General features: G+C 66.3%; 112 protein-coding genes, 4 tRNA genes and 1 pseudogene (1 of these 117 cut by a window edge). 60 read left to right on the forward strand and 57 right to left on the reverse strand.

Translation table 11 applies throughout. The features are described from left to right. On the forward strand, positions 1 to 284 hold a 284-nt coding region (locus QQ25_RS10635; protein ID WP_039378708.1), incomplete at its 5' end, for an MspA family porin. 113 nt (positions 285 to 397) lie between these two features. Beyond that, positions 398 to 817 (forward strand): pyridoxamine 5'-phosphate oxidase family protein, encoded by a 420-nt coding sequence (locus tag QQ25_RS10640; protein ID WP_039378709.1) that lies wholly within the window; start codon positions 398 to 400, stop codon positions 815 to 817. A gap of 1 nt (position 818) precedes the next feature. Here QQ25_RS10640 and wzm read toward each other — a convergent pair whose 3' ends face one another. Genes wzm through QQ25_RS10665 form a run of 5 tightly spaced genes read right to left on the reverse strand, consistent with a single transcriptional unit; the run spans position 819 to position 5,912 of the window. Then, a complete protein-coding gene (wzm, locus tag QQ25_RS10645; RefSeq protein ID WP_039326178.1) occupies positions 819 to 1,649 on the reverse strand; it encodes a galactan export ABC transporter permease subunit Wzm/RfbD in 831 nt (276 codons plus the stop codon). Further along, a complete protein-coding gene (gene glfT1, locus QQ25_RS10650; protein WP_101906552.1) occupies positions 1,646 to 2,644 on the reverse strand; it encodes a galactofuranosyltransferase GlfT1 in 999 nt (332 codons plus the stop codon). Before glfT1 ends, wzm begins: the two co-directional genes overlap by 4 nt. Continuing rightward, positions 2,604 to 3,401 carry a galactan export ABC transporter ATP-binding subunit Wzt/RfbE gene (gene wzt, locus QQ25_RS10655; RefSeq protein ID WP_039326177.1) on the reverse strand — a complete coding sequence of 266 codons (798 nt, stop codon included), beginning with the start codon at positions 3,399 to 3,401 and terminating at the stop codon, positions 2,604 to 2,606. The genes glfT1 and wzt overlap by 41 nt, the downstream gene beginning before the upstream one ends. A 6-nt stretch (positions 3,402 to 3,407) precedes the next feature. Then, complete coding sequence (locus tag QQ25_RS10660; protein ID WP_039378711.1) at positions 3,408 to 3,923, reverse strand: bacterial proteasome activator family protein; 516 nt, start codon at positions 3,921 to 3,923, stop codon at positions 3,408 to 3,410. A gap of 27 nt (positions 3,924 to 3,950) precedes the next feature. After that, positions 3,951 to 5,912, reverse strand: a complete 1,962-nt coding sequence (locus tag QQ25_RS10665; protein WP_039378712.1) for a DUF6541 family protein — start codon at positions 5,910 to 5,912, stop codon at positions 3,951 to 3,953. Positions 5,913 to 6,036: 124 nt separating this feature from the next. Here QQ25_RS10665 and QQ25_RS10670 point away from each other — a divergent pair, with 124 nt between their 5' ends. After that, entirely contained in the window at positions 6,037 to 7,233 is a 1,197-nt protein-coding gene (locus QQ25_RS10670; protein WP_039326173.1) for a cysteine desulfurase-like protein, read from the forward strand. 9 nt (positions 7,234 to 7,242) lie between these two features. Here the strand turns inward: QQ25_RS10670 and QQ25_RS10675 are convergent, their stop codons facing one another. After that, entirely contained in the window at positions 7,243 to 8,226 is a 984-nt protein-coding gene (locus QQ25_RS10675) for an NAD(P)H-quinone oxidoreductase (protein WP_039327101.1), read from the reverse strand. Positions 8,227 to 8,293: 67 nt separating this feature from the next. Between QQ25_RS10675 and QQ25_RS10680 the strand changes: the two genes are divergently transcribed. The 8 genes and pseudogenes from QQ25_RS10680 (at position 8,294) to QQ25_RS10715 (ending at position 13,503) form a co-directional block, all read left to right on the forward strand. Continuing rightward, positions 8,294 to 8,806 (forward strand): MarR family winged helix-turn-helix transcriptional regulator, encoded by a 513-nt coding sequence (locus QQ25_RS10680; RefSeq protein ID WP_039378713.1) that lies wholly within the window; start codon positions 8,294 to 8,296, stop codon positions 8,804 to 8,806. Positions 8,807 to 8,825: 19 nt separating this feature from the next. Then, a tRNA-Ser gene (locus QQ25_RS10685) sits at positions 8,826 to 8,915 on the forward strand. A 215-nt stretch (positions 8,916 to 9,130) separates the two neighbouring features. Continuing rightward, a complete protein-coding gene (locus QQ25_RS10690) occupies positions 9,131 to 9,409 on the forward strand; it encodes a type VII secretion target (RefSeq protein ID WP_039378714.1) in 279 nt (92 codons plus the stop codon). A 239-nt stretch (positions 9,410 to 9,648) separates the two neighbouring features. Then, positions 9,649 to 11,355, forward strand: coding sequence for a hypothetical protein (locus QQ25_RS31170; RefSeq protein WP_201774221.1), 1,707 nt, complete (start codon positions 9,649 to 9,651; stop codon positions 11,353 to 11,355). A gap of 5 nt (positions 11,356 to 11,360) precedes the next feature. Next, positions 11,361 to 11,615, forward strand: coding sequence for a hypothetical protein (locus QQ25_RS10700; protein WP_039378715.1), 255 nt, complete (start codon positions 11,361 to 11,363; stop codon positions 11,613 to 11,615). Between the two features lie 90 nt (positions 11,616 to 11,705). Next, a pseudogene (locus QQ25_RS10705) lies at positions 11,706 to 11,903 on the forward strand (helix-turn-helix transcriptional regulator); the annotation flags it as partial. A gap of 68 nt (positions 11,904 to 11,971) precedes the next feature. Then, entirely contained in the window at positions 11,972 to 12,598 is a 627-nt protein-coding gene (locus QQ25_RS10710) for a hypothetical protein (RefSeq protein WP_039378717.1), read from the forward strand. 71 nt (positions 12,599 to 12,669) lie between these two features. Continuing rightward, positions 12,670 to 13,503 (forward strand): MerR family transcriptional regulator, encoded by an 834-nt coding sequence (locus QQ25_RS10715; RefSeq protein WP_039378718.1) that lies wholly within the window; start codon positions 12,670 to 12,672, stop codon positions 13,501 to 13,503. Here the strand turns inward: QQ25_RS10715 and QQ25_RS10720 are convergent. Further along, the gene (locus QQ25_RS10720; RefSeq protein WP_039378719.1) at positions 13,485 to 14,519 is read right to left on the reverse strand and encodes a bile salt hydrolase; all 1,035 of its coding nucleotides are present in this window, start codon (positions 14,517 to 14,519) and stop codon (positions 13,485 to 13,487) included. The two genes, QQ25_RS10715 and QQ25_RS10720, sit on opposite strands and share 19 nt — an antisense overlap. Positions 14,520 to 14,740: 221 nt before the next feature. On the opposite strand from QQ25_RS10720, the gene QQ25_RS10725 reads away from it, so the two are divergent. From QQ25_RS10725 to QQ25_RS30965, 3 genes are all read left to right on the forward strand, one after another. After that, positions 14,741 to 15,664, forward strand: coding sequence for an acyl-ACP desaturase (locus tag QQ25_RS10725; protein WP_039326156.1), 924 nt, complete (start codon positions 14,741 to 14,743; stop codon positions 15,662 to 15,664). Between the two features lie 153 nt (positions 15,665 to 15,817). Continuing rightward, positions 15,818 to 16,543, forward strand: coding sequence for a cutinase family protein (locus QQ25_RS10730; protein WP_039326152.1), 726 nt, complete (start codon positions 15,818 to 15,820; stop codon positions 16,541 to 16,543). A 60-nt stretch (positions 16,544 to 16,603) separates the two neighbouring features. Next, a complete protein-coding gene (locus tag QQ25_RS30965) occupies positions 16,604 to 16,753 on the forward strand; it encodes a hypothetical protein (RefSeq protein ID WP_157847814.1) in 150 nt (49 codons plus the stop codon). Here QQ25_RS30965 and pdxR read toward each other — a convergent pair whose 3' ends face one another. Beyond that, complete coding sequence (gene pdxR, locus QQ25_RS10735) at positions 16,754 to 18,151, reverse strand: MocR-like pyridoxine biosynthesis transcription factor PdxR (RefSeq protein ID WP_039378720.1); 1,398 nt, start codon at positions 18,149 to 18,151, stop codon at positions 16,754 to 16,756. Between the two features lie 46 nt (positions 18,152 to 18,197). Between pdxR and QQ25_RS10740 the strand changes: the two genes are divergently transcribed. Further along, positions 18,198 to 18,620 (forward strand): hypothetical protein, encoded by a 423-nt coding sequence (locus tag QQ25_RS10740; RefSeq protein WP_039378721.1) that lies wholly within the window; start codon positions 18,198 to 18,200, stop codon positions 18,618 to 18,620. After that, positions 18,621 to 19,529, forward strand: coding sequence for an NAD-dependent epimerase/dehydratase family protein (locus tag QQ25_RS10745; protein ID WP_039378722.1), 909 nt, complete (start codon positions 18,621 to 18,623; stop codon positions 19,527 to 19,529). Here the strand turns inward: QQ25_RS10745 and QQ25_RS10750 are convergent. Further along, complete coding sequence (locus tag QQ25_RS10750; protein ID WP_039378723.1) at positions 19,516 to 20,331, reverse strand: crotonase/enoyl-CoA hydratase family protein; 816 nt, start codon at positions 20,329 to 20,331, stop codon at positions 19,516 to 19,518. The genes QQ25_RS10745 and QQ25_RS10750 overlap by 14 nt on opposite strands. Before the next feature lie 19 nt (positions 20,332 to 20,350). Here QQ25_RS10750 and QQ25_RS10755 point away from each other — a divergent pair, with 19 nt between their 5' ends. Continuing rightward, entirely contained in the window at positions 20,351 to 20,896 is a 546-nt protein-coding gene (locus QQ25_RS10755; RefSeq protein WP_082017501.1) for a TIGR03086 family metal-binding protein, read from the forward strand. Here QQ25_RS10755 and QQ25_RS10760 read toward each other — a convergent pair. Further along, on the reverse strand, positions 20,893 to 21,354 hold the full coding sequence (locus tag QQ25_RS10760) for a DUF4334 domain-containing protein (RefSeq protein ID WP_029108608.1): 462 nt from the start codon (positions 21,352 to 21,354) through the stop codon (positions 20,893 to 20,895). The two genes, QQ25_RS10755 and QQ25_RS10760, sit on opposite strands and share 4 nt — an antisense overlap. Further along, positions 21,351 to 22,433 (reverse strand): histidinol-phosphate transaminase, encoded by a 1,083-nt coding sequence (gene hisC / locus QQ25_RS10765; protein ID WP_039378725.1) that lies wholly within the window; start codon positions 22,431 to 22,433, stop codon positions 21,351 to 21,353. The genes QQ25_RS10760 and hisC overlap by 4 nt, the downstream gene beginning before the upstream one ends. An 88-nt stretch (positions 22,434 to 22,521) precedes the next feature. Between hisC and QQ25_RS10770 the strand changes: the two genes are divergently transcribed. Together QQ25_RS10770 and QQ25_RS10775 are read left to right on the forward strand one after the other, a co-directional pair. After that, positions 22,522 to 22,613, forward strand: a tRNA-Ser gene (locus tag QQ25_RS10770). 38 nt (positions 22,614 to 22,651) lie between these two features. Beyond that, positions 22,652 to 22,724: transfer RNA gene (locus QQ25_RS10775), tRNA-Arg, on the forward strand. A gap of 147 nt (positions 22,725 to 22,871) precedes the next feature. Here the strand turns inward: QQ25_RS10775 and QQ25_RS10780 are convergent. Both QQ25_RS10780 and QQ25_RS10785 read right to left on the reverse strand, forming a co-directional pair. Continuing rightward, positions 22,872 to 23,216 carry a hypothetical protein gene (locus QQ25_RS10780; protein ID WP_234706227.1) on the reverse strand — a complete coding sequence of 115 codons (345 nt, stop codon included), beginning with the start codon at positions 23,214 to 23,216 and terminating at the stop codon, positions 22,872 to 22,874. A 176-nt stretch (positions 23,217 to 23,392) separates the two neighbouring features. Beyond that, positions 23,393 to 23,749, reverse strand: coding sequence for a hypothetical protein (locus QQ25_RS10785; protein WP_039378726.1), 357 nt, complete (start codon positions 23,747 to 23,749; stop codon positions 23,393 to 23,395). A gap of 93 nt (positions 23,750 to 23,842) precedes the next feature. On the opposite strand from QQ25_RS10785, the gene QQ25_RS10790 reads away from it, so the two are divergent. Next, on the forward strand, positions 23,843 to 24,352 hold the full coding sequence (locus tag QQ25_RS10790; RefSeq protein ID WP_039378727.1) for a metallophosphoesterase family protein: 510 nt from the start codon (positions 23,843 to 23,845) through the stop codon (positions 24,350 to 24,352). A gap of 4 nt (positions 24,353 to 24,356) precedes the next feature. Here QQ25_RS10790 and QQ25_RS10795 read toward each other — a convergent pair whose 3' ends face one another. Next, positions 24,357 to 24,695, reverse strand: a complete 339-nt coding sequence (locus QQ25_RS10795) for a winged helix-turn-helix transcriptional regulator (RefSeq protein WP_039326128.1) — start codon at positions 24,693 to 24,695, stop codon at positions 24,357 to 24,359. A 103-nt stretch (positions 24,696 to 24,798) separates the two neighbouring features. Here QQ25_RS10795 and QQ25_RS10800 point away from each other — a divergent pair, with 103 nt between their 5' ends. From QQ25_RS10800 to QQ25_RS10820, 5 genes are all read left to right on the forward strand, one after another. Further along, positions 24,799 to 25,674: an NAD(P)-dependent oxidoreductase gene (locus tag QQ25_RS10800; protein WP_082017502.1), complete on the forward strand. Its 876-nt coding sequence runs from the start codon at positions 24,799 to 24,801 to the stop codon at positions 25,672 to 25,674. Continuing rightward, positions 25,671 to 26,537 carry an NAD(P)-dependent oxidoreductase gene (locus QQ25_RS10805; protein ID WP_039378729.1) on the forward strand — a complete coding sequence of 289 codons (867 nt, stop codon included), beginning with the start codon at positions 25,671 to 25,673 and terminating at the stop codon, positions 26,535 to 26,537. Before QQ25_RS10800 ends, QQ25_RS10805 begins: the two co-directional genes overlap by 4 nt. Before the next feature lie 88 nt (positions 26,538 to 26,625). Further along, a complete protein-coding gene (locus QQ25_RS10810; RefSeq protein ID WP_039378730.1) occupies positions 26,626 to 27,768 on the forward strand; it encodes a TIGR03364 family FAD-dependent oxidoreductase in 1,143 nt (380 codons plus the stop codon). A gap of 28 nt (positions 27,769 to 27,796) precedes the next feature. Beyond that, complete coding sequence (locus QQ25_RS10815; protein ID WP_039378731.1) at positions 27,797 to 28,495, forward strand: phosphonatase-like hydrolase; 699 nt, start codon at positions 27,797 to 27,799, stop codon at positions 28,493 to 28,495. Between the two features lie 178 nt (positions 28,496 to 28,673). Continuing rightward, complete coding sequence (locus QQ25_RS10820; RefSeq protein ID WP_039378732.1) at positions 28,674 to 30,008, forward strand: MFS transporter; 1,335 nt, start codon at positions 28,674 to 28,676, stop codon at positions 30,006 to 30,008. 51 nt (positions 30,009 to 30,059) lie between these two features. Here the strand turns inward: QQ25_RS10820 and QQ25_RS10825 are convergent, their stop codons facing one another. Together QQ25_RS10825 and QQ25_RS10830 are read right to left on the reverse strand one after the other, a co-directional pair. Beyond that, a complete protein-coding gene (locus tag QQ25_RS10825; RefSeq protein ID WP_039326112.1) occupies positions 30,060 to 30,800 on the reverse strand; it encodes a GntR family transcriptional regulator in 741 nt (246 codons plus the stop codon). 56 nt (positions 30,801 to 30,856) lie between these two features. Further along, positions 30,857 to 31,612 carry an SDR family NAD(P)-dependent oxidoreductase gene (locus tag QQ25_RS10830; RefSeq protein ID WP_039379779.1) on the reverse strand — a complete coding sequence of 252 codons (756 nt, stop codon included), beginning with the start codon at positions 31,610 to 31,612 and terminating at the stop codon, positions 30,857 to 30,859. 48 nt (positions 31,613 to 31,660) lie between these two features. Between QQ25_RS10830 and QQ25_RS10835 the strand changes: the two genes are divergently transcribed. Beyond that, complete coding sequence (locus QQ25_RS10835; RefSeq protein WP_039378733.1) at positions 31,661 to 32,302, forward strand: histidine phosphatase family protein; 642 nt, start codon at positions 31,661 to 31,663, stop codon at positions 32,300 to 32,302. Between the two features lie 9 nt (positions 32,303 to 32,311). Then, complete coding sequence (locus tag QQ25_RS10840) at positions 32,312 to 33,334, forward strand: phosphotransferase family protein (protein ID WP_101906554.1); 1,023 nt, start codon at positions 32,312 to 32,314, stop codon at positions 33,332 to 33,334. 4 nt (positions 33,335 to 33,338) lie between these two features. On the opposite strand, the gene QQ25_RS10845 is transcribed toward QQ25_RS10840, so the two are convergent. Then, positions 33,339 to 33,734, reverse strand: a complete 396-nt coding sequence (locus tag QQ25_RS10845; RefSeq protein ID WP_039326105.1) for a LapA family protein — start codon at positions 33,732 to 33,734, stop codon at positions 33,339 to 33,341. A 155-nt stretch (positions 33,735 to 33,889) separates the two neighbouring features. Between QQ25_RS10845 and QQ25_RS10850 the strand changes: the two genes are divergently transcribed. From QQ25_RS10850 to QQ25_RS10870, 5 genes are read left to right on the forward strand one after another with little or no spacing between them, the layout of a single operon-like run. Beyond that, positions 33,890 to 34,804, forward strand: coding sequence for an ABC transporter substrate-binding protein (locus tag QQ25_RS10850; RefSeq protein ID WP_052235860.1), 915 nt, complete (start codon positions 33,890 to 33,892; stop codon positions 34,802 to 34,804). Continuing rightward, positions 34,801 to 35,907, forward strand: a complete 1,107-nt coding sequence (locus tag QQ25_RS10855; RefSeq protein ID WP_039378734.1) for an ABC transporter ATP-binding protein — start codon at positions 34,801 to 34,803, stop codon at positions 35,905 to 35,907. The genes QQ25_RS10850 and QQ25_RS10855 overlap by 4 nt, the downstream gene beginning before the upstream one ends. Positions 35,908 to 35,910: 3 nt before the next feature. Then, on the forward strand, positions 35,911 to 36,585 hold the full coding sequence (locus QQ25_RS10860; RefSeq protein WP_039326101.1) for an ABC transporter permease: 675 nt from the start codon (positions 35,911 to 35,913) through the stop codon (positions 36,583 to 36,585). Continuing rightward, positions 36,582 to 37,364: an ABC transporter permease gene (locus tag QQ25_RS10865; protein WP_039378735.1), complete on the forward strand. Its 783-nt coding sequence runs from the start codon at positions 36,582 to 36,584 to the stop codon at positions 37,362 to 37,364. Before QQ25_RS10860 ends, QQ25_RS10865 begins: the two co-directional genes overlap by 4 nt. Beyond that, positions 37,361 to 37,948: a putative glycolipid-binding domain-containing protein gene (locus QQ25_RS10870; protein ID WP_082017503.1), complete on the forward strand. Its 588-nt coding sequence runs from the start codon at positions 37,361 to 37,363 to the stop codon at positions 37,946 to 37,948. The genes QQ25_RS10865 and QQ25_RS10870 overlap by 4 nt, the downstream gene beginning before the upstream one ends. Here QQ25_RS10870 and QQ25_RS10875 read toward each other — a convergent pair. Then, positions 37,911 to 38,855, reverse strand: coding sequence for a prephenate dehydrogenase (locus QQ25_RS10875; RefSeq protein ID WP_039326097.1), 945 nt, complete (start codon positions 38,853 to 38,855; stop codon positions 37,911 to 37,913). The genes QQ25_RS10870 and QQ25_RS10875 overlap by 38 nt on opposite strands. Positions 38,856 to 38,955: 100 nt before the next feature. On the opposite strand from QQ25_RS10875, the gene QQ25_RS10880 reads away from it, so the two are divergent. The 3 genes from QQ25_RS10880 to QQ25_RS10890 all read left to right on the forward strand — a co-directional run bounded on the left by QQ25_RS10880 (position 38,956) and on the right by QQ25_RS10890 (position 40,110). Then, a complete protein-coding gene (locus QQ25_RS10880; RefSeq protein WP_039326096.1) occupies positions 38,956 to 39,462 on the forward strand; it encodes a tRNA adenosine deaminase-associated protein in 507 nt (168 codons plus the stop codon). Next, a complete protein-coding gene (locus QQ25_RS10885; protein WP_039326095.1) occupies positions 39,459 to 39,914 on the forward strand; it encodes a nucleoside deaminase in 456 nt (151 codons plus the stop codon). The genes QQ25_RS10880 and QQ25_RS10885 overlap by 4 nt, the downstream gene beginning before the upstream one ends. A 105-nt stretch (positions 39,915 to 40,019) precedes the next feature. Beyond that, a tRNA-Ser gene (locus tag QQ25_RS10890) sits at positions 40,020 to 40,110 on the forward strand. A gap of 153 nt (positions 40,111 to 40,263) precedes the next feature. Here QQ25_RS10890 and QQ25_RS10895 read toward each other — a convergent pair. From QQ25_RS10895 to QQ25_RS10920, 6 genes are read right to left on the reverse strand one after another with little or no spacing between them, the layout of a single operon-like run. Continuing rightward, positions 40,264 to 40,758, reverse strand: coding sequence for a DoxX family membrane protein (locus QQ25_RS10895; RefSeq protein WP_052235764.1), 495 nt, complete (start codon positions 40,756 to 40,758; stop codon positions 40,264 to 40,266). Beyond that, on the reverse strand, positions 40,755 to 42,188 hold the full coding sequence (locus QQ25_RS10900) for a Dyp-type peroxidase (protein WP_039378736.1): 1,434 nt from the start codon (positions 42,186 to 42,188) through the stop codon (positions 40,755 to 40,757). The genes QQ25_RS10895 and QQ25_RS10900 overlap by 4 nt, the downstream gene beginning before the upstream one ends. Then, positions 42,185 to 43,534, reverse strand: a complete 1,350-nt coding sequence (locus QQ25_RS10905; protein ID WP_131546151.1) for a hypothetical protein — start codon at positions 43,532 to 43,534, stop codon at positions 42,185 to 42,187. Before QQ25_RS10905 ends, QQ25_RS10900 begins: the two co-directional genes overlap by 4 nt. A gap of 5 nt (positions 43,535 to 43,539) precedes the next feature. Continuing rightward, on the reverse strand, positions 43,540 to 44,010 hold the full coding sequence (locus QQ25_RS10910; protein ID WP_052235766.1) for a hypothetical protein: 471 nt from the start codon (positions 44,008 to 44,010) through the stop codon (positions 43,540 to 43,542). Further along, positions 44,007 to 45,800, reverse strand: coding sequence for a peroxidase family protein (locus tag QQ25_RS10915; RefSeq protein WP_039378738.1), 1,794 nt, complete (start codon positions 45,798 to 45,800; stop codon positions 44,007 to 44,009). Before QQ25_RS10915 ends, QQ25_RS10910 begins: the two co-directional genes overlap by 4 nt. Next, complete coding sequence (locus QQ25_RS10920; protein ID WP_039378739.1) at positions 45,760 to 46,170, reverse strand: hypothetical protein; 411 nt, start codon at positions 46,168 to 46,170, stop codon at positions 45,760 to 45,762. Before QQ25_RS10920 ends, QQ25_RS10915 begins: the two co-directional genes overlap by 41 nt. Before the next feature lie 122 nt (positions 46,171 to 46,292). Here QQ25_RS10920 and QQ25_RS10925 point away from each other — a divergent pair, with 122 nt between their 5' ends. The 4 genes from QQ25_RS10925 to QQ25_RS10940 all read left to right on the forward strand — a co-directional run bounded on the left by QQ25_RS10925 (position 46,293) and on the right by QQ25_RS10940 (position 52,024). Further along, complete coding sequence (locus QQ25_RS10925; protein ID WP_039378740.1) at positions 46,293 to 47,648, forward strand: WS/DGAT/MGAT family O-acyltransferase; 1,356 nt, start codon at positions 46,293 to 46,295, stop codon at positions 47,646 to 47,648. Positions 47,649 to 47,736: 88 nt separating this feature from the next. Continuing rightward, the gene (locus tag QQ25_RS10930) at positions 47,737 to 49,956 is read left to right on the forward strand and encodes a propanediol/glycerol family dehydratase large subunit (RefSeq protein ID WP_039379785.1); all 2,220 of its coding nucleotides are present in this window, start codon (positions 47,737 to 47,739) and stop codon (positions 49,954 to 49,956) included. Further along, entirely contained in the window at positions 49,953 to 50,297 is a 345-nt protein-coding gene (locus tag QQ25_RS10935; RefSeq protein WP_052235767.1) for a diol dehydratase small subunit, read from the forward strand. The genes QQ25_RS10930 and QQ25_RS10935 overlap by 4 nt, the downstream gene beginning before the upstream one ends. Beyond that, positions 50,294 to 52,024, forward strand: coding sequence for a diol dehydratase reactivase ATPase-like domain-containing protein (locus tag QQ25_RS10940; protein WP_052235768.1), 1,731 nt, complete (start codon positions 50,294 to 50,296; stop codon positions 52,022 to 52,024). Before QQ25_RS10935 ends, QQ25_RS10940 begins: the two co-directional genes overlap by 4 nt. Here QQ25_RS10940 and QQ25_RS10945 read toward each other — a convergent pair. The 4 genes from QQ25_RS10945 to QQ25_RS10960 all read right to left on the reverse strand — a co-directional run bounded on the left by QQ25_RS10945 (position 52,021) and on the right by QQ25_RS10960 (position 56,540). Beyond that, on the reverse strand, positions 52,021 to 53,787 hold the full coding sequence (locus QQ25_RS10945) for a penicillin-binding transpeptidase domain-containing protein (RefSeq protein ID WP_039378743.1): 1,767 nt from the start codon (positions 53,785 to 53,787) through the stop codon (positions 52,021 to 52,023). The genes QQ25_RS10940 and QQ25_RS10945 overlap by 4 nt on opposite strands. 22 nt (positions 53,788 to 53,809) lie before the next feature. Then, complete coding sequence (locus QQ25_RS10950) at positions 53,810 to 55,129, reverse strand: PE-PPE domain-containing protein (RefSeq protein WP_052235769.1); 1,320 nt, start codon at positions 55,127 to 55,129, stop codon at positions 53,810 to 53,812. Between the two features lie 108 nt (positions 55,130 to 55,237). After that, the gene (locus QQ25_RS10955; protein ID WP_039326087.1) at positions 55,238 to 55,750 is read right to left on the reverse strand and encodes a lipoprotein LpqH; all 513 of its coding nucleotides are present in this window, start codon (positions 55,748 to 55,750) and stop codon (positions 55,238 to 55,240) included. A gap of 340 nt (positions 55,751 to 56,090) precedes the next feature. Beyond that, on the reverse strand, positions 56,091 to 56,540 hold the full coding sequence (locus tag QQ25_RS10960; RefSeq protein ID WP_039326086.1) for a lipoprotein LpqH: 450 nt from the start codon (positions 56,538 to 56,540) through the stop codon (positions 56,091 to 56,093). A gap of 66 nt (positions 56,541 to 56,606) precedes the next feature. Here QQ25_RS10960 and tgt point away from each other — a divergent pair, with 66 nt between their 5' ends. Next, positions 56,607 to 57,875 carry a tRNA guanosine(34) transglycosylase Tgt gene (gene tgt, locus QQ25_RS10965; RefSeq protein ID WP_039326085.1) on the forward strand — a complete coding sequence of 423 codons (1,269 nt, stop codon included), beginning with the start codon at positions 56,607 to 56,609 and terminating at the stop codon, positions 57,873 to 57,875. Here the strand turns inward: tgt and QQ25_RS10970 are convergent. Beyond that, the gene (locus tag QQ25_RS10970) at positions 57,830 to 59,038 is read right to left on the reverse strand and encodes an MFS transporter (protein WP_039378744.1); all 1,209 of its coding nucleotides are present in this window, start codon (positions 59,036 to 59,038) and stop codon (positions 57,830 to 57,832) included. The genes tgt and QQ25_RS10970 overlap by 46 nt on opposite strands. Positions 59,039 to 59,168: 130 nt before the next feature. Between QQ25_RS10970 and hpnE the strand changes: the two genes are divergently transcribed. Further along, on the forward strand, positions 59,169 to 60,515 hold the full coding sequence (hpnE, locus tag QQ25_RS10975) for a hydroxysqualene dehydroxylase HpnE (RefSeq protein WP_039378745.1): 1,347 nt from the start codon (positions 59,169 to 59,171) through the stop codon (positions 60,513 to 60,515). Next, on the forward strand, positions 60,512 to 61,114 hold the full coding sequence (locus tag QQ25_RS10980) for a TetR/AcrR family transcriptional regulator (protein ID WP_039378746.1): 603 nt from the start codon (positions 60,512 to 60,514) through the stop codon (positions 61,112 to 61,114). The genes hpnE and QQ25_RS10980 overlap by 4 nt, the downstream gene beginning before the upstream one ends. Positions 61,115 to 61,138: 24 nt before the next feature. Here the strand turns inward: QQ25_RS10980 and QQ25_RS10985 are convergent, their stop codons facing one another. From QQ25_RS10985 to QQ25_RS11005, 4 genes are read right to left on the reverse strand one after another with little or no spacing between them, the layout of a single operon-like run. Further along, complete coding sequence (locus QQ25_RS10985) at positions 61,139 to 61,903, reverse strand: amino acid ABC transporter ATP-binding protein (RefSeq protein WP_039378747.1); 765 nt, start codon at positions 61,901 to 61,903, stop codon at positions 61,139 to 61,141. Next, the gene (locus tag QQ25_RS30145; RefSeq protein ID WP_082017504.1) at positions 61,900 to 63,375 is read right to left on the reverse strand and encodes an ABC transporter permease subunit; all 1,476 of its coding nucleotides are present in this window, start codon (positions 63,373 to 63,375) and stop codon (positions 61,900 to 61,902) included. Before QQ25_RS30145 ends, QQ25_RS10985 begins: the two co-directional genes overlap by 4 nt. 44 nt (positions 63,376 to 63,419) lie before the next feature. Continuing rightward, on the reverse strand, positions 63,420 to 64,301 hold the full coding sequence (gene gluQRS, locus QQ25_RS11000) for a tRNA glutamyl-Q(34) synthetase GluQRS (RefSeq protein ID WP_039378749.1): 882 nt from the start codon (positions 64,299 to 64,301) through the stop codon (positions 63,420 to 63,422). 13 nt (positions 64,302 to 64,314) lie between these two features. Continuing rightward, positions 64,315 to 64,683: a hypothetical protein gene (locus QQ25_RS11005; protein WP_039378750.1), complete on the reverse strand. Its 369-nt coding sequence runs from the start codon at positions 64,681 to 64,683 to the stop codon at positions 64,315 to 64,317. 50 nt (positions 64,684 to 64,733) lie between these two features. Here QQ25_RS11005 and QQ25_RS11010 point away from each other — a divergent pair, with 50 nt between their 5' ends. After that, entirely contained in the window at positions 64,734 to 66,035 is a 1,302-nt protein-coding gene (locus tag QQ25_RS11010; RefSeq protein WP_052235770.1) for a carboxylesterase family protein, read from the forward strand. Here QQ25_RS11010 and QQ25_RS31175 read toward each other — a convergent pair. Further along, complete coding sequence (locus QQ25_RS31175) at positions 66,032 to 66,340, reverse strand: hypothetical protein (protein WP_198530888.1); 309 nt, start codon at positions 66,338 to 66,340, stop codon at positions 66,032 to 66,034. The two genes, QQ25_RS11010 and QQ25_RS31175, sit on opposite strands and share 4 nt — an antisense overlap. A 270-nt stretch (positions 66,341 to 66,610) precedes the next feature. Between QQ25_RS31175 and QQ25_RS11020 the strand changes: the two genes are divergently transcribed. After that, positions 66,611 to 69,415, forward strand: a complete 2,805-nt coding sequence (locus QQ25_RS11020; RefSeq protein ID WP_039378751.1) for an AAA family ATPase — start codon at positions 66,611 to 66,613, stop codon at positions 69,413 to 69,415. Between the two features lie 54 nt (positions 69,416 to 69,469). On the opposite strand, the gene QQ25_RS11025 is transcribed toward QQ25_RS11020, so the two are convergent. Beyond that, positions 69,470 to 70,747, reverse strand: coding sequence for an HNH endonuclease signature motif containing protein (locus QQ25_RS11025; protein WP_052235772.1), 1,278 nt, complete (start codon positions 70,745 to 70,747; stop codon positions 69,470 to 69,472). A gap of 94 nt (positions 70,748 to 70,841) precedes the next feature. On the opposite strand from QQ25_RS11025, the gene QQ25_RS11030 reads away from it, so the two are divergent. After that, the gene (locus QQ25_RS11030) at positions 70,842 to 71,135 is read left to right on the forward strand and encodes a hypothetical protein (protein WP_039379796.1); all 294 of its coding nucleotides are present in this window, start codon (positions 70,842 to 70,844) and stop codon (positions 71,133 to 71,135) included. A gap of 3 nt (positions 71,136 to 71,138) precedes the next feature. On the opposite strand, the gene QQ25_RS11035 is transcribed toward QQ25_RS11030, so the two are convergent. Together QQ25_RS11035 and QQ25_RS11040 are read right to left on the reverse strand one after the other, a co-directional pair. Next, complete coding sequence (locus QQ25_RS11035) at positions 71,139 to 72,515, reverse strand: NtaA/DmoA family FMN-dependent monooxygenase (protein ID WP_039378752.1); 1,377 nt, start codon at positions 72,513 to 72,515, stop codon at positions 71,139 to 71,141. An 18-nt stretch (positions 72,516 to 72,533) separates the two neighbouring features. Next, positions 72,534 to 73,694, reverse strand: coding sequence for an LLM class flavin-dependent oxidoreductase (locus QQ25_RS11040; RefSeq protein ID WP_039378754.1), 1,161 nt, complete (start codon positions 73,692 to 73,694; stop codon positions 72,534 to 72,536). 210 nt (positions 73,695 to 73,904) lie between these two features. Here QQ25_RS11040 and QQ25_RS11045 point away from each other — a divergent pair, with 210 nt between their 5' ends. After that, entirely contained in the window at positions 73,905 to 74,504 is a 600-nt protein-coding gene (locus tag QQ25_RS11045; RefSeq protein ID WP_039317985.1) for a TetR/AcrR family transcriptional regulator, read from the forward strand. 5 nt (positions 74,505 to 74,509) lie between these two features. Here QQ25_RS11045 and QQ25_RS11050 read toward each other — a convergent pair whose 3' ends face one another. Both QQ25_RS11050 and QQ25_RS11055 read right to left on the reverse strand, forming a co-directional pair. Beyond that, complete coding sequence (locus tag QQ25_RS11050) at positions 74,510 to 75,319, reverse strand: Fic/DOC family protein (RefSeq protein ID WP_039378755.1); 810 nt, start codon at positions 75,317 to 75,319, stop codon at positions 74,510 to 74,512. Next, entirely contained in the window at positions 75,313 to 76,329 is a 1,017-nt protein-coding gene (locus QQ25_RS11055) for a putative nucleotidyltransferase substrate binding domain-containing protein (protein WP_052235773.1), read from the reverse strand. The genes QQ25_RS11050 and QQ25_RS11055 overlap by 7 nt, the downstream gene beginning before the upstream one ends. A 171-nt stretch (positions 76,330 to 76,500) precedes the next feature. Between QQ25_RS11055 and QQ25_RS11060 the strand changes: the two genes are divergently transcribed. From QQ25_RS11060 to atzF, 5 genes are read left to right on the forward strand one after another with little or no spacing between them, the layout of a single operon-like run. Further along, the gene (locus QQ25_RS11060; protein WP_039378756.1) at positions 76,501 to 78,042 is read left to right on the forward strand and encodes an amino acid permease; all 1,542 of its coding nucleotides are present in this window, start codon (positions 76,501 to 76,503) and stop codon (positions 78,040 to 78,042) included. Position 78,043: 1 nt separating this feature from the next. Continuing rightward, positions 78,044 to 78,871: an urea amidolyase associated protein UAAP1 gene (locus tag QQ25_RS11065; protein ID WP_039378757.1), complete on the forward strand. Its 828-nt coding sequence runs from the start codon at positions 78,044 to 78,046 to the stop codon at positions 78,869 to 78,871. After that, positions 78,868 to 79,488: an urea amidolyase associated protein UAAP2 gene (locus QQ25_RS11070; protein WP_039378758.1), complete on the forward strand. Its 621-nt coding sequence runs from the start codon at positions 78,868 to 78,870 to the stop codon at positions 79,486 to 79,488. Before QQ25_RS11065 ends, QQ25_RS11070 begins: the two co-directional genes overlap by 4 nt. Beyond that, positions 79,485 to 81,479, forward strand: coding sequence for a 5-oxoprolinase/urea amidolyase family protein (locus QQ25_RS11075; RefSeq protein WP_039378759.1), 1,995 nt, complete (start codon positions 79,485 to 79,487; stop codon positions 81,477 to 81,479). Before QQ25_RS11070 ends, QQ25_RS11075 begins: the two co-directional genes overlap by 4 nt. Continuing rightward, positions 81,476 to 83,167, forward strand: a complete 1,692-nt coding sequence (atzF, locus tag QQ25_RS11080) for an allophanate hydrolase (protein WP_052235774.1) — start codon at positions 81,476 to 81,478, stop codon at positions 83,165 to 83,167. The genes QQ25_RS11075 and atzF overlap by 4 nt, the downstream gene beginning before the upstream one ends. A 32-nt stretch (positions 83,168 to 83,199) precedes the next feature. On the opposite strand, the gene QQ25_RS11085 is transcribed toward atzF, so the two are convergent. The 4 genes from QQ25_RS11085 to QQ25_RS11100 form a co-directional block, all read right to left on the reverse strand. Beyond that, complete coding sequence (locus QQ25_RS11085; protein WP_039379802.1) at positions 83,200 to 84,372, reverse strand: NDMA-dependent alcohol dehydrogenase; 1,173 nt, start codon at positions 84,370 to 84,372, stop codon at positions 83,200 to 83,202. Further along, positions 84,372 to 85,838, reverse strand: coding sequence for an aldehyde dehydrogenase family protein (locus QQ25_RS11090; RefSeq protein WP_039378761.1), 1,467 nt, complete (start codon positions 85,836 to 85,838; stop codon positions 84,372 to 84,374). The genes QQ25_RS11085 and QQ25_RS11090 overlap by 1 nt, the downstream gene beginning before the upstream one ends. Before the next feature lie 13 nt (positions 85,839 to 85,851). Next, positions 85,852 to 86,649 (reverse strand): SDR family oxidoreductase, encoded by a 798-nt coding sequence (locus tag QQ25_RS11095; RefSeq protein ID WP_039378762.1) that lies wholly within the window; start codon positions 86,647 to 86,649, stop codon positions 85,852 to 85,854. Between the two features lie 116 nt (positions 86,650 to 86,765). Beyond that, positions 86,766 to 87,398 (reverse strand): TetR/AcrR family transcriptional regulator, encoded by a 633-nt coding sequence (locus QQ25_RS11100; protein ID WP_039378763.1) that lies wholly within the window; start codon positions 87,396 to 87,398, stop codon positions 86,766 to 86,768. A 40-nt stretch (positions 87,399 to 87,438) separates the two neighbouring features. Here QQ25_RS11100 and QQ25_RS11105 point away from each other — a divergent pair, with 40 nt between their 5' ends. Continuing rightward, on the forward strand, positions 87,439 to 88,584 hold the full coding sequence (locus tag QQ25_RS11105) for an ABC transporter substrate-binding protein (RefSeq protein WP_039378764.1): 1,146 nt from the start codon (positions 87,439 to 87,441) through the stop codon (positions 88,582 to 88,584). Here the strand turns inward: QQ25_RS11105 and QQ25_RS11110 are convergent. After that, the gene (locus tag QQ25_RS11110; RefSeq protein WP_052235861.1) at positions 88,576 to 89,577 is read right to left on the reverse strand and encodes a dihydrodipicolinate synthase; all 1,002 of its coding nucleotides are present in this window, start codon (positions 89,575 to 89,577) and stop codon (positions 88,576 to 88,578) included. The genes QQ25_RS11105 and QQ25_RS11110 overlap by 9 nt on opposite strands. 185 nt (positions 89,578 to 89,762) lie before the next feature. Here QQ25_RS11110 and QQ25_RS11115 point away from each other — a divergent pair, with 185 nt between their 5' ends. The 4 genes from QQ25_RS11115 to QQ25_RS11130 all read left to right on the forward strand — a co-directional run bounded on the left by QQ25_RS11115 (position 89,763) and on the right by QQ25_RS11130 (position 93,984). Next, a complete protein-coding gene (locus QQ25_RS11115) occupies positions 89,763 to 91,001 on the forward strand; it encodes a cytochrome P450 (protein WP_039378766.1) in 1,239 nt (412 codons plus the stop codon). A 10-nt stretch (positions 91,002 to 91,011) separates the two neighbouring features. Then, positions 91,012 to 92,073: an NAD(P)H-dependent amine dehydrogenase family protein gene (locus QQ25_RS11120; protein ID WP_039378767.1), complete on the forward strand. Its 1,062-nt coding sequence runs from the start codon at positions 91,012 to 91,014 to the stop codon at positions 92,071 to 92,073. A 72-nt stretch (positions 92,074 to 92,145) separates the two neighbouring features. Then, positions 92,146 to 93,087 carry a hypothetical protein gene (locus tag QQ25_RS11125; protein WP_052235775.1) on the forward strand — a complete coding sequence of 314 codons (942 nt, stop codon included), beginning with the start codon at positions 92,146 to 92,148 and terminating at the stop codon, positions 93,085 to 93,087. 54 nt (positions 93,088 to 93,141) lie between these two features. Further along, positions 93,142 to 93,984: an SDR family oxidoreductase gene (locus tag QQ25_RS11130; protein WP_039378768.1), complete on the forward strand. Its 843-nt coding sequence runs from the start codon at positions 93,142 to 93,144 to the stop codon at positions 93,982 to 93,984. Positions 93,985 to 93,995: 11 nt separating this feature from the next. Here QQ25_RS11130 and QQ25_RS11135 read toward each other — a convergent pair whose 3' ends face one another. After that, positions 93,996 to 94,754, reverse strand: a complete 759-nt coding sequence (locus QQ25_RS11135; RefSeq protein ID WP_039378769.1) for an SDR family oxidoreductase — start codon at positions 94,752 to 94,754, stop codon at positions 93,996 to 93,998. Continuing rightward, positions 94,751 to 96,454 carry a class I adenylate-forming enzyme family protein gene (locus QQ25_RS11140; RefSeq protein WP_082017506.1) on the reverse strand — a complete coding sequence of 568 codons (1,704 nt, stop codon included), beginning with the start codon at positions 96,452 to 96,454 and terminating at the stop codon, positions 94,751 to 94,753. Before QQ25_RS11140 ends, QQ25_RS11135 begins: the two co-directional genes overlap by 4 nt. 130 nt (positions 96,455 to 96,584) lie before the next feature. Here QQ25_RS11140 and QQ25_RS11145 point away from each other — a divergent pair, with 130 nt between their 5' ends. Further along, the gene (locus QQ25_RS11145) at positions 96,585 to 97,790 is read left to right on the forward strand and encodes a CaiB/BaiF CoA transferase family protein (RefSeq protein ID WP_409371005.1); all 1,206 of its coding nucleotides are present in this window, start codon (positions 96,585 to 96,587) and stop codon (positions 97,788 to 97,790) included. Further along, the gene (locus tag QQ25_RS11150; protein ID WP_039378770.1) at positions 97,787 to 99,019 is read left to right on the forward strand and encodes a cytochrome P450; all 1,233 of its coding nucleotides are present in this window, start codon (positions 97,787 to 97,789) and stop codon (positions 99,017 to 99,019) included. The genes QQ25_RS11145 and QQ25_RS11150 overlap by 4 nt, the downstream gene beginning before the upstream one ends. A 6-nt stretch (positions 99,020 to 99,025) precedes the next feature. Here QQ25_RS11150 and QQ25_RS11155 read toward each other — a convergent pair whose 3' ends face one another. From QQ25_RS11155 to QQ25_RS11195, 9 genes are all read right to left on the reverse strand, one after another. Next, positions 99,026 to 99,583, reverse strand: a complete 558-nt coding sequence (locus QQ25_RS11155; RefSeq protein ID WP_052235776.1) for a hypothetical protein — start codon at positions 99,581 to 99,583, stop codon at positions 99,026 to 99,028. Positions 99,584 to 99,705: 122 nt separating this feature from the next. Then, positions 99,706 to 100,302: a TetR/AcrR family transcriptional regulator gene (locus QQ25_RS11160; RefSeq protein WP_039378772.1), complete on the reverse strand. Its 597-nt coding sequence runs from the start codon at positions 100,300 to 100,302 to the stop codon at positions 99,706 to 99,708. A gap of 14 nt (positions 100,303 to 100,316) precedes the next feature. Further along, on the reverse strand, positions 100,317 to 101,483 hold the full coding sequence (locus QQ25_RS11165) for a lipid-transfer protein (protein WP_039378774.1): 1,167 nt from the start codon (positions 101,481 to 101,483) through the stop codon (positions 100,317 to 100,319). Next, positions 101,480 to 101,932, reverse strand: a complete 453-nt coding sequence (locus QQ25_RS11170) for a MaoC family dehydratase (RefSeq protein WP_039378775.1) — start codon at positions 101,930 to 101,932, stop codon at positions 101,480 to 101,482. The genes QQ25_RS11165 and QQ25_RS11170 overlap by 4 nt, the downstream gene beginning before the upstream one ends. Beyond that, entirely contained in the window at positions 101,929 to 103,047 is a 1,119-nt protein-coding gene (locus tag QQ25_RS11175; RefSeq protein WP_039378777.1) for an acyl-CoA dehydrogenase family protein, read from the reverse strand. The genes QQ25_RS11170 and QQ25_RS11175 overlap by 4 nt, the downstream gene beginning before the upstream one ends. Before the next feature lie 6 nt (positions 103,048 to 103,053). Then, the gene (locus QQ25_RS11180) at positions 103,054 to 103,476 is read right to left on the reverse strand and encodes a Zn-ribbon domain-containing OB-fold protein (protein ID WP_039378778.1); all 423 of its coding nucleotides are present in this window, start codon (positions 103,474 to 103,476) and stop codon (positions 103,054 to 103,056) included. A 2-nt stretch (positions 103,477 to 103,478) separates the two neighbouring features. Then, positions 103,479 to 104,027: a MaoC family dehydratase gene (locus QQ25_RS11185; protein ID WP_039378779.1), complete on the reverse strand. Its 549-nt coding sequence runs from the start codon at positions 104,025 to 104,027 to the stop codon at positions 103,479 to 103,481. A 17-nt stretch (positions 104,028 to 104,044) separates the two neighbouring features. Next, entirely contained in the window at positions 104,045 to 105,226 is a 1,182-nt protein-coding gene (locus tag QQ25_RS11190) for an acyl-CoA dehydrogenase family protein (protein WP_039378781.1), read from the reverse strand. After that, positions 105,226 to 106,398 (reverse strand): cytochrome P450, encoded by a 1,173-nt coding sequence (locus QQ25_RS11195; protein ID WP_039379811.1) that lies wholly within the window; start codon positions 106,396 to 106,398, stop codon positions 105,226 to 105,228. Before QQ25_RS11195 ends, QQ25_RS11190 begins: the two co-directional genes overlap by 1 nt. Before the next feature lie 277 nt (positions 106,399 to 106,675). Here QQ25_RS11195 and QQ25_RS11200 point away from each other — a divergent pair, with 277 nt between their 5' ends. Next, complete coding sequence (locus QQ25_RS11200; protein WP_039378782.1) at positions 106,676 to 108,136, forward strand: aldehyde dehydrogenase family protein; 1,461 nt, start codon at positions 106,676 to 106,678, stop codon at positions 108,134 to 108,136. Positions 108,137 to 108,165: 29 nt separating this feature from the next. Continuing rightward, the gene (locus tag QQ25_RS11205) at positions 108,166 to 110,532 is read left to right on the forward strand and encodes a CaiB/BaiF CoA transferase family protein (RefSeq protein ID WP_039378783.1); all 2,367 of its coding nucleotides are present in this window, start codon (positions 108,166 to 108,168) and stop codon (positions 110,530 to 110,532) included. A 47-nt stretch (positions 110,533 to 110,579) separates the two neighbouring features. Here the strand turns inward: QQ25_RS11205 and QQ25_RS11210 are convergent, their stop codons facing one another. Together QQ25_RS11210 and QQ25_RS11215 are read right to left on the reverse strand one after the other, a co-directional pair. Further along, positions 110,580 to 111,053, reverse strand: a complete 474-nt coding sequence (locus tag QQ25_RS11210; protein WP_039378785.1) for a MaoC family dehydratase — start codon at positions 111,051 to 111,053, stop codon at positions 110,580 to 110,582. Further along, positions 111,050 to 111,379 carry the end of an amidohydrolase family protein gene (locus tag QQ25_RS11215; protein ID WP_039378786.1) on the reverse strand. 870 nt of this gene lie beyond the right edge of the window, so 330 of the gene's 1,200 nt are visible here — the last part of the coding sequence; its start codon lies beyond the right edge, outside the window; it ends in the stop codon at positions 111,050 to 111,052. The genes QQ25_RS11210 and QQ25_RS11215 overlap by 4 nt, the downstream gene beginning before the upstream one ends.

A 111,379-nucleotide genomic window follows, 5' to 3' on the forward strand; every position in this document is an offset into this window, starting at 1 on the left:
ATGGTGACATCACCGGCCCGCCGTTCGGCCTGGAGTCCGTGATCACCCCGAACCTGTTCCCGGGTGTGTCGATCAGCGCTGACCTGGGCAACGGCCCGGGTATTCAGGAAGTGGCCACGTTCTCGGTGGACGTCAAGGGTGCGGCTGGTGGTGTGGCGGTGTCCAATGCGCACGGCACCGTGACCGGTGCGGCCGGTGGTGTGCTGCTGCGTCCGTTCGCCCGCCTGATCGCCTCGACCGGTGACAGCGTCACCACCTACGGCGAGCCCTGGAACATGAATTAAGGACATGAACGCCTCGTTCTGAACGTCCATAACCAGCTCTCCCCAATCGGCGCGTCCCGCTTCTCCAAAGGAGCAGGGCGCGCCGATTGTCATGTGGCGGCTACGGTGGCTTCATGACGCCGCAGGCCCCGGTTTCGGTGCTCGGGGAGGACGAGAGCTGGCAGCTGCTGTCCAGCGTGACGCTGGGCCGTATGGTCTCCACGATCGGCACCAGGCTGGAGATCTTCCCGGTCAACTTCGTCGTCCAGCGCCACACCGTGCTGTTCCGGACCGCCGAGGGCACCAAGCTGATCAGCGCCCTGTTCAACGACCGGGTGCTGTTCGAGGCCGACGATCACACAGGTGTCGGCGGCTGGAGCGTGATCGTGCGGGGCGTCCCTCAGCTTCTCGAAACACCGGAGGAGATCGCCGAGGCTGAACGCGCCCAGCTGCTGTCGTGGATCGCGACCGCGAAACGCCGCTACGTCCGGATCCAGCCGAAAGAGATCTCGGGGCGCCGGTTCGTGTTCGGCTCCGTGGCCGACGACGTGTAACTCAGACCCAGTACGGCACGCGGGCGCGGTACTGGCGCATCGCGATTGCCGCGAAGCCCCAACCGATCGCTGTCAGGACCAGCACCACAATCCAGTGTCGCGCTTCCTGATCGGCGCCCAGCAGCGGTGCACGCACGATGTCGAGGTAGTGCAGCAGCGGATTGATCTCGACGATCTTGGCCCATGAGCCGGCGCCCTGCTGCTGCAGCGTGGACTCGTTCCAGATGATCGGCGTCATGAAGAACAGCAGTTGCACCACGGACGCCAGCAGCGGCCCGATGTCGCGGTAGCGGGTGGCCAGGATGCCGAAACATATCGACACCCATACGCAGTTCAGCACGATCAGGCCCAACGCGGGAATGACCGCCAGGTCGATCCATTTCCACGGCTTCGGATACACGATCGCGATCACCACGAAGATGACGATGTTGTGGCCGAACAGGATCAACTGCCGCCAGACCAGCCGGTAGACATGGACCGACAACGGCGTCGGAAGTTGTTTGATCAGACCTTCATTGGCGATGAAGACGTCGGCGCCTTCGAGAATCGAGGCGTTGATCAGGTTCCAGATGATGAGGCCGAGCGTGACGTAGGGCAGATGCTCCTCGAGCGGCAGCTTGAACAGCTTCGAGTACAACAGGCCCATCGCCACTGCGGTCGTGCCGGTGGCGATGGTGATCCAGAAGGGGCCGAGCACGCTGCGCCGGTAGCGCTGCTTGATGTCCTGCCAGCCAAGGTGCAGCCACAGTTCGCGCTTGCGGAAACCTTCGGAGAGGTCGCGTATCGCCCGGGTCATCGTCTTGGACTCGGACGCCGCATCGGTGAACGTCACCTGTTGGTCCTCCCGTCGCTCCGCTCGCCGCGCTTGTTTGCCCCGTCGCTTCGCTCGCCCCGGAAAAACCTTTCGTTCCTGCCCAACCGCCGCAGGCGGATCCACTCCCGCAGACCCGCGGGGTCGCGGCGGGACACCAGAAAGTACCAGCCGAACCGCATCCACTCCTGCGGCAGGAGTTTGCGCAACCCCGGCTGGGACAGGAGATAGCCGCGGTTGCGGTAGGTGAAGAACCGTTTGGTCTCGTCGTCGGGGTACTGCGTGTGCATCCGGCCGCCGAGGATCGGTTTGAACTCGTCGGTGCCGCACGGGTGCAGATAGCTTGCGGTCAAACAGGTTCCGAATGGAAGCCCGGAGCGCACCAGCCGCCGGTGCAGCTCGACCTCGTCACCGCGGACGAACAGGCGCAGATCGGGAACGCCGACGGCCTCCACCGTGGCGGCCCGGAACAGCGCACCGTTGAACAGCGACGCGATCCCCGGCAGCACATCGCCGGACACCGATGCGTCCTCTGTTCGCAGCTCTGAAACCAAACGGCGCCACACCAATCCGCGGCGCAGCGGGAAGGCCAGGCGCTTCGGATCGTCGAGGTTGCACACCATGGGTGAGACCTCGGCCAGGCTGTACTGCTCGGCGCAGGCCAGCAGGGTGGAGAGCACGGTGTCGTCAGCGGGGCGGCCGTCGTCGTCGGCCAGCCAGATCCAGTCCGCCCCCTGAGCCAGGGCGTGCAGCATGCCCAGCGCGAAACCGCCTGCGCCGCCGAGGTTTCGGCGTGACCCGAGGTATGTGGCGGGCACCGGCTGGCCGAGGACCAACTCGCGTACCTCTTCGTCATCGTCGTTGTCGATCACGATCAGGTGGTCGGGTCTGCGGTCTTGGCTCACCACCGCGGCCAGTGATTTGGCGAGTAGTTCAGGACGCCGGTGCGTGACGATCACCGCGACGACGTGTTCGTCAGGTACCACGCGCGGTTTCCTCCAACACCTCACGCACATGCCGCGCGGCGTCATCGCCCTCGTAGGCCCGCACCACGTCCTCGATCCCGCCGGACATCTTGATGGTGCCGTGGTCGATCCACATCGCGGTCTTGCACAGCCGGGCCAGGAATTCGTTGGAATGGCTTGCGAACACCAGGATTCCGGATCGTTCCACCAGGCTCTGCAACCGTGACTGCGCCTTCTTGAGGAACTCCGCGTCGACGGCGCCGATGCCTTCGTCGAGCAGCAGGATCTCGGGGTCGATGCTGGTGACCACGCCCATCGCCAGGCGCACCCGCATACCGGTCGAATAGGTACGAAGAGGCATCGAAAGGTACTCGCCGAGTTCGGTGAATTCCGCGATCTCGTCGACCTTGGCCATCATCTGCTTGCGGGTCTGCCCCAGGAACAGTCCGCGAATGATGATGTTCTCGAAACCCGAGATCTCCGGGTCCATCCCGACGCCGAGGTCGAACACCGGGGCTACCCGGCCACTGACCGTGGCCGAGCCCCGCGTCGGCTCGTAGATGCCCGAAAGTAGCCGCAGCAGTGTGGATTTCCCCGCACCGTTATGGCCGACCAGCCCGACCCGGTCACCCATTTTCAGTGACATCGTGATGTCGCGCAGGGCTTCGATGACGACGACGTTGGACTCGTTTCGCCCGATGGCGCCACCGGCCTTACCGAGGAACGCCTTCTTCAGCGAGCGGGTCTTGGCATCGAAGATGGGGAACTCCACCCATGCTTCGCGCGTCGAGATGTACGGATCGGACAACGGGGCCTACAGGTACTGGCCGGTGCCGGGGTGCGACGGGCCACCACGCTGTCCGCCGGGGACCTGCAGTCCCGGCGGGAGGGCGCCCTGGCGCATCTGTTCGAGCTGTGCGCGGGCGGCCATCTGCTGGGCGAACAGCGCCGTCTGGATGCCGTGGAACAGCCCTTCGAGCCAGCCGACCAATTGCGCCTGCGCGATGCGCAGTTCGGCGTCGGTCGGCACGTTGTCCTCGGTGAAGGGCAGCGTGAGCCGCTCGAGTTCTTCGCGCAGTTCGGGTGCCAGACCGTCCTCGAGCTCGCGGATGCTGGTCCGGTGGATGTCGCGCAGCCGGTTGCGGCTGGCCTCGTCGAGCGGAGCCGCGCGCACCTCTTCCAGCAACTGCTTGATCATGGTGCCGATGCGCATGACCTTCGCCGGTTGCTCGACGAGGTCTGTCAGCGACTTGCCGTCAGCGTCGACGTCGGTCCCGTCGGACGTGCTGGCCAGGATCTCGATGTTGTCATCGTCGGGGTTGATCGTCATGGCCTTCCTTAGTCAGTTCTGGGTCTGTCAGTTCGTCGCTTTGACCGCCGCGTTCTCCCCGCGCCAGCGGTAGATGCGGTCCTCACCGTTGTCGTAGATCTTCTCCCACGACCGTGAGCGCTCTAGCGACACTAGTCCGTCCGGCATGACGAACCCTCGGACCACCGGTGTGCTGGTGAGCACATAGCGGATGTTGAGCGCCTCGACCGCCTCGGCAACCCGGGGATCGGTGTCGGCATCGTCTGCATATGCCCAGAAGATGAAGCGGTGATACCCGGGGCCTTGTTGCACCGGGTAGTCGTAGTGGGTCCACAGCGGATGCAGCCCCGAAACCGCGTACATCCACGCGGTGCCGTCGGTGTTGGCGTCGCCGATCAGTGTGGTGCGAGCGTCGGGCAGCTGGGCCAGGTAGGCGAACGCCTCGAGATCTTTGGCACCGATCATCACCGAGTCGTACTTCTGCCCGATCAGGTACTTGTGCCGGGGGAAGTAGTGCCAGGCCAGACCGACGGTGGTGGCGATCAGCGCGACGGCGGCGGTGGCGTGGATCCAGGCCGGGCGGGCGCCGGTCCGGCGCAGCGCCGCGGCGCCGAGGATGACAAGAGCACCGAGTCCGATCGCGGCCATCGGTGCGTACAGCATCGCGACCACCGCGGACAGGCGGCGCGGGTCGCTGTAGAACAGGTCGCTGAACTTGCCGGTGATGACGCCCAGTGGCCCGCCGAACGGTGCGCCGGAATGGACGATCGAGGCGATGAGGATCAGCCAGACCGCCAGCGGCCACCACATTTTCTTGATCAGCATGACCAGGCCGCCGAGGGCGGCCAGGCCGATGAGTGCGTTCTGGAACGGGAAATCGTTGAGGTGGCGGGTGTGCTGGAAGATCCCCGCGAACAGCGAGAATTTCTTGCCGAGGTGGTTGACGAAGGCGTGGCCGACGATGATGTCGGCCTGCTGAAGGACCCCGAGAAACTGGGGCAGCATGATCAGCAGCGTCGGCACCGCCACGGCGGCCAGCGCCACGAGGTCGGGCAGCCGGCCGCGCACCGGCCGCCAGAGTGCATCCGCCAGCCACCAGACGCCCACCAGCAGTGCGGTCACCACACCGCCGGTGAGGTGCACCGAGAAGACGCCGACGGTGGCCAGTACCGCCAGCCCGATGCGGTCGCGATGTGCCGGCGTCGAGGCGATCAGTGCGAATACCGGCACGGCCAGCCCGTAGGCCACCAGGTTGGGCATCGCCGCCACATCGAATTCGACGTAGGGCATCGCGGTGAACGACGCGGCGAGTGCCGCCGCGGTGGCCGCGGCGACGGCGGTGCGCATCTCGCAGGTGTGCGGGCGGACGATCTTCCAGGTCAGCACCGCGGCGCTGACCGGGAACAACCACACCGCCGCGGTGACCGAACTGACGGTGTACGCGGTGGTCGCGGCGGCACCGGTGAGTTGGCAGTAGACGGCGGCCAGGGCGTGGAAGGCCGACGGGTAGTAGAGCGCCTCGTGGGTTTCGACGTTGCGCAGCTCGCCCATGTGGGTCGGGGAGGCCTGGCCGGTCTCGAGGATCCACCGGATGGTGTTGGCGTGCCATACCGAGTCCCAGGTGCTGGGGATGGATTGCCAATGCGCCAGGCCGGCGAACACCGCGGCAGCAATCAGCGCGGTGCCCAGCAGCACGCCCGCCGCAACCACCGCTGCGGCCCGTCGCGTCGCCGCCGATGCCTCCGCGTCGCGGTCACGGTAGCGGGCCAACAGCCTCCGCAACCCGGCCGCAATGGCGGCGACGATGGCTACAGCAAACAATGCCGTCCACGCGTTCCACGGCACGCCGATGGCCCCGAGCGGAACGATCGTCAGCGCGACGGTGCCGTAGGTCAAGGCTGGACCCACTGCAACCGCCATCGCAACGGTCAGTCCGCCCGCCCTGGCTATCAACGCCCCGGGTATCACCAGCAACAACAGTGCGATTAGCACTCCGAACCCGAAGCCCACTGGACTAGTATGGCTGCCCAGGGTGACCCGGTCCGAGCATGGTCTCTTAAGTGCAAACGCGCGGTCGGGCGCTCCCCAAATCGTGTCGGTTTGTGATATCCGCAGAAGCTCTAAGGTGGCTGGCATGGCATACGACGTCGCCCGGGTGCGGGGGTTACACCCGTCATTGGGCGATGGGTGGGTCCACTTCGATGCCCAGAACGGCATGTTGGTGCCCGATTCGGTCGCGACGACGGTCTCCACTGCCTTCCGCGGCTCGATGCCCTCCGCTGTCGGACCACACCCATCGGCACGCCGCAGCGCCGCTGTCCTCATCGCTGCCCGGCAAGCTGTCGCAGACCTGGTCAACGCCGATCCGCGGGGCGTGGTTCTGGGTGCGGACCGCGCGCAGTTGCTGACCGCGTTGGCGGAGGCATCCTCGAGTCGGGTCGGTCTCGGCTACGAGGTGGTGGTCACTCGCCTGGACGACGAGGCGAACATCGCGCCCTGGCTGCGGGCCGCGAATCGCTATGGCGCCAAGGTCAAGTGGGCCGAGGTCGACATCGAGACCGGTGAGCTGCCGTCGTGGCAATGGGAAGGGCTGATCGACAAGCCGACCCGGCTGGTGGCCATCGCGTCGGCCTCCTCCACGCTGGGAACTGTCACCGATCTGAGCGAGGTGACCAAGCTCACCCACGAGGTCGGAGGGATGGTCGTCGTCGACCACTCGGCCGCGGCTCCGTACCGGCTGATCGACATCAACGAGATCGACGCCGACGTGGTCGCGCTCAACGCCGTGCCGTGGGGCGGTCCGCCGATCGGTGCGCTGGTATTCCGCGACCCGGCGACCATCGATTCACTGGCTTCGGTGTCATTGAATCCTCACGCCACGGGCCCGGCCCGGCTCGAGGTGGGCGCGCACCAGTACGGGCTGCTGGGCGGCGTGGTCGCCAGCATCGAGTACCTGTCCAATCTCGACGATTCCGCCGGCGGCTCGCGCCGCGAACGGTTGGCGGTGTCGATGCAGTCGGCGAACGCGTACCTGGACCGGCTGTTCGAATACCTGGTCGCCTCGCTGCGCTCGTTGCCGTTGGTGATGGTGATCGGCAGGCCCGAGTCGCAGATTCCGGTGCTCAGTTTCGTGGTGCGCGACATCCCGGCCGAGCGGGTGGTGCAGCGGCTGGCGGACAACGGCATCCTGGCCATCTCGAATGCCAGCTCCCGCGTGCTCGACGTGATCGGCGTCAACGACATCGGCGGCGCGGTGACGGTCGGGCTGTCGCATTACTCGACCGGCGCCGAGGTCGACCAGCTGGTGCGGGCGCTGGCCTCCCTCGGCTGAGCCGGCGGCCTACTCGGGGACCGTCAGCACGATCTTTCCCGAGACCTCGCCCGAGGCCAGCAGTTCGTGGGCCCGCTGAGCCTCCTGGATGGGCAGTTCGGCGCCGATGATCGGCCGTACCCGTCCGTCGGCGATCATCGGCCAAACGTTGTCGAGCACGGCCCGCACGATCTCCCCCTTGCCGCCAGGTCCGTCCACCGGTCGGGGACGCAGCGAGGTGGCGATGACCCCGGCCCGCTTGCCGAGCAGCTTGGCGATGTTCAGTTCGGCCTTGATGCCGCCCTGCATGCCGATGATCACGAGGCGTCCGCCATTGGCCAGGGCATCGACGTTTCGGTCCAGATAGGCCGCGCCCATGATGTCGAGGATGACGCCCGCACCTGCGCCATCGGTTTCGGCCCGGACGCGCTCGACGAAGTCCTCGTCGCGGTAGTTGATGGTGATGTCGGCGCCCAGTTCGCGGCACAGGGCGAGTTTGTCGGCGGAGCCGGCCGTCACCGCGACGCGGGCACCGAGCGCGTGGGCGACCTGGGTGGCGTGGGTGCCGATGCCGCTTGCGCCGCCGTGCAGCAGGACCAGCTGACCGGCCGTCAGACCCGCGGTCATGACGAGGTTCGACCACACTGTGCACGCCACCTCGGGCAGGCCCGCGGCGTCGCCGAGAGCAACGCCATCGGGCAATGGCAGCACCTGCGGGGCGGGTACCGCGACGTATTCGGCGTAGCCTCCGCCCGCGAGCAATGCACACACCTGTTGCCCAACTGACCAGTCGGTAACATCCGCGCCGACGGCGGCAACGGTGCCCGACACTTCCAATCCGATGACCTCACTGGCTCCTGGCGGGGGCGGATACTTGCCCGCCGCTTGGAGAAGGTCAGCGCGATTGACGCCCGCGGCGTGAACACGGATCAGAATCTCGTCGTTTGCTGGTGTGATGTCAGCGACGTTTTCCCAGGTCAGATGGCCATCGACGGAAGCGGCGATTGCATGCATTTTTTCCACGCTACAAGCCTTCTGTTTCCCAAGCGCAGCAATACTGACGTCGCTTACGATTGCGCCTATGGTGGGGATGATTGCGGGGCGCACGGCAGGGGACATGCCGGGCCTGGACATCGCCGAGCAGAGGTCATGGCAGAACTACCTCGACTCGGCACTGCGAATGTATGCGACGTTGAATCGGTCGCTGGTGGATGCGCATCATCTGACACTCAATGATGTGCGCTTGCTCGATATGTTGGACAAGTCGTCCACCGGATCGGCGCGGATGGGGGACTTGGCCGAGCGGCTGATGTCCCTACCCAGCCGCGTGACCCGGCAGATTCGGCGGCTCGAAGTGCAGAACCTGGTGACCAGGTGTGCCAGTCCGGACGATGGGCGCGGGGTCGTGGCCGCCATCACCGAAGAGGGCAGGGTCGCCGTCCGTGAGGCGATGGTGACGTACGGGCAGGGTGTCCGTTCGCACTTTCTCGGCAGGCTTTCCCGTCCGCAGATCGCGGCGATGGGGGAGAACTGCCGCCGGATCAGCGTCGCGTTGAAGAACGGTGCGCCGCCCGCTCACATCGGTCGGGTCTGAAGCCCGTACTCTTGTCGGCGGTGGCGTGGCAGAGCGGCCTAATGCACTCGCCTTGAAAGCGAGAGACGGCTAAAACCGTCCGGGGGTTCAAATCCCTCCGCCACCGCCATCAGGGGTGGGTTCCGAGTTTCGTGCCCGGAGCTCGGAACCGTCTCGATCATCCACAGTGGCCCATAGTCGCGGTGCATTGCAGTGCGGTGTCCTGAGGTGTCACGCCGCTTCCACCGAGTTTCCGAGCCACTCCGTGACCAATTCTCGCGCGTAGGCCGGCGCAAATGGTGGGGTAACCTCACGACCAGTGAGTTCGCCGGTTGGGGGATTGGCATGGCAAACGGATTGGAAGTCGACTCAGGCGGCCTGCGGGCGGCGGCTGCCGGTAGTGACGGCATCGCTGCGGGGCTGTCCGGCGGATCGTTCGACACCCCGCGCTCGACACAGCCGAGCGGCGCGGGTGTGGCCGCCGTGAACGCTGCGCTCACCTCTGTGCGCAGTCGCCAATCGGCGCGGATGACTGGCCAGGCCGATGACCTCTCGGCGAGCAGCGCCCGCTATGACGCCACGGACACCGATGGCGGCGACGCCATCACCACGGTGAGCGTGTGAGTCCTGCGGCCGCGCCCGCTGCTCTCCCGACCCGCTCGGAGATCGAGGAGTGGAGCACCTCGCATTTGTCGGACGCCGCTAGCAACTGGCGGACCGCGGCTACCGCTTCCGAAGGTGCCTTCGATCAGCACCGTCAGAACATCTCTTCGCCGGGCGGCACCACGTGGGCGGGCGACGCCAAGGACGCGGCACTTGATCGGGTAACCAAAGACGTCGCGGTGGTCGGTCGCCAGAACAGTGTGCTGCGTGAGGCCGCCACCCTCGCCGCTAATGGCGCTCACGACATCAAAGCCGCCAAAGGCAAAGCGGTGGAGGCGATCACCGCAGCCGAGAACGACGGGTTCACCGTCGGCGAGGACCTCTCTGTCACCGACAGCCGCGAGTACGACATCAACACGATCGCCGAACGCAACAGGGCCCTCGCCGAGCACGCCGAAGACATTCGCTGGGCCGCCGAGCAGCTCGCCCAGGCCGACAATCTCGTCGGTACCCGCTTGCAGTCGAAAGCCGCTGAGCTGGAGGGGATCCCGTTCGATGGCGAGGGTGAGGGTCGTGACGGCGAGCCGACGGTGCAGCTCGTTGACAATAAGGTCCAGGACAAGCCGGACGAGCCCGGCGACAAACCCGCGGAGCAGGCGACTGGCCAGATCGGCCCGTTCGCGGTGCCGAAATCCGTCGAGGACGCGGCCAAGAAGTCCGGGCTGAAACCCGACGAGAAGCCTCCCGCTACTACTGGCGATGCCGGTGGTGATCTCGGTGACCTGTTGGGCGCCAACGACACTCCGGAGGGTAAGCCGGAGGATGGTCAGGCGGCCAAGCCGGGCGAGGAGAAAACCGCTGGCCTACCGCCTGCGCTGAGCCAGTTGCCACCTCCTCCCGACAAGGCGGCGATCGACCGGCAGGCCGCGAAGGTTGAGGCGGCCCGTCAGAATCTGGCGTCCGCGCAGGCCAAGCTGGACGACGCCGCCGGCCAGGGCTACACGCAAGGTGCGGGGGCAGGCCCCGGTCGCGATGACACGAATGCGTTGAGCCAAGCGGTGTTCGACGCCCGCGCCGAACTTACCGAGCAGACCCGGACCCTGAACGAGCTCAACCACGCTTCGGCGGCGGCCGGCGGCCCCACCGCGCCTGTCGCACCGCTCCCGGAGAACGCCGACGTACAGGCATTCCCGAAGGAACCGCCGGTCGTAGAGCGAGCGACGGGGGCGTTTGCCGAGGGCATGAAGGACGCGTCCGAGACCATCTGGGACGCGACGATGCCCGACGTGGGCAACATGTACGACGTCGCCACCGACTGGGACGGGGCGACCCCCGAGCAGAAGAGACAAGCCGCGATCGATGCCGCGGGAATGGTCCCGCTCCCGGGGGCCAAAATACTCGGCGAGGGGATCGAGCACGGACTCGACGCCCTCGGCAGCGTGGCGCGTCATTCCGACGAAGTCCCGACTCCCCACGTCGACGTCGATGCACCCGCCGGGGGACATGGCACGCTTGACGCACCGGTTGAGCACCATGCGCCACAAGATTCTCCCCACTCCGATCTCGGTTCCGACCATTCGGGCGCTTTCCATCAGGTTGAACTGGACATGGCCAACACAGCACAGGACATCTTCACATCGCCGGGGATGGACGAGTTGCGACAAGCGGCCCAGAACGGCACCGCACTCGAGGTTGAGATCAACGGCTACAAAGTTATCTACGAACCCGAACTGCCCAGCAGCGGATTCAGTTTGGCCTCGATCGGTGAGCGCGGCTTTGTCATCGGACCCGAAGGAATGGCCACAGACTCGGAGTTGGCAAGAACAGTTGCGCAAGAGGTATATCGGGTAAACATGACTGAAATACCCGAACTGGGAATAAGTGCGGAGCGCGCCACCGGTGAGACGCAGGCCGCATTTGAGTTCGCTGAAAAGTTTGGCGATACCATTATGAACGGCGGAGGCTGAGAAATATGTCTGAATACGGTGCATTGGCGAAACGATGGGTGGAGGTGACCAAACTGGTCGCTGCCGGATCGTGGGACGGTATCCGATGCCCGCAGAATAACGATGCAGATGTTCTGATCGACAAGCGCTCTTGGGTCGCAGAGGGCGACGCCAGCGACAAGAGATTTGAATACTGGATTCATTGCCCAAAGTGTGGTGCTGAGATCTTCATGCATGGCAAGCACGACTACACACCGGGACGGAATGTCGGGACCGACTAGCGATGGGGCACTTCGTCGAGCTCTGTGTGGCTGAGCCGTCAAGCGAGGTAATCCTCAATGTTTGAGTTCGTAGGGACCTACCGGAATGTGACCGCCGCATTTGGCACCACGCCGTATCAGTTCGTCCTGGACCGCCGGATACACCGGGCGAAGAAACTTCTGGCCACGACGGAGATGTCGATCACGGATATCGGCATGGACGTCGGATTCTCCACACCCAGCCATTTCGCCACGACCTTCAAAAACCGCGTCGGTATGTCGCCGAGCGCCTACCGCCGCCACGAATGAAGGTGGCCGACGGCGAGATCGCGGCGAGGTGAGCATCTGGACTCACCGCACTGTGGAAACATTCGGTGATGACCACGACGGAACCGGACGCACCCCGGCCGAACCACCGGTCGAAGTACGTCGCCGTTGTCGTCGTCTCGGCCGTCGTGGCAATCGCAGCGGTGGTCATTGCCGTCGGCGATGTGACCGGCCGGATCACTCGCGTGCTCGGCGGCGTCGCGGCCGAGGACCTGTTCTCCTCGCAGCGTCTGGACGCGGAACTGGACTTGGTGCGCGCACGGCTCGGCGACCTGCCGCTGCGGCGAGTGGATGTGACCTCGAACTTGATCTCGGTCGAGGCCGTCGCCACCGACGGTCGGCTGCACCTGTACTGGGTGCGCGACGGCGAGGTGGAGGACATGAACTCGATGCCCGACCTGCACGCGGGCGAAACGGCGTTCACCGCAGCGGATCTGTCGGCGCAGCGGATACGAGCAGCAGTGTCCGATGTGCGGGCTCTCGGGAAGCCCGGTGACATCGAGCTCGTCTCCTACATTTTCCGTCCGGGGCATCCGTTGACGGTGGCTGTGTGGATCCGGCACGACCCCGTCAGCTCGATATTGCACTTCGATCCGCGGGGCGGCAGCGCCGTTGTGCGTGAGGAGTCGATCGAGACAGATGAGCACACCTCGTCGTTCGGCGGTTGCTGGTGCTGACGAGGCGGACGAAACCTGTTGCAAGCGCCAGGTTTGACTCTCACACCGTGTGAGACGGCAGGCTCAAGTCCGTGACCGACACCCCGTCTCTGATGCCGATCGGCAGGTTCTCCTCGCTGAGCCGTATCTCCGTTCGCATGCTGCGCCACTACGACAAGCACGGTGTCCTGGTGCCCGCACGTGTGGACGCGGTCAGCGGCTACCGCAGATATGCCGCGGCGCAGCTCGCCGACGCCGCCGCGATCCGGCGGCTGCGCGACATCGGATTCGGCGTGTCCGCCATCGGAGCCCTGCTGGCTGTCCGAGGCACCCCGGCGTTCGACGCAGCCCTCGCGGCCCAGCGCATCGAACTCGCCGCGGCGGCCGAAGAGGCGAACGCGCGGCTCCAACTCATCGACCACCTACTTGCCGAGAAGGAGCTCACCATGACCGACACCGTCACCGAAGAGACCGTCCCCGCCCTGACCGCCGTCTACCTGCGCGACACCCTGCCGAACTATGCCGCCGAGGGGCAGCTGTGGGACCGGTTCATGCCTGCCCTGCAGGAGCAGGGCCTCACGCCCGGGCAGTTCGGCGGCTGCATCGAACACGATGACGAGTTCCGCGAATCCGATGTCGACGAGTCGGTGTTCCTCGAAGTTCCGGCCGACACCACCGCCAAAGCTCCGCTCGGAGTGCTCGTTGCCCCGGTGCGCCGGGCCGTGGTGGCCACCGTCACCGGCCCTTACGCCGAGGCGATCCCGCGGGCGCACGAACTCATCGGCGCCTACGTGACCGAGCACGGCCTGACCCTGACGCGGAGCGTCGACGATGTCACGACGCACCACTTCAACGTGTACCTCGACGACCCGCGCGAGGTACCCGAGGACCGGCTGCGGACAAAGGTCTACGTGCCGGTGGCCTGACCCTTTTCGGCTGCCAGCAGCGCCTCCATGATCTTCATCGACAGGAAAGTCATGGGGCCCTCGTCCACGAACTTGTCGGCCACGTTGCCGGCGATACCGCCCTGCACCGCAAGCTCGCCGATCAGGTCGAGCTTGAGCTGCGGGCTGCCCTCCGAGAAGTCGAGGTCCGCCAGGTCGACCCACACGATGTTGGGTCGGGTGGTGGACTCGTAGACGTAGCGCTTGTTGGTGAGGTCGAGCACCACCTGCCAGATGGTCTGCGAGGCATCCGGCTTACCCGGGTCGGGGATGCGGAAGGGCTGCGCGGCGTTGCGGATCACCGAGAACATGCCCGCGATGGCCTCTACCTGACTGGACGGCGTGGGCAATCTGCCGGCGTAATAGCTCGCCCGGGCGAAGCGGTCACTTGCCAGGGTGGAGCCCGGCAGCGGCTGCTCACCGCCCAGGCCGGTGAATGATTTCACCAGCTGAAGCTGCTGATCGAACGTCGGCGAATTGGTCATCACCGTGTAGTCCTTCGAGTGGTACACCCGCGGGTGGCCGTCGACGTACTCGATGATCGCCGAGTCTCCGGTCGCGTCGTCGAGGGCCAGGTGCAGTCCGGGTCGGACCCCGCCGGTCGGATCGTCCATCTGGACCACCTGCACATCGGTCTGCGCGATCCAGGCGACGGCCTCGGCGACGGTGGCGAAGTTGTCCAGGAAGTACTGCAGCCAGATGGCCTGGCTGAGCTGGGTGCGCGCGGCGTCCGGTTCGCCGTAGTTCGATTCGGCCAGCCACAGGATGTGCCCGGCCAGGCCCGCCTCGTTCATCCCGTCCACGGAGGTGATGTCGAAGGCGGTGGCGACGACGCTGCCGTATTTCGAGGTCCACGAGAGCTTGCCCGACAGCGCGTCGTCGCGTCGGACGCCGCGGGGCTGCTTCCACAGGTTGGTCATCAGGTCCTTGTGGAAGTCCATGTTCCTGCCCACCAGGACCGCATCGCCCGCTTCCGGCCAGATGACTCGCGTGCACATTGAGACGAGCCTAGTGCGGCGCCGGGCCGGCGATGCCGGGGCGTCGAAACTGAAAGCGCCGCAAGCATTTTCGTGACACAACGGTGCGCGCCGCTCGCCGAGGTTCGGCCGGGGGTTTCGTTTCACCCAAACTTAACCTACGGTTGCGTAACCTACGGTACCGTAGGTTGTAGCCGGCACGTCGGTGTCGACGCCTCTGCTGTAGACGATGGGAGGACTGGATGGATACCCAAACAGGAGTGCTCCACGAACTGGAGCCGGTTGTCGCCAACAATCTCGACCGCCATCTGTCGATGGCGAAGGAGTGGTTCCCGCACGACTACGTCCCGTGGAGTCAGGGGCGTGACTTCGGCTTCCTCGGCGGAGAGGACTGGCGCCCCGAGGATTCGCCGTTGGACCCGGTTGCCAAGGTGGCCATGACGGTCAACCTGCTGACCGAGGACAATCTGCCGTCGTACCACCGGGAGATCGCCACCCGGTTCTCCCGCGACGGCGCGTGGGGCACCTGGGTCGGGCAGTGGACCGCTGAAGAGGGCCGGCACAGTATCGCGTTGCGCGATTATCTGGTGGTCACTCGTGGCGTGGATCCCGTTGGGCTGGAACGACTTCGGATGGAGCACACGGTTGCCGGGTATGACTCGGGCGACAAGAGCCCGTTGGCGGCGCTGGCCTATGTGTCGTTCCAGGAGCTCGCCACTCGCGTATCGCATCGCAACACCGGCAGGCAATCCGGTTGCCCGATCGCCGATCAACTGCTGGCCCGCATAGCGGCCGACGAGAACCTGCACATGGTGTTCTACCGCAATCTCATGGCGGCGGCGCTGGACATCGCACCCGATGCCGCGATGATGGCCGTCCGCGACGAGGTGGTGAACTTCGCGATGCCCGGTATCGGCATGACCGATTTCGAGAAGAACGCGATCACCATCGCCAAGGCAGGGATTTACGACCTGCGCGTGCACCACGACGACGTGCTGCAGCCGGTGCTGCGCTTCTGGCGGATCTTCGACCGCACCGATTTCGGTCCGGAAGGTGAAAAGGCGCGTGAAGAGCTCGGCCAGTTCCTCGACGCAGTCGATGAGCGGGCGCGGTTCTACGAAGAGAAGCGCCAGCGCCAACGCCAGAGCGTCGGAGCGGCTTCGTAGCCAATCAGGCCGTCTTCGCCGTGACCTCCGCTTTTGCCTAAACGTGTCGTAGATCACACACCCCTGGGGATTCGCCGACGCTTGATCTTGGGTATCGAGGAGTGTGGGCGCGTGCTGTCGCCGTGGATCGGGTCGAGTGCTGGGTGGTCGAAAATGAACCGGATTGGTCGTTGGTTGGGTGCGGTTGCGTCTGCGGTGTTCGTGGCGGGTGGTTGTATAGCCGCTGCCGGTCAGGCTTCTGCTGACCCGTGCTCGGACGTGCAGGTGGTGTTCGCGCGCGGAACGTTCGAGCCGCCGGGCGTCGGCGGCGTCGGGGACGCGTTCGTCGATGCCCTGCGGGCCAGGACCGCCGGGAAGTCGGTCGACGTCTACGCGGTGAATTACCCAGCGTCACTTGACTTTGCGACCGCGGCCGACGGTGTCGCCGACGCCAGCAACAAGGTCAGGGCCATAGCTGCGGAGTGCCCCGACACCAAGATCGTGCTGGGCGGTTTCTCGCAGGGTGCGGCGGTGGCCGCATACATCACCGCGGATTCGGTGCCGCAGGGTTTCGTGTTGCCGCCGAGCATCACGGGCCCGCTTCCCGCGGACGTGGCTGACCATGTCGCCGCGGTGGCGCTGTTCGGCAAGCCGTCGAGCGGGTTCCTGCAGATGATCTACACCGGCGCACCCCCGATCACGGTCGGATCCCGGTACGTCGCCAAGACCGACGACCTGTGCATCCCGGAGGATCCGGTGTGCTCGCCGACCGGTGGTGACAACAACGCGCACAACTTGTACGCGGTCAACGGGCTGACGGATCAGGCTGCGGACTACGTGGTCGGCAAGCTGGGCGTCAAGCCGGCCGATCGCAGTGTCGACCAGGCTGCCGGGCGGTAGAGGCTGCCGAGCTGACGCACGCTACTGTTCGGGCAACGTTGTCCGGACAGGGGAGAGTCAGTGACGGAACAAGAGCAGCAACTTACGTTCGGCCAGAAGGCCAAGTTGGGGTGGCAGGCCGCGGGTGCGTTCGCGCGTAACCCCAAGGCGCTGGTAGCTCTTGTGAAATACAAGCTGGCCGAGCGGAAGTCGGCCAAGCGGGCGGGCTGATCACGTCGCATCCAGTTGCCTTGCCATCTCACCGAGGATCTCCACACCCGTGGCGATCTGGGTTTCGGTGAGATTGGCATAGCCGAGGATCAGCCCGGGCGGCGCTTGGTCGGGTTCGGCGTAGCACGGCGCCAGCGGCTCCAGCCGGACCCGTGACTCGGTGGCCCGGCGGGTGAACTCCTCGATGGGGAAGCCGCGCGGGAACCGCACCGTCAGGTGTACCCCGGCGGCCGCGCCGAGAACCTCGGCCTGCGGTAGGTGCCGCGAGAGCGCGGTCAGTAGGGCCTTACGGCGGGCCCCGTAGCGGCGGCGCATCTGACGCAGGTGGCGGTCATAGCCGCCGGAGGTCAGGAACTGGCTGAACGCGATCTGATCCATCACCGAACTACCGGTGTCGGCAAGGCTTTTCGCGGTCCTGACCCGACTGATCAGATGTGCGGGCACCACCATCCAGCCGATTCGTAGTCCGGGTGCCAGGGTCTTGCTGGTCGTCCCGAGGTACACGACCCGATCGGGCGCTACTCCTTGCAGTGCGCCCACCGGCGCTCGGTCGTAGCGGTACTCGGCGTCGTAGTCGTCCTCGATGATCAACCGCCCGGGCTGGGCCCACTCCAGTAGTTCGGTACGCCGGGCCGCCGAGAGCACCACGCCAGTCGGCGAGTGGTGAGCCGGGGTGGTCAGGACCGTGGTCGCAGCGCTGGCGCTCAGCGCGCCGACGTCGATGCCGTTGTCGTCCACGGTCACAGGCAAAGGGTCGACACCATTGTGCCGCAATACCATTCGGTGCAGCCAGAATCCCGGATCCTCGGTCGCCAGCGGTCCGTCGAGGCATTGGGCCAGCAGGGCGATCGCCTGTGTTGCGCCCGAGCACAACACGACCAGCCGTGGATCGGCGACCACGCCGCGAGTGCGCCGCAGGTAATCCGCCACCGCGGCGCGGGCGGCCGGTAGCCCGTACGGTGCGATGTAGCCGAAGGCGCTGGATTCGATCTCGGCCAGGCCCTGACGCAAGGCCCGCAGCCAAGCCTGACGCGGGAAGCTGGCGAGATCCGGTGAGCCCGGGGCGAAGTCGATGTCGAAGCGGGGGCGGGCACGATCGGGATCGCCGCGGCCCGCGGGGACGGGATCAACGGCTGCGACGCGGGTGCTGCCGCCCTGCCTGCTGTGCAGGAAACCCTCGGCCGCCAGCTGGCTGTAGGCCTCGACGACCATGCGGCGGGAGACCCCGAGGTCGGTGGACAGCACGCGGGTGGAGGGCATACGGGAGCCGGGCGTCAGCCGGCCGGACCGGACGGCATCGCGCAATCCGTCGGCGAGTTGTCGATGCAATGGCTGCCTGCTGTCGCGGTCGAGTTCGACCAGCAGTTCCGGGGCAGAACTGGTACCCGAATTCGCCATGGAATTGGAGCCTACTCGGAGACCACTGCGGCGTTAGCGTGATGACATGGCCAACGCTGCGCCCCCGATGGCTCGAACCCGGCGCTACCCCGACGTGGTCCTGGCCGTCTTCGGCGTCTACTCGGTGACGCTGGGTCTGTTCATGCTGCTGGCGCCGGGCACGTTCTACGACACGATCGGCGCCTTCGGCGTGCGCAACGACCACTTCATCCTCGACAGCGCGTCCTTCCAGCTGCCGCTCGGGTTGATGATGCTGGGCGCGCTCAAGTGGCCGCGGTGGCGGGTGCCCACGTTGGCCTTCGCCACCATGCACTGGGCCCTGCATTCGTTGAGCCACCTGATCGACACCAACCACGCCGCGGGCAACTGGGTCGGCTGGCTGGAGGCCGGAGGTCTGGTGTTCACCACTGTTCTGCTGGCTATTGCCTTGCGTACCAGCATGTCCGAAGAGAAGACAGGAGAATCATAGATGCGTGTCCTGGTGGCAGGTGCGACCAGTGTTCCGGGAATCCCGCTGCTGCGGGAACTGAATTCGCGGGGTCACGAGGTGATCGGTGTGACCCGCTCTCCATCGAAGACCGCCCAGATCTCGGCGGCCGGCGCCAAGCCCGTGGTGGCCGATGTGCTCGATGCGGCCCAGATCGACTCCGTGGTGGACGAATTCGCGCCCGAGGCGGTGGTGAGCCTGTTGACCACGCTGCCCAAGCTGGGGCCCAAGCGGATGAAGGATTTCGAGCCGGCCATCGAATTGTGGAGCCGGGGCGCGGGCAACCTGGTGGCCGCCGCCCAGCGGGCCGGCGTGCGCCGCGTCGTCGCCGAATCGGTGATCTTCGCCTATGGCTACGGGCCGACGGGGCCGGACGTGATCGATGAGACCGACCCGTACCCGGGTCCACCGCCGCGCGGTGGCGACGAAATGCTCGCGGCGTTGCGCGGTATGGAACGCAACGTGGTGGCGTCGGGTGAGCACAGCAAGACCGAGGGAATCGTGTTGCGCTACGGCGTTTTCTACGGCCCCGGCGTCACCCATGACGACCTGTTCCGCCGGCTGGCCAAGTGGTGGGCGATGCCTGCGCTGACCGGCACCGGGGTGCTGTCCTGGATACACATCGACGACGTGGCCAGGGCCACCGCCGACGCCCTCGACAATGGGCGGGGCGGGCAGATCTACAACATCGTCGATGACCGGCCGCAGTCGTTCGGCGACTACGTCCGCGAGCTGAACCGCAAGCTGCACCGGCCGCGACCGGTGCCGATATCGCACCGGCTGGTCGGCCTGGTTGCGCCGTACCCGGCCACCGCATTCGGCACGGCCTGGCTGCCGCTGTCGAACGCGAAGGCAAAAGCCGAGCTCGGCTGGACGCCTATTCCCCGGTGAACTGGGGCGGGCGCTTCTGGAACATCGCGGTGACCGCTTCGGCCAGATCCTTCGACGGCAGGAACGCCGAATTCCACGCGGCCACATAGCGCAGGCTCTCGGCGACCCTGGCGGTGCGCTGCTGGTCGAGTACGTCCTTCACCCCGGCGACGGTCAGCGGCGGGTTGGCGGCGATTTCAGCGGCGGTGGCGCGCGCGGCGGCCAACGAGGCATCGGCGTCGTCGTACACGTCGTTGACCAGACCGATCTTCTCGGCGCGCGACGCATCCACGTCCTTGCCCGTCAGCACCAGCTCGCGCAGGTGCCCGTCGGACAGGATCAGCGGCAGCCGCGCCAGGCTGCCCACGTCGGCGACGATGGCCAGCTTGGTCTCACGGACCGAGAACTTGGCGTCGGCGCTGGCGTAGCGGATGTCCACGGCACTGATCAGGTCGACGCCGCCGCCGATGCACCAGCCGTGGATGGAGGCGATGGTCGGGGTCCGGCAGTCGGCGACGGCAGTGATGGCGCCCTGCATCTTCCGCAGCGTGGTGTGGAAGTCGGCCCGGGCCTTCGCGCCGGCGTCCAGGCCGGGCAGCGTCGCACCCATCGCGGGCAGGTCGAGGCCGTAGCTGAAGTTCTTGCCGGAGCCGGTCAGCACGATCGCGCGTACGTCGGGGTCGTCATCGAGAGTGCCGAACACGTCGGGCATCTCGGACCAGAACGCCGGACCCATCGCGTTGCCCTTGCCGGGCCCCAGCAGCGTCACCTGGGCGACGTGGTCCTTGGTCTCGACGGAAACGGACTCGTACGTGTCGGTCATGGGGTGGACACTACCGAGTATGGATGAACTCGAGAGTGCCGAGGCCACGCTCGACGTGCTGCAACGCGTGCTGCACGGCCTCACCCCGGACGATCTGTCCCGTCGGACACCGTGTCGTGAGTTCGACGTGGCGGGGCTGACGGATCACCTGCTGAAGTCCATCACGATGATCGGCTCGGCGGCCGGGGCGCAGCTTCCCGAACGCGACCTCACCGCCTCGGTGGAGGATCAGGTGATCGCCGCGGCGCGCCCGGCCGTGGCGGCATGGCGACGACGCGGGCTGGATGGCATGGTGCCGTTCGGGCAGGGCGAGGCGCCGGCCCGGATGATGGCGCGGATCCTGTCGCTGGAGTTCCTGGTGCACGCCTGGGATTACGCGGCGGCCACGGGGCAGACGGTCGACGTGGCGGATGAGCAGCCGGAGTGTGTCCTGGGGTGGGCGCGCGAGATCATCACGCCGGAGGGGCGCGTGCGCGCCGGCTTCGACGACCCGGTTGCGCTCGGCGCGGACGCCCAGCCGCTCGACCGGCTGCTGGCCTTTACGGGCCGCCGGCCGACGGGTTAGACGCGCTGCAGGTAGAAGTAGCCGTAGCGGCCGTCTTGTAGCCCCGCCTTGCCGTTCATGATGCCCATGACGGTTGTGTCATCGACCTTCTTGAAGTGGTCGTGGATGGCTTGGCCGTCGTAGACCATGGTGGCGGTCACCTCGCCGCGAAACTCCTCAAGCCACAGGCTGGCGCCGCCCTTGCTGAGCTTCTCGTTGTTGAACTTGTTGCCGGCCTCGTCGAGGCACACGATCGGCTGCACGTCGTTCGGCGACGTCATCGTCTTTCCGAACCAGTTCGCCTTCTTCAGCAGGCCGCTGACGGGGTGGCCGGTGTCGAACGCGCCGCCTTTCCACTCGCCGAGCATGAAGTTGATGCCCGCGGGCGCCAGGACGGCCCAGAACGCGTCGAGTTCGGCGTCGGGGATCTGGCCCTCACGGCTCACGAATCCGTCGAATGTGCCGCGTGCGTCGCTCACGTGGTCTCCCCTGTCCGAGTGCCGTCGTCGCCCGCGCGCCAGTGCCGGGCGAACTCCAGAAAGGCGTCATTCTCGTGTGGGGCACCGATGGTGACCCGCACGCCGTCCTCACCGTACGGGCGCACGATGAGGCGGTTGTCGGCGGCCCTGGCCACGAAGTCCAGGGTGCGTTCGGCCAGCGGCAGCCAGACGAAGTTCGCCTGTGAGGGTGGGAACTCGAATCCGGCGTCTCGCAGCGCGGCGCTGACGCGGATGCGTTCGGCGACGACGGCGTCGGTCCGGGCCAGGAGTTCGTCGGCGGCCTCCAGGCTGGCGATGGCCGCGGCCTGGGACACGCTCGTCGCGCTGAACGGCACGTAGACCTTGCCCAGCGCGGTGATGATCTCCGGATCGGCCACGGCATACCCGACGCGGAGGCCTGCCAGCCCGTAGGCCTTCGAGAAGGTGCGCAGGACAACCACATTGCGGTGGCTCCGGACCAGCCCGAGGCTGTCGGGCACCAGCCCGTCGCGGATGTACTCCACGTAGGCCTCGTCGAGCACGATCAGGATGTCCGACGGCACCGCCGCCACGAACCGGGCCAGTGCCTCGGGTTCGACCACGGTGCTGGTCGGATTGTTCGGGTTGCAGACGAAGATCAGGCGGGTGCGGTCGGTGATCGCCGCGAGCATGGCGTCGAGATCGTGAGTCTCGTCACGCAGCGGGACCGGGACACCGGTCGCGCCGGCGGTGCGGATCTGCAGCGGATAGATCTCGAAACTGCGCCATCCGAACACCACTTCGTCCCCGGCGGCGGATGTGATTTGTATCAACTGCTGGCACAGGCTCACCGAACCGCAGCCGACGGCGATGTGCTCCGGCGCGAAGTCGACGTGCTTCGCGAGGTGTTCGCGCAGGTCCAGATACCCGTTGTCGGGGTAGCGGTTGATGTTCTCGGTGGCTTTGAGGATGGCCTCGCGCACGCTGGGAAGCGGTGGAAACACCGTTTCGTTGCTCGCGATCTTGATTGCGCCCGGGACTGTTTTGCCTGGTGCGTACGCCGGAAGATCGGCCATTTCGGGGCGCAGACGGATACTCACTTGGCCAGGATAGGGGAGGCTGTGTACTGTGTGCCCTCGGCGGTTTCGGGCGACAGGACGGAGTCCGGTACCCTCACAGAAGTTCAAAGGAGGCGTGCCAGAGCGGCCGAATGGGACTCACTGCTAATGAGTTGTCCCCCTTACAGGGGACCGGAGGTTCAAATCCTCTCGCCTCCGCCAAGGTTGATACCGTCAACCGCACAACTGAATAACGACAGGCGCCCGTAGCTCAACGGATAGAGCATCTGACTACGGATCAGAAGGTTAGGGGTTCGAATCCCTTCGGGCGCACTCTAGAAAAATCGAGGCGTGGTCTGCGGACCGCGCCTCGATTTTTGTTTGGTGCATCGAGATCGACAGCAGGGCTGCGACTCGTGCGGAACAACAACCCTGGCGTCGATCTCGGCGCAGCGGCGTCGGCTCCAGACTCGCGGCGCTCTACTCGGAGGCGACGGCTGTAGCGATGTCGAGGGCCATCTCGCGCAGGACGTCGTCGGTCACGAACTGACGGGCGGTCTGGCGGTTCAGCTTCAGCACGGAAACCAGGAGTTCGACGTGGCCGGCGACCTGGACGCGGGCCAGGTCGGACGGCAGGTGCAGACCGTGCAGATCGGCGAGGTAGCCGCGCAGCACGGTGACGCGATCGTTCATCCACGGTGACCGGCCGGCCACCGTGGACGTCGAGGTCTTCAGCTGCCCGGCATATCGGCGCTGCCGCGGCTGCTCGAACACGCCGTGGTGGCTTTGACGCGCAGACTTGGCGGGACGCGTCCGTGCTCGCACGCGGATGTCACCCTGGGGTGAAGCGCATCCCGTGAATGCCGCCGTGCGCATGACCCTGGCGGTTGCCATGGCGTGTCTGTGACCCATCGTTCCCGTACCTGCCGACAAAAGTTGTTTGCCAGTTAACTTTACGGGAATGTCTCAGCTTCAGCTCAGGTTCGGGCGTGGCCTGGGCCTCAGTTCCACAGCACCGCGATCGCCGACGCCAGCAGTGGCAGCACGCCGGCGGCGATGAACAGCGGCATGACGGGTTGGTCGCCTGCGCGACGCTGGCGCGCCGTGCCGATGCCCAGTACCGCGCCGAGCGCGACCAGGATGACCAACTTGGTGCCGATCTTCGGGTAGTTCAGGACGATGCCGGCCGGCCAGGGTGCCGCCAGGGCCAGGCCGGTGATGAGTGACAGTGTCATGCCCCAGGTCATCACCGGGGTGATCAGGAACCGTCGGGCCGCGGCCTCGGCGATCCAGGCGCCGACCATGACCGCGAAACCGAGCAGATGCGCATATACAACTACGTTGCGTAGTAGGTCCATGGTCGGAGTGTAAGCGGCGCGGCGGCGCGGGATGCCCGAACCCGCCGATGTGGTTCCAGGGCTCGCCGGTGCTGGTCACGTAGGCTCGGCTGAATGCGGCTGCTGCTCATCGCCGATACCCATGTACCCAGGCGCGCCAAGGATCTCCCCGCTCAGGTGTGGGACGAGGTGGACCAAGCGGATGTCGTTGTCCACGCCGGTGATTGGGTCGATCCCGCCCTGCTCGACGCGCTCAGCTCCCGCGCAGCACACCTGATCGGTTGTTGGGGCAACAACGACGGGGCGGAACTGCGCCGCCGGCTGCCCGAGCGTGCCGACGTGACGCTGGATGGACTGCGATTCACCGTCGTGCACGAGACGGGAGCGGCCACCGGCCGGGAGGCCCGGATGGCCCGGGACTACCCGGGCAGTGACGTCCTGGTCTTCGGGCACAGCCACATCCCGTGGGATACCACCGCGAAAACCGGTCTGCGCTTGCTGAATCCGGGTTCACCGACCGACCGCAGGCGCCAGCCGTACTGCACGTACATGACGGCACGCATCAGCGCCGGTGTGCTCGACGAGGTCACGCTGCACACACTGGACCGGACCCGAACGTCTTAGACGGCTAGCTGGCCTCTTCCGCGCAGATCAGTTCGATGTGCTTGGTGGCCCAATTGGCCAACGGTTCAAGGGATTCGAGCAACTGCTCGCCCGCGGGCGTCATGGAGTACTCCACCCGCGGCGGCACCTCGTGGTAGCTCTCGCGGTGCACCACGCCGTGACTCTGGAGTTCCTTGAGATGCTGGGTCAGCATTTTCTGGGACACCCCGGGCAGGCTCCGGTGCAGCGCGTTGAACCGCTTCGGCCCGCCTTGAAGCTCCCAGAGGATGAGCGGCTTCCACTTTCCGTCCACCACGGCGAACGCCGCATCGAGTCCGCAGGTGTACTTGCCCAGTTGGGTCATGACGGGATCCTTGCAGTTCAGGGCCAATAGTTTCGAAAAAGTAAGTATCCCACTTTTAAGTGGGTACTTGTCCTGTAGTCAGTGTCTCTCCAACGATGGTGCCATGACAACCACACGCCATTCGGTCAGTTTTCTCGGTCTGGGTGAGATGGGCTCAGCGCTGGCCCGCGCCGCGATCACAGCGGGGCACCCCACCACCGTCTGGAATCGCACCGCCGCGCGGGCCGCGGCACTCGTCGAAGAGGGCGCGACTGTTGCGGCCGATCCTGCTGAGGCTCTCGCCGCAGACCTCATCGTGGTCTGTCTGTTCGATCAGGCTTCGGTACACGAGGTGCTCGACCCGGTGGCGCACCAGCTGGCGGGGCGCCGCGTGGTGAACCTGACCACGACGTCACCGGAGGGTGCGCGCGAGCTGGCCAGTTGGGCAGCCGGGCACGGGGTCGACTATCTCGATGGCGGCATCATGGCGACGCCGGAAATGATCGCGACGCCACAGTCGGCGATCCTCTACAGCGGCTCGGCAGCGTTGTTCGAGGACCACCGGACGTTCTTCGAAATCTGGGGCAGCGCTGAGTACTTCGGTGACGACGCAGGCATGGCGTCGCTATACGACCTGGCACTGCTGTCCGCCATGTATGTGATGTTCGCCGGTTTCTTCCACGGCGCTGCGATGGTGGGCGCGGCCGGTGTTCCCGCGAAGGAGTTCGCCGCCCGCACCGCGGCGTGGCTGCCGGCCCTGATGCCTGCGATCGCCGAGTACGCCACAGTCATCGACGGCGGCGACTACTCCGTGGCCGGCCAGCAGAGTCTGCTGTTCTCCGATCTCACTGACATCGTCAACGCCAGCCGGGACCAGGGGGTCAGCACCGAAGTCGTCGACGTGGTGCAGCGGCTGATCCACCGGCAGATCGATGCGGGCCACGGCAGTGACGGCTTCGCCCGCGTCATCGAGAGCATCAAGAACGGAGTGGCCGCATGACGGTGAGCGTGCTCGGTCTGGGACCGATGGGACAGGCCCTTGCGGGCGCCCTGGTGACGGCGAAATACCCCACCACGGTGTGGAATCGGACGCCGGGCAAGGCTGACGCGCTGCTGGCGCGTGGTGCACGGTGGGCAGATACGCCGGCGGCGGCAGCTGCTGCCAGTGACCTCATCCTGGTCAACGTCGTCGATCAGGCGGCCGCGGACGCCGTGCTGGACGCCGCGGGCGATGCGATCGCGGGCCGGGTGGTCGTGGGGCTGTCTTCGGACATCCCCGATTCGGCGCACCGCACGGAGGAGCTGGTGATCGCGCGTGGGGCGCGCTATCTGGACGGAGCCATCATGACTCCGACCGATACCATCGGAACACCCAGCGCCAGCATTCTTTTCGCGGGCCCGCAGGACCTGTTCGACGCCCACCGGCCGGTGTTCGATGCGCTGGCCACGGTCAACTGGGTCGGCCCGGATGTGGGCCGGGCCGCGGCGTACGACATGGCGCTGCTCGACATCTTCTGGACTTCGATCAGCGGGTTCGTGCACGCCCTCGCGATGGCCGGTGCGCACGATATCGCCCCCGCCGAACTGCTGCCGCATGCGAGCAACATCGCCGCCATCCTGCCGCCGATCTTCGGCGAGATCGCCGAGCGCGTCGAGGCCGACCGTCACGGCGACGCCAGTGCCTCGGTGTCCTCGGTGGCCGCATCGGTCCGGCATCTGATCGCGGCGTCACAGTCGGCGGGCTTCGATGCCGGTGCGCTGGAAGCGTTCCGGGGGTACGTGGACTCCGCGGTCGCCGCCGGTCACGGCGCCGACGAGATCAGCCGGATCCGCCCGGCGGCCGTGAGCGTTTCGACGCCGTGAGGTGAACGCCGCTTTACATATATAGACACGAGGTAAAAACTTTGAACTTGTATTGACAAGTTCTGGTGATGTGGACCACAGTGGCCGCATGGGAAATCACAGCTACGACGTCGTGGTGGTCGGTGCGGGCATCGTCGGCCTGGCGCATGCGTATCACGCGCACCAGCGGGGACTGAGCGTCGCCGTCGTCGATCACGCCGACGGCGTCCTCGGCGCCTCGGTCCAGAACTTCGGGCACGCCTGCATCACCGCGCAGTCCGGGGTCGCGGGGGACTACGGCCGCAACGGTCGCAGGCACTGGCTCGATCTGTCCCGTAAGGCCGGCTTCTGGTCCGCGGAGTCGGGCACCTACTGCATCGCCCGCCACGATGATGAACGTGCGGTGATGGAGGAATTCGCCGCCGCGCGCGGCGACGGCGAGGTGCGGTTGCTGAGCCGTGAGCAGATTCTCGAACGGATTCCGGTGGTGCCCAACGGGGTCACCGGTGGCATGTACCTACCGAATGATCTGCAGGTCGACCCGCGAACGGCCGCACCGTCGATCGCCCGGTGGCTCGCCGGTGAGGGCGTCGACTTCCATTGGCGCACCGCGGCATCCGGGTTCGAGCCGGGAGTGGTGCACACGTCGCGCGGACCGCTGCGCGCAGGTACGACGTTCGTCACGGTGAACTACGACGTGGATCGGTTGTTCCCCGCGCTGGCCGAACGCGACGGCCTGCTGAGGTGCCGGCTGCACATGTTGCGCGCCCGCCTGCCGCTGGCTTTCGCTCTGCCCGCGCCGCTGTTCACCGGTTGGTCACTGCTGAGGTACTCGGGATTCGAAGGCCTCCCGAGTACCCAAGCGGTGGCCGAGCGGCTGCGCGCCGAACATCCCGACTACATCGCCATCGACCTCCACCAGATGTACACCCCGCAGCCCGATGGCTCTCTGCTGATCGGCGACACCCACTACCGCGACATCTCCGCACCGCCGTTCCAGTCTGAAGAGGGCTTCGCCGTGCTCCTCGAAGAGGCGCGGAAACTGTTCGGCGTCAACGACATCGAGGTGACAGAGCGCTGGCAGGGCGTCTACACCTCGGCGCCGGGACAAGAGTTCCTCATCGAGCAGCCCATCGAGGGCACCCATGTCGTCACCGTCACCACCGGGATCGGCATGACCACCAGCATGGGCCTGGCCTACGACAGCGTCGAGAACGCCCTTGACCGCGACAAAGTCGTCGCACACGCCTGACCGATCCACCTGACCAGAAGGGAAACCCATGAGTACCAAGACAACTGATCTGATCAGCCTCATCGTGTTCGATATGGCCGGCACCACGGTGGAGGACAGCGGGCTGGTTCAGCAGTCATTCCTGGCCGCCGACAGTCATGCGGGGCTCTCGAAGACCGACGCCGACCGGGAGGAGATGTTGCGCTACGTCTCCGACACCATGGGCCAGTCGAAGATCGTGGTCTTCCGCCACTTGGCCAAGGGCAACGAGGAACAGGCGCAGGCCGCGAACAAGGAGTTCGAGCGCTGCTACGGCCAGCTGGTGGCCGAGGGCAATTGCAGCCCCATCCCGGGTGCCGAAGAAGTCATTACATCTTTACGCTCCAGTGGCATCAAGACCGCGCTGACCACCGGGTTCGCGCGCGAAACCCAGTCGGCCATCATCGACGCCCTGGGCTGGCAGAACCTGGCGGACATCGTGCTGTGCCCGTCGCCAGGGGTGCGGGGCCGGCCGTATCCGGACATGCCGCTGACCGCACTGATGCAGACCCAGACCGATTCCGTGCGTTCGATGATCGTCCTGGGTGACACTTCCTCCGATGTCATCAGCGGATTGCGCGCGGGCGCGCGGGCCTCGATCGGTGTGCTGACCGGTGCACACAACCGGGCACAGCTCTCCGAGGCGGGCGCCACGCACATTCTCGACAGCGTCGCCGCTCTCCCCGCGCTGGTGGCAGCGCTGCGGTAACTCAACACAACAGCTCTTGCGGCGGTCGGTCGTAGGCCTGCCTCCCGACCGCCGCACCGCTCTCTCACGTCGTTCTCTTTCGAGAAACCTGCTCTTGACGTTCGGCCACAGTCTCTTGGCAATCTGCCCCGGCCCGTCAGCACACCGCCTGCAGCACGCCCACATTAGGTGCATTCTCATGACCAACGTAACGACTTCCATCACCCCGACGACAGTCCCGCGCTACCGCCGCTGGCGCATCCAGATCTTTGCGGTCACCTGGATCGCCTATGCCGGCTTCTATTTCACCCGGCAGGCCTTTTCGGTCGCCAAGCTGGGCATTCTCGAAGATCCCATCCTGTCCATCAGCCTGACGAAGAGCACCCTGGCAAACCTCGACGCCGCGTACCTCGCGGCCTACGCCGCCGGTCAGTTCATCTGGGGCCAGGTTTCGGACCGCTTCGGCCCCCGCGTCGTCATCCTCGGTGGCCTGGCGATATCGGCGATCGCCACCGTGTTCATGGGCCTGCTGCCCGCGCTGGTGTTCCTGCTGCCGCTGATGATCGTGCAGGGCCTGGCCCAGTCCACTGGCTGGTCCCCGACTCTGAGCAACATGGCCCAGTTCTTCTCGATCGGGGAACGGGGTCGCGTCCTCGGATTGTGGAGCACCAACTACGCATTCGGCGGCCTGGTGGCCGCACCGATTCTGGGCTGGGCCGCCTACGACGTGTTCGGTTCGTGGCGCGCGGCATTCTTCACCGGTGCCGCCATCGTGGTCGGGGTGTTCGTGCTCGTCCTGTTGTTCCAGCGCAACAGTCCCAAGGACGTCGGGTTGCCACCGATCGAGGAGTACCGCGCGTCGGAGGACGCTCGAGAAGGTGTCGAGCTCGATGACTCGCCCGAAGCGGAGGCCGTCGCCGAGCCGAAGCCGTCGTGGCAGGAATCGCTGAAGGCGGTGCTGAGCGACCGGATGGTGAGAACCCTTGGGGCGTCGTACTTCCTGCTCAAGCCGGCCCGCTACGCGATCCTGCTGTGGGGCCCGGTGATCGTCGCCGAGCGTCTGGTCGACGGCGACAAGTTCCAGGCCGTGGCCATCCCGGTGGCATTCGGTGTCGCGGGTGTGATCGCCCCGATCCTGCTGGGCCGGATCTCCGATCGGGTGTTCAGCGCGCGCCGCGTGCCCGCCTGTGTGATCAGCCTGGGAATCCTGGTGGCGGTGCTGGCGCTGTTCGGTCCGCTCACCGCGACCGGCAATGCCTGGGTCATGGTCGTGGTGCTCGGTCTGATCGGCCTGAGCGTCTATGGCGCCGACGCGATGATCTCCTGTGTCGCCGCGGTGGACTTCGGTACCTCCAAGCACGCCGGTACCGCGGCCGGCTTCATCAACTGCTGCGGTTCGGTGGGGGCGATCCTGGGTGGGCTGCTGCCCGGATATCTGAACACCTCGACGTTGTTCTATGGATTCGCCGCTGCCGCAATGCTTTCCATGCTGCTACTGATCCCGCACTGGAACCGCATGCCCGCCGCCGATTAGCCACCGCGAGCAGACGTGAACTCCCCTGAAAATCACGGATTTTGGGGGGGTTCACGTCTGTTCGGCGGAAGAAAATTTGGTGCGTGCGTTGACGATGCTGAATGTGACGACGTCGGGCCGGTAACGATCATCGGCGCATTCGAAGACCACGCCGTGCTGATCGCGCGAGACGCGCCGCTCGCGGAGCAGCGGGCTGCCCGGCGCGATGCCGAGGTTCGCGGCGTCGTCAGGACCGGCGGCCACCGCGTCGAGCACGTGCTCCATCGAGTCGAAGTACACGCCGCGGCTGGCCAGGTAGTCCGTCATCGAGCCGGAGTCGGTGTCGAATTCGAACAGCAGGGAACCCACCGGCTCGATGAATGTGCTGCGTTCGATCATCGCGGGTTCGCCGTCGAGCAGTCGCACGCGCAGCACCTCGACCACGAAGTCGTCGGCAGTCAAACCCAAGGGTTCCATGGCGGATTCGGGTACGCGGCGGCGCGCCACCTCGATGGTGCGATTGCCCGCGGTGCGGCCCACCCGCTCGGCCCACTGGGTGAACGGGGTGAAGGTGTCCAGGGTCTGCGTGGCGTCGTGACTGCGCACCACCGCGGGTTTGCCACGCGAGACGCGGATCAGGCCTTCGTTCTTCAGGGTGGCCAGGGCTTGGCGTACCGGGCCGCGGGACACGTCGAACTCGGCGCACAGCGCACTCTCGGTGGGCAGCGCCTGACCGATGGCGTACTCGCGGCGGGTGATGCGCTGACGCAGTTCGGCCGCGACGTGCTCGTGGCGTGAACGGGGCCCCGCCATCCGCATCACCTTCCAGTTGTCATGACAAGTTTGCCAGCTACATTACCGTGCGGTGTTCAGGGCAGGCCGCCGTCGACCCGCAGGATCGAGCCGGTGGTGAAGCTGGACGCGTCCGACATCAGAAACAGTGCGGCGCCGACGATCTCGGGCGGATTGCCGGCCCGCCGCAGGGCGAGGTGGCCGAACGGGTCGCCGGCCATGTCCCAGGCCTTGCTGACATCGGTGAGAAACGGCCCGGCCATCAGGGTGTTGACCCGCACGGTCGGCCCGAATGCCTTCGCCAGGCCTTCGGTCATGGCGTTCAGGCCGGCCTTGGCCGCGGCGTAGGGCAGCATGTACTGGTCGGGCCGCAGCGACCCAGACGAGCTGACGTTGATGATCACGCCTCTGCCGACGGCCGCCATCCGCTCACCGAGCAGAGCCGAAAGCCGGAACGGCCCTTTGAGATTCAGATTGAAAACCGAGTCGAAGAGTTTCTCGGTGACGGAGCCGAGCGACTCGTACAGCGGTGACATGCCCGCGTTGTTGACCAACACGTCGACCTTGCCGAACCGCTCATAGGTGGCCTCGACCAGACCGTCGAGTCGATCCCACCGCCCCACGTGAACCTGATAGGGCAGGGCGGCGCGACCCGTGGCGGCGGTGATCTCGTCGGCCGCGGCCACGCAGGAGTCCAGATTGCGGCTGGCGATCACGACGTCGGCGCCGCAGCGTGCCGCTCCCATCGCGATCTCACGGCCCAGTCCGCGGCTGCCGCCGGTCACCAGCACGACCCGATCGGTGAGGTCGAACAGTTCGTCGGCATAGCCCATGTCGCAGCCCTCTCCGGCCGTCCCGCACCGCGGACCTATGGTGACACGGTGCAACTGCTTCTCGTCCGACATGCTCTACCGCTCCGCAGCGAGCCCGGTCAAGGGTCCGACCCTGATCTGTCCGCCGAGGGCATCGCCCAGGCGCAGCGCCTGCCCGCGGCCCTGGCCCGGTTTCCCATCAGCCGGCTCGTCAGCAGCCCGCAGCGGCGGGCCATCCAGACCGCGGGGCCGCTGGCCGAGGAACTCGGACTGAAGGTCGACGTCGACGAGCGGCTCGCCGAGTACGACCGCGACATGTCGCACTACGTGCCGATCGAGGAGATCGCGAAGGAGAACCCCGAGGAGCTGGCCCGGCTGCTTTCGGGTCATCTGCCGAGCAGCGTCGACGAGAAGGCGTTCCTTTCGCGGATCGACGTCGCCGTCGGAGAGCTCGTGGCGAACGGCGACCACGACGGCACCGTCGCGGTGTTCAGCCACGGTGGCGTGATCAACGTGCTGCTGCACCAGATCCTCGGCACCGAGCGGCTGCTGTCCTTCCACGTCGACTACGCCTCGGTGACCCGGCTGCTGTCGTCGCGCTCGGGCAAGCTGGCCGTCGCCTCGGTCAACGGCACCGAGCACGTGTGGGATCTGCTGCCGCGGAATCGTCTCGGCGAGAGCTCGCGCGAAGAGCAACAAGCCGGGTGGTAAACAGTGACCGTGACAAAGCTGGAGGGTCTCGACCTCACCGCCCTGGACCGGCATCTGCGTTCTGAAGGCATCGCCCGCAGTGGCGAGCTGCGTGCCGAATTGATCGCCGGTGGCCGTTCCAACCTCACCTTCCGGGTGTGCGACGACGCGTCGGCCTGGGTGCTGCGCCGTCCGCCGCTGCACGGGCTGACGCCGTCCGCGCACGACATGGCCCGCGAGTACAAGGTGGTGGCGGCGTTGGCCGGCACCGCCGTCCCAGTCGCGCGTGCGGTGACGATGAGCAACGACGACTCCGTGTTGGGCGCGCCGTTCCAGATGGTCGAGAACGTCGACGGCCTCGTGGTCCGCAGTGCCTCAGAACTTGAGGCACTCGGTGACGAGCAGGTGATCGGCCACAGCGTCGACGCCCTGATCCGGGTGCTGGCCGACCTGCATGCCGTGGACCCGGAGGCGGTCGGTCTCGGCGACTTCGGCAAGCCCGCCGGCTACCTGGAACGCCAGGTGCGGCGCTGGGGTTCGCAGTGGGATCTGGTCCGGCTGCCCGACGATCCCCGCGACGACGACGTCAAGCGCCTGCACCAGGCTCTGGCGGAGTCGGTTCCGGCGCAGAGCCGCAATTCGATCGTGCACGGCGACTACCGCATCGACAACACCATCTTGGACGCACAGGACCCGACGAAGGTCCTGGCGGTGCTGGATTGGGAGCTTTCCACGCTGGGCGACCCGTTGAGCGACGCCGCTCTGATGTGTGTGTACCGCGACCCGATGTTCAACCTGATCCTGAGCATGGAGGCGGCGTGGAGTTCACCGCTCATGCCGTCGGCCGACGAGCTGGCCAACCGCTATTCGGTGCAATCGGGTCAGGATCTGGCGCACTGGGACTTCTACATGGCGCTGGCCTACTTCAAGGCGGCGATCATCGCCGCGGGCATCGACTTCCGCGCACGACAGGGCTCCGAGGCACCGGGTGGTTCCAGCGTCGGCGAGGCGGTGGCCCCGGCCATCGCCTCGGGCCTGCGCGCCATCGGCTGACGGCTCAGCTGCGCTGCGCGGCCTTGAAGTTCTTCTTGGCCGCCCGGCGCAACTGGAAGATCCGTGCCGACCCGGCGGCGACCGTCAGCAACCCGCCGGCCACGGCGGCACCGAGGATCGCCACGCCCGTCGGCAATGACCAGTGCCAGCTGAGGAACGTCATCGGGACTGGATCGGTGTTCTGTGCGATGAAGATCAGCAGCACGATCAGCACCAGGAAGCCCAGGATCAGGGCTGACCACAAGGCTCCGGCGCGGGTGAGTTTGGGCTCGGTGGCCTTACCGGTTTTGGCCGGGGTTTTGCCGGGCTCGGGGGCTTTGGCTGGGTCGGGTGCCGCGGGGTCCGGTATGGCCGCAGTGGGCTCGGGCAAATCGGGCGATGCAGACGGATCGCTGGTCATGTTGCCATCTTTGCCCGTTGAGGCGACAAAGCAAACCACCGTGGGGTAAAGCGCGGCGGCATGTCGGGTGTGCCGTTAGGGTCGTCAGAGGCCGATCGTCCAGCCGCCGTCGCCGAAAGGACGCGCCTGTGCAGCGCAAACCCCTGGCAATCGCGATGACCCTGCTCGCCCTGATCGTGCCGCTGGCGGTGGCCTGCGGAAGCGCCAATCCGCTGGGCGGCGGACCTATCTCGGGCGACCTCAAATCGATCACTGTCGGCTCCGCCGACTTTCCGGAGTCGAAGATCATCGCCGAGATCTATGCCCAGGCTCTGGAGGCCAATGACTTTCAGATCCGCAGGCAGTTCGGTATCGGTAGTCGTGAGACGTATGTGCCTGCGGTGCAGGATCACTCGATCGATCTGATCCCCGAGTACACCGGAAATCTCCTGCAGTACTTCGACGCGGAGGCGACTGCCACCACCTCCGATGAGGTTCTGATCGCGCTGTTCAAAGCTCTACCGGGGGATCTGTCGATCCTGTATCCCTCGCCCGCCGAGGACAAGGACACGCTCGCGGTGACTGCCGAGACCGCCCGGCGCTGGAACCTGAAGACCATCGCCGATCTGGCGGCGCATTCGGCGGAGGTGAAAGTCGGTGCCCCATCGGAGTTTCAGACCCGCCAAACGGGTTTGGTCGGTCTGAAGTCCCGGTACGGCCTCGACATCGCGCCGGTCAACTTCGTCGCGATCAGCGACGGCGGCGGGCCTGCCACCGTGCAAGCGCTGAACAGCGGCGCCGTCACGGCCGCGAACATCTTCAGTACGTCACCGGCCATCGAGCAGCACAACCTGGTGCCGCTGGAGGATCCCAAGAACGCCTTCCTGGCCGCCAACGTCGTTCCGCTGGTGGCCTCGCAGAAGATGTCCGATGAACTCAAGACCGTGCTCGACGCGGTGTCGGCCAAGCTCACCACCGAGGCACTGATCGAGTTGAACACCGCGGTGGAAGGCAACGCCGGGGTCGATCCCGACGAGGCCGCCGAAAAGTGGATTCGGGACAACGGATTCGACAGGGCGATGATCAAGTGATCACTTTCGAGAACGTCACCAAGCAGTATCCGGACGGCACGGTCGCCGTCGACAGCCTCAATCTGGAAGTGCCGCAGGGCACTCTGACGGTGTTCGTCGGTCCGTCGGGCTGCGGCAAGACCACCTCGATGCGGATGATCAACCGGATGATCGATCCCACCTCCGGCACCCTCACGGTCAACGGAGAGGACATCAGCACGGTCGACCCGGTCAAGCTGCGGCTCGGGATCGGCTATGTCATCCAGAGTGCCGGGCTGATGCCGCATCTGCGGGTGGTCGACAACGTCGCGACGGTGCCGGTGTTGCGGGGTGAATCGCGGCGCAGCGCGCGCAAGGCCGCGATCGGGGTGATGGAACGGGTGGGGCTCGACCCGAAACTGGCCGACCGCTATCCGGCGCAGCTTTCGGGCGGGCAACAGCAGCGCGTCGGGGTGGCCCGCGCGTTGGCCGCGGACCCGCCGATCCTGTTGATGGACGAGCCGTTCAGCGCGGTCGACCCGGTGGTGCGCGAGGATCTGCAGGCCGAAATCCTGCGATTGCAAAGCGAATTGCGCAAGACCATCGTGTTCGTCACCCACGACATCGACGAAGCGGTCAAACTCGGGGACAAGGTCGCGGTGTTCGGCCGCGGCGGGGCCCTGCTGCAATACGCCGATCCCGCGTTTGTGTTGTCGAACCCCGCCAACGAACTCGTATCGGGATTCGTCGGCGCCGACCGCGGTTACCGCGGTCTGCAGTTCTTTCACGCCAGCGGCCTGCCCCTGCACGAGATCAAGCACGTCGACGCGGACGACATCGATGCGCTGAACCTGAGCCCGGGGGAGTGGCGGTTGGTGATCAAATCCGGCACGCCGTTCGCGTGGATCAACGCCGAGGGCGTCGAGGTGCACCGCAACGGCAATGAGCTCTACGACAGCACCATCGGCGGCGGTTCGTTCTTTCCCCCCGACGGCAACCTGCGGCAGGCGCTGGACTCCGCGCTGTCCTCACCGAGCGGCCTCGGTGTGGCGGTCGACGAGGACGGCCGGCTCCTCGGGGGTGTGCGCGCCGACGATGTCCTGGAGGCGCTCAAGCAGCAGCGCCGCGTTCCGGAGCTGGGGTAGCCCATGCGATATCTGCTGAACCATCTCGACGACCTGTGGGTGCTGACCGTCGTGCACCTGCGGTTGTCGTTGGTACCGATCGTGCTGGGGCTGCTGATCGCCGTGCCGCTGGGAGCGGCGGTTCAGCGCACCACCGCGCTGCGGCGGATGACCACCCTCACGGCGAGCATCATCTTCACCATCCCGTCGCTCGCACTGTTCGTGGTGCTGCCGCTGATCATCCCGACCCGCATCCTGGACGAGGCCAATGTCATTGTGGCGCTGACGCTTTACACCACGGCACTGTTGGTGCGGGCGGTGCCCGAGGCGCTCGACGCGGTCCCCGAACAGGTGCGTGACGCGGCGACGGCGGTCGGCTACCGGCCGCTGTTGCGGATGCTCAAGGTCGAACTTCCGCTGGCCATCCCCGTGCTGACGGCAGGGTTGCGCGTTGTCGCGGTCACCAACATCTCGATGGTGTCGGTGGGCTCGGTGATCGGCATCGGCGGCCTGGGCACCTGGTTCACCGAGGGTTATCAGTCCAACAAGAGTGACCAGATCATCGCCGGGATCATCGCGATCTTCGTGCTGGCCGTCGTGATCGACAGCCTGATCATGTTGGCAGGCAGGGCGATCACGCCGTGGAATCGCCAGCCGAGCCCGTCTCGCACGTCCCGTCGTCTAGAGGCGGCCGCATGAACTTCCTGCAGCAGGCACTCGACTTCATCTTCAGCGCCGCCAACTGGGGCGGGCCCGCCGGACTGACGGCGCGCATCGTCGAACATCTGCAGTACACCGGGGTCGCGGTCCTGGCCTCGGCCCTGGTCGCGATCCCCGTCGGCCTGCTCATCGGGCACACCGGCCGCGGCACCTTCCTGGTCGTCACCGGGGTCAACGCACTGCGCGCCCTACCCACCCTCGGCGTGCTGCTGCTCGGGGTGCTGTTGTGGGGGCTGGGCCTGGTGCCGCCGACGGTCGCCTTGATGCTGCTGGGCATCCCGCCGCTGTTGGCGGGCACCTATGCAGGGATCGCGAACGTCGATCCTGCCGTCGTGGACGCGGCGCGCTCGATGGGCATGACCGAGCGCCGGGTGCTGTTCGGGGTCGAGGTGCCCAATGCACTGCCGTTGATCGTGGGTGGGCTGCGCACCGCGACGCTGCAGATCGTGGCGACGGCGACGGTCGCCGCGTATGCGAGCCTCGGTGGCCTTGGCCGGTACCTCATCGACGGCATCAAGGTGCGCCAGTTCCACATCGCTCTGGTGGGTGCGCTCATGGTCACGGCGTTGGCCCTGATCCTCGATGCCGCGCTGGCGTTCGCGGTGTGGTTGTCGGTGCCCGGTAGTGGCCGGTTGGGGGGCCGGCGCCGGATTCCGCAGCCGTTGCTCGGTGATGAGGTCGCGCTCGAGTCGCGTGCGGCGGGGAGTTCCGGACTCGGCTACGACGGCCGTGCCTCGTCGCATACGGTATACGGGTGAGCGACCAGAAGGACCGTGCCTGGCCTGCAGTGCTGACATGGCGGGCGCACGACGTATCGCGGATGGAGTCTGTTCGGGTTCAGTTGTCGGGCAAGCGAATCAAGGCCTACGGCCGGATCGTGGCCGCCGCCGCCGAGTCTCATCCGGCGTTCTCGGCCTCCTACGACCTGATCACCGACGAGACCGGCGCCACCAAGCGACTGTCGCTCACCGTCACACTGGCCGAACGGGAACGCCAGCTCTCCATCGCCCGCGATGAGGAGAACATGTGGCTGGTACAGGACCACACCCAGACGAAGCGCTCAGATTACGGCGGTGCGCTCGACGTCGACGTCGTGTTCAGCCCGTTCTTCAATGCGCTGCCCATCCGGCGCACCGGCCTGCACGAGCGGGCTGAGTCGATGACCCTGCCCGTCGTCTACGTGCGATTACCGGACTTCTCGGTCGAGACGGCCGACATCAGCTACAGCAGTTCCGGCCCGGGCGCCGGGGTGAAGCTGCATTCGCCGGTCGCCGACACCACCATCACGGTGGATTCCGACGGTTTCATCCTTGATTACCCAGGACTGGCAGAGCGGATCTGATCACCCCACCGGCTCGTCCGGCGGCCGCCAGCTCGGCCCGCCAGTTGTCCGTGCCCACCACCGTCGTCATGATCTCGGGGCGGCTGAAGCTGTCGTAGCGCATCCGGGCGGCGTGACCGGTGTCGACCAGATCGGCAACCGAACCCGTGGCGGCCAGGACGTCCTTGGCGCGGGTCAGCAGTTCGATGCCGCGCTCCAGGGTGGGCAGCAGCTGGTCGGCGTTGGCCTCGCACATGGCCCGCACCAGGTGCGGTGCGGTGGCCGCGACCCGGGTGCCGTCGCGGAACGACCCGGCGGCCAGGGCGAAGGCCAGCGGCACCTCACCGGCCATCAGGGCCAGGGTTTCGGCGAACAGGTGCGGCAGATGCGAGATGGCGGCCGCGGCGGCGTCGTGCTCATCGGAGCGGGCCGGCACCACGACCGCGTGGCAGTCCAGTGCGAGCTGGGTGACCAGCGACCAGACCCGCGCGTCGACGTGATCGTCCACGCTGACCACCCATGGGGCGCCGGTGAAAAGTGCGGCGTCCCCGGCCGACCAGCCCGAATGCGCCGTGCCTGCCATCGGATGGCCACCGACGAAGTTCGGTAGCAGGTCCGCACGGCGCACCTCGTCGAGCACTGCCCCCTTCACGCTGATGACGTCGGTCAGCGGGCACAGCGGCGCGGACTGCTTGACGTGGGCGAGGATCTGCGGCAGCGCCGGCATCGGCACCGCCACCACGATCAGCGCGTCGCGGTCGGCGGCCCGGCCCAAAGCCTCATCGAGATTCTCGGTGGCGTCGAACCCGTCGAACCTCGCGGCCGCGACGGCCTCCATCGACCGGTTGTAGCCGAAGACCTCGCGGCCGGCTCCGGCGGCGGCCCGCATCAGCGATCCACCGATCAGGCCGAGGCCCACCACGCACACGGGGGTGTTCGTCACGCATCAAGGTTGGCATACGGACTGTGCCGGAGCCGAGGGGGTGATCGCTGTCAAAATTGCTGGTCGGCGACTACCGTAGGCGGGCATGGGAGCACAGCGTGCCGCGGCAGACCTGCCTGATGGCTTCGGGGTGGCCGTTGTCCGGGAGGACGGCAAGTGGCGGTGCGCCCCCATGCGTTCGTCCTCATTGAAGAGTCTGACTGCGGCCGAGACCGAGCTTCGTGAGCTGCGCAGCGCCGGGGCGGTCTTCGGGCTGCTCGATGTGGACGACGAATTCTTCGTCATCGTGCGGCCTGCACCTGCGGGAACCCGGTTGTTGCTGTCGGATGCCACTGCTGCGCTGGACTACGACATCGCGGCCGAGGCGCTGGAGAATCTGGACGCTGATCTCGATGAAGAGGATCTCGAAGACTCGGATCCGTTCGAGGAGGGCGACCTGTCGGTGCTGTCGGACATCGGTCTGCACGAGGACGTGCTGGGCGTGATCCTGTCCGAAACCGACCTGTACGCCGACGAGCAGATCGGGCGCATCGCCCGCGAGATGGGCTTCGCCGACGAGTTGTCGGCGGTGCTCGACCGGCTCGGTCGGTGACTGCTTCGAACCAAGCCCTGATTCGCGCGGCGTTGGAGGCCGCCCGGACGGCCGGGCCGCGTGATGTGCCGATCGGTGCGGTGGTGTTCGCGGCCGACGGCACCGAGCTGGCCCGCGCCGCCAATGTCCGTGAGGCCACCGGCGACCCGGCCGGGCATGCCGAGATCGTCGCGATGCGCGAGGCCGCCCGGGTGCTCGGCGACGGTTGGCGGCTGGAGGGTGCGACGCTGGCCGTGACCGTCGAGCCGTGCACCATGTGCGCGGGCGCGCTGGTGCTGGCCAGGGTGGCGCGGGTGGTGTTCGGCGCGTGGGAACCCAAGACCGGTGCGGTGGGCTCGCTGTGGGATGTGGTGCGTGACCGGCGGCTCAACCACCGTCCCGAGGTGGTCGGCGGAGTTCTGGCCGACGAGTGCGCGGCGCTGCTGGAGGAGTTCTTCGCGGCTCAGCGGTAGTTGCCCAGTCTGAACTTATGTGCGAGTTTGTGCCCGATTCTCGACTTCAACTTCAGACTCGCGACCGATTAGGGCCTGCGGCGCTCGCCCGGTAAGCTGCCACACGGTGGCGTGTCCGAGCGGCCTAAGGAGCACGCCTCGAAAGCGTGTGACGGGTAACCCCCGTCCGAGGGTTCAAATCCCTCCGCCACCGCCATAAGCCCGCTTCCTGTCATCGCAGGTGGCGGGCTTTTTATTGGTTGACGGCGCGGTGCATCCCTTCTGGCGCACTGCGACGAGTGTGCAGTGTTTCGTGATTTCAGGCCGCTCACGCCACCAGAGGTTGCACATTCGCCACAGCGTTTTGCGACTAGTTCGGGTCAGACTGCCCGTCGGGCGACAGTCGCAACACCGAGGAATCCCGCTCGGGTTGTCGCTGCGCACGGTGCCCGCCACACTTTCGGTCAAGCGCCAGCCGGCCGGGTCCGCTGAGCAGCAGGCTGACCACGCCGGCCAGGATCAGCAGTGCCTCGCGGAAACCGGGCAGCGGATCACCGCCGGGCAGCGGCTCGGGGATGCCGCCCGCGAAGAAGCCGAGCACCAAGAGACCCGCGACGTTGAGCGCGTTCACCACCGTGGCGAGCCGGAAGAAGATCCCGAGCAGGATGCCGAGGCCGCCGCCGAATTCGATGACACCGACGATCCAGCCGACGAGATCGGCGAACGGCACCCCGAGCTGCCCGACCAGATAGGCGATGTTGGCGTGCCCGCCGGACGCGAACAGTTTGATGCCGCCGTGCAGGATCAGCCCGCCGCCGAGGAACAGGCGCAACGGCACCGGAGCCCACTCGCGCCAGGACGTCATGGCAGGGCCGCGAGATAGCGCGTGGCGGCCACACCGGGCATGAAGAAGTACGCGCCGCCGACGGTGTGGACGAAGCGGGGCAAGTCGGTGACGCGGCGGCGGATCGGCTCCTGCTGCACCGTGAATGTCCCGGCCGCCGTGCCGTTTCCGTTCCCGTTTCCGTTGCCATTGCCGCGGGCGCCGGCGATCGGATCGTCCTCGGCGTAGCCGCCGTCGAACTTTGTGCTGTTGACCCAGGTGTGCTGGATGAACTCGAACTGCCGCCCGAGGTGGCTGTTGAAACAGATGAAGTGCAGGCCGCGTTCGACGCCGTCGTCGCTGGCCCCGATCATGTCGGCGGGATCCATGGATGGTGCCAGGGGCGGACCGTAGGCACGACCGCGGCGAATGATGCGGTGGCGCTTGCCCACATCGATCGAACGGTCGGATCCGGGGACGGGGTCGAGTGCATCGCGTGGGTTGGACCGCCGCAGGTGCGAGCCGATCGGGCATTTCAGACCATCGGCATCCTCGGACCGGAAGTACATGAAGTCGTTGTCGTCGGCGAGTGCGGGATCATCGGCGGTCGGTGCTTTCACCAGCGGCGCACCACTGGGCCAGCGCCCGACCATCTTGGCTGCCAGCCCGACGCACGCCGGCACCCGGTCGAGCACATCGGCCGATCGCTCGGCCAGGCTGTTCCAGAAGCCCGCCACATCCTGCTTGAGCTGCCGGAAGACGAGGTAGCTGCCGTCCTTGCCGAGGTCACGCAGTGCCGGCGCGTCTGCCGCGGCCGCCAACAGGTCACGGGGGTCGGCAGCCGGATCCACCAGCGGCCGGTCGGTGTACTGGCCGTAGGCGTTGGGATACCCGAGCACGAATTCACCTGGGGCCACCGTGTTTCCCGCCGGTCCGCCCTCGTCGTAGCCGTCGATCAGCGGTTGCGATATCCCGTCGCGAAAACCGAAGTGCTCCTTGCGTCCCGGGAGTGTCAGCGAATCGAGTCGCCTGACGACGCGGATACCGGCACCGGGCAGGTCGTGACGGTCTTCGAGTGCGCCGACGGCGGCGGCGTCACGCCCGTAGAGCAGCAACAGCGCGTGAATGTCGTCACCGTTCCACCGCCAGCTCGACGGGGAGCTGTCCCCGTGATCGCCGAGAATGCGACGGCGATGCTCGGTGCCGGACATCCCCTCGCGGAACTCGCCGGCGAGCATTGCGAGGTGCTCGGGCCCCAGGCCCAGCCGCGCCAGACCTGACGGCGTGAAGGCGATGTTGGTGCAGGTGTCGGTGATCTCGGGCCGGACTGTGCTGTCGCGCAGCTCCAAGCCCGACAACCACTGCTTGGCCGCCGCGACGTCGTCGATCGTCAGAAGCAGGAACGCCGCGTCATCCAGCGCGCCGTTGCCATGCAGGATGACGCCCTGGATGTCGTGCAGTTGCAGAGTCATAGCCTGTCCCACGGAATGCTGTCGAGCTTTCGGGCCGCCCAGTTGGACTCGGGAAGGTCGTTGCCGCAACCGAATCGGCGTAACCAGCGGCGCGTCTGGGTATCGTCCATATTGTCCGAGAGGCCGTGGCGGATCGCCTCGTTGTTCGCGATGTTCTTGGTCGTCAGATGCGGGTAGGCGCTGTACCAGACATTGCTCGGGGCTTGCCGGGTGGGAAGCAGCTTCTTGTAGGCCTTCTCGTCTGTGATGCCGCCGAAGAACAGGAAGCGCGTGCGCGGGAAGCCATCGCCATTGCTGAAGATGGCGTTGAGCCCCCAGAACGCCTTGTCGATGAAGTCGTTCATGTAGCTCTCCAGGCTGCCGTCGTAGTTGCTGGAGAAGAACAGGCCGCGGTTGCCGTTCATCCGTACCCACCGGGCGAAATGAATGGTGTTGAGCCCGGACAGGGTTCCGCGGTTGTAGATGTGGCGGGTTGCGTAGTCGGTCAGGGACAGGATCGCCGTCGTCGTCAGCCGTCGGAACAGCCCGGGCTTGAGGAAGCCGACGGCGACGATCTGGTTGTGCGCCCAGTAGTCCTCGTCGTCGCGATACGCCCGGGCCACATCGGGTTCGGCGGCGCGGGTGTCGGGCTGGTCGCGCTTCTCGTGGTGGCGCAGCACGAGCGTGAACAATCCGAGGCCGAGCACCACGAGCGGCAGGAACAGCACCGTCACCACGGCCAGTGCGGCGATCCAGAAGTACTTGTGCACAGCCTCTTTGGCCCGCCACCGTAAGGACGGCCCCTCTGCCTGTTTCAAGGCCCAGGACAGGTCCTCGCGGTCGCGCACGAAGTCGACGATCGCGCTCCTGATCTTCCCCGGATCCAGCGAACCGAGGTCGCCCGCGTCCAGGAACCTGTTGATCTCGCGCTGCAGCAGGTCCTCCTGCCGGATCTGGTTGACCGAACGGCCTCGCCGGTTGATGTGTGCCGCAGCGGTTTTCGCCTGATGTGCCTGCAGGAAAGTCCGCCGCGCAGATTTCGAGGTGACGTCCGGGTAGCCGACGCAGTGGGAGAACACCGTGTCGAGCCCGTCGCCTCCGATGGTCGAGAGTTCGTCGAGATGTGCGCGCAGCGGTGCGTCCACATCGGTCAACAGCGCCAGCTGGGCGGGCACGGGGTGTCCATCGAGGTCCTGCGTCGGGTCGAACAGGACGAGCCTGGCGAAGTGCAGACCACTCAACTTCTCGAACGGCAGCACATCCCACCGCTCGACGTGGTCGGGAATCCGTCCGAGCAGATCTCGCAGTGATGCCAGCCGGTCTTCGCTGACCTCGGCGAGCACGGTGAACGCTTCCTGGTGTGGCATCGGGATCACCCGGTCGAGCGAATGGTGAACCACCCGACGCGTTTCCGCCAGAGCCACACGACTCCGAGGTAGAGGCCGGGGCCCACCTGACGGATCTCGTCGCGCACCATACGGGCCAGGAACGACGTCTTGGAGTAGTCGATGAGCACACAGTCAGCGCTGTCCACCCAGCTCGATGCGATCGAGAGCCTGGCTTTGACGAGCCGCAGACCGAACGGGGTCACCTTGTTGCGCAGCACGCCCTCACGTCGGTCGAGCACCTTGCCCTGCCAGATGATCACGCGGACCAGCTGGGCGAGTGGCTTGGCCAGCCACGTGCCCGGCCAGGCCAGCAACGTGCCTCGGGTGTCCCCGTCGGGGATGGGCCCGGCCACCGACTGACGGAACAGGAGGTCCAACGCGCTGTTGCGGCAGCCGAGCAACAACGACTCGTCGAGTGCCGTCGGCCGGGTCAGCTCCGGCTCGGGGCGGGTCATCGCTGTCCCTGGCCGAGCCGCGACCACGGCGCGAATGCGTTGCGCTGGTCGCGCAGCACCGGTTCGAGCTCGGGATAGTGGCGGATGAGCACCGAGCACATGTCGTTGTCCGCAATCCAGGCGAGGCCCTCGGGTGTGTAGACCCGCGGGGTGAAGTCGACCGTGAAGAACCGGTCGCTCTTGAGCCGGCGGGTCGCCATCAGAACGAAGATGCGGAACGCCGTGTCGCTGAACCCGAACTTCTCGGGCAGCTTCTCGCCGAACATGCCGACCATGGCGTCGACCTTCTCGATGTCACCGCCGTAGATCTTGCTCATCTTGACGGCAGTGTCGCGGTCCCCACCGCTGATCTCGTCGAACGATGTCGCCGGCTTCAACCGCAGCTGGCGGCGGAAGTCGTTGTAGCGCGGCACCCCTCGCTCGCGGGAGCGGATGATGTCGGTCGAGATCATGTCGATGACGTGTCCGTCGGTGCGGTCGAAGCGGCGCATGAAGTTGGGACTGTTGTGCAGGGTGACCGCGCCGGGGTTCGCGACGCCCAGCGAGTAGATGCAGTTGGAGATGCCGATGCTCTTGAGCACGCCGCGGGAGTTGGCGCCGCCGTGGATGCTGTCGAATGAAAGCTGCTGCGGCTCGGCCTTTCCGGCGATGTTGAGGAACTCGTAGTCGTCGGGCACCAGCGGGTGCATGCGGTAGACGGTGACGAAGTCCTCGGTGATCGAGTACGGCGCGGAGTGGTGATCGGTCGCAGACCCCACGACACCGCTGATCGCCTCGTCGGCGCTGAGCCGCCCGAACAGCTGCTTGACGCGTTCGCCGGCGAGCCCGAACCAGTTGGCCCGCATCCCGATCTGCAAGGTCGGGTGGCCGAGGATGGCCGGCGTCCATTCGACGGTGTGGATCTTCGCGATCAGCGCGGCGTTGATCATGCGCGCCTTGTGGAAGATCTGGTCGCCGGTCCAGGTCGGGTAGGCGGCTTGCAGGCGGTCGCAGATGGCGTTGTGCTCGCGTAGGAAGATCGTGCCCATCAGTTCCAGGCCCAGCCACCAGCCGTCCGCCCCGCCGGAGGCACCGAGCAACGACGGATCGAGATCGATGAATCCGTCGGCGTCGATGCGAACCTTCCCGTCCTTCTTGTCCTTCGTGCGAATCGCATCTTGGAACAGTTGGTTGCTGCCGTAGAGCTGCGAGGCATCCCACCAGTGCGTCTCGGTGTTGATGAACGTCGAGTCGCCCGGCGTCGGGTGCGGGTCGGGCGGCGTCGACGGGATCCGGATGGCGGACTCGTCCCAGTCGTCGCCGTCGGGCACCGGAATCTCGATCATCTTGCTGGGGTCGGTGTCGTGGCTGAACCAGTCACGGGTCTCGAACTGCAGCCAGGCCGCCGCCAGGACGTTGAGCGTGGTGGCCGGCTTGAATGTGTCGCGTCGCAGCAGCTCGTTGCTGATCACTCTCGGGTTGGGGTCCATCAGGTTCGGCGGCTGCTCGGCATGTCCCTTGTCCAGCGGCACGTTGCGTCCGAACCGGGTGTTGGCCATACCCATCGACGGTGCCGACAGATCGTTGTAGGAGCCGTCGACCGTTCTGATCGTGAGGTATTCGGCAGGGGTGTGTTCCGGCGGTGCCGGGGGCTTGCCCCGATAGGCGTCATAGAGGTTGTGTTCGCGCAGTGCGTCGCGGACCCCGATCAGGACGCCGAGCCCGATCCACGGCGGGAACTTGTCCCACCCGATCCGACGGTCGGCAACCTCAGTGGCTTTGATGAACCACCTTGTCAGCAGGGATGGCATCCTGGCCTCCTTTCCATGCGGTGACGGCTAGTGCGGTGTTGATCGCGGAGATGACGATGGCCACCAGGCCTTGCTTGCGTGGCAGATCGCCGCGGGCTGCGGTGACGGTGGCAGAGGCAGTGTCGGTCGCGTGGATGAGGACCGCGAGCTTTTCGGCGCGACGCAGTTCTTCGCCGCGCAACATCAGGAGTTCGAGCCCGATGATGACTGTCCGGATACCGAACATCCGGAAGGGATAGGTGCCGGACCGATCCTGGGCCGTGTCGACGCCGAGGCGGCCCAGCAACTTCTCGGGGGCCAGCAATCCCGCCGCGCCGTTGAGGATTCGGATCACTGCCAAGGCCTTGCGCGCTGCCGTTGGGACATGCATCCTGACACCTCCATTCGACGAGTCGGCTGTGAACAGATCTTGCGGCTGATTCAGGGCGGGCGAACGCGTAGTCGGGTACCTGTTTTCGCGCGGCCCCGTCCGGATCCGCGTTGAATGGGTTCATGGAGCTCATGTCGCCGACCGATTCGATGTTTCTGATCGCCGAGAGCCGGGAGCACCCGTTCCACGTCGGCGGCCTCGCGCTCTATGAACCTCCGGCCGGTGCGGACCGAGAATTCGTGCGGGAGCTGTACGAGGCGATGGTGGCCCAGACCGAGATCGAGCCCGTGTTCCGCAAGCATCCGGCGACCATTCTGGGCGGCTTCGCCAACGTCGGCTGGACCTACGACAACGACGTCGACCTCGACTATCACCTGCGTCGCTCGGGCCTGCCGTCGCCGGGCCGGGTTCGTGACCTGCTGGAGCTGACCTCACGCCTGCACGGCAGCCTGCTCGACAGGCACCGTCCGTTGTGGGAGGCCCACCTGATCGAGGGGCTGGCCGACGGCCGGTTCGCGGTGTACACGAAGATGCACCATTCGCTGATCGACGGGGTGTCGGCGCTCAAGCTGTTGATGCGCACGTTGTCGGAGGATCCCGAGGACGCCGAGGTGCGGGTGCCGTGGGCGCTGCCGCGCCGGAAACGGCCGCACCAGAGTTCGTCGGTGATGCGGACCCTCGGTGACGCGGTGGGCTCTGTCGCGGGTCTGGCGCCGTCGACGGTGCGGCTGGCTCGTGCGGCGCTGCTGCAGCAACAGCTCACATTGCCGTTCGCGGCTCCCAAGACGATGTTCAACGTCAAGATCGGTGGCGCCCGCCGGGTCGCGGCGCAGTCCTGGCCTCTGGAGCGGTTCAAGCGGATTTCGGCTGCCGCCGGTTTCACGGTCAACGACGTGGTGCTCGCGGTGTGTGCCGGTGCGTTGCGCGCCTACCTGCTCGAGCAGGACGCGCTGCCGGACGAGTCGCTGATCGCGATGGTTCCGGTGAGCCTGCGCGCCGAGCACGAGGCCGACGCAGGCGGCAACCTGGTGGGCTCGGTCCTGTGCAATCTGGGTACCAACCTGGAAGATCCGGCGGATCGGCTCGACGTCGTCGGCGAGTCGATGCGGGGCAACAAGAAGGTGTTCTCCGAACTGCCTCGGATCCAGGCTCTGGCCTTGTCGGCGATGATGATCGCCCCGCTCGGCCTGGCCGCGGTCCCCGGTTTCGTCCGCGCCACGTCGCCGCCGTTCAACCTGGTCATCTCCAATGTGCCCGGACCGCGAAATCCGTTGTACTGGAAGGGTGCTCGACTCGACGGCAATTATCCGCTGTCGATCGCGCTGGACGGCCAGGCCATGAACATCACGCTGGCCAACAATGCCGACAACCTCGATTTCGGTCTGGTCGGCTGTCGGCGCAGTGTGCCGCATCTGCAGCGGATGCTCAGCCATCTGGAGGATTCCCTCAAGGCGCTGGAGGTCGCGTCCGGCGCCTGACGCCAAAAGGCGTAATGGGTAGACCAAATAGGGTTCCTCACGCAAAATGGTCGGCGTGGCGGATGACGGTGGTGCCTACCTCGGCAGGATGCGGACTCTCGATGCCAAGGCGGTGAACCTCGACGGGTTCAGCGTGCCCAACCCGGATCTGGGCCTGGTGGCGATGCGCGGCCCGCACGATCCGGAACCGTCGCTGGTGCTGCGGGGCGGCCAGGTCATCGAGATGGACGGCAGAGCCGCCGAGGAATTCGACGTGATCGACGAGTTCATCGCCCGTTACGGCCTGGACCTCGACGTCGCGGCCGAGGCCATGGCCATGTCCGATGTCGAACTGGCGCGCAAGACCGTCGACCTCAACGTGCCCCGGGCCGAGGTGGTCCGGCTGATCGGTGGTACCACGCCGGCGAAGCTCGCGCGGGTCATCGCGCTGCTCACCCCGGTCGAGATACAGATGGCGATGGCCAAGATGCGGGCCAGGCGTACCCCGAGCAATCAGGCCCACGTGACCAACCAACTGGATGACCCGATGCTGATCGCGGCCGATGCGGCGAGCGCGGTCGCCTACGGGTTCCGCGAGGTCGAGACCACGGTGCCGGTGCTCGGTGACGCGCCGTCGAATGCCGTTGCGTTGCTGATCGGTTCGCAGGTGGGGACGCCGGGCGCGATGGCGCAGTGCGCGATCGAGGAGGCGCTGGAACTGCGGCTCGGTATGCGCGGGCTGACCAGTTACGCCGAGACCATTTCCATCTACGGCACCGAGCAGGTGTTCGTCGACGGCGATGACACGCCGTTCTCCAAGGCCATTCTGACAAGCGCCTATGCGTCACGTGGTCTGAAGATGCGGGTCACCAGCGGCGGCGGGGCCGAGGTGCTGATGGGTGCGGCCGAGAAGTGCTCGATCCTGTATCTGGAATCCCGCTGTGTGTCGCTGGCCCGGGCACTGGGCTCCCAGGGCGTGCAGAACGGCGGTATCGACGGGGTGGGCGTGGTGGCCTCGGTGCCCGAGGGCATGAAGGAGCTGCTCGCCGAGAACCTGATGGTGATGATGCGCGACCTGGAGTCGTGCGCGGGCAATGACAATCTGATCTCCGAATCCGACATCCGCCGCAGCGCGCACACTCTGCCGGTTCTGCTGGCCGGCGCCGATTTCATCTTCTCCGGGTTCGGCTCGATCCCGCGCTATGACAACGCGTTCGCGTTGTCCAACTTCAATTCCGACGATATGGACGATTTCCTGGTCCTGCAACGCGATTGGGGCGCCGACGGCGGTCTGCGCACCGTGTCGCCCGAGCATCTGGCCGCGGTCCGGCGCCGCGCCGCGACGGCCGTGCAGGCGGTCTACCGCGATCTGGGGCTGGCCGATTTCGACGACGGCCACATCGAGGAGGTGGTGATCGCCAACGGGTCGCGCGATCTGCCGCCCGGCGACCCCAAGGCCGTCGCGGAAGCGGCCAATGCCATCGAGGCCAAGCAGCTCACGGTGTTCGACGTGGTGGCCTCGTTGAAGCGCACCGGGTACGACGAGGAGGCCGAGGCCATCATGCGGCTGACGTCCGAGCGTCTGCGCGGCGACCAGCTGCAGACCTCGGCGATCTTCGATGAGCAGTTCCGGGTGCTGTCCAAGATCACCGATCCGAATGATTACACCGGGCCCGCAACGGGTTACACGTTGAGCGATGCGCGTCGGGCCGAGATCGACAACATCCGCCAGCAGCGCAGCGCCGCCGAGCTCACCGGCGACCAGGTGGAGCACGCCGGCCACATCACCGTCACCGACCTGGAACCCGCCCGCCAGGGCAGCGATCCGCGGGAGGTGTGCATCGGGTTGTCACCCGCACTGGGCCGCAGCGTCTGGCTGAGCCTGTGCGGCCTGCCGGTCGGTGAGGTGATCCGTCAGCTTTCCGCCGGGCTGGAGGAGGAGGGCTGCGTGCCCCGCTTCGTCCGGGTGCGCTCGACCATCGACGTCGGCCTGATCGGCCTGACCGCGGCCAAACTGTCCGGCTCGGGAATCGGAATCGGCTTGCAGGGCAAGGGCACTGCCCTCATCCACCGCAGGGATCTGGCGCCGCTGGCCAACCTGGAGCTGTTCAGTGTGGCTCCGTTGCTGACGGCCAGGAATTATCGGGAACTGGGCCGCAACGCGGCCCGGCACGCCAAGGGCATGGCCCCGGTACCGATCCTGACCGGTGGCACCGACGAGTCGATCTCGGCGCGCTACCACGCCCGCGCGGTGGCGCTCGTCGCCCTGGAGCGTGAGGCCAGCGAACCGGGCCAGGCGCCCGTCACGGTGGAGGTGACGAGAAGTTGAACGAGAAGTCCGCCCGGACATTTACGGTGGCCGCCGCCGTCGACGGCAAGTTGGATCTCTCGGATCTGCGGATGGATCCGGCGACCCTGGCACACCAGGCGGTGATCGCCGAGGAGCACGGCAACCCTCAACTTGCCGAGAACTTCCTGCGCGCAGCCGAATTGGCCACGATCGACGATGAAGAGGTGATGGGACTGTACGAGGCGCTGCGTCCGCACCGCTCCACGGCCGCCGAACTCGACGCACTGCAGGCGTCGTTGGAAGCCCGCGGCGCCGCGCGTTGTGCCGAGCTGGTGCGCCAGGCCGCCACGGTGTATGCCCGGCGGGGATTGTTGCGGTGACCCTGCCCGATCCCCGGACCACCCGCGTCATCGCCGGGATCGACGTGGGCAACCACACCACCGAGATCGTGCTGGCCCGCATCGCGGACGGTGAGGTGCAACCACTGAGGCACGACCAGGCACCGACCCGGGGCCGCAAGGGATCCCGGGAATCTCTCGAAGGCGCGGCCGTGTTGCTGCACCGCATCGAGGTCGACGCTCAAGTCCACGCCGATGAGCTGGCGCTCTCGGCGATCCGGCCGGTCGACACCGAGACCGCTCCGCTGGCGCCGGCACCGTCGCCGCGCTCACCGGTGCGTAGCTTGCGCAGGCCGGATGCCAGCACCCCGGCGGGTGCGGGGTACGCGGTGGGCCGGCACGTGCCGCTGGGTGAGCTGACCGGGGCGCCGAACGACGGGCCGGTGATCGTCTCGGTCGACGGGGACACCGATTTCGAGGTCGCCGCTGCGGCGATCACCGCCGCCGTCGACAACGGTTGGAGCATCGCGGGTGTGCTGGCTGCTCAGGACGATGCGGTATTGATCCGCAACCGGATTCCGCTCGACTGCCCAGTGGTCGACGAGGTGATGCTCGACGGGTTGACGCCCGGGGCGCTGGTCGCGGTGGAGGTGGTGGCCGAGGGTCGCGCCTACCGCGCGCTGGCCGATCCGATCGCGTTGTGTGCGGCACTGCAACTCGGCCATGAGCAGATTCACGACGTGGCCGAATTCACCAGGGAGCTATCCGATGCCCCCGCCATTGCCGTGACGGCGCGCACCGAGCCGCCGGAACCGCCCGCGGTGGACGACGACTACGTCGAATTCAGGATCGATGGAACGCTCGTCAAGTACACGCCCGCCCAGGCCCACGCCATCCTGCGTCGCGAACTGCCGGGCAGCGTGGTGCGGATCCGGCTGCGCTCCGTCCCGACCGCCGATCACGAGACGGCCGTGGACGACGCCTTTTTCACCGATCTGTCCGCACTCGACAGCGGCACCTGGTTGCGCCGTGGCGTGGCCGATGCCCGTGGCACGGTGGTGGCCCTGCTGGCGGCCGACCACGTCGAGGATGCCGCGACGACGCTTGCCGAGCTGACCGGCCGTCCGGCCCGCACCATCGCCACCGAACCCGAAGCGGCCGCTCGCGGTGCACGCACCACACCGGGCCTACCGCCGGATTCGGTGGTGTGCGATATCGGCGGTGGCACCATCGATCTGATCGGCCCGGAGCGCGCCGTCACGGCGGCGGGCGCGGGGGAGACCATCACGGTTGCGGTGGCGCGGATGCTCAACATTCCGAGGGCACTGGCCGAGCGGGTCAAGCGCACCCCGGCGATCCGGGTCGAAGGTCCGCATGTCGCACACGAGGAGGACGGCCGGCGTCTCTTCCTCGATTCACCGGCCCCGGCCGACGCGATCGGTCGGTTGTGTACCCGCGGGACCGCCGGATTGGTGCCGTTCTCCACCAAGCTGGCGGCCGAAGAATGGCGCAGCCTGCGGTTGGCGATCAAGCAGGAGACCGTGGCGGCCAACATCGCCCGCTGCCTGGCCGCGTTCGAGAAGCCCCCGCCCGCGCTGGTGTTGGCCGGTGGAGGTGCGCTCGATGACGAACTGTTGCGCACAGTCGGCGAATCCTTGCGCGCCAGGGGAATTGTGGTGGGGCGCGCCAACATCGACGGGGTGCACGGCCCGCGGTTCGCGGTGGCGTCAGGGCTCGTCCACCTGGCGGCCGAGTCCGGTACCGATTAGCCGGCAGCCCTCAGGAAATCACCCGAGATCTTCACCGCGGGGGCTGACGAGTCGCCGCCCACCACCAGGGTGGCAAAGGCGATGTCGCCGGCGATGCCGGCGAACCACCCGTGCGAGTGCGTGTTGTCGCCGAATTCGGCGGTTCCCGTCTTGCCGCCGAGGTCGGGGATATCGCTCAATTGGCGTGCGGTGCCCTCGGTCACGGTCTTGCGCATCATGTCCCGCAGGGCCCCGGTGACAGCGCCCGGCAGCGGCTCCGAGGGGGTATCGGCCGTCACCTTGTCGTCGTCGACCAGGTTGGGCAGGACGGTCGAGCCGTGCGCCAGGCTGGCCTCGGCCACCGCGAGACCGAACGGGCTGACCGTCACGGTGCCCTGGCCGATGCCGTTCTCCACCCGCTGCGCGGCGGTGTCGGCGTTGGGAACTCGGCCGGTCACCGTGGTGAGCCCGGGAATGGTGAAGTCGACCCCGATGCCGAATGCGCGGGCGGTCTTGGTCAGTGCATCGGCGGGCAGCTTGTCAGACAGCGCCGCCATGCTGGTGTTGCACGAATGGGAGAACGCCGTTGTCAATGGCACTGTCCCCAGGTCGAAGTCGTCGTCGTTGGGGATGGTGCGGTTCTCGATCGTCATCCGGGCCGGGCAGGCCACCGGGCTGTCAGGGGTCGCCAGGTCGGCTTCGAGAGCCGCTGCGGTGGTGATGGTCTTGAAGGTCGACCCGGGCGGATAGAGACCCGAAAAGGCAATGGCGCCTTGCGGGTCCGCAGCGGAATTCTGCGCGGCGGCCAGGATGCCGCCCGTCGATCCGGAGAGAGCGACCACCACGGTGGGCCGAGCCTCCTGGTTGACGGCCTGTTGAGCGAGCAACTGCAGGCGCAGGTCCAGCGTGGTGCGCATCGGGTCGGTCGGCGCGGGTGGTTGCGCGGTCAGCCGTTGTGCGGGCGCGCCGTCCCCGTCGACCAGATACACCGACCATCCGGCGGCCTTGGTGATCCGGTCGTGCCAGAGCTGGGTCAGCCCACTGATGGCCGGTGAGGACAGTTGGCGGTCCGTTGTCAGCAGCTCACCCTGCTCGGCCACCGTGACGCCGGGAATCTGACCCAGTTGGTCGCGCACCGACGCGAGGTCGTCTTCGCGCAGTTTCATCACCGTCACCCGATCGTCGGTGTTCGACGTGAACTGGGCGTTGATGGATTCGGCGGTGGTGCTGGGATCGAAAGGTGCCAGCAAGGCGGCGATCGCGCCGGCGGAATCCAGGTGGGCGCGCTCCAGGGCGACCACCCCGACGGTCTGCCACGACATCAACGGCTGACCGGTTCGGTCGAGCACCGGGGTCTGCAGATCACTGTCGGTGCTGTACTGGAACCTCAAGCCGTCCCGCAGATCTCGGTGCAATAGCGCCGGTGTCCAGGAGATGCGCCAGTCTTCACCGGTCCTGGTCGCGGTCCCGGCGGTGTCATAGCCGAAGTCCCGGGTATCACCCCAGGTCCATTGGTACTTCAGCGTCGCGCCGGACTCGTCGCCGTCCTCCGGTTCGGCGGTGACCTTGACCGCGGCGGCCTCTCCCATGCCGTCGAACATGGATGTGATGGCCGGCTCGGCCGCCGCAGGGTCAGTGGTCTGAGCAGCCGCACCATGAGCGTCTTTGCGCTGCAAGGCATCGGCGAAGGCGGCGAAGGTGTCAGCCGGATCGGGGGACGATGAGCACCCCGCGAGCGGGAGAAGCAGGCACAGCAACAACAACCAGGCGCGCCGTCGAGTCATGTTCCCAGCATGACATCAGGAGCTAGGCAGCCTTGTCCGTGGCCGCGTCACTGGTGGGCTTGGTCTGGCGTTTTGACTTGTCGGGCTTGAACGTGTCCCTGACGTTCTTCGCCACGTCCGTCATGGCGTTGCGCACGTCGTCGCGCCGGTGCACAGGGGCGCGCTTGACCGGCTTCTTGGGTGCGTCGGCCTCGTCGTTCGTCTCGATTTTCGGCTTGACGACCTTGGGCTCTTCCTTCTTGGCAGCGGCGCGGTCGGCCGGGCCCGGCGTCGTCGAAGGCGATGCGGCGGAAGGCAATCCGTCGCGGACGTTGTCGGCACCCTCCTGGATGGCGCCGGGAAGTGCGTTCACGGTTTCGATGATGCGCTTCGGCGGGGTGAACAACGAGAAGCGGGTCGGCGTGGCCGGATCGGAGTAGTCCCGGTCCGTGTAGCCCATGTCGACGCCCAGTTTGAGGGTCGGCTCGATGGCGCTGAACACCGGTTCGGTGAGAACCGTGGCGTTGAGGGCGGTGGAGAAGTCGCGGAACGGCTGCAGCAGCGGCAGGTGCTCGGTCTTGACCAGGATGTAGGTATCCGTGCCGCCACCCGGCGTGCTGACCGGGGTCACGATGACCGCGTCCGGGTCGCTCAGATCGGCGGCGTCCGGGGTCGGATCACCGTGCAGATACAGGAAACCGGCGGCGGCATTGGCCAATGACAGCGGGTTGGCATAGGCCGGAAAGTCGCCGATGGGGTCGTACTCGATGGTGATGAAGGTTTCGTCGTACGGCGATTGTTCGGCCGCGCCGGTGCTGGTGAATCCGAGGAGCCCGAGCGGCCCCAGATCCGGGAAGCGGGCGTAGATGCCGCCATTGGGAACCGTCGGCGACGCGATGTAGACGAACTTCAACGTGTCGGCGCCGGGACTGCCTGCGGCATCGAGTTCGCGCTTGTACTTCTCGGCGACGATGGTTCCCTCGGAGTAACTGACGATGTAGATCGTGCCGTCCTCGCCGACGTCGTCGCGGGCGACGTCGACCTGGTCGATCAACGGCTGGCGGCCGTCGGCCACGCTCTCATCGATCGGCAATGTGGCCGGATATGCGACGGGGTAGTACCGCTCATCCGCCGGTCCGGCGTACCCATCGCCGTACGGAACGTAGTTGCCGCCGAACTTGTTGGGGATCCGCTCACCCAAGGTGTCGTCCTTGCCGCCCACGCCGACCACGGCGGCGTTGCCCGGCAGGGTGGCAGCGAGCGCGTCGGCGACGTACCCGAATGTGAGGATCGCGGTCATGCCGGCGGTGGCACCGGCCACCGCGACGGCGGACGAACGTGCGCGCTTGCGGTGACTGGCCACGGTGGCTCCTCCGGGTCGTGCTGGTGAAAACGACTGAGGACGGAGTGTGGGCCCGGATCAGTCCGGGCCCACACTATGTCAGACGTTTGCTAGATGTGACGTGTTCTGTCAAGGACAGGAGATTTCGAGCTCGAATGGCTTGGTGACGGGGTTCATCCCGTCCACACCGGTCGCGTTGCCCTTGACGGTGTATTTGTTGCCATCCTTGGTGGCTTCTGCACTGCCGCCGGGTACGCCGGGCGTGTAGCCGAGGCTGACGCCGTCGATGTTGCCCAGAGCCACCGCCGTGACCGACGGGTTGTCACCCTCGCTGAGCGTGGCGCTGACGGCGCTCAGGCCCTGGCCGACGGTCAGGCTGACATTGCCCGCGACCGTGGCGCACACGACCGTGCCCTCGACCTTGTGATCCGTGCCGTCGATGGTCACGCGCGCGGTGCCCGCGCCGGTCGTCGCGGTCGTGTCGCCGGACGCGACCGAGGTCGTCGCCGGTGCCGGTGCCGATGCCGACGCCGTGGCTGTCGTGTCGCCGGAGGTGTCCTTCTTGTCGCTCGACGAACAGCCGGACAGGCCTGCGACGACGATCGCGGCGCCGCCGATGGCTACCAGGAACTCACGCTTCACCAGTGCTCTCCTCACGGTTGTGCAGCCCGTCATCAGTGGCGGGCTGTCAGGCAGAAGTATGGAGTTCGCGCAGGTCGTGGGCGTGGCTTTGGGCGAATTGTTCGCCGAGGCGGACGAGAGGGTCAGCGGTTCGACGCCGTCCAGACGCGGTGTACATCCGAAAGCCGGGTGGGTGACATGCCTGAATTAGCTTATTCAGCAGGGCATTCCGATATTGTCGCCGCCGTTGGTTCTCGATCGCGGATGACCCGGGCGCACGCCGGGCCACCGGAGGCCGATCCGGTGCTGTAGTTGCATCGGGAAGGGCATCGACCGTCCGGCGATCCTGGATGCGGGCGTCCTACGGGCAGGTGACGGCGATGTCGAACGGCATGTCCACCGGCGCGCCGGGCTGGTTGGGGTCGATGCCCATGCCGGTGCCGGTGATGGTGTAACCCTTGCCGTCGCGCGCGGCCACCACCGGTACGCCCGACAGGCCGGACAGATAGGTCAGCGATGCGCCCTCACCGTTCACGTCGCCGATGTTCACCGATTGCACCGCCGGGGACGCGCCCTCGGTCAGCACCACGGAGGCCGGCATCTTGCCCTCGATGCCGATGGTGGTCAGCCCGTCCTTGGTCTCGCAGCTGACGTTGGTGACGGGACCGGCATCGTTGGGACCGAAGGTGACCCGGCCCTGCCCGGTTTTTCCTGACGAGTCCGAGTCCTGCGAGGAGCATCCGGCGACTGCGGCCAGAAACACAGCGCATCCGGTGGCGATGACGATTGGGCGGCTCTTGACCAAATTCACGTCCGCAGTATGGTCGCGTCCGCCCCCGTGACGGAAATCGGACGCGCATCCGGTTGAATACCTGGTGTGGACCAGCCCTATTTCACCGTGGAGGCCGAGTTGCCCGGCCGACTCGGTCGGGTCGGAACCATCCATACTCCGCACGGCGACATCCAGACCCCGGCGTTCATCGCGGTCGGGACGGCGGCCACTGTCAAATCGGTGCTGCCCGAGACCATGAAACAGATTGGCGCCCAGGCAATCCTGGCCAACGCCTACCACCTGTACCTGCAGCCCGGCCCCGACATCGTGGCCGAGGCCGGCGGGCTCGGGGCATTCATGAACTGGCCTGGCCCGACATTCACCGACAGCGGCGGCTTCCAGGTCATGTCGCTGGGTGTCGGGTTCAAGAAGGTCCTGGCCATGGACACCGAGCGGCTGCAGACCGACGACATCATCGCCAAGGGCAAGGAGCGGCTGGCCGTCGTGGACGACGACGGTGTCACGTTCCGCTCGCATCTGGACGGCTCGACACACCGGTTCACCCCGGAGGTGTCGATCGGTATCCAGAACCAGCTCGGCGCCGACATCATCTTCGCCTTCGACGAGCTCACCACCCTCGTCAACACCCGCGCCTACCAGGAGAGCTCGGTGCGGCGCACCCATGAGTGGGCGGTGCGGTGTCTGGCCGAACATCACCGGCTGCAGGGGCTGTCGCCGGAGCGGCCACGGCAGGCACTGTTCGGGGTGGTGCAGGGCGCGCAGTACGAGGATCTGCGCCGGCAGGCGGCGAGCGGGCTGGCCCGGATCGGCGAGGAGGCCGGGCCCGCCGAGGGGCTGAGCTTCGACGGTTACGGCATCGGCGGTGCGCTGGAGAAGCAGAATCTGGCCACCATCGTCGGCTGGGTCAGCAGTGAGCTGCCCGCCGACAAGCCACGCCACCTGCTGGGCATCAGTGAGCCCGACGATCTGTTCGCCGCAGTGGCCGCCGGGGCAGACACCTTCGACTGCGTCTCGCCGTCGCGGGTGGCGCGTAACGCCGCGGTGTACTCGGCCACCGGTCGGTTCAACATCACCGGCGCCCGGTACAAGCGCGATTTCACCCCGATCGACGCCGAATGTGATTGCTACACCTGCGCCAACTACTCCCGCGCCTATATTCGGCACCTCTTCAAGGCCAAGGAGATGTTGTCGGCGACGCTGTGCACCATCCACAACGAACGGTTTGTGATCCGGCTGGTCGATCAGATCCGGGCATCGATCGTCGCGGGCGAGTTCGACGAGCTGCGGGCGCATGTGCTGGGGCGGTACTACGGGGTGCCCGACGAGCGCGTGCGCGAAGAACCACAAGTCTGATCGTCACGGTCGGCGGCGCTGAGCAGCATTGCCACCGCGATCACCACGGCGGTGAGGGCGGCGGTGGCCGACCAGCCCAGCCATCCGACAGCGGCCGCACCAAACGCGGTACCCAGGCTGCCTCCCACGAAGTACACCACCATGTAGGCGCTGTTGAACTGCGCGGGCGCGGCGGGGTCGATCGCCAGAACCGTGCTCTGATTGGCCACTTGGGCCGCGAAGAGTCCGGCATCGAACAGGGCGAGACCCGCGAGGGTGACCACCGGATTCGACAGCCCCTCGGCGAGAGCCACGGCGCTGACCGCGGCGACGAGAAGGCCGATCAACATGACCCGTCGTGCGCCCACCCGGTCGGTCCACACACCCGCGATGCGGGTGGCGACGATGCCGAGCATGCCGGCAAGGGCGTACAGGCCGATCCGCTCCGCTGAGTACGAGTACGGCGGTTGGGCCAGTGCGACGGCCAGGCCCGCCCATACCGCGCAGAATGCGAAGAACCAGAGGCTGCCGCGTACCGCGGCGATGCGCAACGTCGGGAACCGCTGGTAGAGACCGGGCAGACCTCGAAGCGTCGCGAGATAGCCGCTCGTGGACACGCCGGCAGTGGCGGGCAGGGTGCGTAGTGCGATGAGTGCGGTGACGGCACATGCCAGCGCGATCACCAGCAGGCCGGCCCGCCATCCGAGGAAGTCCGTCAGCCAGCCACCGGCGATTCGGCCACCGATGATCCCGGCCGAAATGCCCGCGGTGACAGTGCCCAGCGCGGTGGCCCGAAGTCCGTCCGGGACGAACCGCGCGGTGATCGAACTCAACTGCGCACCGACGGTGGAACAGGCGCCGATCATGCCGACCGTCAGGCCCAAGATCCACAAAGTGCCCGCGGCGGCGTTGGCTGCCAAGGCCGCGGCCAGGGCGCAGAACTGTGCGGCCAGTAGATAGTTCGGTTGGAATCGGTCGACGAGCGGCACCAGCATCGCGAGCCCCAGCAGGTAGCCGACGGGCCCGCACGCGAGCGCCACACCGACCTGGGCTACCGAGATGTCAAGGCTGCCCGCGACATCGGATATCGCGGGTTGTAGCGGGTAGATGGCTGCGGTGCCGAGCGCCGCGGCAATCGCCATGAACCACACGGTGATTCGTGGTAGGTCGGGCTGTGATGTCATGTCGGCGACGTTATGGGTGCGGGCGAGCCGATGCTGGCGGAAATCGGACCGGGTGGCCCGCGATGGTTGACCGCGGGCCGCGAGGGGGCTTAACTTGCAAATTGTAAGTTGACCACACTCAGGGGGCGATATGGACGACACGCGGCTCTACGTGGTGATCGGCGGCGGGCTGGCCGGGCTGGCCGCCGCGGTGTGGCTCAGCGAAGCGGGTAAGAACGTCACCTTGCTCGAGCGCCGTGGCCGACTCGGTGGACGCACCCACGCGATGCGCGCCGAGGAGGTGGACGATGTCCCCGACAACGGCCAGCATGTGATCGCCAGCGGCTACCAGCATCTCTACCGCTATCTGACCAGCGTCGGCACCCGGCAGCACGTCGCCTTCCCGAAATCGTCGACACTGCGCTGGCCCGACGGGCGCAAGGTCACCATGCAGACCACGGGTGCCGGGGCGGTGCGCACCCTGCTCGGGGTTCACCCCGACGCGAGCTGGGCCGACCGGTTGCGCGCCGCCCGTGCCACATTGCGGTTGGGATGGCAGGCCCTGCATCAGCCGGCAGACCTGGCTGACCTCACTACCGAGCAGTGGTTCGAGCGCGTCGGCATGCCCGCGCCCGCACGAGAAGCCCTGTGGGACTGGCTTGCTCTGGGCATTGCCGCCGAGCCGGTGGATCGCGAATCGGCCAGGGTCTTCGCCAACGTGATGGCCACTGGCATCCGCCTCGGGATTGCGCACCGCACGCCGGTGACCATCGGCTATCCCACCGTCGACCTCGACACCCTCTATGTCGAGGGAGCGTTGAAGGTGTTCGCCGAACGCGGGGTCGACGTCCGCTACCGCGCCGTCGCGCGACGGATCCGCATCGAGAACGGCGCCGTCACCGGAGTACTCCTCGCCGACGGCACCGAGGTACCCGCCGACGCCGTGGTCTGCGCGGTGCCGAACTCCAACGTCGGCGGGCTGCTCGATGACCTGCCCGAGCATCCCGAGATCTATGCGGCCGCAGACAAGCTGGGATACACCCCGATCGTCAGCACCAACCTCTACCTCGACCGTCCGTTGGGCACCGAGTCGGCGTTCGAGGGGCTCATCGGCGGAACGGGTGTGATCGACGAGGTCTTCGACCGCCAGATCATGCATGGCCGTGACACCGAGCGGGCGTGGCTGTACTGCCTGACCACCAGCGGTGCCTACGAGCAGATCCACAAGAGCAACGACGAGATCATCGACGAGCAGATGGCGTTGTTACGCCGGTACTATCCGGCGGCGCGCGAGGCGAAAGTGGTTCAGGCCCAAGTGGTCAAGATGCCGAAGGCGACCTTTTCACAGGTGGTCGGCACGGACACACTGCGGCCGCCGCAACGGACCTCGGTGCCGTCGCTGGTGCTGGCCGGGGACTGGACCGCCACCGACTGGTCGGCCACCATGGAGAGCGCCGCGCAGAGCGCTGCGATAGCTGTGGACCTGCTGCTCACATGACCCGGCGCCGGCTCAGCGGCGCGGACCGCAGGGCACAGTTGCTCGACGCCGCCCGCGACATCGTCGCCGAAGGCGGCTACCCCGCATTGACCATCGAGCGGGTCGCGAGCTGTTCCGGGATCACCAGAACCGTTGTCTACCAGCAGTTCACCGATCTGACCGGCCTGACCACCGCGCTTCTGGACCGTGAGTCGGCGATCGCGTTCGCCGGGATGAGGACAGTGGACCAACCCGACCTCGACCCCGAGCAGCTCGGCAGGGGGATATTGGCCTACCTGCATGCGGCGCCGACGAGTTGGCGCATCATCTTGCGGCCGCCCGACGGCGCGCCCCCGCAGGTGCGCGAACGCATCGAAGTGGGCCGCCGTTACGCGAGGGAGGTCGCGGCACGACCGCTGTCGGTGGCTGCCGGCGTGGACGTCGATCCGGACGGGACCACGGTGCGAATCCTGTTGTCTGCGATCGAGGAGCTCGCCCGCGTACACCTGGAGAACCCGGACCGCCATCCCGACGACGAGGTGCTGATCTATCTGCGTTCGCTCGTCGAGTGGGCCGTGACGTCGGCCGTCGGTGCCGGTGCGCGTGTCGACGGCGGCTGATACGGCTGCTGGTTCGGTAAGCGGCTAGAGCGGGTTGAGGATCCGCTGCAGGAATTGGCGGGTGCGCTCCTCTTTCGGGTCACCGATCACCGCGGCGGGCGGCCCCTGCTCCAAGATCACCCCGCGGTCGGTGAACAGCACCTGATCGGAAACCTGCCGGGCGAACTGGATTTCGTGGGTGACGACCACCAGGGTCCAGCCTTCGACGGCCAGATCCCGGATCACCGCGAGCACCCCGCCGACCAGTTCCGGGTCCAGTGCCGAGGTCGGCTCGTCGAACAGCACCACTTTTGGTTTCAGCGCGAGTGCGCGGGCGATACCGACGCGCTGCTGCTGGCCACCGGAGAGCTGATACGGATACTTGTCCTGTTTGTCGGCCAGCCCCACCTGGGTCAGCAGTTCGGTGGCTTCCGTCAGCACCTCGTCACGTGGGCGCTTCTGGACGATCAGCGGGCCTTCGGTGACATTCTGCAAGACGGTCTTGTGCGGAAAGAGGTTGTGGGACTGGAACACAAAGCCGCTCTGTGCCCGATAGCGGCGCAACTGGTCCTTGGGTACCGGCTCGGAGAAGTCCAGCTCGGTGTCGCCGACCCGGATCACGCCGGAATCCGCGACGTCGAGGGCGTTCAGGGTGCGCAGCAGGGTGGTCTTGCCGGATCCCGACGGGCCGATGACCGCGGTCGCGGTGCCCCGCGGCACGGTGAACGACACGCCTTTGAGCACCTTCAGGTCGCCGAAGCCCTTGCGTACATCCCTGGCGACGATGCGATCTTCGTGTTCTGTGGTCATCGCGCTACGTGCCTTTCCAGTCGGCGCTCCAGGCGACTCTGGCCGAACGACAGCACCAGGCAGATCACCCAGTAGTAGATCGCGGCGGTGCCGTAGAGGGCGAAGAACTCGAACGTCGGCGCCGCGACGATCTGGGCCTGCCGGAGCAGCTCGGTCACCAGGATCGTCGACGCCAGGGAGGTGTCTTTGACGAGTGAGATCAGGGTGTTCGACAACGGTGGGACCGCCACCCGGGCCGCCTGCGGCAAGATGATGCGTCGCAGCGTGCCGGTGTAGTTCAGTCCGATCGTCTCGGCGGCCTCCCACTGCCCCTTCGGGATGCTCTGGATCGCCGAGCGGATGATCTCGGCCGCATAGCCGCCGACGTTGAGGCTGAACGCGATCACCGCGGCCGGGAACGGGTCGATCCTCACGCCGAACTCGGGCAGCGCGAAGAACACGATGAACAGCTGCACCAGCAGCGGGGTCCCGCGGATGATCGAGATGTAGAAGCGGGCGATGTTGCTGAGCACCACATTCGGCGACAGCCGGGCCAGCGCCACCGCCAGCGCGATCACCAGACCGATGACGAAGCTGATGATGGTCAACGGAATGGTCGTCGTCAGGGCGGCCCTGGCCAGCGGCCACAGATTGTCGGCGATCAACTGCCACGTCGAATGGGAACGCGCGGGCTCGTCGCCCGTGGTGGGCGCACCGGAGGCGTTGGTCTTGAGGTAGCGCTGAGAGATCTCGGCCAGGGTGCCGTCGGCCCGCAACTGGTCGAGTGCCGTGTTCAGCTCGGGCAGCAGGCCACTGTCCTTGCGTGCGGCGAAGCCTTGTTCGCTCTTCTCGCCCACACTGCCCGCGATCTTCACCGACGTGTCGTTGGTCTCGGCCAGGTACGCGTAGACGGCGATGCTGTCGTTGACCACGACATCGACCCGGCCCTGGTTGAGCAGCTTGATCGCCTGGGTGAATCCCTCGACCGCTTCCACCCGGGCCCCGGCCTTGCGGGCGATCTCCGACCAGTTGCTGGTGGCGTTCTCGGCGGCCACCTTGCCTTTCAGATCCGCCGGCGACTTGATCGAATCGTCGTCGGCGCGGGTGACGATGACTCCCTCACCTACCGAATATGGCTGTGAGAGATCATATTTGGCTTGCCGCTCGGGCGTGATCGTGACCTCGTTGGCGACCACGTCGAACCGGTTGGCCTCGAGCGCGGCGAAAATCGAGTCCCATGGCGTTTCGACGAATTCCACTGTGACACCGAGTTTGTCGGCGACCGCACGGGCCACGTCGACGTCATAGCCGACGAGTTGACCGGTGGCGGTGTCGTGGTAGCTGAACGGTGAGTACACGCCTTCGGTGCCGACTCGCAGCACACCGGCGGATTTCAGTGGTTCGTCGGTGTTGCCGGCCTTGCCCCCGCATGCGGCCGCCAACACCGCGAGGATCAGCAGGAGTCCCAGCAGCGGAATTCGTCGGGAGTGCACGGCCGGACGCTAACAGGGGTCCGTGGTGTTCTGCAGGTTTCTGCTCAGCCCGGCTGATATACCCACGGTCGCCGGGGCAGCGCGTCCGGGTCGAATCGGTCCAGCATGCCGTCGAGGTCCAGCGCGGGCCACCCCAGTGATGTGCTGATCTGCTCCAGCGCGGGTTCGACGCCGATCTCGGCCAGGGTGACCGCCCCGTCGCGTTTGGCCAGCCGGGCGCCGTCGGAGTTGAGCACCAGCGGGACGTGCGCGTAGCTGGGTGCGGGATAGTCCAGCAGCCGGGCCAGATAGGCCTGGCGCGGGGACGAGCTCAACAGGTCGTCGCCGCGCACCACCTGGTCGATGCCGCCCGCGGCGTCGTCGACCACCACGGCCAGGTTGTAGGCGGGCACCCCGTCCCCGCGGCGGACCACGAAGTCGTCGATGATCCCGGTGTAGCTGCCGTGCAGCAGGTCGGTCACGGTGCCGACGAACGTGTCGGTCCGCAGCCGCAGCGCGGGCGGGCGGCCCGTCTCGGCTCTGCGCTGTGCACGTTCGGATTCGGTCAGGTCCCGGCAGGTGCCCGGGTACGCCCCCTCCGGGGCATGCGGAGCGCGCGGGGCTTGGGCGATGTCCCTTCGGCTGCAATAGCATTCATACAGAAGTCCACGCCCGGAAAGCTCGTCGATCACCGCGTCGTAGTGGTCGCGGTGCCCTGACTGCCACTGCGGCGGCTCGTCCCACGTGAGTCCGATCGCGGCCAGATCAGCCACTTGCCGCGTACCGATCTCGGGAAATGTGCGGTCATCGAGATCCTCGACCCGCAGCAGAAACCGCCGCCCGGTGGACCGGGCGAACAACCAGGCCAGCACCGCGGTGCGCAGGTTGCCGATGTGCAGGTCGGCCGACGGGCTCGGCGCGAACCGCCCGGCGGGGGTTGGGCTCACGCCCGCAATCTAGCTAATCGCGGTCCCAGGGCGCCGTCTCGCCCATCTTCTCGTAGTACTTCGCGAGGTGGCTCTTCACGCGTTCGATGTCGTCCTCGGGAAGGTCGACGCCGCCGCGGGCGCCGTCCATGATCCCGCCGGCGGCCATCACCCCGCGCGGTACCGCTTGGAGCTTGCCGCCGACGACGTCGGCGATCAGCAACTTGTAGCCGGTGAAGTTGTCTTTCGCGTCCTTGTCGTACCAGACATGCGCGTCGCGGTATTTCTCGTTGGGTTCGTCCTCCGCACCGGCCCATTTACGGACCCGTTTGTCGGCGGCGTCGCCGTCCCACTCCCGGTCCCGATCAGCCAGTGGCAGGTCCTGAAATGCGGTCACAGACATGCTGTTGGCATGCCCGGCTGTGGGCGGGGATAAACGCTAGCGTTGGCCGTGTGCGTGAGCGACACATCAAGGGCGGCACGATCCAGGTCGAAAATGTAGACGGGCTGGTGCGTGCGAGGGGCGTGCGCTACGGCACCGCCAAACGATTCGCGGTCGCCGAACCGCCTGCCGCCTGGTCCGGGGTCCGGGACGCGACACAGTCGGGCCCCGCCTGCCCGCAGCGGCCATCGCGGCTGGGCTGGGTGACCGGCAACGTCCTCGATGGTCTGTCGACCGACGAGAACTGTCTTGTGCTGACCGTCACGGCCCCGGCCGATGCTCATCGGTTGCCGGTCATGGTGTGGTTCCACGGCGGTGCGTACGTCGCGGGTAGCGGGGAGTCGGCCAAATACGATGCCGGTGCTCTGGTCCGCACCGGCAACGTGGTCGTCGTGAATGTGAGTTACCGGCTCGGCATTTTCGGTTATCTGGCACCGCCGGGAGCCGGCGAGGACAACCTGGGCTTGCGTGATCAGATCCTGGCGCTGCGTTGGGTGCACGACAACATCGCCGCGTTCGGTGGCGATGCGGGCAACGTCACCGCGTTCGGTCAATCGGCGGGCGCGCATTCCGTCTGGTCATTGATGTTGAGCAAGGACGCGGCCGGGCTGTTCCACCGCGCGATCCTGCAGAGCGCCCCGCTTGAGCTGGACCACGGGCGCGACGACATGGCGCAGAAGATGGTCGCGGCGATGGCCACGTCGCTCGCCGGTGCCGATCCGGCCGAGGTGAGCGTCGAACGGTTACTTGCCGCGGAAGGCGCCGCGGTGGCCGCCGCGCAGGGTTTGGGTCTTCTCAGCGGCCTCGCGTTCGCACCACGGCTCGGCCGCGGGCCGTTGCCGGACCCCGAGGACGTGCCCGACGCCATCGCCGACGCTGCCGGGCGCGTCGAGCTGCTGGTCGGCTACACCAAGGATGACGCCGCGCCGTTCGCGGCGATGGACGCTCGGGTGTACCGACTCAGCCGGGTGCCCGTGCTCGGGCACCTCGCGATGCGGGCGGGTTCGGCGGCGGTGACGAAGCAGGCGTTCGCCGGCCCCGCCGAGCGCCTGGCAGCGGCATGGCGTGCGCACGGGGGCCGGGTGGGCACCTATCGCTTCGACTGGGCGCCGGACGGCGCACCCCTGGGCGCGTGCCATTGCATGGAATTGCCGTTGCTGTTCGGCTCACCGCAGACGTGGGCGGACGCCCCGATGCTCGGCCCGCAGCGGGCCGTCGACGCTCAGCTCTCCGCCGAGATGCGTACTCGCTGGACGCAATTCGCACATCACGGAGTCGATTCGCTTCCCGAACCCTCGCTGCGGTTCGGCTAGCGTGCGGGTGCCATCCCCGGGTTGACCGGTCCGCCCGGCAGCGGTGCCACGGATGTCTTGCCGGTGGGCGGGGGAGCGCCCTTGTCGATGTCGATCGTGCCGGTGTACTCGCCGTCGGTGTATTGATCGCTGTGCCAGCCGCCGTCGATGTCCTTGTAGTCGCAGCTGGAGTACCGGTGCCCGCCTGACGTCGAGGTGTTGTACGTACCGCCGGCGTCCTGGCATTCGGCCTTGACGGTGCCCTCCGGGATGGCGTTCGCCACCGGTGCGGTGAGCACGAACGCGCCCAATATGACAGGCGTCACGGCCCATCGGAGGTGAGTTTGCTTGATCTTGCAAAAAACGCTCGGTCCAGACATGATCGCCGCCTTCCGGCTTGTCTTCGAACTGCGTAAACAGGCCGCCGTCCGGCGTTGTGGCGCAGATAACCAACTATCGCACCGAATTTGCTCAGTGTTACCGGATCGATCGGGTTCCGCACCGTTGGGCCGCCGCCGTGCCCCGCCGGTTCGCCCGGAGCGCCGTACCCGGCCTGCCTTGGTAGGGTTTCGGCAAAAATCGGACGCGGTGGTGTGATGGCGATGACGGGCGCAAGCCCACCCTTACACGGGCGTACCGGCGAATGCGCGGCACTCCGACGGTTGGTTTCAGACGCCGGGGCGAGTGGCAGCGCAGTGCTGGTGGTTCGTGGGGAGGCGGGTGTCGGGAAGACAGCGCTCCTCGATTATGTGGTCGAGCAGGCGTCCGCATTCCGGTTGACGCAGGTGGCCGGGGTCGAATCCGATATGGAACTGGCTTTTGCCGGGCTGCATCACCTGTGTACGCCATTGCTGGATCAGTATCTGCACACGCTTCCCGAGCCGCAGCGCGACGCGCTCTCGGTGGCTTTCGGCCGTGGTACCGGACCGGCGCCCGACCGCTTTCTGGTCGGCCTGGCGGTGCTGAGCCTGTTGGCGGCCGCCGCCGACGATCAGCCGCTGTTGTGCGTGATCGACGACGCGCAATGGCTCGATCAGGTTTCGGTGCAGACGCTGGGTTTCGTTGCACGGCGGCTGCTGGCCGAGCCGGTTGTATTGGCATTCGGGGTCCGCGACAATCGTGACGGCACCGCCGCCGACGTCCTGCCCGGCCTGCCTGAGCTGCGGCTCGAAGGCCTGTCGGACAGCGATGCCAGGGACCTGCTGGACGCGGTGGTTCTGGGCCGGCTCGACGAGCGGGTCCGGGATCGGCTCATCGCCGAAAGCCGCGGTAATCCGCTGGCTCTGTTGGAAGTGCCGCGTAACGTCTCGGCCGCGGAGCGTGCCGGTGGCTTTTGGATCGCGGGGACGCGGCCTTCGGTCGGGCAGGTCGAGGAGGGCTTCGTCCGCCGAATCCAGTCGCTGCCCCCGGATACTCGGCAGTTGGCGCTGCTCGCGGCGGCCGATCCCGTCGGTGATCCGGTGGTGTTCTCGCGTGCCGCAGGGTATTTGGGTATCGGAATGGATGCGCTGGCGCCGGCCGAGGCCGCCGGGGTGATCGAGTTCGGCCCCCGCATGCGTTTTCACCACCCGCTGGTCCGGTCGGCGGCCTACCGGGCGGCAGACGTGGCCGACCGCCGGGCGGTGCACCGGGCGCTGGCGATAGCTACCGATCCCGAGTCGGATCCCGACCGGCGGGCATGGCATGCCGCCAACGCGGCGTCCGGGCCCGACGACGCGGTGGCCGCCGAACTGGAAGCCTCGGCGTGGCGCGCGCAGAGCCGCGGCGGAATAGCTGCTGCGGCAGCCTTTCTCGAGCGTGCGGCGATCCTGACCGCCGATCCGGCCCTGCGCAGTTCTCGGGCGATCGCGGCTGCCGCGGCGAAACGCGACTCTGCCGCGCCCGAGGCCGCCTATGAATTGCTGTCCCTGGCTGAACTGACCCCGTTGACCGAACTACAGCAGGCTCAGGTGGGCAGGCTGCGGGCACAGATGGATTTCACCAGCAGCCGCGGTGGCCTCCCTGGATCTCCTCCGGTGCGGCACGCGGCCGCGCTGCTGCTGGAGGCCGCCAAGAAGCTGGAGAACCTCGATGACGAGCTGGCTCGTGAGACCTACATCGAGGCGATGGCGGCCGCGATGTTTGCCTCGCGGAGCCAACCGAAGGCCCTGGTGCTGGCCGCCGAAGCGGCGCGGGCGGCAGTCGAGGGAATCGCGGCGCCCTCCCGGCCCATCGACTTCCTGCTCATCGGGATGGCGAATCTGATCACCGACGGGCTTCCCGCGGCGGCCGATCACCTTCGTAGCGCCCTGGAGTTGTGGTGTGAACACGCCCGGCACCATGACGGCAGGGCGCTGCGCTGGTTGGCGTTGGCCTTCCCGATCGTGCAGGAATCCGCCGCCCATGAGATCTGGGAAGACGAGTTGGTCGACCGACTCGCCACCGCGATGATCGGCTACGCGCGGGCCACCGGAGCGTTGGCCATCTTGCCGCCGACGATCGCCTACAAGGCCGGTGTCCACGTGCATGCCGGCGAATTCGTAACGGCAGCACGGCTTCTGGAAGAGGCCGATTCGATCTCCGAGGTAATCGGCTATCGCCCGATGAAGTACCACAAGGTGGAACTGGCGGCCTGGCGTGGTGATCTGGCCGAGGCCGGCCGTTTGATCGAGGCAGGCATTGCCGAGGGCACCGCCAAGGGTGAGGGCCGGCTGCTTGGGGCCGCGGGGTATGCCGCCGCGGTGCTCTACAACGGGTTGGGCCGCTATGAGGAAGCGCTGGCCGCGGCCCAGAAAGCCTGCGAGTACAACGACTTGGGCTTCTACAGTTGGACGTTGCTCGAGCTGACCGAGGCCGGAGTCCGCGTCGGTGAGCGTGACGTCGCCGCGGATGCGGTGCGCCGGTTGGAGGCAAGCGCGGGCACCAGTGGAACCGATTGGGGACTGGGTGCGCTGGCCGGCGCACGGGCCCTGCTGGCCGACGACACCGAAGCTGATGCGCTGTTCATGGAGTCTGTCGAACGGCTGGGCCGCACCAGGATCGGGGTTCAGCTTGCCAGAACCCACCTGCGCTACGGGGAATGGTTGCGTCGCCAGAAGCAGCGCACCGCCGCGCGTGAGCACCTCAGCGTCGCCTACGAGATGTTCACCAAGATGGGCGCGAGCGGGTTCGCCGAACGGGCCCGGCGTGAGCTGACCGCCAACGGTGAGAAGGTGCGCAAACAGCCGTTGGCCTCGGGCGACGAGCTGACCGCGCAGGAGGCGCAGATCGCGCAGCTGGCCCGCGACGGGCTGACGAACCAGGAGATCGGTGCGCAGTTGTTCATCAGCACGCACACCGTCGAATGGCACCTGCGCAAGGTCTTCGTCAAGCTCGGTGTCCGGTCACGCAGGCAGCTGCGCTCCGTATCGTGGAATAGTTAGCGTCGCTTCGCCGCTCAAAAACACTGTTGTGAAACAGAATTCGGGCGCGGGCCACTAATTCGTGGATGGTGGTGGGTGGGGTTCGAAGGGTGTGTACCACCACCAGTCGGCGCGTTCGCCGGTGGGTCCGGGGCAGGGTGGAACATCGGGTGGGGGTGTGGTCGGTGGGCGGGCCAGCGAGCTGTTGGTCAGTGGTGTGCCGGCCCGGTCGGTGACGACGAGTCGGTCGGCGGGTCCGGTGATGGTGATGCCGCCCTGGTGGTGCAGCCGGTGATGGTAGGGGCACAGCAACACCAGGTTGTGGAGTTCGGTGGGGCCGCCGTCTTCCCAGTGGGTGAGGTGGTGGGCGTGCAGGCCGCGGGTGGCACCGCAGCCGGGCACCACGCAGCTGTGGTCGCGGTGTTCCAGGGCGCGGCGCAGTCGCCGGCTGATGGTGCGGGTGGTGCGCCCTACCCCGATGGGTTGGCCGTGACGCTCGAACCACGCTTCCAGGGTCGCTTCGCACAGCAGGTATTGGCGTTCCTCATCGGTCAGCAGCGGACCCAGATGCAGCGAGGCGACCGGCTTGTCGCCGTCACTGTCGAGATTCAGATGCACGATGACGGTGGTGTGCTGCCCGTGCGGGCGATGCGCGGATTCGGTGTCCCAACCGGCCTCGATCAGGCTCATGAATGCATCGACCATGTTGGGGAACGGTGGTGCCTGATCCGAGGTCGGCTCACCGGTGTCCTGGTCGATGTCGTGGTGGTGTTTGTAGTCGGCGACCAGCCCGTCGTGGGGGGCCTGGCGGGCGGCGTCGAATTTCGCGGCTTCCAGGCGGGGCAGCCGGATGGTGTAAGTGGTGTGGGTGTCGGCTTCGCTGCGGGTGAATGACCGTTGCGGCTCGGGCTGGCGGTCGGGTTGGGGGCGGGGTTCGAGTTTGACGGCGGTGCGTAATTGGGTGACGGTGGCCACCGAGGCGAGTTGGGCGTAGTGCGCATCGGAGCCGTCGGCGGCGTTCTCGGCGATCACCGCGACCTGATCCAGCGACAGCCGTCCTTCGCGCAGAGCTTGGGTGCAGCGCGGAAACTCCTCGATCCGTCGGGCGATGGCCACGGTGGTTTCGGCGTTGCGTGGGGAGACCCCGGTTTTCCACGCCACCAACGCCTTCATCGAGCGGGCACCGGTGGATCCGCACAGCTCGTCGCGGTCGAGTTCGGCGACGATCTCCACGATGCGGCCGTCGATCGCGTTGCGCTGCCCGCACAACTGCTCCAACTCCCCGAACAACACCTCAATCCGCCGCACAGGATTCACCCCTTCCGTGGTGAAAGACGCTGCAGCCGAAGACATAACCTCATCATCGCAAAGGGGTACGACAATTTCCGGACCTCGGAATCCAGCGGCCGAAGGGCTTGTCGGTGGACGGGGCTTTAGGCTGATGCGCATGGACGCCGAAGACGCTGAAGCACCGGAACGCCGGCTGGTCATCAGGGTCAACTCGAACGCAAAGATGTCGCGGGGCAAGGCCGCGGCGCACGCCGTGCATGCCGCGCTCAAGCTCTACGGCATTGAGTACGAGCACCCGGTCATCGTGATCGGCGGCAAGCCCGATGAGATCCTGGCGCAGACGGTGCACATACGCGACGCCGGGCGTACCGAGCTGGAACCCGGCACGTTGACCGCGGGGGCGAGCTGGGAGTACAAGGACCGCACCGAACCTGAAGACGCAGGCGAGTAACCGCTATCCCGTTGCCGCCGTGTGTTCTTCGCGCGGCCGGGGTAGCGACAGGCCCAGATGTTCGCGCAGTGTCGTTCCCTCGTAGTCGGTGCGGAACACACCGCGCTCCTGCAGCAGCGGCACGACCCGGTCGACGAACGGATCGAGCCCGCCCGGGGTGACGTGCGGGACCAGGATGAAGCCGTCGCTGGCGTCGGATTGCACGAGATGGTTGATGGACTCGGCGATCGTGGCCGCCGACCCGACGAAGTTCTGCCGCCCGGTGACCTCGATGATGAGCTCGCGGGTGGTGAGGTTCTCGGCCTCGGCCTTGGCTCGCCACTCGTTGGCGACGGCGACCGGGTCGCGGTGTATCCGCACACTGGCCCGGCCTTTGGCGATCGTGTTCTCACCGACCAGAGGATCGACGGTGGGCAGCGGTCCGTCGGGGTCGTGGTCGGAAAGGTCGCGGTTCCACAGCTGTTCGAGGAATTTGATCGCCGTGGCAGGGGAGACTTGGGCCAGACGCACCTCGTGAGCCAGGTCGGCGGCCTCGGCGTCGGTATCTCCGAGCACGAAGGTGGCTGCGGGCAGGATCAGCAATTGGTCATGGCGGCGGCCGTATTTGGCGAGGCGGCCCTTGACGTCGGCATAGAACTTCTGGCCGTCCTCCAGCGTTCCGTATCGGGAGAAGATGGCGTCTGCGGCCGCCGCGGCGAATTCGCGTCCATGGTCGGAATCGCCGGCCTGGAAGATCACCGGGCGGCCCTGCGGGCTCCGCGGGACGTTGAAGCGGCCACTGATGTCGAAATGGTCATTGTGGTAAGCGAATTCGCCGGCCGCCCGATCGGACAGGAACACGCCGCGTTCTTTGTCGGCAACGATTTCGTCACCACGCCAGGAGTCGAACAGGGTGTGGGCTGCGGCCAGGAAGCTCTCAGCTCGCTCGTAGCGCTGGTTCTCGGGTAGGAAGCCGCCCCGGCGGAAGTTCTCGCCGGTGAAGGCGTCCCACGAGGTGACGACGTTCCAGGCGGCCCGGCCCTCGGAGAGGTGATCCAGCGAGGCGAATTGCCGTGCCACCTCGTAGGGTTCGTTGAAGGTGGAGTTGATGGTGCCGGTGAGCCCGAGCCGGTCGGTCACCGCGGCGAGCGCGGCGAGCACCGTGAACGTGTCCGGACGTCCAACCACGTCGAGGTCGTAGATCTGGCCGCCTTGTTCGCGCAACCGAAGCCCCTCGGCCAGGAACATGAAATCGAACTTGCCGCGTTCGGCGGATTGTGCGAAGCGGACGAATGATTCGAATTCGATATGGCTGCCGGATTCGGGATCGCTCCACACCGTGGTGTTGTTGACCCCAGGGAAATGGGCGGCCAGATGGATCTGCTTGACGGGCTTGCTCATGGGCGTGTCCTGTCGCTGTCAGACGGTCGAATAGCGGTTCGCGGGGCGGGGCAGGCCGAGCAGCCCACGCAGAGTGGAGGCCTCGTAGGACTCGCGGAAAACACCGCGGCGCTGCAGATCGGGCACCAGCACGTCGGTGATCTGCTGCAGATCGTGAGGCAGGGACGCCGGCCGCAGCCGGAAACCGGAGGCGCCGGCGGAGTGCCAGGCCTGCAGCAGATCGGCCAGTTGTCCAGGCGTGCCGGCAAAAATCTCTGCGTCGCTGCGGTATTCGCTTCCGCTCAATTCGTCGAGGCGGTCACGGCGTGAGCGTGCAGCGTCGGGCGTCTCGTCGAGGAACACCACGAGGTCGGCGAAGACGTGTACCGGCGGAGCCTGCGCGGGGCGTAGGGCGCCGATGGTGTCAACCAATGTGGTGACCTCGTCGGTGCTGTGCGGCGTGACAAAGCCGACGTCGGTGCTGCCTGCGATCAGTTGGTAGGCGGGGGCGACGTGGCCGAGTGCGGCCACGATGGGCTGGCCCTGCGGTGGCCGCGGGGTGATCGAGGGCCCCTTCACGGAGAACGTCGCGCCCTCGAAATCGATGTAGTGCAGTTTGTTCCGATCGATGAACCGGCCGGTGGCCACGTCGCGGATCTCCGCGTCGTCCTCCCAGCTGTCCCACAGTCGCCGCAGCACTTCCACGTAATCTGCCGCCTCGCTGAACAATTCGGTGCTGAGGGTGGCGCGGTCCTCGGGCAGCCGGCGCCGACCGAAGTGGGCAGCGGCATCCCGGCGGGAGGCGACCTGGACCCGCACCCCGGCCCGGCCGGTGCTCACGAAGTCGAGTGTGGCGATCGCCTTGGATGCATGGAACGGCTCGGTGTGGGTGGTGATGACGGTGGGCACCAGACCGATGTGGCGGGTGCGGGGTGCCACGCGGGAGGCGATCAGAACGGCGTCGAGACGCCCGCGCACCTGGTCGGTTCGGTCGTCGGGGCGGAACGGGTGATCGGACTGCAGGGTGAGGCCGTCTTCGATCGTGACGAAATCCAACAGGCCGCGTTCTGCCTGGCTGACCAGGTCGGTCCAGTAGCGCGGGGTCAGTATTTCGGTGGGCCGCGCCAGGGGCTCACGCCAGGACGCCGGGTGCCAGCCGGTGCCGTCGAGTGCGACGGCGAGGTGCAGTGGGTTGCCCATCGACGGTTCTCACTTTCAGTCGCGGTCTCTGGCGACAACGCGAGCTCACACCCGGGTAATCCCGGGCGGGAGCCGCTGCGAGTGTCCAATCCAGTCTGACCTGCCTGAAGAGATCGACGCAGGGTGATGCGAAACCCCGTTTGTCGGCGACGCACAGGCCGACGCGCGCATCCGGCATAGGTCAACTGGCGTTGAAGTAAGCTCGCGGCCATGTCGGAGACCCGGCGGAGTGGCCGGTGGCGCACCGGCCAGCAGAGCAAGCAGCGAGTCATCGATGCGGCACGCGAGCGCTTCATGCGTGACGGCTATGAGCGCGCGACGGTGCGTGGGATCGCCGCCGATGCCGGGGTGGACGTCGCGATGGTCTACTACTTCTTCGGCAACAAGGAGGGGCTGTTCGCCGCCTCGGTGCTCGACACTCCGCAGCACCCGTTGCATCAGCTGGCGAATCTGCTCGACGAGGGAACCGACGAGATCGGCGCACGCCTGGTGCGCGATGTCGTTGAGCGCTGGGATGCGGGAGCGTCGTTCGACCCACTGCTGACGGTGTTCCGGTCAGCCGATATTCAGCCGTTGGCGCGCAAGCTCTTACACGACTCCCTGGCCGGACCGGTGGCGCAACGGGTTGCGACGGAGTTCGGTGTCGACGATGCCGAACTGCGCGTCGAGCTGGTGACCGTGCACCTGGTCGGTCTGGCCTTCGCGCGTTACCAACTCAAGATCGAGCCGATGGCTTCGGCGAGCATCGGCGACCTGGTCGCCTGGATCGGGCCGACCGTGCAGCGTTACCTGACGGACCCCAAACCATAGGCGGCTCAAGCACGCTCGGACACCGGAAATGGCTGCGGATGCAGCCGTCCGCGCAATACCGCCACGAACGGCCGAGGGTCGGCCCGCCCGTCTCGCCGGAACGGCATTGAGTCCCGCGATGCGCTGATCCACTCGGAGCGGGACATGTCATCGAGAAGTAGCCGGCGTCCGGACCGGCCGGCGAGCAGATGCAGCAACAGGGTTCCGGTGCGGCCATTGCCCTCACGGAACGGATGGATCTGGTTGTAGTCGGCATAGATTCGAGCCAGCCGATACGACAGCGTTCCGTCGTCGATCTCGGTGCCCTCGTCGGAGAGTCTGGCGATCTCGGCGTGTAGTGCCTCCAGGGCGCGAGGAATGCGTGCGCAGGATCCGAATGTGCTGTCACCCTTGCGGATCTCGACGATGCGCGGCTCGCCCGCCCAGGCGTACACATCGCCGAACACATGCTGATGCAGTGACCGGGTGTTCAGTTCGGTGTCCTGGGAGCGCAGGTGCACCTGCAGGATGCGTCCGGCCGTCGCCACGTATTCCAGCTGGGCCAGCACCGTGGCATCCTGCACACCGAAGTTGTTGCGCAGCACCGATGTCCCGGGGATGAAGTAGGGGCGCCGTCGGGCGAAGATGCGTCGGCGCGCCGGTGGGGACGGAGTGGGCAGTTGGTGACCCAGGTACTCGCCGAAGCTCGCTGTGCCGGTGAGCAAGCCGGTCAGGGCATCGATCTGTTCCGGCGCCGGCTGCCAGCCCTCCAGGCGTTCGGCGGCGATGGTCTGGGCCAGGGCGTGACGCTCGGCCTCTTCGGAGCCGGTCACCATGTGGAGAACGTCGAGGTTGACGCCAGATAGTCGAGTTTGCGCCGCACCGCGGTGAGTTCACGGCCGATACTGCGCAGCGCGGTGCGGTCCTGCGGTGGCAGTTCCGAGAGCTCGACGCGCTCGTCGAAAGCGTCGGCGTCGACGGATGGGCGCCACCGCGCGGCCCGCATCCGCCAGCGGATGCTGGATGCGATCGCGTGACATTTCGCGAGCACCCGGGCATCGTCGGGATCGAGGTAGCGAGTGCCGGACGCGTCGGCGATCCGCCCCGAGGTGGGTAGTGCGTCGGATCCGCAACTGAGCGCCGCCCAGCGCGCGATACGGACCACCGGGTCGACGGCGGCGTGCTTCACGTCGACGCGGCTGTCGCCGGAGGTCAACACTCGCAGCCGGGACGGGACGTACCCGCGGACAAAGGTTGAGTCCTGCAGGATCGCCGTCAGTGCAGCCGGTTGCGCGCGCACTGCGATACCGGCTTGTTCGCGCAGATCCGGTCCGTCACTCAGCGCCACGGCGTCGGCCAGGAGCCCGATCATCACCACGCCCCGATCGCCAGCCGGATCCGCGGCCCACCGGCCGATGCCGATCGCCCAGTCCTGAGCGGTGCGGTTGAACCGCACGCGGGAGGCAACCGCGCCGTTGTCGTCGGCGCGGAAGCCGCAACAGGCCAGCAGGTCATGGACGTGGACGGCCTGGGCCAGCGCCGACTCGACGGTCATATCGGGGTGGCGGACCACCAGCGTTTCCAGATCGGATCCGGGCAGTGCGTCGCCGCGGCCGACGCTGCCCGAGACGTACCAATCGACGTCGGGCCCCACCAGGCGCGCGGCGGACATCAGTGCGGCCCGGGCCACGGCCGACCAGGCCTCGGCGACCGTGGCTGCCCCAATCCGGGTCTCGATCAGCTCGGATACCGCGTCGTGGGCTGCTGTGGCGGCCGCCACCAGCTCGCTTTCGGTGTCCGCCGACGCAATCCGCCGGTGGGCATCGTCGAGCGCAGCCACAGCCATGTCGGCGATTGTGACAGGCGCCGGGGCCGGTGAGGTTTCGGCAACCCAATGCTTACTGCCGGCTACATGAACGAAACACGCGGGTGACCGCTCGGACACGCCGAGGGGCTTATCTATCAAGTGACAGTTAAGGACCTGGCGGCATCGCCCCCGAGCCTGAGAGAAACGCCTATGACCAGCAGCGCTACCGAGAGTCAGGGAGATGTGGCCGGCCGTCTCGGCGACCATGACGACCTGGCCGAGTTCGGTTATGACCAGCAGTTGCACCGTCGGCTCGGCAAGTTCGAATCGTTCGCCGCGGGCTTCTCGTTCGTGTCGATTCTGACCACGATCTTCCAGCTGTTCGGCCTCGGGTTCGGTTTCGGCGGCCCCGCCTTCTTCTGGACCTGGCCCGCGGTGTTCCTCGGACAGTTCCTCGTCGCGCTGTGTTTCGCCGAGCTGGCCGCGCGCTATCCGATTTCCGGGGCCATCTATCAATGGTCCCGGCGGATGGGTGGCGAGCTGATCGGCTGGTTCGGTGGCTGGTTCATGATCCTGGCCCAGATCGTGACGGCCTCGGCCGCTGCGATCGCGCTGCAGGTGGTGTTGCCGTCGATCTGGTCTGGTTTCCAGGTGATCGGCGAGGATCCGGCGTTGACGTCGTCGAGTGGGGCGGCCAACGCGGTACTGCTCGGCACGGTGTTGTTGGTGCTCACCACCACGATCAATTGCCTTGGCGTCAAATGGATGTCGCGAGTCAACAGTGCCGGGGTGATCTGCGAGATCGTCGGTGTCATCGCGGTCATCGGTGTGTTCTTCACCCATGCCCAGCGCGGGCCGCAAGTGGTGTTCGACACCGGCCATGCCGGCGGCCAACCCGGCTACGTGTGGGCCTGGATCATGTCGGGATTGATGGCCGCCTACGTCATGGTCGGATTCGGCTCGGCGGGCGAACTCGCCGAGGAGACGCGCAATCCGCGCCGCGTCGCGCCCCGCACCATCCGGCTGGCCCTGTCGGTCTCGGCGCTCGGCGGCGGGCTGATGATCCTCGGTGCCCTGATGGCCGCCCCGAGCCTGACCGACGGTCGACTGGCCACCGAAGGCCTGCCGTACGTACTCGACACCGTGCTGTCCTCACCGTGGGGCACGGTGCTGCTGATCGACGTGTGCATCGCGATCACGATCTGCACCTTGGCAATCCAGACCGCCGCCTCACGTCTGATGTTCTCGATGGCCCGTGACGGCCGACTGCCAGCCTCATCGATCCTGTCCCGGGTCAACAGTCACACGGGAACACCGATCTGGCCGTCAGTGCTCATCGGTCTGCTGTGCATCGGGGTGCTGCTGGTCAATGTCGGCAACTCGGCGATCTTCGCGACGCTGGCCAGCGTCTGCATCATCCTGATCTACCTGGCCTACCTACTGGTGACCGCTCCGCTGCTGTATCGCCGGATCAAAGGCTGGCCGGCCCAGCGCAACCAGGTCGATGCCGAAGGGTTGCCGCTGTTCTCCTTGGGCAAGTTCGGCATCGCGGTGAATGTCCTGGCCGTGCTCTACGGCGTGGTGATGATCGTCAACCTGGGCTGGCCGAGGGCCGAGATCTTCAATCCCACTGGGGAAATGCCGATATTGCAGTGGGCCGGACCGCTGAGTATCGCGGCCGCGATGGTCCTGGGCGCGCTGTGCTTCCCCCGCGGCAAGACCCACCCGAAACCCGTCACGATCGGAGCCTGAGATGTCCACTGCTACGACCGCCGGCGCCCGCGATCATGCCCGATCGCAGGCAGGCACCCTCACCGATTCGATGCCCGTCGTTCCCGCGTCGAGTTGGCCCAATCCACCACACGGTGTCGCAGCCGAGCAACTGACCTGGGCTGAAACGGTTCCCGGTGGCCGCTACACCAGCAAGGTGCTGGCCCGCGGTACCCGGCTGCGTCTGCGCGATCTGGACGGCACCGCGTGCGCGCACGTGCTGCTGTGGCGTGCCGATGCGCCGTGGGAGCGGCTGAACGTCGCAGATACCGTGAAAGTGCCCTGGCAGGCCTATATTTCGGCCGGCCATCCGCTGCTCAGCGACCAGGGCCGGCTTCTGGCCACCGTGGTGTCGGACACCTCGGCCCACCACGACGCGCTGTGCGGTACCACCACGCTGTCCGGCAATGCGACCAAATACGGTGCGGGCGCGGTGGAATCACCCAGTCCCGCCGGGCGGGAACTGCTCGCACTGGCCGCGCTCAAGAACGGGCTGAGCCGTCGCGACGTCGCGCCGAGCGTGTCGTTCTTCCACGGCGTACGCGTGGACGCCGACGGCACGCTGGTATCCACCGGGTCGGCCGGTGCGGACACCGCCGTGGAGTTGATCACCCATCTGCCTCTGATCGTGGCGGTCGCCAATACCGCCCACCCTCTGGATCCGGCGCCGGAGTTCACCGTCGGCTCCCTGGAGGTGCTGACCTGGTCGGCGCCCGGTGACCTGGCCGAGATCGGCGCCACGGTCGGTGATCGCGACCCCGAATACCAACGCGCCTACCTGAATTCCGAAGATGTCTGGAGTGCCCGATGACCATCACCGCCACCCACACCGTTGTCGATGAAATCGTGGCGCCCCGCGCACCGTGGTCGAAGGTCGTGCGCGCAGGCGATGTGCTCACCATCGTCGACCTGCACGGCAACCAGGCTGTGGACACCCTGTTCTACGGGGCGACAGATCACGGCGTGCGCTACAGCGCACCGGCCACCATCGCTGCTCAGGGCAATATCTTCCTGACGACCGGAACAGTGCTGCGAGACAGCGACGGTGAGCCGATGCTGACCATCGTCGACGACGAGGTCGGCAATCACGACACCCTCGGGGGTGCGTGCTCGCAGGAGTCCAACACCCTGCGCTACGGACACCACACCAAGCACCAGCACGCCTGCGTCGAGAACTTCATCGGTGAGGGCGCCCGCTGGGGGCTGACCAAGGCCGACATCGTCAGCAACATCAACTTCTTCATGAACGTCCCGGTGGACCCTGACGGCGCCCTCGGCATCGTCGACGGCTTGTCGGCCCCGGGCAAGACGGTGTCGCTGCGAGCCGAGATCGACACGCTGGTGCTGGTGTCGAACTGCCCGCAAATCAACAACCCCTGCAACGGGTTTGACCCGACTGCTGTGCGAATGGTCGTGACGCGGCCATGACAACTCTGGAGGTGATCCGGCCAGGCATGTCCACCACCGTCCAGGACTGGCCCGGGCGGACCGGGTACTGGCAGGTCGGGGTGCCGCCGTCGGGTCCGATGGACGATGTGTCGTTCCGGCTGGCCAATATCGCGGTGGGCAACCCGGAGGGCGCGCCCGGTTTGGAAGCCACGATGGGCGGACCGGCCTTGCGCTTCGACACCGACACCTGGGTGTGTGTCACCGGTGCGCCCGCGCCGGTGAGCATCGACGGTAGACGAGTGGCGCAGTGGGTTCCCGTCCTCGTCGAGGCCGGCCAGGTCCTGGATGTGGGGATGGTCGACGGACCGGGTCTGCGGATGTACATCGCACTGGCGGGCGGACTGCAAGCCGACGAGTACCTGGGCAGCGCATCGACATTCACTCTGGGGCGGTTCGGCGGCCACGAGGGCCGTGTGCTGGCGGTGGGGGACAAGCTGGAGACCCGCGACGTGGCGGGCGGCATTCGCCGACGCATCCTGTTCGAAGAACAGCCGGCCATCGGCAGCCATTGGTACATCGCGGTGACGGTCGGCCCGCATTCCGCGCCGGAGTTCTTCACGCGCAACGACATCGACACGCTGCTCAACCACGACTATGAGGTGCATTTCAACTCCGACCGCACCGGAGTCCGGTTGATCGGGCCGCAGCCGGAATGGGCTCGTCCCGACGGCGGGGAAGCAGGGCTGCACCCGTCGAACATCCACGACAACGCGTACTCGGTGGGCTCGCTCGACTTCACCGGGGACACTCCGATCCTGCTCGGCCCGGACGGTCCGAGCCTCGGCGGGTTCGTCTGCCCGGTCACCGTCACCGCGGCAGACCGTTGGAAACTGGGCCAACTCGCACCCGGCGCCACGATCCGGTTCGTCCCGGTGAAGGCATCGGCGGCGGCACCGCCCGCCACGGTGAGCCAGGCCCGGCGCGCCTCCATCCCCGCCGTGTTCTCCGTCGGCGGCGATGAGGACGACGGAATCGTCGCCGGCACAACCTCGTCTGATGGCACCACGGCTGTCACCTATCGCCGGATCGGGGATGACAACATCCTGGTCGAGTATGGCGAGATGCGTCTGGACCTTGCGCTGCGCGCGCGTGCCCATGCGCTGCACCATGCGTTGGAACAGCACCGGCCGGACGGACTGATCGACCTCACACCGGGAATCCGTTCACTCCAGGTCAAGGTGGATCCCGGCCGGCTGCCGCAAGCGAAACTGGTGCCGCTGCTGGCCGAACTCGAGGCGTCGCTTCCGGCCGCGCAGGATCTCGTGGTGCCCAACCGGACCGTGCGGTTGCCGTTGAGCTGGGATGACCCCTCGACCCGAGAGGCGATCGAGCGCTACATGCACGGCGTGCGCGCTGATGCGCCGTGGTGCCCGTGGAACATCGAGTTCATCCGGCGGATGAACGGCCTGGCCTCGGTGGATGATGTGCACCGAATCGTCTATGACGCCGAGTATCTGGTGCTCGGCCTGGGCGATGTGTACCTGGGGGCCCCGGTCGCCACACCGCTGGATCCACGGCATCGCCTGGTCACCACCAAGTACAACCCCGCGCGCACCTGGACGCCGGAGAACGCCGTCGGAATCGGCGGGGCCTACCTGTGCATCTACGGGATGGAGGGCCCGGGCGGATACCAGTTCGTCGGCCGCACCACCCAGATCTGGAATCACCGTCACCCCCTGACCGCGCAAGGCTTCGAGCCCGAACACCCGTGGCTGCTGAGGTTTTTCGACCGCATCCAGTGGTACCCGGTGTCCGCCGAGGAGCTGCTGGACTTGCGTGCCGATATGGCCGCTGGACGCGGGCATGTCGAGATCAGCGACGGAACATTTTCGCTGGCCGAGCATGAGCAATTCCTGGCCGCCAATGCCGAGGACATCGCTGCCACCCGCACGACGATGGAGGACGCGCGGGCCGAAGAGCGCAAGCGTTGGTCTGCGGCAGGAGAATTCGCACGAAAGGAGTCTGCGTGAGTGAGCTTGCGAGCGAACCATCGAACTCGGCGCGCATTGCCGAGATCTATCAGAGGATCATCGACAGCGGCCGATCCGAAGTGTTCATCCACCTGCGGCCGCAGGCAGAAGTCGAGGCCGACTACCGCGCCGCGCTTGTCGGCGACGGACCGCTGGCCGGGTTGGTGCTCGCGGTGAAGGACAACGTCGATGTGGCGGGGATACCGACCACTGCGGCTTGCCCAGATTTCAGTTATATTCCCGATGCCGACGCACCGGCGGTGTCCGCTCTCAAGGCCGCCGGTGCTGTCGTCATCGGAAAGACCAACCTCGACCAGTTCGCCACCGGATTGGTGGGGACCCGCAGTCCCTATGGCGCCGTGTGCGATTCCCGCCGTCCGGACTACATCTCGGGTGGGTCGAGTTCGGGGTCCGCGGTGGCCGTCGCGCTCGGCTTCGCCGATATCGCGATCGGTACCGACACCGCCGGATCCGGCCGCGTTCCGGCCGGACTGCAGGGCATCGTCGGAATCAAAGCCACGGTCGGCCTCGTCTCCACCGAAGGCGTCGTCCCGGCATGTGCGAGCTATGACTGTGTGACGATCTTCGCCGCTGACCTGGCCACCGCCCAGTCGGCGATGGCTGTGATGAGCGCCGGTGCGCCGCAGCGGCAATGGCCGGCCGATGTCCCATTCGCCGCGCCGGTGACTCCGCGGATCGCGATCCCGGACGCGTTGGCCGGGCTGGACGATCAATGGCGGGCCGCCTTCGATGCCTCCGTGCGGCAGGCGAAGGCCGCCGGTTTCGACATCGTGGCGATTCCGATGGACGATTTCTTCGCCGCGGCCAACCTTCTCTACAACGGCGCACTCGTGGCCGAACGATGGGATGCCGTAGGCGAATTCGTGAGTACAGCCGGCCTGGATGCCGCGCTGGACCCGACCGTGGCCGCGATCATCATCTCGGCCGGGACGCACACGGCCACCGATCTGTTGCGGGACCGGAGGCAGGTCGAGGATCTACGTAACAGGGCACTGGCGCAGCTCGCCGGCTGTCACGCACTCATGGTCCCGACCGCTCCCGAGCATCCGCGCATCGATGAAGTGGCGGCCGACCCGGTCGCGGTCAACTCCCGGATGGGCCGTTACACCAACTTCTGCAACCTGTTCGACATGTGTGCCATCGCGGTTCCCGCGGGGGCGGTGTCCGACGGCGCGCAGTTCGGAATCACCCTGCTGGCAACGGCATTCCACGACAGTGTCATCGCTGACCTGGCGGCGCGGTTCCTCGATGCTCCGTCGGCCGCGACCTGGCCCGAATCCGGCGGGGCACCGCTGACCGAACTCGCGGTGTTCGGCGCGCATCTGCGCGGTCAGCCGTTGGAACATCAGCTCACCGGGCGGGGCGCCCGCTGGGCCGGACCGATCACCACCGCGCCGCACTATCGCCTGTATGCCCTCGACACGGTTCCGCCCAAGCCCGGCCTGACCCGCGTCGCCGAGGATGGTGCGCCGATCGTGGGCGAACGGTGGGTCTTGTCCCCGGCCGCGCTGGGGGAGTTCCTGGCCGAACTACCCGCGCCGATGCTGCTCGGCAAGGTGGAGCTCGACGACGGCCGCTGGATCACCGGTTTCGGTTGTGACCACATCGCTCCCACACAGGGCCGGGACATCACCGAGTACCGGGGTTGGTTGGCGGCGATGGGCTGAGCGCCTGGGGATGAACTCCGTGCCCGCGGCCCCTAGAAAGCGATCACACCGCGAATGTTGCGACCGGCGCGCAGGTCTCTCATCGCATCGTTGATGTCGTCGAGCTTGTAGGTGCGGGTGATGAGTTCATCGAGTTTGATCGTCCCAGCCTCGTACATGGACAACAAACGCGGCATCGCCTCGCGCGGGTTCATCTCGCCGTAGAGCACGCCTTTGAGGGTCTTACACGAGCTGACCATGTCCGGCAGGACCAAGGGCACCATCATGTCGGTCAGCTTGGCCATGCCGGTGAGCACGCAGACGCCGCCCTTCCTCAGCAGCATCATGGCGACCATGATCAGATCCGGCGGCACCACGCCGGGCGTGAGCACGACGCGGTCAGCCATCACGCCCCAGGTGAGCTCCTTGACCAACTCGACTGCTGCGCCGGCGTCGACGGCGGTGTGGGTGGCCCCGAAGTTCGGTGCCACCTCTCGTTTGAACTCGTTCGGGTCGACCGCGACGATGTTCTTGGCGCCGGCGGCTTTTGCGCCCTGCACCGCGTTCATGCCGATTCCGCCGACGCCGACGACCACGACGGTGTCGCCGACCTGCGTGCCTGCCGCAACCGATCCCGATCCGAAACCGGTTGTCACACCGCAAGAAACCAGCGATGCGGCCTCCAACGAGATCCAGTCGTTGATCTTGACGAGCGATCGCTCTGAGGCGACGACGTATTCGGAGAACGTCCCGACCTGCATCATGGCCATCAGGTCCTCCGAGCCGTTCGGTCCGGTGACGTGCCTGCGTCGGGTGTGGTCGGTGGTCATCTCTTTGCTGTAGATCTCGGCACCGACATCGCACAGGTACGTGTGGCCGGTGACGCAGAACCGGCAGCTGCCGCAGGCCGGGAAGAATGAAATGGCCACGTGGTCACCGGGTTTGAGGCTGGCCACACCGGGGCCCACCGCTTCGACGATGCCGGAGCCCTCATGTCCGCCGAGCATCGGAAACCATTCGGGCACCGGTACGCCGGCCGCCCGCATCATCTCCTCCATATCGGCGCTGGGGACGCTATCGCCGGTGTAGAAGTGCTCGTCGGAGTGGCAGATACCTGCGTAGGCCATCTTCACCAGAACTTCACCCGCTCTGGGCGGGTCGAGGTCGATCTCGGTGACCTCCCAGTCGATGCCTACGCCACGGAGAATCGCCGCCTTGGACTTCATCAGGCCGGCCACCCCACTGTCTTGGTCTCGGTGAAGATCTCCAAACCCTCGAGACCGCATTGTCGTCCGATGCCGGACTGTTTGTAGCCGCCGAACGGTGCGTCGGCGCCATACCAGAGTCCACCGTTGATGCCCAGTGTGCCGGTGCGTATCCGGCTTGCCACGTTCTTGGCCCGTTCCAGGTCATTGGCGAACACAACACCGGACAGGCCGTAGATCGAGTCGTTGGCGATCCGCACCGCGTCATCGTCGTCGTCGAATCCGATGACCGACAATACCGGACCGAAGATCTCCTCCTGGGCGATGGTCATCCGGTTGTCGACGTCGGCGAAGATCGTCGGCTCTACGAAGAATCCCTTGGGCAGATGTCTGGGGATACCGCCACCGGTGACCAGTCGGGCGCCCTCCTGCTTGCCTTTCTCGATGTAGCTCAGCACCCGGTCCTGTTGTCGTTTGGACACCTGTGGTCCCTGCAGGACTGACGGATCGGTGGGGTCGCCGTATTTGTTCTTCTCCAGCGCGATCTTGACGATCTCGACGGCTTCGTCATACCGCGAATTGGGCACCAGCAGCCGGGTGGGCATGGCGCAGCCCTGCCCGGCATGCATGGAGATGAAGGCACTGCCCCCGATCGACGCCCGCATATCCCCTTCGTCCTCGAGGACCAGATACACCGATTTGCCGCCGAGTTCGAGGAAGGTGGGCTTCACGGTTTCCGAGGCGGCGGCCATGATGCGGCGCCCGGTCGCGGTCGAACCCGTGAACGCCACCATGTCCACGAGTGGTGAGGTGGACAGTACCTCGCCGACGAGGTGGTCGGAGGAGGTCACGATGTTGATGACGCCCGGTGGAATATCGGTGTGTTCGGCGATGATCCGGCCGATCCGGGTTGCGTTCCACGGCGTGTCGGGGGCGGGTTTGAGCACCATCGTGTTGCCCATGGCCAGGATCGGGCCGATCTTGTTGAGGATGATCTCGAACGGGAAGTTCCACGGCGTGACGACGCCTACAACCCCGATCGGTTCCTTCCACACCTCCCGCGCGGCCGGCGTTCCCATACCGAAGGCGTCCTTGTCGGGAAGAGAACGCTTCCAGGGGAACTGGGCGATCATGTCGGCGGGCCAGGTGAGCGCCTCGTTGAGCGGGACGTCGAGCTGCGGGCCGTAGGTCGACAACACCGGACAGCCGACCTCGGCGACAAGTTCGGCGCGGATGTCCTCGCGTTCGGCCTCCAGAGCCGCCTGCAGCTGACGCAGACCGGCAGCCCTCAGCTCACCGTTTCGCGACCAGTCCGTGTGGTCGAACGCGTGCCGAGCCGCGGCCACGGCGCGCTCCATGTCTGCGCAGGTGCCGTCGGCGGTGACGCCGAGCACGTCCTCGGTGGCGGGGTTGATGTTCTCGAAGGTTCGGCCGGTCTCCCCGTCGACGAGCTTGCCGTCGATGAGCATGCGGGATTCGTGTGTCATCTAGTGCTGTCCTTCACCACTGTCGGAGTTCGTTGACCGCCGCGGACGGGCGGGGGGCCATGGTCAAGTAGGGGATGAAACTGCTGCTGCCGCAGATGAGTACGGAGTACACGACATCGGCAAGATGGCCGGCGTCGACAAGGCCGCCCTGCATCTCGCCCCGCTCCATCCATAGCCGGATGGCTTTGTCGAGCGCTTCGGGATCCCAGCTCTTGTTGAATTCGGTCTGCGAATCGCCTTCGCCGCCGAAGCTGTCGCCCACTGCGAGGCGGGTGAAACCGATGTTGGGGTGTTCGATGCGCCAAGCCTCGACGAGTTTGTCCAGCGCGGCTTTCGTGACGGCGTAAGCACCCAGGAGCGGCCAGGGATTGGTGTACGACGCGCTCAGCGACGACAGGTAGACCGCCGATCCGCCGGTAGCGGCCAGGTGCGGTGCGGCCGCCGCCGTCGCGAGTGACGCACCGGTGACGTTGGTCGCGAACAGTTGCGCCCATTGTTCGGCGGCGACCTCCCGCAGCGGCGCGAGTACCCCCATGCCGGTGGTGTACACCATGGCGTCCAGCCCGCCGAATTCGTGGACGACCTCGGACATGGCGGCCTCGCAGGAATCGGCGGCGGTCACATCGCAGACGACGGCAACGGCCCCGTTGCCCGCCTCCTTGGCGGCGTTCTCCAGGCGGTCGCGTCGGCGAGCCAGGAAGGCGACGCGAGCGCCCTTCTCGGCCAATCCCATTCCGATGCAGCGGCCGAGTCCAGCGGACGCGCCGACCACGGCCACCCGTGGAGCGCCAGATGTTGAGCTTCGCTGCATGAGTCTCCTTGGGGTATCGAGAGTGAAATTATCACTCAGATAGAGCGACTATATGCGATATGTGGAAATCATCATTTACATCGGGGTGCGTGGCTGCGGTTGGAGGTACCTAAGCTTCAGTCCCGCAATGCGTTTCGGGCGGTGGGTGCGAAGCTCAGCAACATTCGGTCGAGGATGGCGGCTGCCCGCTTCCGGGCCTGGGTGGTGTTCTTGGCGTGCGCGACCAGGAGGGCGGCCTCCTCGAGGGCGGCGACGAGCATGTGGGTCAGTTCGGTGACCGGCTGGTCATCGATGACGCCCGCGGCGATGGCGTCCCGTACGGTCGCGTCGATGAGCGCGATGCTGTTGCCTTCCTGGATCGCACGCAGCGTTCGCCACCCCAGCACGACCGGCCCGTCGATCAACATGACCCGTTGGACCTCGGGCTCCACCGCGGCCTGAAGAAACCCGTGCAAGCCGGTGCTGAGCTGCTCCCAGGCGTCGGTGCCCGGTGGTGGGGAGGCCAGTGAGCGCAGCGTCAGATCCCGTTCGACCTCTTCGAAGACGGCGCGGAACAGCTCAGCCTTGTCCTTGAAGTGGTGATAGAACGCGCCGCGGGTGCCCACTCCGGAAGCGGTGACGAGGTCGCCGATGCTTGTGTCGAAGTAGCCCTTTTGCGCGAACAGCTCGCGACCTGCGTCAATCAGGTCGCGGCGGGTTTGATCGCCCCGGGCCCGGCGTTCGTCGTCGGTGCCTCCCCGCTTCGCCATGCGGATGATCCTATCAACATTCATGATGTATGTTGCGGGTATGCCGGACGATGAGGTGCGCGCGTATGGGACGGTCGCCCCACTGAAAGTGGGCCTGCTCAACGACTATCCCACCAGGGGCGACACCGACAACGACACCCTTGCGGCGCTGACCCTGGTGATGGAGGAGGCACTGGCCTCGGGTCTGATCGACCGACCGGTGGAGATCGTGCAGCGCAACGTCGTCGGGCTGCCCAACGGGACCTACCACGCTGTGGAGCAGGCGTTCGACGAACTGGTCGACGAGGGGTGTCTGGCCATCTTCGGGCCGTGGGTGTCCGACAACGTCGTCCCGCTCCGGGCGCACGTCGACGCCACCGCACGCACCCCGATCATCACGTTGTCCGGTTCCGAGGGGGCGCTCGGCGAGTGGTGCTTCGCGCTCAACAACGGGTCGATGGCAGAGGAGCCGATCATGCTCGCCGCCGTCATGATCGGTGACGGTCGCTCGCGGATCGCGATCGCCTACGAGGCATCGCTCATCGGCAAGGAGTATCTCGCCGCGTCGCAGAAGGTGTATGCCGCAGCCGGGCTGAAGATCGTTGCCAGCGTGGCGATCCCACAGGTGGAAGCCGACAAGGCGGTTGCGGTCGAAGAGTTGCGGACGGCAGGTCCGGACGCGCTGGTGCACGTCGGGTTCGGGCACGGGCTGTGGGGTTTCAGCGATGCGCTGATCGGCGCCGACTGGGATCCTCCCCGCTACACGACCACGGCGTTCGAGATGGCACACATCAACGCCGACTGGATGCGGCATCTGCGTGGATGGGTCGGACTGGACAGCTACGACGAACGGAATCTGGTCGGCCAGGCATTCCTCGATCGTTTCCAGGCGAAATTCGGCCGGCGCCCTGGACACTCGATGCCCGGGCTGGCCCATGACGCGGCCACCGTGATCGCACGCGGGCTGTCAGCGGCGCGGCCGCTGACCGGCGAGGGGGTCAAACACGGCATCGAGCAGATCAAGCTCATCCCGTCGGCCAGTGGTGCGCCGGGTACGTTCCTGCGCTTCGGCCGCCTCATCCGCCAGGGCTGGCTGGGCTCGGATTACCTCATTGCCCGGCGGGTGCTGCCGGACGGCAGCACACATGTCTTTCATTCGGTCCCCAGCGCGAACATCGCCCAGGCGGTCGGAGGGGGTTCAGCCTAGGCGGATGGCCCCGAACACCGGTGCCGTGACGATCCCCGGCGGTTGCGCCAACACGTAGGGGATCGCCCGGACGGCGCTCATGGCGATCATCAGGTGCCCGGGCAGGGTGGATGTGGCGTCGTCACCCCCGACGTCGAGTTGTAATTCGAAACTCGGATTCCCGGTGATCACCGCGCGGATCAGTGGCGCCTTCTGGCCCGGTTGCAGTGGGCTCAGCCCCCATTGCGGCAGATCTCGGGTCAGGATCCATTCTTCGTGAATCGCCAGCAACGCCCGTCCGGCCCAGTGACCGACCCACGAGAACCGTTGACCGACCACGGTTCCCGCCTCAATGGTGCCTGCGGCCACCTCGATGTCGTGCGGGAGGGTGGTGGCATCCACCGCAATATCGATATGCGACAGTTTGATGCCCATCACGTCGGCGGTGGCGTTGAGAGCCTGCCGGTATGCCATGTCGAGCTTGCCGATGATGGGGGAGTCGACGCTGACTTCCTCGGGTGGCCGGCCCATCCCCATCAGGTCCACGAGCATAGGCCGACTGTCGACCGCCGAGACGTCGGTGGCCTCATAGAGGTCGATCCGGTCGATCGTCTTGCTGAGTCCGGTGACCGTGGCGACCAGTCGTTCGAACATGAAGCCGGGATTCTCGCCGGCAGCGTGAAAGCGTGACCCGCCCGCGTGGCAGGCCTCGGTGAACGCCGCCTCGGTGTCTGCGCCGTAGGTGGGTAGGTGGTTGTAGGACGTCGTCGAGATGACGTTGATGCCGGCAGCGAGGAGTCTGCAGATGTCCTCGGCATTCGTCTCGACCGCATGAGCCTTGCTGGCCGCATGCACCACGACGTCGGGAGCGAGAGCGACGATCGCGTCCTTGCTGGCGGTGGCCTTGACCCCGGTGGGTGGCTCGATTCCGCATAGGAGACCGGCGTCCAGGCCCGCCTTGGCAGGGTCGTACACCAGCACCCCGACCAACTGGAAAGCTGGATTCTCGATCATCTCGCGCAGCGCCGCGCGGCCCACCGCGCCGGTTGCCCACTGCGCTACTCGAGTTCCCAATCGAATACTCCTGGTTGTGCTTTCGGGGTTTCTCCGGACTCTGGTGCCGACCAACATACATCATGTAGGTTAGCAACCGACAGCATGAATGTTGATTCTGTCGCACGACAGTGAGGAGGCCGCGAATGGGGGAACCAGCCACCGTGGCGGAACTCGAGCAGAGCATTCGAGAGGCCCAGGACAGATTCAACGCGGGGATGGGTGCCGACGGCGACGCCACGCCCTACCCCCTGCTCAAGCGACTCCGGACAGAGTCCCCAGTCCACGCCGGGTGGCCGGAAATGGGCATGGTCGGCAACCCGGAGGGCGGACCGTACACCTTCACGGCGTACACCTTCGACGCGGTCAAGGCGATATTCACCGACAACATCACCTTCAGCACCCGCTGCTACGAGGACGTGGTGCGACCACTGCAAGGGCCGACGATCCTGGAGATGCAGGAACCCGAACATGCGGTGTACCGAAAGTTGCACGAGTTCGCCTTCGCGCGGTCGTCGATGAAGCGGTGGGACAGTGAACTCGTAGGGCCGTTGGTCGACCGCACCATCGCCAAATTCAAGGATGCCAAGCGGGCGGACATCGTCGATACGGTGTTCATGCCGATCCCTGTGCGGGTGATCGCGGCGCTGCTGGGCCTACCGGATTCCGATGTCCTGCAATTTCATCGGTTGGCGATCGACATCCTGGGCTTCCGCGGCGATTTGGACACCGCGATGAAGGCATCGGCGCAGCTACGGGAGTACTTCGTCGGCATCCTCGCGGAGAAGCGCCGCAAACCGGGCGACGACATGGTCTCGATCCTGGCCGCCGCAGAAGTCAACGGTGTCAAGATGTCTGACGAACAGATCTACGGGTTCATGCGTAACCTGCTACCTGCCGGAGCCGAGACCACTTCGCGGTCGACTGCCAGCTTGGCGTTCGCTCTTCTCACACACCCCGACCAACTCGACGCGGTTCGCGCCGACCGCAGCCTAATTCCGCAGGCCATCGAGGAGGGTATCCGCTGGGAGACACCGCTGCTGAACTTCATGCGCGAAGTCACCCGGGACACCGAACTGGGCGGAGTCCACATTCCCGAGGGGTCGACGATGATGCTCAGCCTGGGCAGCGCCAACCACGATGAAACGCGCTGGGCGGATCCGGAGGTGTTCAACATATTCCGCGATCGCAAGCCGCACATCGGGTTTGCCCACGGAGCCCATGTCTGCCTCGGTATGCACCTTGCCCGGCTGGAAAGCATGAAGATCTTCAACGCCGTGTTCGACGAACTGCCCGGTTTGCGGCTGGATCCGGGTGCGCCGCCGCCATATGTCACCGGGACCATGTTCAGGTCCCCGCCGCGCCTCGACGTGATCTGGGACTGAGGGACACAACATGACACGGGTAATTCAATGGGCCACCGGCGTGACCGGAGCGATGGCTCTGCGGCATGTCATCAACCGATCGGACCTGGAACTGGTCGGTGTGCGGGTGTACGACCCGGCCAAGTCCGGTGTCGACGCCGGGTCACTGTGCGCGCTGCCGGGCACCGGGGTGAGGGCCTCAGTCAACCGGGATGCGTTCATCGCAGCCGACGCTGACGTCGTGCTCTACATGGGCAAGGTCGAAACGGACACCGCTGGTTGCTTCCGCGACGTCTGCGACCTGCTGGCCTCAGGAAAGAACGTGATCGCCACGGGCAGCAGGTTCGTTCACCCGCGTTCGTTTGATGCCGGCCTGGCGGACAGCATCGAATCCGCCTGCCGTGCAGGTGAATCATCGTTCCTCGGGCTGGGGCTGTATCCAGGTTTCATCGGGGAATCTCTCGCGCCGGTCCTGGCGCGGCTCACCGAGAACACCTCCCACATCAGCGTGCTTGAGGTGCTGAACTACTCGACCTACGCCAGCCACGACCTGATCTTCAATGCCATGGGCTTCGGTCACCCGGTCGAGGACACCACACCGTTGCTGGCAAACCCGGCGTATGCGGCCAGCGCATGGATCGGCAGCGCGACCGTGCTCGCCCGGGCACTGGGGCTGGAGGTCAAGGGGTTCGAGGGATTTCGTGAAGTCGCGACCACCCCTCGGCCGTTGACCGTGGCCGCGGGTGACATACCGGCGGGCACCGTGGGGGCGATGCGCTTCGGGGTCAATGTCGACTGCGGGGATATCAGTCTGTCGGTGGAACACCTGACGCGGATGGACGACGATCTGGCACCAGATTGGCCAACCGAGATCGGCTACCAGGTGTCCTTCACCGGGAAGCCGAACTTACTGCTGCACCTGGTAATCGGAGGACATGATGAGGACCACGCCGAGCAGGGCTGCCTGGCGACCGCCATGCATGCCGTCAATGCCATTCCAGCGATCATCGCCGCAGCGCCCGGGCTGTACGACCTTTCCACGATCGCTCCCTTCACGCCGCATTGGACAACGCGTTCGGTGCAGGCGATCTGAGGAGTGGGCATGTCAGTAGATCCGTCCTTCGCCCCCGAGTGCGAGGTGTCATGCCGCCGTTCTGAGCTCGACATGTACCGCCGCGGCTGGGTCCCGGGTGCCGACGCCGGACTCGCGGGAATGTGGGTCGGTGCGGTCCTGACCGATGCGAACAACCAGGACTACTGGGGACTGCGCGGAGCAGACGATTTCGTCCCTGGTATGACGCATGTGGTGTCGCCGATCACCGGCTTTCGTGTGCTCACACCCGAAACCGCCGACCCACCACACCTTTTCGATGAGTACTCGGGCATCGACTGGTACGAGCCGTTGTCCTGCGACCAGACCTCCGACAGTGTGGTGCTCAGGTATCCCAGTGGGCGCATCGAGCGTGGAGAAGGAAGATTCCGCTGGTACGACGCCACCGATCGATGGATCGTCGAGGGGCGTACCGTCAGCGACGTTTTCACGGTGCACGTACCCGCCCAGGAAGGGGTTTCCGACGCGGTGTACTACCGCCATGAGGTGATCCAAGTTGCGGGATCCGTCGACGGTGTCGCGGTGTCCGGATTCGCGCATCAGGACTACGCCTACGGTCCGCCCGGGATGGTCTACGCCGAACTGCCCATCGCCCGGCAGTTGCAGGGGATGTGGGTGTCCTGGATGCACGAGTATACCGACGGTGAACTCGGTGGTGGGTGCTTCTGGCAGGGCCGTGACGGCGTCACATTCGGCCCGGGCTACGAACTGCGCCAAGGCATCACGGCCGGGCACGACGACGTCGTTGCGACGCCCACGTTCGACGATGCCGGCCGGCTCAGCGCGATGTCGGTGTCGATCGGCGGTGCGGAGTACTCCTTCGTCTTCGACAGGATGGGCAGCCCGCTGCACTACTTCGGCAAGTTGGAGCGCGGATCCGACCACAGGCCGGTGGCGCGCAGTTGGTGTTGGGTCGAGTATGCCGGCGGCATGCTCACGCCCGAGATCCTCGACTTCGCGATGGAGCCGTTCAAGCTGGCCCGCGGGCGGCAGTGAAGGTCTCCGTCCATCAATCAATCAATGTTCCGCTTTCGGGGAAGGAAGGTCGTTATGAAAGACGTACTCGGGTATGCAGGAAAGTCCGTCGTGGTCACCGGAGCGGCGTCGGGCATGGGGCAGGCGACCGCGCAGATCCTGACGGATCTCGGCGCGACGGTGACCGCACTCGACATCAAGCCGACCAGCGTGCCCGTCGCCCACGCCTTGCAGGTCGATCTCCGGGACCGAACCAACATCGAGGAGACCGCGGCGGCCATCGACGGACCCGTCGATGGCCTGTTCAGTTGTGCGGGACTGCCCGGTCCGCCGTTCAGCGAGTGGGACACCATCCTGGTGAACTTCGTCGGCGCCCGTCACCTCGCCGAGCAGCTGGTGCCCAAAATGGCCCCGGGGTCGGCCATCAGTGTCATCTCGTCGTCGGCTGCGATCGGTTGGCAGGACCACATCAAGGTGATCACCACGCTCCTGGAGACCGACGGATTCGACGCCGCCGTCGAGTGGCTGAAGACGAACGAGAAGAAGTGGTCGTGGAGTGGTTATGCCTACTCGAAGTACATCATCGATGCGTGGGTCGGATGGTGGTATCCGGAGTTGGGGCGCAGGGGAATTCGCATCAATTGCATCAATCCCGGCCCGACCGAGACGGCGATGATGCCGGCGTTCCAGGACCTGATGGGCAAGGAGACGGTCGACGATGCGATCGGCCCTGTCGGACGCTACTCGAGGGCAGAGGAGCAGGCCTGGCCGCTGGTGTGCCTGGGTAGTCCACGGTTGAGCTATGTCGGTGGAACGGTGTTGTGGACCGACGGCGGCTGGAACGGCGCGATGACCATGGGACGCCACAACGCCCAGTGGGCCGACACCGCTGCCGATCAGATGGCCAAGAAGGGCTGAGCGGCCCCTGACTATCGGCTTTTCGGCACTCGCGGTGCGAGGTGGACGATTTCGCTGACCACCGAAGGATTGGCCCGGCTGACGGCGATGAGCGACAACATCGCGTTGGCGACGTCCTCCACGGCCGACATCCGAGCGGGTATCTGACCTTCCTGTGCCCAGGCGCGGTAGAGGTCGGCCAGCAGATCGCGGTCGGCCCCGCGCAGTATCTCGGTGCCCTCGGTGGGTCCCACGCTCACCCGGATCACCGGCAGTTCGGGATGCTCGGCACGCCAGGAACGCAGGATCTCGTCGAGCGCCGCCTTGCTGGCGTGATACGCGGCCACCCCTGCGCGCGGACGTCCCACGTCGTGGCTCGATGCGATGAGCGTGACGGCATCGTCGGAGAAATGCGGTAGTGCCGAACGCAATAGGTGAGATGCGCCGACTGCGTTGACCGCGTAGGCATGCACCCAGGTCGTGACGTCGGTGTCCTCGATCAACGCGAACGGCACGGTGGCGCTGGTGAAGACGATCGCATCGAGGCTGCCGAACTGGGCAGCCACCTGGTCGACGACCTGTTCGATCGCCCGCGGGTCGGACACGTCGAGTTCATGTGCGGTGCCGCCCAGTTCGGTGGCCAGCTCGCCGAGCAGGTCGACGCGCCGCGCGGCCAGCGCGACCTTCGCACCCCGGGCGTGGGCAGCCCTGGCGAGTGCGCGTCCGATCCCCGATGATGCTCCCACGACCAGCATTCGAGTACCCGAGATGTTGGAATGTCGATCACTCATGTCGTTCTCGGCCTTTCAGACGATGATGGACCGGATGGCGTGTCTGCACACGAACTGTCCTGTGAAAACCGGGCGTGTGGCGCCGCCTGACGTTGTGCCAGCAACTCCTTGAGTTGCAGGGCCAGTTCAGATTTTTTCAACTTGCCAGTCGCGGTGAAGGGCAGTGCACCCTTGTCGGTGACCCAGATGAACTTCGGAACCTTGTACGCGGACAGCCGATCCCGGAGCTGGGCCCGCAGTGTCTGTCCGTCCAGCACAGCGGATCCGTGGGGCACCACGGCAGCCGCGACGACCGTTCCGTGGTCACCGTCCTCTGCGCCGACAACGTAGGCCTCCATTACCCCGTCACAACCGGACAGCGCCAATTCCACCTCCGACGGAGTGACATTGGTGCCCCCGTCGGTCTTGATCAGATCTCCCAGCCGTCCCGTGTAGGCGATCCAGCCGTCATGGAAGCGGACGCCGCTGTCGCCGGTGCGGTAGTAGCCGTCCGGCGTGAAGACATCCTCACGTTCGCGCTTGTAAAGGCGCTGCATGAGCGAATATCCGCGAACCCAGATCTCACCGCGGAAGCCGCCGGGCAGTGGCGTATTCGTGTCAGGATCGACGATCAGATGCTCCAGGCCTTCCATCGGCCAGCCGCCGGTCTGAGTGCGCTCGGGCGGTTGCGGAATGTATGGGTCCGCACCGATGTGGCTGCCGCACAGTTCGGTCATGCCGAGGGCGTTGGGTCCCGGAGGTCGCCGTTCCGGATCGACCATCGCGGGCATGCTGGTGCGCCGGATCGAGCTCAGATCCCGCTTCTCGAAGTCGGGGTGTTCGGCCAACGATTTGCCCTGCTGTGGCCAGCCCAATGTGATGGTGACACGGTGGCGTTCAATGAGTTCGAGTGCCTCGCCTGCGTCGAATGCGGGTTGGGTGACCAGGGTCGCGCCGTGGTGGGCAACCGCGTGCAATCCAGTAATGAGCCCGCCCACCCAGAAGAACGGCATCGAGGTGAACATCACCTCGTCACCGGTCACCCCATAGGAGAACGTCAGGTTGTACGACTTGCGTATCAGCACCCCGTGCGTGTGCACCGGCGCCTTGGGGTCCCCAGTGCTTCCGGAGGTGTAGATGATCATCGCGTCATCTGCGGGTGTGACACATGCTTCGATGTCGACCAGAAAGTCGGTGTCGAAGCCGTTCGAGGATGCCTCATCGGATAGGGCTGTGGCCCAGGGGCGGTCGGCGTCGCCCCACACTGCGACTCTGCGCAGGTAAGGGGCCGTCCGGACTGTGATTCGGTCCGGTCTTTGCTGGTCGGCTAGTCCGGGTAGCGCATCCTCCAGCAGTTCGACAAAGTTCTGGTTGCGAAATCTCGACCAGGCCAGTATGGCGCGCAGGTCGGCATGGCGCACCGTCCAGGCGAGTTCGGCGGCTTTGTGAAAGGTGTTCAGCGGCACGGCGACTGCGCCGATACGTGTCACCGCGAACCAGGTTATCGCCCATTCGATGCTGTTGGGCATGAGCAGCCCGACGTGGTCTCCCTTGCCCAGGCCCATCGACACGAGGTTCATCGCCAGTCGCGCGGACCGCAAATCGAGATCACCGTAGGTGAGGACTCTGTCGTCGGAGATCAGAAACGGCTTGTCCCGATAACGGGCGGCGGAGGATCGCACCAGCGCGGGGACGGTAGGGGTGATCGGCGGGAACGGCATGAGTATCGACAATACCGAATATGAGAATGGATGTTCTCTATCGGGTTGATATTGGCTACCCTGAAGGCTGCGGACGTTGCAGCAGGCTGCCACACCACGATCATGGGAGGACACGATTTCCACTCGCAAGGTGCTTGACGGGGTACGAGTGTTGGAGGTGGCGGCGTGGACGTTCGTGCCGTCGGCCGGTGCGGTTCTGGCCGAATGGGGAGCCGAGGTGATCAAGGTAGAACCGCGTGACGGCGGTGACCCGCAGCGCGGACTCGTGACGATGGGCATCGTCGACGAGGGCGGGGGTTCGGTCAACTACATGATCGAAATCCCGAACCGCGGCAAGAAGTCGATCGGCGTCGACCTGAGCACTTCCGGCGGGCAGGAGGTCATACGCGAGCTCGCGAAGACCTGTGATGTATTCCTGACCAGTTACCTGCCCGAGCGGCGCAAGAAACTCGGCATCGACGTGGATGACATCCGGTCTGCCAATCCAGGGATCGTGTATGTGCGCGGTTCCGGCCACGGTCCCAAGGGGCCGGACGCGGACAAACCGGGGTACGACGGGGTTTCCTACTGGGCCCGGGGCGGCATCGCGACGATGCTCACCGAAGAGGGTGACGATCTGGTGCGCTCCCGGCCTGCCTTCGGAGATCTGCTCGGCGGGATGACGATTGCCGGCGGGATTGCCGCCGCGCTGTACCGGAAGGCGACCACCGGGGAGGGCTTGGTGGTTGATGTGTCGCTGTTGGCTTTGGCCGCATGGAATCTCAGTCCGGATGTGGCGGTCAGCCAGATTCACGGCGGCACGTCGATCCCGAAGTACAGCCATGCCGATGCGCCCAATCCGCTGGTCGGGACGTACCGCACCAAAGATGACCGGTATGTGCAGCTGATGATGTTGCAACTCGACAAGTTCTACCCGGAGGCGATGCACGCCATCGGGCTGCCGGAGTTGATCGACGACCCGCGGTTCGCCGAATCTGCGTCGCGCTATGAGAATCGGGTGCAGCTGATCCAGCTCCTGGACGAGGCTTTTGCACAACGGACGCTTGCCGAGTGGCGCGAGGCACTGGCCGGCCTGTCCGGCGCGTGGGGCATCGTGCAGACACCGGGCGAGTTGTGCATGGATCCTGCTGTGACCGCCAACGGCTATGTGGCACAGACCGCGACGATGAACGGCGCGCCCTTCGTGCTGCCGACCAACCCGGTGCAGTTCGACGAACAGGCGGTGGTGCCACCCGGAGCGCCTGAGCACGGCCAGCACACCGAAGAGGTGCTACTCGACGCCGGCCTGGCGTGGGAAACGATCGAGAAGTACAAGGAATCCGGAGCCATCCTGTGAATGCACCACGCACCTCGACCACAGCCGAGGGGACAGTGGAGTTCGATCCCTTCTCCGCAGAATTCTTCAACGGCGCGTACGAGACCTTCCGGCGGCTGCGCGACGAGGCGCCGGTGTACTACAACGAGAAGTGGGACTTCTGGGCGCTGAGCCGGTATGAGGACGTGGCCCCCGCGACCAAAGACCATGAGACCTATTCGTCGGCCAAGGGCGCCACGCTTGACGCGGTCAAGGCCTACGACGGTGCGATCTCTCCTCCGAAGGTGATCATCTCGATGGATCCGCCGGAACACCAGAAGATGCGCAAGTTGGTCAGCAACGTATTCACCCCGCGCGCGATCGCTTCATTGGAACACATGGTGCGCGAGAAGGTCTACGAGCGCATTGATGCGCTGGATCCGCGGTCGTTCGATGTCGTTGCCGATTTCTCGGCGCTGTTTCCCAACGAGGTGATCACCACCATGCTCGGGGTGCCGAAGGAGGAACGCGACCAGATCCGACGGTGGCTGGACCTGTTGCTGGAGCGGCGGGTCGGCGAAATCATAGTTCCGCCAGAGGGTCTCGAAGCATCGATGAACACCGGCGTGTACTACTACAAGCTGATCCAACAGCGGCGCGCGGCCCCGCGCGACGACATGATCAGCCGGCTCATCGAGACCGAGATCGAACGTGACGGCGCGGTCGAAAAACTGACCGATGTCGACATCGCAGGATTCGCAACACTGCTCGGCGGTGCCGGCGCCGAGACGGTCACGAAGCTCGTCGGCAACGCCGTCGTGGCGTTCGCGGATTTCCCCGAGCAGTGGCAGGCACTGCGAGCCGACCGTAGCAAGATACCGGCAGCCATCGAAGAACTGCTGCGTTACGAACCTCCGTCGCAATACCAGGTGCGCACCGCGACGCGAGATGTGACGTTGCACGGCACCACGATTCCGCGGGACAGTGTGGTGCTGCTGCTCACCGCGGCGGCGACCAGGGACGAGCGCATGTTCCCCGACCCGGATCGGCTCGACATCGACCGCGAGCGCAAGATGGGCTTCAATCTTGCATTCGGGTACGGCGTGCACAGCTGCCTCGGTGCGGCGCTGGCGCGGATGGAAAGCCGGATCGCGCTGGATGCGTTGCTGGATCTGATCCCCGAGTACGAGGTGGACCGCGATGGATTGCGTCGCGTAGCGATGTCGAATGTCTGTGGCTGGGCGAACGTTCCGGTCCGACGGCTGGGCTGATCGCGGTCAGGCCGGCGGCAGCAGAGGAGCGACACTGCGGGCACGGCGCGTGTCGCTCAGGAATTGCTCAGAGGGATCGATGGAACGGTTGAGACCGGCGGACGCTAGGGCATGCGCCTTGAAGGCGCGTGCCGCGTTGCTGAGCCGGTGTTCGACGATGCCGATACCGGGATCGAGTTCGCCGGGCCAGCTGCCGCCCCACAGCGCGACCTCGGTGTGCGGCCGGCGCGAGGCTGCGTTGAAAGTGCGTCGTACGTCGGGGTGAGCGTTGTAGGCGTCCGCGCCGATCAGTAGCATGTCGGGCCAATCAGACGACTCGAAGCGGGCCGATGGCATGCGGCTGTGAATACCGAGGATGCGCAGTGTGCGTTCGTCTTTGGCGGTGGCGGAGGCGAGAAGGATCGTCACATCCCAGCCCGCTCCGACGCGATCGAAGATGAGCCCACCCGCGAACTCAGCGGCATCGGCGCAACTGTTGGCAAAAACCGCCAGACGGTGCGGGGTAGCGTAGCCGCGTTCTTGCAGAATCCCGCTCTCGTCGGACTTGGCCGTTACCACCTTCATGATCGCCCCTTGCCTGCATCCTGCCACTGTGAATACATGATCGCATAGTTGAGAATATATATTTTCAAACCCTCGCCTTACGCCGCACGCCGCACGCGGCACCGCATTCGCCGGCGGCCGCGTCAGCGTTTGGCCGGACGACCTCCGGTGAAACCCCGAACGGCATAGGGCCTGACGAATTCGGCGACTGCGTCGTCATCGTCGATGAGTGCCGATGGAGTGGTGAACAGCGAGAACAACATCCGCGAGAACCACTCCGCAGCGGACGGTATGTCGATGTCGTAGCGGACCTCGCCGGTGTGCCGTGCGGCGGATAGGTACGGTGCGATGAACTCCGAGCACTCCTGAAGCAGGGTGGCGGCGTTCTTGGTCAGCATGAGGTTCACCTCCTGCTGATCGAAGTACACCTCGGGTTCGACGACCCGGCGGGCCTGACAGACGAACACCGCCGCGCGCACCAGCTTGCCTTCCAATGTGCTGCCGCCGTGGCGGTCGATCGCCTTGGCCATGTTGCGGTAGAAGCGCTGCGAGGCTGCCTCGGCGCAGGCCTCGACAACGGTTTCCTTGTCCTTGAAGTACTCGTAGACGGTGCTTCGCGAGACCTCGGCAGCCCGCGCGATGTCCACGATGGTGGTCTTGGCGAGTCCCCGGGTGCGAAAGCAGGCGAAGGCCGCCGAGATGATGATGTCCCGGGTGTCGGCGGCCGTCGCTTCCGTCATAGGGCGCCAGACTACTAGTGGACCGGTGCCAGGATCAGGCCGCTGGTCGGAACGCCGGTGCCCGAGGTCACCAGCACGTGTTCGACGCCGTCCACTTGATTGTGGGACGTGCCGCGGATCTGCCGGACGCCCTCGGTGATGCCGTTCATGCCGTGGATGTAGGCCTCGCCGAGCAGACCGCCGTTGGTGTTGATGGGCATGCGACCGCCGATCGAGAGCTCGTCGACGTCGACGAAATCCTTGGCCTCGCCGCGCCCGCAGAACCCGAGTTCCTCGAGCTGGGTGAAGACGAACGGAGTGAAATGGTCGTAAAGGAAGGCCGTGGAGATGTCGGCGGGCTTGAGTCCGGAGTCACCCCACAGTTTGTTGCCGACCACACGCATCTCCGGTAGGCCGGTGATGTCGTCGCGGTAGTAGCTGGTCATCACCTCACCGTCGTAGGCGGCGCCCTGGGCCGCCGCGGTGATGACCGCCGGCGGGTGCGGCAGGTCACGGGCCCGCTCCACACTGGTCACCACCATCGCGACCCCACCATCGCTTTCCTGACAGCAGTCCAGCAGCCGGACCACGGGCTCGACGATCCAGCGCGACTGCTGATGTTCCTCGATGGTGATCGGCTTCCCGTAGAACCAGGCATCGGGGTTATTGGCCGCATGCTTGCGGTCGATCACCGAGATCTTGCCGAAGTCGGCGTTGGTCACGCCGTAGGTCGACATGTAGCGCTGCGCATGCAGGGACACCCACGCGGCGGGTGTCATGAAACCAAACGGAGCGTACGGCGCCATCCACAGCGGGGTGACCCCTGGTTGGCGGCCGGCACCACCGAATCGGAAACCCGAACGCTCGTTGAAGGCCCGGTAGCACACCACGGCGTTAGCGGCGCCCGTCGCCACGGCCATCGCCGCCTGCATCACGGTGCCGGCCGCAGCGCCGCCGCCGTGCGGAACCCTGGTGAAGAACGACAGATTCTGGATGCCGACGTTGCGGGCGACCTCGATCTCTTCGTTCTCGTCGACGGTGAAGGTCACCATGCCGTCGATATCGGACGGGTGCAACCCCGCGTCGTCGATCGCGGCCTTGACTGCCTCGCAGGCCAGTTGCATCTCGGTGCGACCGGACTCCTTGGAGAACTCGGTCTGGCCGATGCCGACAAGCGCCGCCTTTCCGCCGATGCCGCTCACTCCCGAACACCTTCGAGAAGGCTGAGCACCGCGGTGCCCGAGACGTGATCACCCAGGCTGTTGGTTCCCTTCAGCGACACTTCGACCAGTCCCTCGCCGTCGGTGATGGACTTGGCTGCGACGCTGCCGGTGAAGCGCAGCGGATCGTTCGGGAATGCCGGTACGCCGAGCCGGATCGACAACCGCTTGACCATCGCCTCGGGACCGGCCCAGTCATGCAGGAACTTCACGCACAGACCGTTGGTGGTCAGGATGTTGAGGAAGATGTCCGGCGACCCCTGCCGGGTGGCGAAATCGCGATCGTGATGGACCGGCATGTAATCGCGCGACGCAATGGCGCCGGCGACGATCAGGGTGGTGGTGACGGGCACTACGAGTGGAGTGATCTCATCGCCCACGTCGATGGCGTCGTACGCCCGAGTGGTCGCGCCACCGATGGTGGAGGTCATTTGCTTCCTTCCTGATACGCCGTGCCGAGATAGGCGAGTTGTGCGGAGGCCGAACCGAGAGCGAGCTCGATGTTCTTGGCCCACAGGTAATAACGGGAGACCGGATAGGTGACATCGATGCCCATGCCGCCGTGCACTTGCTGGACGGTGGCGACCACTCGGGCGCCCGCCTCGGCAGCCCAGAACTTGGCAATGGCGGCTTCGCGGTCGGCGGGCCTGCCCTCGGCGATCAGCCAGGCTGCGTGCCACGTTGTCCAGCGGATCGCCTCGGTGTCGATGAACGCGTCGGCCATCCGCTGCTGGACGGCCTGGAACGATCCGATCGGCCGGCCGAACTGTTCGCGTTCACCGGTGTAGGCGGCCGCGATCCGCAGTGCGCGATCGGTGACACCGACCTGTATTGCGGACAGGCCGACCAGCGCCCGGGTGTGCAGTGCCGCCACCAAGTCGAGACCATCACCCTTATCGCCCCCGAGGCGCCGCGCCCGGGCGCCGGCGAAGGTGACGTCGGCATAGGGTTCGCCGTGAGTGAGATCCACCGGCGATACCCGGACGGCGGGTGTGTCGGTGTCCACCACGAACAGCCCCGGACCGTCCGCTGCCGCCGCGGACACGATGATGGCGTCAGCCAACTGCGCGGCGGGGACAAGTTCCTTGGCGCCGTCGATGAGCCAGGCCTCGCCCTCGTGCCGTGCGGTCGTGCGACGCGGGACGGTGGGGTTGGAGTTGCCGGCCTCGATCAGACCCGCAGTGAGGATCACGCTGCCGTCCAGAACACCTGGGAGATATTGCTGCTGGAGATCTGAATCACCGTGCCGGGCAATGGTGTCCGCACCGAGCACGAGCGTCGGATAGATCGGTACCGGTGCGACGCTCCAGCCCACCTCGGCCAGCAGGATGCAGACTTCGAGGAAGCCTGCACCGCTGCCTCCGACCGATTCCGGTATTGCGATGCCGAGCAGGTCGGCCGCTGCCAGCTCGCTCCACAGCGCCGCGTCGTATCGGGTGTCGCCCGATTCCAACTCGCTCAGGTGCTCTGGTGTGGCCCGATGCTCGAACAGCTGACGGGCCACCTTGCCGACGGTTTCCTGGTCTTCGTTGAAACTGAAATCCATTGTGTGTCACGCCTTCGTGGTCGCCGGGCGGAACTGGTGCAACACCAGTTCGTCACCGCTGGGCAGGGCTTCGAAGGTCTCGTAGAAAACCTCGACGGCCAGGCCGGGTTCGATGTCCTTCGGTTCGATATCGCACAGATTGGAGACGATCCGGACCCCCTCGTCCAGATCGATCAGTGCCACGACGTAGGGATATTGCAGGAACGGCAACGGCGGGTACTGCGGCATGACGAAGCTGTACACGGTCCCGCGGCCCGCGGACACCACATAATCCCAGTTCAGCGACTGGCACTGGCCGCACATCGGGCGAGGCGGGACACGCAGCGCCTTGCAGTCGGTGCATCGCTGAATGCGCAGTTCGCCGTCTTCTAGACCCGACCAGAAGAACTCGGTGTCGGGGCTGATCGAGGGAGCGAGTCGGTGTGCCACTGCTAACTGTCCTTCTTGAAGCGCAGGGTGCGGAAGCGCTGGCGGCCGATGACCTCGCCGTCCTGGTTGCGGTACGTGGTGATCCAGGTGACGAAGAATCCGGTACCCATCGCCGTCTTCTTCTCGTCGGAGATGGTCTCGAATACGGTCTCCGCCGACAGGTCATCGCCGATCCGCGGGTAACGCTCGATCTCGAATTCGGAGTTCGTGGCGACGATTCCGGTGTATCCGGCATCGGTCAGGAACTGCAACGGGTTCTCCCCGAGCTCGACGGGAACACCGCCGCGGTCGTGGATGCCCTCCAGCTTGGGCGGAGCCATGGTCCAGCTCTGCAGCATCACCGGCGGCGACACGATCGCACCGTAGCGTGAGTTCTTGGCGAATTCCTCGTCCAGGTAGGCGGGGTTGAAATCGCTGAGTGCGTAGGCCCAGTGCCGAATCATCGCCGCGTTCACCGGATCCGGGCTCCGCACCGGCTGCCCGGAAGTGATCGGCTGGCCGATGAGTGCATCAAGGCGCTGCCGCAACTCGTCTTTCACATGCTCAGTCAATGCCCTGTTCCTTTCTGTCAGGACGCCCGCATGTCTCGGGGCGCCCGTGGCATCCCGAGACCGGCCATGGCGATGATGTCGCGTTGGAGTTCGTTGGCGCCGCCGCCGAAGGTGTTGATGACGGCGAGCCGGTAGGCGCTCTCGAGTTCCCCACGCAGCCCTGTGGATTCGCCCTTACGAAGGCCGGTGTGGCCGACGATGTCGAGTAGTTCGCGGGCCACCTGCTGAGTCAGTTCGGTGCCGAACACCTTGGCGGCCGAGGCCTGACCCATGCCCAGCCCGCCGGAACTCAGTGTGGTGTTCACCCGCAGGTTCATCAGCCGGTAGGCCGACACCTGGGCCTCGACCCGGGCCAGCGCCTGCTGAACCCACGGTTGGTCGATGACGCGGCTTCCGTCGAGTTCCGTGTCTCGCGCCCAGACCAGCGTCTTCTGGAACAACGGCTCCAGTGCCCCCAGGTTGCCCAACGCTGCGCGTTCCAGATTGAGCTGGTTGGTCACCAGCTTCCAGCCCTGGTTCTCGCCGAGCACGATGGCGCTTTCGGGCACGCGCACGTCATCGTAGAACGTGTAGTAGGTCGAAACCCCGGGCATGGTGTGCAATGGTTTCCACGAGAATCCCGCGGCGTCAGTCGGCACGATGAACAGGGTGATGCCCTTGTGCTTCTTGACATTCGGATCGGTTCGGGCCGCCAGCCAGATGTAGTCGGCGAACTCGGCACCACTGGTGAACATCTTGGAACCGTTGATGACGAACTCACTGCCATCGCGGACCGCGGTGGTGCGCAGTGAGGCCAGGTCGCTGCCTGCTCCGGGCTCGGAGTATCCGATGGCGAAATCGACGTCACCCTTGAGGATGGCCGGGAGGAATTTCTGTTTCTGTTCGTCGGTGCCGAACTGGATCAGGGTGGGTCCCACCGTGTTCAGCGTGATCATGGGAAGCGGCGCGTTCACCCGGCGGGCCTCCTCGCCGAAGATGTACTGTTCCAACGCTGTCAGGCCGTGCCCGCCGTATTCGGTGGGCCACGCCACCCCGAGCAGACCTGCCGCGCCGAGCGCGCGCCGGCACTCGGTTATGGCGGCGCCGCCCTCCATCAGGCCCGCGACCGCGGCGCGGCGCTCCGGGGTCATGACCGCCTCGAGGCGCTCGCGGTAATCCTTGCGTAGCTGTTCCTGTTCGGGGGTGTAGTCGAAATCCATCAGACGCTCGCTCCCAGTCGAACGGGCATCCGCTTGACGCCGGGCACCATGGTGGCGCGCAGGCGGGTGACGTCACCGGTGAGTTCGATCGTCGGGTAGGTACCCAGTAGTACTTCGAACATCACCCTGGCCTCCAGGCGCGCCAATTGTGCTCCGAGACAGGCGTGCTCACCCGCGCCGAAGGCGATGTGCGTATTGGGGTGTCGGGTGATGTCGAAGGTCTCGCTGTACGCGCCGAAGACCTCCTCGTCGCGGTTGGCCGATCCATACAGCATCACGACGGTGTCACCGGCCTTGATCTGCTGCCCGCGGATCTCGACATCCTGGGTGGCCTGGCGTGCCATGTGGGTGACCGGGCTGGTGAAGCGCAGCATCTCCTCCACGGCGTCGGGGAGCAGCGCGGGATTCGCGCGCAGCAACGCGAATTGCTCAGGATGTTCGATCAGTGCTTGGGTGCCGAGCGCGATGAGATTGCGCGTCGTCTCGTTGCCGGCTACCAACAGCAGGAACGAGAAGTTCAGCAGATCCTCGTCGGAGAGTTGTTCGCCGTCGACCTCGGCCGTGGCCAGAATGGACAACAGGTCGTCCTGGCCCGTGACCTCGCCGCTGCGGCGTGCGGCGATGAGATTGGTGAAATACCCGTACAGTTCACCGAGCGCTGCCAGGTGATCCATCTCGATATCGGGATCGGCCGTACCTACCGCGGCATCGGACCACGTGCGGAACTGCTCCCAATCCTCGGGCGGGGCGCCGAGCATTTCGGCGATCATCCGGGTCGGCAGTGGCGCGGCGATCTCCTCGGCGAACTCGTACTCCCGGCTGGTGTCGATCTCGGCGATGATGCCTCTTACGATCTCGCGCACCTTGGGTTCCAACAACGACACCTGGCGCCGGGTGAACCCGGAATTGATCAGCTTGCGCAGCTGTCGATGCCTGGGCGGATCGGTGAAGATCAGATTTCCCTCTTGCACCGGTTCCGGTTGGGACGGATCCGGGATGGTGATGCCCTTGGTCGACGAGAACAGACCCGGGTTGCCGGAGACGAACCGGACGTCCTCGTATTTGCACAGAGCCCAGAATTCGGTGACGTCATTCCAGACGACCGGCGTGCCGGCGCGCAGCTCCCGATATGCCGGGTACGGGTCGCCGGCGTAGAAGTCCGGCGAGTGCAGGGGATATGCGGTGGTGGGTCTGGCGAGCTGACTAGCGGGCTTAGTGGGCACCTCAGGGCCTTCCTTGACATGAGACCGATCGGACATTCATGCTTTAACTGTCCGGTTCATGTTCTGTCTACCAGCCGTGGCATGAGCGAGTCAATCGGCAGAATATCGCTGTATACAGCACATTTCCGTGCTGGAGTGCATGTGTTCTGCTGTACAGAGCGAAAACAAATGTTTAGAGTCTGTCCGACGAATGTCGGCAGCTTGTCAAGAGGGGCCGGGTGACTTCATGGCCGATCCGCAGACGCTGATCGCTGACTACGGGCACTACATCGGTGGGCAGTGGGTCGACGCCGATGCCGGTCGCTACGACGTCGTCAACCCGGCCACCGAACAGGTGGTGGCCTCGGCGCCGGACGCCGGTGTCGACCTGGTGCGGAGCGCCGTGGCGGCAGCGCGTACGGCGTTCGACTCGGGCGTGTGGTCGCAGGCCGATCCCGCCGAGCGGGCGCGCTGTATCCAGCAGCTGAGCACGGCGCTGTTGGCTCGCGGTGACGAGATATTTGCGCTGGCGCAGGCCGAATGGGGTTGCACGGCAAACGAACGGCTGATCCACGTCGAAGGTCCGGCCTTCATGGTGGGGCATGCGGCCGAACTTGCGCTCGAACCGGCCGAGGCGCCGTTGGACGCCTGGGGGGCGGCCGGCACCACCTTGCTGCGTTACGAACCCCTCGGCGTCGTATCGATTCTGACGCCGTGGAACTTCCCGCACACCCTCAACGCGATGAAGATCGGCGCGGCGCTCGCTGCCGGTAACACCGTGGTGCTCAAGCCATCCCCGCTGACTCCGCTGGCGGGTCTCGCGCTGGCACGTCTTGTGCACGAGGAGACCGATATCCCGCCCGGTGTGGTGAATGTGGTGACCCCGACCGGCGTCGAGGCGAGTGTCGCGCTGACTCAGGACGGGCGGGTGGACATGGTCAGCTTCACCGGAAGCTCGGCCGTGGGGCGCGCGGTAATGGCGACTGCAGCGCAATCCATGACGCGCGTGTTGCTGGAGTGCGGTGGAAAGTCGGCAGCCATCCTCACCGACGATGTCGACATCACCGACGAGTTGCTGGAACGGCTGCTCGTCGAGGGTTGCACACTGCACGCCGGCCAGGCGTGCATTCTCAACAGCCGTCTGCTGCTTCCCGATTCGCTCCACGACGACGTGGTCAGCCGGCTGGCCGAACTGGCCCGCAACGTCGTGATCGGTGACCCGACCGACGCCGCCGTCACGATGGGTCCGCTGATCAGCGCCGAACATCTGGACCGGGTCGAGGGATTCGTCACTCGTGCCGAATCCGACGGCGCAACCGTGGTCACCGGTGGCCGCCGGCCCAAGGACCTGTCGACCGGTTTCTATTTCGAGCCGACCATCCTCACCGGTGCGACGCCCGATTCCCTTATCGCTCAAGAAGAGGTCTTCGGTCCGGTGCTGACGGTGCTGCGCTATCGCGATGACGACGAGGCCGTCGCCATCGCCAACAACTCCCAGTACGGCCTCGGCGGGGCAGTGTGGGCATCGGATGTGGACCGGGCCGTGGCGATCGCGCGCCGGATCAGGACGGGCCAGGTCTCGATCAACGGCACCATTCCCGGTGACGCGCCGTTCGGCGGTTTCGGCCAGAGCGGGATCGGGCGCGAGGGCGGGGTTCTGGGGTTGCGGTCCTATATGGAGCCAAAGGCCATCGGGGTGCCGGCATGAGGGACGCTTGCGGAGCGAATCAACAGGAGATGAGCGACGCTCGCGGTGCACTGGCTGGCCTGCGCGTGGTCGAGATCGGCGGTGAGATCGCGGGGCCGTATTGCACCAAGCTGCTGGTCGACCTCGGCGCCGATGTCCACAAGCTCGAGCCACCGTCAGGTGATCCGCTGCGGGGCTGGGGGACCGGTGGCGGCCTCTTCGAGTACCTCAATGCCGGAAAGCGAAGCAGCACAATCGATCCAGCGGTCGCGGCGGATCTCGCCGCCGCGCGTGAGCTGATCTCCGGTGCCGATGTGCTCGTCGACAGCCTATCCGTGGGGGCCTTGGACGGCTGGGGTCTGGACGCACGCACACTGCGAAGCCTTAACCCACAGCTTGCAGTCGTTCGAATCTCGGATTTCGGGCAGCACGGTCCGTTGAGCGGCCGGGAGACAACACCGTTGACCATGCAAGCGGCTGCAGGCTGGGTCAACGATCGTGATCCCGGTCGCGCGCCCGTACAGGCAGGCGCGCGCATCCCCGAATACATCGCGGGTTCCTATGCGGCCATGAGTGCGCTGACCGCGGTCCGCATCGCCGCCGGACATGTCAGCGGGCCTGTCGAGGTGGATCTGTCGGTGTTCGAATGCCTGCTCTCAACACTGCCCTATCCCATGCTGCTGGCCGAGCGGCTGATGAAGATGGGGCTGCCGGGCAACTCCAAGGGTGCACCGATGCTCGGCATCGTGCGGGCCGCCGACGGCTGGATCGGCATCAATTGCCTGACCGGTCAGCATTGGCTCGACGTCTGCGCCATGGTAGGGCTGCCGGATTTCGAGGAGCACCAAATCGCCATCATGATCGGCGGGCCCGAGCGCGAGGAGTTCTTCGCCAAGGCCCAGCCTTGGCTGGACTCGATCAACGTGGCCGATCTAGTGGAGCTGAGCCAGGCGATGCGGATACCGGCCGCTCCCGTCACCGACGGTCGCGCCATTCTCGACTGTCCGCAGTACGCCGATCGCGGATTCTTCATCGAGGCCAGTTCGGCGGGGCGCACCTTCACGCGTCCTGGTGCGCCATTCCGGCTCTCCAGGACACCGGTACCGGCGCCCGGCCCAGCGCCACGGCGGTCGTCGTCAGCAGCGGCATGGCCGAGTGCCGACCGCACGGGCTTCGCACAGGCGCCCGACCCTGAGCGGCCGTTCGCGGGCCTGAAGGTCTTCGACCTGAGCACCTTCTGGGCCGGTGCCTACCTCACCTGCTACTTGGGTGCCTTCGGCGCCGATGTCGTCAAGGTCGAGTCGATCCAGCGACCGGACGGGCATCGCTATTCGGGTTCGCTGCTGCGCGACGGTGACGATTGGTACGAGCGTGGTCCGCTGTGGCAGGGCACGAATCTCAACAAGCAGGACATCACACTGGATCTCTCGAGGGTCGCGGGACGCGAGCTCGCGTTGCGGATGGCGGCCGAGGCCGACGTCGTCGTCGAGAATTACTCGCCCCGCGTCGTGGAGCAGTTCGGCCTGGACTACGACTCGCTGGTGAAGGTGAACCCCGATGTGATCATGGTCCGGATGCCCGGATTCGGGTTGGCCGGGCCGTGGCGCGACTATGTGGGTTGGGCGCTGAACATCGAGCAGCTGTCGGGGATGTCGGCGGCGACCGGGTACCCCGACGGCCCGCCGTGCAACTTGCAGGGACCCGCCGATCCGATCGCCGGCGTGCACGCTACGGTGGCACTGCTGGCCGCACTGGAGCACCGAAACCGCACGGGCGAAGGGCAACTCGTCGAGGTGGCACAGATCGAGGTCGGGGCTGCGGTGGCCGCCGAGCCCGTCATCGAGTCCTCGCTTACTGGGCGGGTGCCTGATCGGATCGGCAACCGCCACCGTGAGTACGCTCAGGGCGTTTATCCGACGGTGACCGCCGACGACTGGGTGGCCGTGTCGGTACGTGACGATGCGGCCTGGGCGGCGGTGGCGGAGATCCTCGGACGCCCGGAGCTGGTCAATGACGGGCGGCTAGCCACTGTGCCGCAGCGCCTGGCCAATCATGACATTTTCGACGATGTGGTGTCGGCGTGGACGCGCGGTCGCTCGGCAGGGGAAGTCGTCGCCGCCTTGACCGCCCGCGGGGTGCCCGCCGAGCGTGTCTTGACCCCGGATCGCATGTATGACATCGAGCAGCTGGATGCTCGCGGGTTCTACCAGGAACTGCGCCATCCGATCACCGGTGACCATCGGTTCCCAGGCTGGCCGTTCCGGATTTCGCCGGGACCCCTGCGGCACCACCGGACGGCGCCGCCGACGCTCGGTCAGCACAATGGTGCGGTGCTGGCGGCGCTGGGTCTGACCGTCGACCAAGTTGATGCGCTTCGCGCCGACGGCGTCATCGGTGAGCGCCTCCGCGACGCTTAGCTCTGTTCGCTGCGCTGCGAGATCCCGGTGAAGCTGATCCCGATGGATCAGTCGACCATCAGCGCGATGGTGTCCACCACACACGCGGGACGGTCGGACTCCTCGACTTCGACCGTCACCCGCACGGTGGCCCGGGACCCCTTCTTGTCGGCGTCTACGGAGATCAGTTCCGCGCCGGCTCTGATGCGCGAGTCAACCGGGACCGGCGCCGGAAACCGCAGTTTGTCCACCCCGACGTTGACCTGCATGGAGAGGCCTGTCACCTGATAGATCTGCTTGACCAGAATCGGAACCAGGGACAGCGTCAGGTAGCCGTGGGCGATGGTGCGGCCGTACGGTCCGCCGGCAGCCCGATCCGCGTCGACGTGGATCCACTGATGGTCGCCGGTGGCATCGGCAAACAGATCGATCTGCTGTTGGGTCACGGTGTGCCACCCGCTGTGGCCGAGGTGCTCACCGACATGGGCTTCGAACCCGGCAACGCCCTGGTAGGTCGTCGGAGCGGGCGGTGCCTGGGTCATCCCGCGGCAACCTTGTTCAGGCGCAACTGCTGGATGGCATTGCCGCCCATGATCTTTACCTTGGCCTCATCGGAGATGCCGTCGAGGCGGTCGATGAAGCTGAGCGGTTCACCGATGCCTTCCGGGTGCGGGAAATCGGAGCCGAACATCACGTGATCCTCACCCATGATGTCGACGATCGACTTGACGTCGTCCTCGAGGAACGGGTGGATGTAGACATTGCGCTTGAACACGTCGACTGGGTGCTCGTCAAACTCCTTGGGCATCACCCGATACGCCTTGTCCAGCTGACGAAGCAGATTCTTCACCCAGCCACTTCCGTTCTC

Source organism: Mycolicibacterium setense (assembly GCF_000805385.1).
Lineage (GTDB): Bacteria > Actinomycetota > Actinomycetes > Mycobacteriales > Mycobacteriaceae > Mycobacterium > Mycobacterium setense.

Excerpts from the sequence above, each read along its gene's own strand:
- QQ25_RS10640 (WP_039378709.1), top strand. The coding sequence starts at position 398 with ATGACGCCGCAGGCCCCGGTTTCGGTGCTCGGGGAGGACGAGAGCTGG.
- glfT1 (WP_101906552.1), bottom strand. The coding sequence starts at position 2,644 with ATGTGCGTGAGGTGTTGGAGGAAACCGCGCGTGGTACCTGACGAACAC.
- QQ25_RS10660 (WP_039378711.1), bottom strand. The coding sequence starts at position 3,923 with ATGACGATCAACCCCGACGATGACAACATCGAGATCCTGGCCAGCACG.
- QQ25_RS10670 (WP_039326173.1), top strand. The coding sequence starts at position 6,037 with ATGGCATACGACGTCGCCCGGGTGCGGGGGTTACACCCGTCATTGGGC.
- QQ25_RS10675 (WP_039327101.1), bottom strand. The coding sequence starts at position 8,226 with ATGCATGCAATCGCCGCTTCCGTCGATGGCCATCTGACCTGGGAAAAC.
- QQ25_RS10680 (WP_039378713.1), top strand. The coding sequence starts at position 8,294 with ATGGTGGGGATGATTGCGGGGCGCACGGCAGGGGACATGCCGGGCCTG.
- QQ25_RS10690 (WP_039378714.1), top strand. The coding sequence starts at position 9,131 with ATGGCAAACGGATTGGAAGTCGACTCAGGCGGCCTGCGGGCGGCGGCT.
- QQ25_RS10700 (WP_039378715.1), top strand. The coding sequence starts at position 11,361 with ATGTCTGAATACGGTGCATTGGCGAAACGATGGGTGGAGGTGACCAAA.
- QQ25_RS10710 (WP_039378717.1), top strand. The coding sequence starts at position 11,972 with ATGACCACGACGGAACCGGACGCACCCCGGCCGAACCACCGGTCGAAG.
- QQ25_RS10720 (WP_039378719.1), bottom strand. The coding sequence starts at position 14,519 with ATGTGCACGCGAGTCATCTGGCCGGAAGCGGGCGATGCGGTCCTGGTG.
- QQ25_RS10725 (WP_039326156.1), top strand. The coding sequence starts at position 14,741 with ATGGATACCCAAACAGGAGTGCTCCACGAACTGGAGCCGGTTGTCGCC.
- QQ25_RS10730 (WP_039326152.1), top strand. The coding sequence starts at position 15,818 with ATGAACCGGATTGGTCGTTGGTTGGGTGCGGTTGCGTCTGCGGTGTTC.
- pdxR (WP_039378720.1), bottom strand. The coding sequence starts at position 18,151 with ATGGCGAATTCGGGTACCAGTTCTGCCCCGGAACTGCTGGTCGAACTC.
- QQ25_RS10740 (WP_039378721.1), top strand. The coding sequence starts at position 18,198 with ATGGCCAACGCTGCGCCCCCGATGGCTCGAACCCGGCGCTACCCCGAC.
- QQ25_RS10745 (WP_039378722.1), top strand. The coding sequence starts at position 18,621 with ATGCGTGTCCTGGTGGCAGGTGCGACCAGTGTTCCGGGAATCCCGCTG.
- QQ25_RS10750 (WP_039378723.1), bottom strand. The coding sequence starts at position 20,331 with ATGACCGACACGTACGAGTCCGTTTCCGTCGAGACCAAGGACCACGTC.
- QQ25_RS10755 (WP_082017501.1), top strand. The coding sequence starts at position 20,351 with ATGGATGAACTCGAGAGTGCCGAGGCCACGCTCGACGTGCTGCAACGC.
- QQ25_RS10785 (WP_039378726.1), bottom strand. The coding sequence starts at position 23,749 with ATGGACCTACTACGCAACGTAGTTGTATATGCGCATCTGCTCGGTTTC.
- QQ25_RS10790 (WP_039378727.1), top strand. The coding sequence starts at position 23,843 with ATGCGGCTGCTGCTCATCGCCGATACCCATGTACCCAGGCGCGCCAAG.
- QQ25_RS10795 (WP_039326128.1), bottom strand. The coding sequence starts at position 24,695 with ATGACCCAACTGGGCAAGTACACCTGCGGACTCGATGCGGCGTTCGCC.
- QQ25_RS10800 (WP_082017502.1), top strand. The coding sequence starts at position 24,799 with ATGACAACCACACGCCATTCGGTCAGTTTTCTCGGTCTGGGTGAGATG.
- QQ25_RS10805 (WP_039378729.1), top strand. The coding sequence starts at position 25,671 with ATGACGGTGAGCGTGCTCGGTCTGGGACCGATGGGACAGGCCCTTGCG.
- QQ25_RS10810 (WP_039378730.1), top strand. The coding sequence starts at position 26,626 with ATGGGAAATCACAGCTACGACGTCGTGGTGGTCGGTGCGGGCATCGTC.
- QQ25_RS10815 (WP_039378731.1), top strand. The coding sequence starts at position 27,797 with ATGAGTACCAAGACAACTGATCTGATCAGCCTCATCGTGTTCGATATG.
- QQ25_RS10820 (WP_039378732.1), top strand. The coding sequence starts at position 28,674 with ATGACCAACGTAACGACTTCCATCACCCCGACGACAGTCCCGCGCTAC.
- QQ25_RS10825 (WP_039326112.1), bottom strand. The coding sequence starts at position 30,800 with ATGGCGGGGCCCCGTTCACGCCACGAGCACGTCGCGGCCGAACTGCGT.
- QQ25_RS10830 (WP_039379779.1), bottom strand. The coding sequence starts at position 31,612 with ATGGGCTATGCCGACGAACTGTTCGACCTCACCGATCGGGTCGTGCTG.
- QQ25_RS10845 (WP_039326105.1), bottom strand. The coding sequence starts at position 33,734 with ATGACCAGCGATCCGTCTGCATCGCCCGATTTGCCCGAGCCCACTGCG.
- QQ25_RS10850 (WP_052235860.1), top strand. The coding sequence starts at position 33,890 with ATGACCCTGCTCGCCCTGATCGTGCCGCTGGCGGTGGCCTGCGGAAGC.
- QQ25_RS10860 (WP_039326101.1), top strand. The coding sequence starts at position 35,911 with ATGCGATATCTGCTGAACCATCTCGACGACCTGTGGGTGCTGACCGTC.
- QQ25_RS10865 (WP_039378735.1), top strand. The coding sequence starts at position 36,582 with ATGAACTTCCTGCAGCAGGCACTCGACTTCATCTTCAGCGCCGCCAAC.
- QQ25_RS10880 (WP_039326096.1), top strand. The coding sequence starts at position 38,956 with ATGGGAGCACAGCGTGCCGCGGCAGACCTGCCTGATGGCTTCGGGGTG.
- QQ25_RS10895 (WP_052235764.1), bottom strand. The coding sequence starts at position 40,758 with ATGACGTCCTGGCGCGAGTGGGCTCCGGTGCCGTTGCGCCTGTTCCTC.
- QQ25_RS10900 (WP_039378736.1), bottom strand. The coding sequence starts at position 42,188 with ATGACTCTGCAACTGCACGACATCCAGGGCGTCATCCTGCATGGCAAC.
- QQ25_RS10905 (WP_131546151.1), bottom strand. The coding sequence starts at position 43,534 with ATGCCACACCAGGAAGCGTTCACCGTGCTCGCCGAGGTCAGCGAAGAC.
- QQ25_RS10910 (WP_052235766.1), bottom strand. The coding sequence starts at position 44,010 with ATGACCCGCCCCGAGCCGGAGCTGACCCGGCCGACGGCACTCGACGAG.
- QQ25_RS10915 (WP_039378738.1), bottom strand. The coding sequence starts at position 45,800 with ATGCCATCCCTGCTGACAAGGTGGTTCATCAAAGCCACTGAGGTTGCC.
- QQ25_RS10920 (WP_039378739.1), bottom strand. The coding sequence starts at position 46,170 with ATGCATGTCCCAACGGCAGCGCGCAAGGCCTTGGCAGTGATCCGAATC.
- QQ25_RS10925 (WP_039378740.1), top strand. The coding sequence starts at position 46,293 with ATGGAGCTCATGTCGCCGACCGATTCGATGTTTCTGATCGCCGAGAGC.
- QQ25_RS10930 (WP_039379785.1), top strand. The coding sequence starts at position 47,737 with ATGCGGACTCTCGATGCCAAGGCGGTGAACCTCGACGGGTTCAGCGTG.
- QQ25_RS10945 (WP_039378743.1), bottom strand. The coding sequence starts at position 53,787 with ATGACTCGACGGCGCGCCTGGTTGTTGTTGCTGTGCCTGCTTCTCCCG.
- QQ25_RS10970 (WP_039378744.1), bottom strand. The coding sequence starts at position 59,038 with ATGACATCACAGCCCGACCTACCACGAATCACCGTGTGGTTCATGGCG.
- hpnE (WP_039378745.1), top strand. The coding sequence starts at position 59,169 with ATGGACGACACGCGGCTCTACGTGGTGATCGGCGGCGGGCTGGCCGGG.
- QQ25_RS10980 (WP_039378746.1), top strand. The coding sequence starts at position 60,512 with ATGACCCGGCGCCGGCTCAGCGGCGCGGACCGCAGGGCACAGTTGCTC.
- QQ25_RS10985 (WP_039378747.1), bottom strand. The coding sequence starts at position 61,903 with ATGACCACAGAACACGAAGATCGCATCGTCGCCAGGGATGTACGCAAG.
- QQ25_RS11005 (WP_039378750.1), bottom strand. The coding sequence starts at position 64,683 with ATGTCTGTGACCGCATTTCAGGACCTGCCACTGGCTGATCGGGACCGG.
- QQ25_RS11020 (WP_039378751.1), top strand. The coding sequence starts at position 66,611 with ATGGCGATGACGGGCGCAAGCCCACCCTTACACGGGCGTACCGGCGAA.
- QQ25_RS11025 (WP_052235772.1), bottom strand. The coding sequence starts at position 70,747 with ATGTCTTCGGCTGCAGCGTCTTTCACCACGGAAGGGGTGAATCCTGTG.
- QQ25_RS11030 (WP_039379796.1), top strand. The coding sequence starts at position 70,842 with ATGGACGCCGAAGACGCTGAAGCACCGGAACGCCGGCTGGTCATCAGG.
- QQ25_RS11035 (WP_039378752.1), bottom strand. The coding sequence starts at position 72,515 with ATGAGCAAGCCCGTCAAGCAGATCCATCTGGCCGCCCATTTCCCTGGG.
- QQ25_RS11040 (WP_039378754.1), bottom strand. The coding sequence starts at position 73,694 with ATGGGCAACCCACTGCACCTCGCCGTCGCACTCGACGGCACCGGCTGG.
- QQ25_RS11045 (WP_039317985.1), top strand. The coding sequence starts at position 73,905 with ATGTCGGAGACCCGGCGGAGTGGCCGGTGGCGCACCGGCCAGCAGAGC.
- QQ25_RS11050 (WP_039378755.1), bottom strand. The coding sequence starts at position 75,319 with ATGGTGACCGGCTCCGAAGAGGCCGAGCGTCACGCCCTGGCCCAGACC.
- QQ25_RS11055 (WP_052235773.1), bottom strand. The coding sequence starts at position 76,329 with ATGGCTGTGGCTGCGCTCGACGATGCCCACCGGCGGATTGCGTCGGCG.
- QQ25_RS11060 (WP_039378756.1), top strand. The coding sequence starts at position 76,501 with ATGACCAGCAGCGCTACCGAGAGTCAGGGAGATGTGGCCGGCCGTCTC.
- QQ25_RS11065 (WP_039378757.1), top strand. The coding sequence starts at position 78,044 with ATGTCCACTGCTACGACCGCCGGCGCCCGCGATCATGCCCGATCGCAG.
- QQ25_RS11070 (WP_039378758.1), top strand. The coding sequence starts at position 78,868 with ATGACCATCACCGCCACCCACACCGTTGTCGATGAAATCGTGGCGCCC.
- QQ25_RS11075 (WP_039378759.1), top strand. The coding sequence starts at position 79,485 with ATGACAACTCTGGAGGTGATCCGGCCAGGCATGTCCACCACCGTCCAG.
- QQ25_RS11085 (WP_039379802.1), bottom strand. The coding sequence starts at position 84,372 with ATGAAGTCCAAGGCGGCGATTCTCCGTGGCGTAGGCATCGACTGGGAG.
- QQ25_RS11090 (WP_039378761.1), bottom strand. The coding sequence starts at position 85,838 with ATGACACACGAATCCCGCATGCTCATCGACGGCAAGCTCGTCGACGGG.
- QQ25_RS11095 (WP_039378762.1), bottom strand. The coding sequence starts at position 86,649 with ATGCAGCGAAGCTCAACATCTGGCGCTCCACGGGTGGCCGTGGTCGGC.
- QQ25_RS11100 (WP_039378763.1), bottom strand. The coding sequence starts at position 87,398 with ATGGCGAAGCGGGGAGGCACCGACGACGAACGCCGGGCCCGGGGCGAT.
- QQ25_RS11105 (WP_039378764.1), top strand. The coding sequence starts at position 87,439 with ATGCCGGACGATGAGGTGCGCGCGTATGGGACGGTCGCCCCACTGAAA.
- QQ25_RS11110 (WP_052235861.1), bottom strand. The coding sequence starts at position 89,577 with ATGATCGAGAATCCAGCTTTCCAGTTGGTCGGGGTGCTGGTGTACGAC.
- QQ25_RS11115 (WP_039378766.1), top strand. The coding sequence starts at position 89,763 with ATGGGGGAACCAGCCACCGTGGCGGAACTCGAGCAGAGCATTCGAGAG.
- QQ25_RS11120 (WP_039378767.1), top strand. The coding sequence starts at position 91,012 with ATGACACGGGTAATTCAATGGGCCACCGGCGTGACCGGAGCGATGGCT.
- QQ25_RS11125 (WP_052235775.1), top strand. The coding sequence starts at position 92,146 with ATGTACCGCCGCGGCTGGGTCCCGGGTGCCGACGCCGGACTCGCGGGA.
- QQ25_RS11130 (WP_039378768.1), top strand. The coding sequence starts at position 93,142 with ATGAAAGACGTACTCGGGTATGCAGGAAAGTCCGTCGTGGTCACCGGA.
- QQ25_RS11135 (WP_039378769.1), bottom strand. The coding sequence starts at position 94,754 with ATGAGTGATCGACATTCCAACATCTCGGGTACTCGAATGCTGGTCGTG.
- QQ25_RS11140 (WP_082017506.1), bottom strand. The coding sequence starts at position 96,454 with ATGCCGTTCCCGCCGATCACCCCTACCGTCCCCGCGCTGGTGCGATCC.
- QQ25_RS11155 (WP_052235776.1), bottom strand. The coding sequence starts at position 99,583 with ATGAAGGTGGTAACGGCCAAGTCCGACGAGAGCGGGATTCTGCAAGAA.
- QQ25_RS11160 (WP_039378772.1), bottom strand. The coding sequence starts at position 100,302 with ATGACGGAAGCGACGGCCGCCGACACCCGGGACATCATCATCTCGGCG.
- QQ25_RS11170 (WP_039378775.1), bottom strand. The coding sequence starts at position 101,932 with ATGACCTCCACCATCGGTGGCGCGACCACTCGGGCGTACGACGCCATC.
- QQ25_RS11175 (WP_039378777.1), bottom strand. The coding sequence starts at position 103,047 with ATGGATTTCAGTTTCAACGAAGACCAGGAAACCGTCGGCAAGGTGGCC.
- QQ25_RS11190 (WP_039378781.1), bottom strand. The coding sequence starts at position 105,226 with ATGGATTTCGACTACACCCCCGAACAGGAACAGCTACGCAAGGATTAC.
- QQ25_RS11200 (WP_039378782.1), top strand. The coding sequence starts at position 106,676 with ATGGCCGATCCGCAGACGCTGATCGCTGACTACGGGCACTACATCGGT.
- QQ25_RS11205 (WP_039378783.1), top strand. The coding sequence starts at position 108,166 with ATGAGCGACGCTCGCGGTGCACTGGCTGGCCTGCGCGTGGTCGAGATC.
- QQ25_RS11210 (WP_039378785.1), bottom strand. The coding sequence starts at position 111,053 with ATGACCCAGGCACCGCCCGCTCCGACGACCTACCAGGGCGTTGCCGGG.